This is a genomic window from Bacillus sp. AM1(2019) (genome assembly GCF_009906915.1).
In the GTDB taxonomy this organism is placed as follows: Bacteria; Bacillota; Bacilli; order Bacillales; family Bacillaceae; genus Bacillus; species Bacillus velezensis.
Genome location: NZ_CP047644.1, coordinates 743,273 through 858,615, shown reverse-complemented (window position 1 = coordinate 858,615; position 115,343 = coordinate 743,273). Strand labels below are relative to the sequence as shown.

105 protein-coding genes and 2 pseudogenes (2 of these 107 running past the window's edge) are annotated in these 115,343 nt (G+C 47.9%); 42 read left to right on the top strand and 65 right to left on the bottom strand.

Features of this window, described 5'->3' with window-relative positions; genetic code table 11:
• Window positions 1-428, top strand: partial view of an NAD(P)-dependent oxidoreductase gene (locus GNE05_RS04400; protein ID WP_160182488.1) — the 3' end only. Its footprint begins 433 nt before the window's first position; only the last 428 of its 861 coding nucleotides appear in the window; the start codon falls outside the window, past its left edge; its stop codon occupies window positions 426-428.
• A gap of 37 nt (window positions 429-465) precedes the next feature.
• On the opposite strand, the gene pdaA is transcribed toward GNE05_RS04400, so the two are convergent.
• Together pdaA and GNE05_RS04390 are read right to left on the bottom strand one after the other, a co-directional pair.
• Complete coding sequence (gene pdaA / locus GNE05_RS04395) at window positions 466-1,257, bottom strand: delta-lactam-biosynthetic de-N-acetylase (protein WP_003155556.1); 792 nt, start codon at window positions 1,255-1,257, stop codon at window positions 466-468.
• Between the two features lie 100 nt (window positions 1,258-1,357).
• Window positions 1,358-1,543 (bottom strand): SE1561 family protein, encoded by a 186-nt coding sequence (locus GNE05_RS04390; protein WP_003155558.1) that lies wholly within the window; start codon window positions 1,541-1,543, stop codon window positions 1,358-1,360.
• A gap of 146 nt (window positions 1,544-1,689) precedes the next feature.
• On the opposite strand from GNE05_RS04390, the gene yfkAB reads away from it, so the two are divergent.
• On the top strand, window positions 1,690-2,811 hold the full coding sequence (gene yfkAB, locus GNE05_RS04385) for a radical SAM/CxCxxxxC motif protein YfkAB (protein ID WP_012117082.1): 1,122 nt from the start codon (window positions 1,690-1,692) through the stop codon (window positions 2,809-2,811).
• A 6-nt stretch (window positions 2,812-2,817) separates the two neighbouring features.
• Window positions 2,818-3,651, top strand: a complete 834-nt coding sequence (locus GNE05_RS04380) for a mechanosensitive ion channel family protein (RefSeq protein WP_160182487.1) — start codon at window positions 2,818-2,820, stop codon at window positions 3,649-3,651.
• Window positions 3,652-3,679: 28 nt separating this feature from the next.
• Here the strand turns inward: GNE05_RS04380 and GNE05_RS04375 are convergent, their stop codons facing one another.
• On the bottom strand, window positions 3,680-4,474 hold the full coding sequence (locus GNE05_RS04375; protein WP_094031586.1) for a YfkD famly protein: 795 nt from the start codon (window positions 4,472-4,474) through the stop codon (window positions 3,680-3,682).
• A 70-nt stretch (window positions 4,475-4,544) separates the two neighbouring features.
• Window positions 4,545-5,600, bottom strand: coding sequence for a calcium/proton exchanger (gene cax, locus GNE05_RS04370; protein WP_007408511.1), 1,056 nt, complete (start codon window positions 5,598-5,600; stop codon window positions 4,545-4,547).
• 158 nt (window positions 5,601-5,758) lie between these two features.
• Here cax and GNE05_RS04365 point away from each other — a divergent pair, with 158 nt between their 5' ends.
• A complete protein-coding gene (locus GNE05_RS04365; RefSeq protein WP_025284425.1) occupies window positions 5,759-6,937 on the top strand; it encodes an MFS transporter in 1,179 nt (392 codons plus the stop codon).
• A gap of 186 nt (window positions 6,938-7,123) precedes the next feature.
• Here GNE05_RS04365 and GNE05_RS04360 read toward each other — a convergent pair whose 3' ends face one another.
• Genes GNE05_RS04360 through GNE05_RS04350 form a run of 3 tightly spaced genes read right to left on the bottom strand, consistent with a single transcriptional unit; the run spans window position 7,124 to window position 8,788 of the window.
• Complete coding sequence (locus GNE05_RS04360) at window positions 7,124-7,963, bottom strand: YihY family inner membrane protein (protein WP_007408509.1); 840 nt, start codon at window positions 7,961-7,963, stop codon at window positions 7,124-7,126.
• An 11-nt stretch (window positions 7,964-7,974) separates the two neighbouring features.
• A complete protein-coding gene (locus tag GNE05_RS04355; RefSeq protein ID WP_160182486.1) occupies window positions 7,975-8,301 on the bottom strand; it encodes a hypothetical protein in 327 nt (108 codons plus the stop codon).
• A 13-nt stretch (window positions 8,302-8,314) separates the two neighbouring features.
• Window positions 8,315-8,788 carry a low molecular weight protein-tyrosine-phosphatase gene (locus GNE05_RS04350; protein WP_160182485.1) on the bottom strand — a complete coding sequence of 158 codons (474 nt, stop codon included), beginning with the start codon at window positions 8,786-8,788 and terminating at the stop codon, window positions 8,315-8,317.
• Between the two features lie 155 nt (window positions 8,789-8,943).
• Between GNE05_RS04350 and GNE05_RS04345 the strand changes: the two genes are divergently transcribed.
• The 5 genes from GNE05_RS04345 to GNE05_RS04325 all read left to right on the top strand — a co-directional run bounded on the left by GNE05_RS04345 (window position 8,944) and on the right by GNE05_RS04325 (window position 13,593).
• Complete coding sequence (locus GNE05_RS04345; RefSeq protein ID WP_003155571.1) at window positions 8,944-9,159, top strand: DUF1128 domain-containing protein; 216 nt, start codon at window positions 8,944-8,946, stop codon at window positions 9,157-9,159.
• A gap of 336 nt (window positions 9,160-9,495) precedes the next feature.
• Window positions 9,496-10,689: an MFS transporter gene (locus GNE05_RS04340; protein WP_060562236.1), complete on the top strand. Its 1,194-nt coding sequence runs from the start codon at window positions 9,496-9,498 to the stop codon at window positions 10,687-10,689.
• A gap of 26 nt (window positions 10,690-10,715) precedes the next feature.
• On the top strand, window positions 10,716-11,477 hold the full coding sequence (aroD, locus tag GNE05_RS04335; RefSeq protein WP_080130738.1) for a type I 3-dehydroquinate dehydratase: 762 nt from the start codon (window positions 10,716-10,718) through the stop codon (window positions 11,475-11,477).
• 64 nt (window positions 11,478-11,541) lie between these two features.
• Window positions 11,542-12,426, top strand: a complete 885-nt coding sequence (locus GNE05_RS04330) for a shikimate dehydrogenase (protein ID WP_014720860.1) — start codon at window positions 11,542-11,544, stop codon at window positions 12,424-12,426.
• Between the two features lie 135 nt (window positions 12,427-12,561).
• The gene (locus GNE05_RS04325; RefSeq protein WP_045206977.1) at window positions 12,562-13,593 is read left to right on the top strand and encodes a LacI family DNA-binding transcriptional regulator; all 1,032 of its coding nucleotides are present in this window, start codon (window positions 12,562-12,564) and stop codon (window positions 13,591-13,593) included.
• Between the two features lie 20 nt (window positions 13,594-13,613).
• On the opposite strand, the gene GNE05_RS04320 is transcribed toward GNE05_RS04325, so the two are convergent.
• Window positions 13,614-14,129, bottom strand: a complete 516-nt coding sequence (locus GNE05_RS04320; protein ID WP_039252337.1) for a type 1 glutamine amidotransferase domain-containing protein — start codon at window positions 14,127-14,129, stop codon at window positions 13,614-13,616.
• Between the two features lie 220 nt (window positions 14,130-14,349).
• On the opposite strand from GNE05_RS04320, the gene GNE05_RS04315 reads away from it, so the two are divergent.
• The 3 genes from GNE05_RS04315 (at window position 14,350) to GNE05_RS04305 (ending at window position 20,749) form a co-directional block, all read left to right on the top strand.
• Window positions 14,350-18,642 (top strand): multifunctional 2',3'-cyclic-nucleotide 2'-phosphodiesterase/3'-nucleotidase/5'-nucleotidase, encoded by a 4,293-nt coding sequence (locus tag GNE05_RS04315; protein ID WP_160182484.1) that lies wholly within the window; start codon window positions 14,350-14,352, stop codon window positions 18,640-18,642.
• A gap of 209 nt (window positions 18,643-18,851) precedes the next feature.
• Window positions 18,852-19,991 (top strand): YibE/F family protein, encoded by a 1,140-nt coding sequence (locus GNE05_RS04310; RefSeq protein ID WP_014417191.1) that lies wholly within the window; start codon window positions 18,852-18,854, stop codon window positions 19,989-19,991.
• Entirely contained in the window at window positions 19,988-20,749 is a 762-nt protein-coding gene (locus tag GNE05_RS04305) for a YibE/F family protein (protein ID WP_160182483.1), read from the top strand. Before GNE05_RS04310 ends, GNE05_RS04305 begins: the two co-directional genes overlap by 4 nt.
• A 35-nt stretch (window positions 20,750-20,784) precedes the next feature.
• Here the strand turns inward: GNE05_RS04305 and GNE05_RS04300 are convergent, their stop codons facing one another.
• The 4 genes from GNE05_RS04300 to treP all read right to left on the bottom strand — a co-directional run bounded on the left by GNE05_RS04300 (window position 20,785) and on the right by treP (window position 25,497).
• Window positions 20,785-21,450 (bottom strand): NAD(P)H-dependent oxidoreductase, encoded by a 666-nt coding sequence (locus GNE05_RS04300; RefSeq protein WP_003155588.1) that lies wholly within the window; start codon window positions 21,448-21,450, stop codon window positions 20,785-20,787.
• Between the two features lie 132 nt (window positions 21,451-21,582).
• On the bottom strand, window positions 21,583-22,299 hold the full coding sequence (treR, locus tag GNE05_RS04295; RefSeq protein WP_160182482.1) for a trehalose operon repressor: 717 nt from the start codon (window positions 22,297-22,299) through the stop codon (window positions 21,583-21,585).
• Between the two features lie 21 nt (window positions 22,300-22,320).
• A complete protein-coding gene (gene treC / locus GNE05_RS04290) occupies window positions 22,321-24,006 on the bottom strand; it encodes an alpha,alpha-phosphotrehalase (protein WP_160182481.1) in 1,686 nt (561 codons plus the stop codon).
• 75 nt (window positions 24,007-24,081) lie between these two features.
• The gene (gene treP / locus GNE05_RS04285; protein ID WP_160182480.1) at window positions 24,082-25,497 is read right to left on the bottom strand and encodes a PTS system trehalose-specific EIIBC component; all 1,416 of its coding nucleotides are present in this window, start codon (window positions 25,495-25,497) and stop codon (window positions 24,082-24,084) included.
• Window positions 25,498-25,767: 270 nt separating this feature from the next.
• Here treP and GNE05_RS04280 point away from each other — a divergent pair, with 270 nt between their 5' ends.
• The 3 genes from GNE05_RS04280 to GNE05_RS04270 are packed head-to-tail and all read left to right on the top strand — an operon-like array spanning window position 25,768 to window position 26,732.
• Entirely contained in the window at window positions 25,768-26,028 is a 261-nt protein-coding gene (locus tag GNE05_RS04280; RefSeq protein ID WP_014417185.1) for a spore germination protein, read from the top strand.
• A 14-nt stretch (window positions 26,029-26,042) separates the two neighbouring features.
• On the top strand, window positions 26,043-26,285 hold the full coding sequence (locus GNE05_RS04275; RefSeq protein WP_003155595.1) for a spore germination protein: 243 nt from the start codon (window positions 26,043-26,045) through the stop codon (window positions 26,283-26,285).
• A 15-nt stretch (window positions 26,286-26,300) separates the two neighbouring features.
• Window positions 26,301-26,732, top strand: a complete 432-nt coding sequence (locus GNE05_RS04270; protein ID WP_003155596.1) for an Hsp20/alpha crystallin family protein — start codon at window positions 26,301-26,303, stop codon at window positions 26,730-26,732.
• 9 nt (window positions 26,733-26,741) lie between these two features.
• On the opposite strand, the gene GNE05_RS04265 is transcribed toward GNE05_RS04270, so the two are convergent.
• Window positions 26,742-27,119: a DnaJ family domain-containing protein gene (locus GNE05_RS04265; RefSeq protein WP_007610033.1), complete on the bottom strand. Its 378-nt coding sequence runs from the start codon at window positions 27,117-27,119 to the stop codon at window positions 26,742-26,744.
• Between the two features lie 245 nt (window positions 27,120-27,364).
• On the opposite strand from GNE05_RS04265, the gene GNE05_RS04260 reads away from it, so the two are divergent.
• Window positions 27,365-29,302 carry a lipoteichoic acid synthase gene (locus GNE05_RS04260; RefSeq protein WP_020955498.1) on the top strand — a complete coding sequence of 646 codons (1,938 nt, stop codon included), beginning with the start codon at window positions 27,365-27,367 and terminating at the stop codon, window positions 29,300-29,302.
• A 40-nt stretch (window positions 29,303-29,342) separates the two neighbouring features.
• On the opposite strand, the gene GNE05_RS04255 is transcribed toward GNE05_RS04260, so the two are convergent.
• Together GNE05_RS04255 and nagE are read right to left on the bottom strand one after the other, a co-directional pair.
• Window positions 29,343-29,786, bottom strand: coding sequence for a YfmQ family protein (locus GNE05_RS04255; RefSeq protein WP_007408492.1), 444 nt, complete (start codon window positions 29,784-29,786; stop codon window positions 29,343-29,345).
• Between the two features lie 126 nt (window positions 29,787-29,912).
• Window positions 29,913-31,295, bottom strand: a complete 1,383-nt coding sequence (gene nagE / locus GNE05_RS04250) for an N-acetylglucosamine-specific PTS transporter subunit IIBC (protein ID WP_015239387.1) — start codon at window positions 31,293-31,295, stop codon at window positions 29,913-29,915.
• 164 nt (window positions 31,296-31,459) lie between these two features.
• Here nagE and map point away from each other — a divergent pair, with 164 nt between their 5' ends.
• The 4 genes from map to GNE05_RS04230 all read left to right on the top strand — a co-directional run bounded on the left by map (window position 31,460) and on the right by GNE05_RS04230 (window position 33,128).
• Window positions 31,460-32,209, top strand: a complete 750-nt coding sequence (gene map, locus GNE05_RS04245; protein WP_007408490.1) for a type I methionyl aminopeptidase — start codon at window positions 31,460-31,462, stop codon at window positions 32,207-32,209.
• A 56-nt stretch (window positions 32,210-32,265) separates the two neighbouring features.
• A complete protein-coding gene (locus GNE05_RS04240) occupies window positions 32,266-32,577 on the top strand; it encodes a DUF3243 domain-containing protein (RefSeq protein ID WP_160182479.1) in 312 nt (103 codons plus the stop codon).
• Between the two features lie 82 nt (window positions 32,578-32,659).
• On the top strand, window positions 32,660-32,815 hold the full coding sequence (locus tag GNE05_RS04235; RefSeq protein ID WP_003155608.1) for a hypothetical protein: 156 nt from the start codon (window positions 32,660-32,662) through the stop codon (window positions 32,813-32,815).
• Window positions 32,816-32,993: 178 nt separating this feature from the next.
• The gene (locus GNE05_RS04230; protein ID WP_003155609.1) at window positions 32,994-33,128 is read left to right on the top strand and encodes a YflJ family protein; all 135 of its coding nucleotides are present in this window, start codon (window positions 32,994-32,996) and stop codon (window positions 33,126-33,128) included.
• 39 nt (window positions 33,129-33,167) lie between these two features.
• On the opposite strand, the gene GNE05_RS04225 is transcribed toward GNE05_RS04230, so the two are convergent.
• Window positions 33,168-33,827: an MOSC domain-containing protein gene (locus tag GNE05_RS04225; RefSeq protein ID WP_015239385.1), complete on the bottom strand. Its 660-nt coding sequence runs from the start codon at window positions 33,825-33,827 to the stop codon at window positions 33,168-33,170.
• Between the two features lie 67 nt (window positions 33,828-33,894).
• Between GNE05_RS04225 and GNE05_RS04220 the strand changes: the two genes are divergently transcribed.
• Window positions 33,895-34,167 (top strand): acylphosphatase, encoded by a 273-nt coding sequence (locus tag GNE05_RS04220; RefSeq protein WP_012117064.1) that lies wholly within the window; start codon window positions 33,895-33,897, stop codon window positions 34,165-34,167.
• Here GNE05_RS04220 and nosA read toward each other — a convergent pair.
• The 12 genes from nosA to GNE05_RS04160 all read right to left on the bottom strand — a co-directional run bounded on the left by nosA (window position 34,161) and on the right by GNE05_RS04160 (window position 55,308).
• Entirely contained in the window at window positions 34,161-35,252 is a 1,092-nt protein-coding gene (gene nosA, locus GNE05_RS04215; protein ID WP_012117063.1) for a nitric oxide synthase, read from the bottom strand. The two genes, GNE05_RS04220 and nosA, sit on opposite strands and share 7 nt — an antisense overlap.
• A 123-nt stretch (window positions 35,253-35,375) precedes the next feature.
• The gene (locus GNE05_RS04210) at window positions 35,376-36,170 is read right to left on the bottom strand and encodes an MBL fold metallo-hydrolase (protein ID WP_039062768.1); all 795 of its coding nucleotides are present in this window, start codon (window positions 36,168-36,170) and stop codon (window positions 35,376-35,378) included.
• A 51-nt stretch (window positions 36,171-36,221) separates the two neighbouring features.
• Complete coding sequence (locus tag GNE05_RS04205; RefSeq protein ID WP_115941319.1) at window positions 36,222-37,520, bottom strand: Mg(2+)/citrate complex secondary transporter CitM; 1,299 nt, start codon at window positions 37,518-37,520, stop codon at window positions 36,222-36,224.
• A gap of 192 nt (window positions 37,521-37,712) precedes the next feature.
• Complete coding sequence (locus GNE05_RS04200) at window positions 37,713-38,678, bottom strand: tripartite tricarboxylate transporter substrate binding protein (RefSeq protein WP_160182478.1); 966 nt, start codon at window positions 38,676-38,678, stop codon at window positions 37,713-37,715.
• A 12-nt stretch (window positions 38,679-38,690) separates the two neighbouring features.
• Window positions 38,691-39,371, bottom strand: coding sequence for a response regulator (locus tag GNE05_RS04195; RefSeq protein ID WP_159353890.1), 681 nt, complete (start codon window positions 39,369-39,371; stop codon window positions 38,691-38,693).
• Entirely contained in the window at window positions 39,368-40,972 is a 1,605-nt protein-coding gene (locus GNE05_RS04190) for a sensor histidine kinase (RefSeq protein WP_160182477.1), read from the bottom strand. Before GNE05_RS04190 ends, GNE05_RS04195 begins: the two co-directional genes overlap by 4 nt.
• Window positions 40,973-41,154: 182 nt before the next feature.
• The gene (locus GNE05_RS21390; RefSeq protein ID WP_160182476.1) at window positions 41,155-43,677 is read right to left on the bottom strand and encodes an exosporium glycoprotein BclB-related protein; all 2,523 of its coding nucleotides are present in this window, start codon (window positions 43,675-43,677) and stop codon (window positions 41,155-41,157) included.
• A 180-nt stretch (window positions 43,678-43,857) separates the two neighbouring features.
• Entirely contained in the window at window positions 43,858-51,051 is a 7,194-nt protein-coding gene (locus tag GNE05_RS21505; RefSeq protein WP_442858622.1) for an NTTRR-F1 domain, read from the bottom strand.
• A gap of 114 nt (window positions 51,052-51,165) precedes the next feature.
• Window positions 51,166-51,864 (bottom strand): hypothetical protein, encoded by a 699-nt coding sequence (locus GNE05_RS04175; protein WP_061861951.1) that lies wholly within the window; start codon window positions 51,862-51,864, stop codon window positions 51,166-51,168.
• 106 nt (window positions 51,865-51,970) lie between these two features.
• The gene (locus tag GNE05_RS04170; protein WP_007408966.1) at window positions 51,971-53,407 is read right to left on the bottom strand and encodes an anion permease; all 1,437 of its coding nucleotides are present in this window, start codon (window positions 53,405-53,407) and stop codon (window positions 51,971-51,973) included.
• A 124-nt stretch (window positions 53,408-53,531) separates the two neighbouring features.
• Window positions 53,532-54,797 carry a pectate lyase gene (locus GNE05_RS04165; protein ID WP_160182475.1) on the bottom strand — a complete coding sequence of 422 codons (1,266 nt, stop codon included), beginning with the start codon at window positions 54,795-54,797 and terminating at the stop codon, window positions 53,532-53,534.
• Between the two features lie 163 nt (window positions 54,798-54,960).
• Complete coding sequence (locus GNE05_RS04160) at window positions 54,961-55,308, bottom strand: YflT domain-containing protein (RefSeq protein WP_003155650.1); 348 nt, start codon at window positions 55,306-55,308, stop codon at window positions 54,961-54,963.
• 191 nt (window positions 55,309-55,499) lie between these two features.
• Between GNE05_RS04160 and GNE05_RS04155 the strand changes: the two genes are divergently transcribed.
• Together GNE05_RS04155 and GNE05_RS04150 are read left to right on the top strand one after the other, a co-directional pair.
• Window positions 55,500-55,850 (top strand): DUF3212 family protein, encoded by a 351-nt coding sequence (locus GNE05_RS04155; RefSeq protein WP_007610002.1) that lies wholly within the window; start codon window positions 55,500-55,502, stop codon window positions 55,848-55,850.
• 127 nt (window positions 55,851-55,977) lie between these two features.
• A complete protein-coding gene (locus GNE05_RS04150; RefSeq protein ID WP_061861949.1) occupies window positions 55,978-56,997 on the top strand; it encodes an NADP-dependent oxidoreductase in 1,020 nt (339 codons plus the stop codon).
• A gap of 54 nt (window positions 56,998-57,051) precedes the next feature.
• Here GNE05_RS04150 and GNE05_RS04145 read toward each other — a convergent pair.
• Together GNE05_RS04145 and GNE05_RS04140 are read right to left on the bottom strand one after the other, a co-directional pair.
• A pseudogene (locus tag GNE05_RS04145) lies at window positions 57,052-57,495 on the bottom strand (GNAT family N-acetyltransferase).
• A gap of 71 nt (window positions 57,496-57,566) precedes the next feature.
• A complete protein-coding gene (locus tag GNE05_RS04140; RefSeq protein WP_021495144.1) occupies window positions 57,567-58,697 on the bottom strand; it encodes a DEAD/DEAH box helicase in 1,131 nt (376 codons plus the stop codon).
• A 171-nt stretch (window positions 58,698-58,868) separates the two neighbouring features.
• Between GNE05_RS04140 and GNE05_RS04135 the strand changes: the two genes are divergently transcribed.
• Entirely contained in the window at window positions 58,869-60,425 is a 1,557-nt protein-coding gene (locus GNE05_RS04135) for an ABC-F family ATP-binding cassette domain-containing protein (RefSeq protein ID WP_012117051.1), read from the top strand.
• 42 nt (window positions 60,426-60,467) lie between these two features.
• Here the strand turns inward: GNE05_RS04135 and GNE05_RS04130 are convergent, their stop codons facing one another.
• The 3 genes from GNE05_RS04130 to GNE05_RS04120 all read right to left on the bottom strand — a co-directional run bounded on the left by GNE05_RS04130 (window position 60,468) and on the right by GNE05_RS04120 (window position 64,220).
• Complete coding sequence (locus GNE05_RS04130) at window positions 60,468-61,652, bottom strand: MFS transporter (protein ID WP_007408959.1); 1,185 nt, start codon at window positions 61,650-61,652, stop codon at window positions 60,468-60,470.
• A 63-nt stretch (window positions 61,653-61,715) separates the two neighbouring features.
• Entirely contained in the window at window positions 61,716-62,138 is a 423-nt protein-coding gene (locus GNE05_RS04125; RefSeq protein ID WP_003155658.1) for a MerR family transcriptional regulator, read from the bottom strand.
• 192 nt (window positions 62,139-62,330) lie between these two features.
• Window positions 62,331-64,220 (bottom strand): ABC-F family ATP-binding cassette domain-containing protein, encoded by a 1,890-nt coding sequence (locus GNE05_RS04120; protein ID WP_062623266.1) that lies wholly within the window; start codon window positions 64,218-64,220, stop codon window positions 62,331-62,333.
• Between the two features lie 158 nt (window positions 64,221-64,378).
• Here GNE05_RS04120 and GNE05_RS04115 point away from each other — a divergent pair, with 158 nt between their 5' ends.
• Window positions 64,379-65,446 (top strand): glycosyltransferase, encoded by a 1,068-nt coding sequence (locus GNE05_RS04115; RefSeq protein WP_160182474.1) that lies wholly within the window; start codon window positions 64,379-64,381, stop codon window positions 65,444-65,446.
• A 46-nt stretch (window positions 65,447-65,492) separates the two neighbouring features.
• Here the strand turns inward: GNE05_RS04115 and GNE05_RS04110 are convergent, their stop codons facing one another.
• The 3 genes from GNE05_RS04110 to GNE05_RS04100 form a co-directional block, all read right to left on the bottom strand.
• A complete protein-coding gene (locus tag GNE05_RS04110; RefSeq protein ID WP_160182473.1) occupies window positions 65,493-66,392 on the bottom strand; it encodes an SDR family oxidoreductase in 900 nt (299 codons plus the stop codon).
• 128 nt (window positions 66,393-66,520) lie between these two features.
• Window positions 66,521-66,925, bottom strand: coding sequence for a methyl-accepting chemotaxis protein (locus GNE05_RS21500; protein ID WP_369719111.1), 405 nt, complete (start codon window positions 66,923-66,925; stop codon window positions 66,521-66,523).
• Between the two features lie 465 nt (window positions 66,926-67,390).
• Window positions 67,391-68,848 carry a benzaldehyde dehydrogenase gene (locus GNE05_RS04100; protein ID WP_033574964.1) on the bottom strand — a complete coding sequence of 486 codons (1,458 nt, stop codon included), beginning with the start codon at window positions 68,846-68,848 and terminating at the stop codon, window positions 67,391-67,393.
• A gap of 244 nt (window positions 68,849-69,092) precedes the next feature.
• On the opposite strand from GNE05_RS04100, the gene GNE05_RS04095 reads away from it, so the two are divergent.
• Both GNE05_RS04095 and GNE05_RS04090 read left to right on the top strand, forming a co-directional pair.
• Window positions 69,093-70,478, top strand: coding sequence for a branched-chain amino acid transporter BcaP (locus GNE05_RS04095; RefSeq protein ID WP_160182472.1), 1,386 nt, complete (start codon window positions 69,093-69,095; stop codon window positions 70,476-70,478).
• A 117-nt stretch (window positions 70,479-70,595) separates the two neighbouring features.
• Window positions 70,596-71,825, top strand: coding sequence for an MFS transporter (locus GNE05_RS04090; RefSeq protein WP_160182471.1), 1,230 nt, complete (start codon window positions 70,596-70,598; stop codon window positions 71,823-71,825).
• Between the two features lie 29 nt (window positions 71,826-71,854).
• Here the strand turns inward: GNE05_RS04090 and GNE05_RS04085 are convergent, their stop codons facing one another.
• From GNE05_RS04085 to GNE05_RS04055, 7 genes are all read right to left on the bottom strand, one after another.
• Window positions 71,855-72,793 (bottom strand): putative nucleotide-diphospho-sugar transferase, encoded by a 939-nt coding sequence (locus GNE05_RS04085; protein ID WP_007408951.1) that lies wholly within the window; start codon window positions 72,791-72,793, stop codon window positions 71,855-71,857.
• A 15-nt stretch (window positions 72,794-72,808) separates the two neighbouring features.
• On the bottom strand, window positions 72,809-73,969 hold the full coding sequence (locus GNE05_RS04080) for a glycosyltransferase family 2 protein (RefSeq protein ID WP_014417152.1): 1,161 nt from the start codon (window positions 73,967-73,969) through the stop codon (window positions 72,809-72,811).
• Window positions 73,970-73,997: 28 nt separating this feature from the next.
• On the bottom strand, window positions 73,998-74,909 hold the full coding sequence (locus GNE05_RS04075) for a putative nucleotide-diphospho-sugar transferase (RefSeq protein ID WP_014417151.1): 912 nt from the start codon (window positions 74,907-74,909) through the stop codon (window positions 73,998-74,000).
• A gap of 24 nt (window positions 74,910-74,933) precedes the next feature.
• Entirely contained in the window at window positions 74,934-75,902 is a 969-nt protein-coding gene (locus GNE05_RS04070; protein WP_012117042.1) for a GDP-mannose 4,6-dehydratase, read from the bottom strand.
• A gap of 6 nt (window positions 75,903-75,908) precedes the next feature.
• The gene (locus tag GNE05_RS04065) at window positions 75,909-76,673 is read right to left on the bottom strand and encodes a glucose-1-phosphate cytidylyltransferase (RefSeq protein ID WP_015239357.1); all 765 of its coding nucleotides are present in this window, start codon (window positions 76,671-76,673) and stop codon (window positions 75,909-75,911) included.
• 215 nt (window positions 76,674-76,888) lie between these two features.
• Window positions 76,889-78,817 (bottom strand): lipoteichoic acid synthase, encoded by a 1,929-nt coding sequence (locus GNE05_RS04060; RefSeq protein WP_003155677.1) that lies wholly within the window; start codon window positions 78,815-78,817, stop codon window positions 76,889-76,891.
• A gap of 426 nt (window positions 78,818-79,243) precedes the next feature.
• Complete coding sequence (locus GNE05_RS04055) at window positions 79,244-82,426, bottom strand: bifunctional cytochrome P450/NADPH--P450 reductase (RefSeq protein WP_160182470.1); 3,183 nt, start codon at window positions 82,424-82,426, stop codon at window positions 79,244-79,246.
• A 164-nt stretch (window positions 82,427-82,590) separates the two neighbouring features.
• Between GNE05_RS04055 and GNE05_RS04050 the strand changes: the two genes are divergently transcribed.
• Window positions 82,591-83,661, top strand: a complete 1,071-nt coding sequence (locus GNE05_RS04050; protein ID WP_007609950.1) for a DUF3900 domain-containing protein — start codon at window positions 82,591-82,593, stop codon at window positions 83,659-83,661.
• Window positions 83,662-83,697: 36 nt separating this feature from the next.
• On the opposite strand, the gene GNE05_RS04045 is transcribed toward GNE05_RS04050, so the two are convergent.
• Window positions 83,698-84,819, bottom strand: coding sequence for an FAD-dependent oxidoreductase (locus GNE05_RS04045; RefSeq protein ID WP_160183187.1), 1,122 nt, complete (start codon window positions 84,817-84,819; stop codon window positions 83,698-83,700).
• A 149-nt stretch (window positions 84,820-84,968) separates the two neighbouring features.
• Here GNE05_RS04045 and GNE05_RS04040 point away from each other — a divergent pair, with 149 nt between their 5' ends.
• Window positions 84,969-85,481 carry a MarR family winged helix-turn-helix transcriptional regulator gene (locus GNE05_RS04040; protein ID WP_007408942.1) on the top strand — a complete coding sequence of 171 codons (513 nt, stop codon included), beginning with the start codon at window positions 84,969-84,971 and terminating at the stop codon, window positions 85,479-85,481.
• A 38-nt stretch (window positions 85,482-85,519) separates the two neighbouring features.
• On the opposite strand, the gene GNE05_RS04035 is transcribed toward GNE05_RS04040, so the two are convergent.
• The 4 genes from GNE05_RS04035 to GNE05_RS04020 all read right to left on the bottom strand — a co-directional run bounded on the left by GNE05_RS04035 (window position 85,520) and on the right by GNE05_RS04020 (window position 87,938).
• Complete coding sequence (locus GNE05_RS04035) at window positions 85,520-86,164, bottom strand: Bax inhibitor-1/YccA family protein (protein ID WP_160182469.1); 645 nt, start codon at window positions 86,162-86,164, stop codon at window positions 85,520-85,522.
• Window positions 86,165-86,254: 90 nt separating this feature from the next.
• A complete protein-coding gene (locus tag GNE05_RS04030; RefSeq protein ID WP_007408940.1) occupies window positions 86,255-86,557 on the bottom strand; it encodes an FMN riboswitch-binding regulator RibR in 303 nt (100 codons plus the stop codon).
• Between the two features lie 29 nt (window positions 86,558-86,586).
• Window positions 86,587-86,760 carry a YezD family protein gene (locus GNE05_RS04025; RefSeq protein ID WP_003155693.1) on the bottom strand — a complete coding sequence of 58 codons (174 nt, stop codon included), beginning with the start codon at window positions 86,758-86,760 and terminating at the stop codon, window positions 86,587-86,589.
• A 311-nt stretch (window positions 86,761-87,071) separates the two neighbouring features.
• Entirely contained in the window at window positions 87,072-87,938 is an 867-nt protein-coding gene (locus GNE05_RS04020; RefSeq protein WP_014417142.1) for an STAS domain-containing protein, read from the bottom strand.
• A gap of 160 nt (window positions 87,939-88,098) precedes the next feature.
• Between GNE05_RS04020 and GNE05_RS04015 the strand changes: the two genes are divergently transcribed.
• Entirely contained in the window at window positions 88,099-88,461 is a 363-nt protein-coding gene (locus GNE05_RS04015) for a VOC family protein (RefSeq protein WP_007408938.1), read from the top strand.
• Between the two features lie 84 nt (window positions 88,462-88,545).
• On the top strand, window positions 88,546-88,872 hold the full coding sequence (gene hmoA, locus GNE05_RS04010; protein ID WP_003155696.1) for a heme-degrading oxygenase HmoA: 327 nt from the start codon (window positions 88,546-88,548) through the stop codon (window positions 88,870-88,872).
• A gap of 32 nt (window positions 88,873-88,904) precedes the next feature.
• On the opposite strand, the gene GNE05_RS04005 is transcribed toward hmoA, so the two are convergent.
• The 8 genes from GNE05_RS04005 to GNE05_RS03970 all read right to left on the bottom strand — a co-directional run bounded on the left by GNE05_RS04005 (window position 88,905) and on the right by GNE05_RS03970 (window position 93,058).
• On the bottom strand, window positions 88,905-89,594 hold the full coding sequence (locus GNE05_RS04005) for a YetF domain-containing protein (protein ID WP_014417139.1): 690 nt from the start codon (window positions 89,592-89,594) through the stop codon (window positions 88,905-88,907).
• A 113-nt stretch (window positions 89,595-89,707) separates the two neighbouring features.
• Window positions 89,708-89,986 (bottom strand): YesK-like family protein, encoded by a 279-nt coding sequence (locus tag GNE05_RS04000; protein WP_007408936.1) that lies wholly within the window; start codon window positions 89,984-89,986, stop codon window positions 89,708-89,710.
• A gap of 30 nt (window positions 89,987-90,016) precedes the next feature.
• Window positions 90,017-90,550, bottom strand: a complete 534-nt coding sequence (locus GNE05_RS03995) for a GNAT family N-acetyltransferase (RefSeq protein ID WP_007408935.1) — start codon at window positions 90,548-90,550, stop codon at window positions 90,017-90,019.
• An 88-nt stretch (window positions 90,551-90,638) separates the two neighbouring features.
• Window positions 90,639-91,208, bottom strand: coding sequence for a spore coat protein CotJC (cotJC, locus tag GNE05_RS03990; RefSeq protein WP_003155700.1), 570 nt, complete (start codon window positions 91,206-91,208; stop codon window positions 90,639-90,641).
• 14 nt (window positions 91,209-91,222) lie between these two features.
• Complete coding sequence (gene cotJB, locus GNE05_RS03985) at window positions 91,223-91,486, bottom strand: spore coat protein CotJB (protein ID WP_160182468.1); 264 nt, start codon at window positions 91,484-91,486, stop codon at window positions 91,223-91,225.
• Window positions 91,470-91,718, bottom strand: a complete 249-nt coding sequence (gene cotJA / locus GNE05_RS03980; protein ID WP_160182467.1) for a spore coat-associated protein CotJA — start codon at window positions 91,716-91,718, stop codon at window positions 91,470-91,472. Before cotJA ends, cotJB begins: the two co-directional genes overlap by 17 nt.
• 147 nt (window positions 91,719-91,865) lie before the next feature.
• A complete protein-coding gene (locus GNE05_RS21495; protein ID WP_160182466.1) occupies window positions 91,866-92,159 on the bottom strand; it encodes a spore coat protein in 294 nt (97 codons plus the stop codon).
• A gap of 179 nt (window positions 92,160-92,338) precedes the next feature.
• Complete coding sequence (locus GNE05_RS03970; RefSeq protein WP_003155709.1) at window positions 92,339-93,058, bottom strand: YebC/PmpR family DNA-binding transcriptional regulator; 720 nt, start codon at window positions 93,056-93,058, stop codon at window positions 92,339-92,341.
• 298 nt (window positions 93,059-93,356) lie between these two features.
• Here GNE05_RS03970 and GNE05_RS03965 point away from each other — a divergent pair, with 298 nt between their 5' ends.
• The 8 genes and pseudogenes from GNE05_RS03965 (at window position 93,357) to GNE05_RS03930 (ending at window position 100,222) form a co-directional block, all read left to right on the top strand.
• A complete protein-coding gene (locus GNE05_RS03965) occupies window positions 93,357-95,237 on the top strand; it encodes a ribonuclease YeeF family protein (protein ID WP_160182465.1) in 1,881 nt (626 codons plus the stop codon).
• A gap of 5 nt (window positions 95,238-95,242) precedes the next feature.
• Window positions 95,243-95,542 carry a contact-dependent growth inhibition system immunity protein gene (locus GNE05_RS03960; protein WP_025284386.1) on the top strand — a complete coding sequence of 100 codons (300 nt, stop codon included), beginning with the start codon at window positions 95,243-95,245 and terminating at the stop codon, window positions 95,540-95,542.
• A gap of 109 nt (window positions 95,543-95,651) precedes the next feature.
• Window positions 95,652-97,655: a T7SS effector LXG polymorphic toxin gene (locus tag GNE05_RS03955; RefSeq protein WP_160183186.1), complete on the top strand. Its 2,004-nt coding sequence runs from the start codon at window positions 95,652-95,654 to the stop codon at window positions 97,653-97,655.
• A gap of 4 nt (window positions 97,656-97,659) precedes the next feature.
• Window positions 97,660-98,130, top strand: a complete 471-nt coding sequence (locus tag GNE05_RS03950; protein WP_160182464.1) for an antitoxin YezG family protein — start codon at window positions 97,660-97,662, stop codon at window positions 98,128-98,130.
• A gap of 75 nt (window positions 98,131-98,205) precedes the next feature.
• Complete coding sequence (locus tag GNE05_RS03945; protein ID WP_266024368.1) at window positions 98,206-98,676, top strand: TIGR01741 family protein; 471 nt, start codon at window positions 98,206-98,208, stop codon at window positions 98,674-98,676.
• 19 nt (window positions 98,677-98,695) lie between these two features.
• A complete protein-coding gene (locus tag GNE05_RS03940) occupies window positions 98,696-99,172 on the top strand; it encodes an antitoxin YezG family protein (protein WP_160182463.1) in 477 nt (158 codons plus the stop codon).
• Between the two features lie 84 nt (window positions 99,173-99,256).
• Window positions 99,257-99,745 (top strand): immunity protein YezG family protein, encoded by a 489-nt coding sequence (locus GNE05_RS03935; RefSeq protein ID WP_160182462.1) that lies wholly within the window; start codon window positions 99,257-99,259, stop codon window positions 99,743-99,745.
• A 16-nt stretch (window positions 99,746-99,761) separates the two neighbouring features.
• Window positions 99,762-100,222 (top strand): annotated as a pseudogene (locus GNE05_RS03930) (antitoxin YezG family protein).
• 201 nt (window positions 100,223-100,423) lie between these two features.
• On the opposite strand, the gene GNE05_RS03925 reads toward GNE05_RS03930, so the two are convergent.
• The 5 genes from GNE05_RS03925 to GNE05_RS03905 all read right to left on the bottom strand — a co-directional run bounded on the left by GNE05_RS03925 (window position 100,424) and on the right by GNE05_RS03905 (window position 108,258).
• Entirely contained in the window at window positions 100,424-101,188 is a 765-nt protein-coding gene (locus tag GNE05_RS03925; protein ID WP_160182461.1) for a HEPN domain-containing protein, read from the bottom strand.
• 4 nt (window positions 101,189-101,192) lie between these two features.
• Window positions 101,193-102,371 carry a DUF262 domain-containing protein gene (locus GNE05_RS03920; RefSeq protein ID WP_201741792.1) on the bottom strand — a complete coding sequence of 393 codons (1,179 nt, stop codon included), beginning with the start codon at window positions 102,369-102,371 and terminating at the stop codon, window positions 101,193-101,195.
• Between the two features lie 146 nt (window positions 102,372-102,517).
• Window positions 102,518-103,903 (bottom strand): 23S rRNA (uracil(1939)-C(5))-methyltransferase RlmD, encoded by a 1,386-nt coding sequence (rlmD, locus tag GNE05_RS03915; protein ID WP_160182460.1) that lies wholly within the window; start codon window positions 103,901-103,903, stop codon window positions 102,518-102,520.
• 147 nt (window positions 103,904-104,050) lie between these two features.
• The gene (locus GNE05_RS03910) at window positions 104,051-104,962 is read right to left on the bottom strand and encodes a diacylglycerol kinase (RefSeq protein ID WP_014417122.1); all 912 of its coding nucleotides are present in this window, start codon (window positions 104,960-104,962) and stop codon (window positions 104,051-104,053) included.
• 152 nt (window positions 104,963-105,114) lie between these two features.
• Entirely contained in the window at window positions 105,115-108,258 is a 3,144-nt protein-coding gene (locus tag GNE05_RS03905; protein WP_014417121.1) for an efflux RND transporter permease subunit, read from the bottom strand.
• A gap of 128 nt (window positions 108,259-108,386) precedes the next feature.
• Between GNE05_RS03905 and GNE05_RS03900 the strand changes: the two genes are divergently transcribed.
• Window positions 108,387-109,235 (top strand): TetR/AcrR family transcriptional regulator, encoded by an 849-nt coding sequence (locus GNE05_RS03900; protein ID WP_160182459.1) that lies wholly within the window; start codon window positions 108,387-108,389, stop codon window positions 109,233-109,235.
• A gap of 62 nt (window positions 109,236-109,297) precedes the next feature.
• Here the strand turns inward: GNE05_RS03900 and gatB are convergent, their stop codons facing one another.
• The 3 genes from gatB to gatC are packed head-to-tail and all read right to left on the bottom strand — an operon-like array spanning window position 109,298 to window position 112,504.
• Window positions 109,298-110,728, bottom strand: coding sequence for an Asp-tRNA(Asn)/Glu-tRNA(Gln) amidotransferase subunit GatB (gene gatB / locus GNE05_RS03895; protein ID WP_003155730.1), 1,431 nt, complete (start codon window positions 110,726-110,728; stop codon window positions 109,298-109,300).
• Window positions 110,729-110,741: 13 nt separating this feature from the next.
• The gene (gene gatA / locus GNE05_RS03890; RefSeq protein WP_160182458.1) at window positions 110,742-112,199 is read right to left on the bottom strand and encodes an Asp-tRNA(Asn)/Glu-tRNA(Gln) amidotransferase subunit GatA; all 1,458 of its coding nucleotides are present in this window, start codon (window positions 112,197-112,199) and stop codon (window positions 110,742-110,744) included.
• 14 nt (window positions 112,200-112,213) lie between these two features.
• Window positions 112,214-112,504 carry an Asp-tRNA(Asn)/Glu-tRNA(Gln) amidotransferase subunit GatC gene (gatC, locus tag GNE05_RS03885; protein ID WP_003155732.1) on the bottom strand — a complete coding sequence of 97 codons (291 nt, stop codon included), beginning with the start codon at window positions 112,502-112,504 and terminating at the stop codon, window positions 112,214-112,216.
• Window positions 112,505-112,925: 421 nt separating this feature from the next.
• Here gatC and putP point away from each other — a divergent pair, with 421 nt between their 5' ends.
• Together putP and GNE05_RS03875 are read left to right on the top strand one after the other, a co-directional pair.
• On the top strand, window positions 112,926-114,404 hold the full coding sequence (gene putP, locus GNE05_RS03880; RefSeq protein WP_014417118.1) for a sodium/proline symporter PutP: 1,479 nt from the start codon (window positions 112,926-112,928) through the stop codon (window positions 114,402-114,404).
• 120 nt (window positions 114,405-114,524) lie between these two features.
• Entirely contained in the window at window positions 114,525-115,217 is a 693-nt protein-coding gene (locus tag GNE05_RS03875; RefSeq protein WP_014417117.1) for an MgtC/SapB family protein, read from the top strand.
• A 37-nt stretch (window positions 115,218-115,254) separates the two neighbouring features.
• Here the strand turns inward: GNE05_RS03875 and GNE05_RS03870 are convergent, their stop codons facing one another.
• Window positions 115,255-115,343, bottom strand: the 3' end of a protein-coding gene (locus GNE05_RS03870) for a phosphotransferase enzyme family protein (RefSeq protein WP_160182457.1). Its footprint extends 907 nt past the window's final position; 89 of the gene's 996 nt are visible here — the last part of the coding sequence; its start codon lies off the right edge, out of view — the gene reads right to left on this strand; its stop codon occupies window positions 115,255-115,257.

The following is a 115,343-nucleotide window of genomic DNA, read 5'->3' as shown; positions in this document are numbered from 1 at the left end:
AGGCCGAACCGCTGCTTAACATCCTGAGTCAGCAAGTATTTGACACTGGTGAAGAAACAAAAACGGCCAATGCCGCGAAAATCAGCGTCAATTTCTTGCTCGTTTCTATGCTGGAGGCGTTATCTGAATCATTCTTAATGATGGAGAAGTACGGGCTAGAGCAAAAACAATTTTTAGAAATCGCCGGCGCGCTCTTTGGCTCTCCCGTCTATCAAAATTACGGAACCATGATGGCTGAGCAGAAATTTGAGCCGGCCGGTTTCAAAATGTCTTTAGGGCTGAAGGATACCAATCTGGCGCTCGCCGCCGCAGAACAGGTTTCCGCAAAACTCCCTCTTGCCGAACTGGCCAAGAACCATTTTGAAAGCGGGATCGCACAAGGCTTCGGGGATCTGGATTGGGCTGCACTGATTAAAAGCTTAAAATAACAAAATAACACCTCTCCATTACCAGGAGAGGTGTTTTCTACAGGCGCGGCAGCTTCATTTCTTTCTCAAACATCAGGTCATCAATGCTTTTAAACGTGTAGCCTTCTTTTTTCAAATCGGTAATGGCATCGTCCAGAGCTTCTGAATTGTCCTTTGAAACGGTGTGGAGAAGGTAGATTGCGCCGGGATGAGCCTGCTTTATCATGTGATCATAGGCGTATTGTTTCCCTTTTTGCTCGTTAACCTTCCAGTCGACAAATGCGACGGACCAGAAAACGGTTTGGTAGCCGAGGCGCTTCGTTTCTTTCAGGACATATTCGCTGAATACGCCGCGCGGCGGACGGAGATACAGGTTGTCCCGCTTTCCGGTAATGTTGTACACAGCTTCCGTGACGGAATCGAGTTCGTCTTGAATCTGATCGCCCGTTTTTGTCGTCAGATCAGGATGATGAAAAGAATGATTGCCGATGATATGGCCTTCCTTTGACATCCGTTTAATCAAATCAGGCTGCTCTTTCACAAAATGACCCGTGACAAAAAAAGTGCCCGTGACGTGATGTTTTTTTAACACATCAAGCACTTTCGGGGTGTACCCATTTTCATATCCGTTATCAAACGTTAAATAGATGGTCTTTTCTTTCGTATTGCCTAAATAAAAGGCATCATATTTTTTGACCAGATTGTCCAGCTGTCTGCCGGCATCCGGCGGCTGATGATTGACGCTGCGTTTAAATCCCCAGTTTATCCGTTCATTCGGCACGGCTTCTGCGCTGTTGATGCCTCCCGCAAGTAAAACGGCCATGCAGCAAATTGAACAAAACCATTTCATGACCAGCACTCCTTCTGCATTTTTCCTTATTTTGCAGTAGGCTCTGCCCTTTTATACAGCCGCATTATGGAAAAAGAAAAACCCCGGCATCCGCCGGGGTTTATTCCCAATCCTTTTTAAAGCGTTCGTATTTTGCTTCCAGATCATCAAGCATGCCGATGAGCCGGTCTATATCTTCAACGTCCGTTGATTCAGGGTCTAATGAATCAATGACATTCATAAACATATCGAGTCTGTTCTTCAGGTAATCGAGCTGCTGATCTTTGCTGTTTACTGCATTCCCCATACTTCCACTCCATTCATTTTTTATAATGGTAGCGTATTTTTTGCCGTTTTTCAATGGTTCCGCTACTTGCGATCTTGGCAGATCAGGTCTAAAATTAACAGTTGGCAGACGTTAGTATGCCCCATTTATAAAGGAGTTAGATAGTCATGACACAAAACACAACACTGCGTCCGATCACACCGGAGTACGATCCTTGGGAAGCGTACATGGATGTCGACCAGTATGGAGATATGAAACTGACGAACGTTGAATTCACAACGACGACTTTGTGCAATATGAGATGCGAGCACTGCGCCGTCGGGTACACGCTCCAGCCGAAAGACCCGAATGCGCTGCCGATCGACCTTTTATTAAAGCGGCTTGATGAAATTCCTCTGTTACGCTCTATCAGCATTACGGGCGGCGAACCGATGCTTTCGCTGAAATCGGTAAAGGAATACGTCGTCCCGCTTTTGAAATATGCCCATGAACGCGGCGTGCGCACACAGATCAATTCAAACCTGACGCTTGATATCGGGCGCTACGAACGGATTATTCCTTATTTGGACGTCCTTCACATTTCTCACAACTGGGGAACGGTCGAGGACTTTGCCGACATCGGATTTGCGATGATGGAGAAGAAACCGACATTTGAACAGCGGGCGCGCTATTTTGACAAAATGATTGAAAACAGCCGCACGCTGGTCGAAGCAGGCGTAATGGTTTCAGCGGAAACGATGCTGAACAAACGGACGCTGCCGCATATTGAACATATTCACCGGCAAATTACGGAAGAAATGAAATGCCAGCGGCACGAAGTCCATCCGATGTATCCGAGTGATTTCGCCAGCGCGCTTGAATCACTCAGCCTGACGGACATGAGACAGGCCATTCATCATCTGCTCGACATTCGCGATGAAGAGACATGGATGCTGTTCGGTACGCTCCCGTTTTACGCATGCAGCCCTGATGAAGAAGACCAGAAGCTCCTCCGCCGCCTGCGGGAAGCGAGAAACGTTACGGTGCGAAACGACCCTGACGGCCGCTCCCGCCTGAATGTCAACATTTTTGACGGAAATATCATTGTCACGGATTTCGGCGATACACCGCCGCTCGGCAATATTAAAACAGACAGCCTTCCTGAAGCATATGACAAGTGGAGACAGACGAAGCTGAGCAAAGAGCTGAACTGCCGCTGCACAAACGTCCGGTGCCTCGGCCCGAACGTCCTTGTCAAAAACAGTTATTATCAGGACACAGATTTTTCATTACGAAAAGCCAGAGGTTAACAAAAGATGGAAACGACAATTACGGACATTTTGAAAAGCAAAGTGGTTGAGATCATCATCGTCGCTCTCGTGCTTTACGTCGGTGTTTTTCTGATCAACCGCTTTGTCCAGGTGTTATTTAAACGCACGGATTTCTTGGAGGAACGGAAAGGGAAAACGATTGAAAGCCTCGTCCGATCCATCACCCAGTATACGGCGACGATCGGTTTTATCTTTTACGTCATTTCTTTATTCGTTCATGATTTCGGCCGAATTTTAGCCGGGGCGGGTGTTGCCGGTATCGTCATCGGTTTCGGCGCCCAGTCGTTAATCAAGGACATATTGGCCGGTGTCTTTTTAATATACGAACGCCAGCTTCATAAAGGTGATTATGTGACGATTAACAATCTGTTCAACGGCACAGTCGAAGAAATCGGACTCCGTTCCCTCCAGATCCGTGAGTGGACCGGCAAGCTGCTTACCATATCTAACGGTGAGGTCAGACAGCTTCAAAACTATAACATTGATTTTATGCGGATTACCGAGTCCGTCGTGATCAGTTACAAGGAAGATCCCGAGCGGGTATATACCGTGTTAGAAAAAGCCTGCGATATGCTCAATGATGAGCTTCGCGATTCACTGAAGCGGGATGAATTTCTCAATGCGACGGAGCCGTTTCAAGTGCATGGAATTATGAGTCTGAACAAATTAACCAGAGGCATTGAATTTACAGTAAAAGGCATGGTTCAAGACACAGAATACTTCTCGGCGAGCCTTGCGGTGAGACGCGTTCTTGCCCGGGAGCTGTACAACAACAATGTGCAATTGCTCGAGGAAATGTATCACACACAAAAAAGCTGATTCCCGAACCGGAATCAGCTTTTTTTATTTATCTCGGCTGCGCTGTCATTTGAAAACCGAATGTGACGTGATCCTGCACCGGAATCCAAGCCCCGATTCCTTGCGAAGTCACATTTTTGACGACAAGTTTCCGCTTGCTGCCTTTCAGCACCAAATACACTTCACCGTATGTTACTTTTCCTTTTTCATTAACGGCCGGAGCGTAGGCGTGCAGGTAGCCGAGCCGCTGCGGAGAAATTTTGTAGGTTTGATCGCGTTTTGTGCCTGCGCCGATAACCGTTTCAAACGCGAGCGGCAGTTTTGTTTTCTTCATCGCTTTTTGCATCATCATGCTTTTTACGTCTTCTGCGTTCGGCACCTTCGCTGTGAGCCCGCCTTTGATTTTGTATTGCTGTTCTTGGGCGTATGAGATAACCGCGGTTTGCTGTCCGCCCCGGTTATCCGCTCTGTTTGTGTTGATTTTTTTATATTCCCAGTTGGCGACCGTTTCGTTCGATTGATAGCCGAGCGCCCATTTCCCGAGAAATATTGTCGCCCGGTATCCGATGGCAAGCGGTGAACCGGAAACCGAGGATTCATTCAGCATCTTTATCAGATGCGGATTTTCGATGTTGATCTCTGATGTATCTAACAATTCCTTCGCCAGTTTGCTCGGCTGAAGCATCGGCTGGTCCTGTGAAGCATTCGGATACGTATTTTCCTTTGAAATGCTTACGACAGAGTTGGGAACTTTAAACGGTTTTTTTGCACCGGCAGACGGCGTTGCGAAAAAACTAAAGGATAACAGCAGAATCAGTGTGGCATGAAACAGCTTTCTCATCATATCACTCTTTCTATAGCATTTTCCTTTAGTCTTTTCCTCCGCAATCGTTGTTATCCGCATTTTTTACAGGTTAAAGCAGGAAAAAACCGATCGCCATAATGACATAAGCGGCAAGGAGCGTAGCCCCTTCAAACCAGTTCGAATCACCGTCATTTGAAATCATTGTCATCAAAAGGACGGATGAGATCATCGCGACAAGCTCGGGCAATGTGAATACAAGCGGCATATTGACCGGAAAAAAGATGGAACAGATCACAAGAACCGGAGCCACAAACATGGCGATCTGCAAAGTCGAGCCTACCGCGATTTCAACGGCGACATCCATCTTGTCTTTGTACGCCATAATAATCGCCGACGCATGCTCTGCGGCATTTCCGACGATTGCGACGATAATCACTCCGATAAACAGCTCGCTCCAGCCGAACTGTTCAGCCACCGCATGAAACGTATGGACAAGGTTTTCAGATATGTAGGCGACGATAATGGTTGAAATAAATAAGACGGCTGTCGCTCTTTTCCCCGACCACTCAGGCTGCTCCTCTTCTTCCTTTGCCTCCGGCTGATTCGGCTGATAAACACCGCGGTGGGTGACGAGCTTGAAATAAAGAGCTGCCACGTACAAAAGGATCATGATGATGCTGATGCCGACACTCAAATCAAGCTTGTTTTTTTCCCCCATATCCATGGAAAACACTTCGGGAATGACAAAAGCAACGATAATGGCAAAAATCAGCAGGCCAGAATTATGCCGTGCATCATGTATATTGAATTCCTGCCGCTTGTATTTCAAACCGCCGATAAAAAACGACAATCCCGCGACGAGCAAAAGATTGCCGAGCACCGAACCGGTCAGTGAAGCAAGCACGATGCCCGTCAGCCCTTCTTTTAGGGCGAAAAGCGATATAATCAGCTCTACCGCATTGCCGAACGTGGCATTCAGCAGACCGCCGATCCGCGGTCCCGCGATAATGGCAAGAGATTCAGTCGCTCTCCCCATATAACTTGCAAGCGCAATAATCGTCAAGCAATAAATAATAAACAAAACCGCTGACGGCCAGTGCATCAGGCCGCCGATGACTGAAAGCGGCACTCCCGCCGCAGCCGTAAAGAAAAAAATCCGATTCATATCTGCCTGGCTCCTTTTTTCGAATGAGTCTTCTTATATCCTTCTCAAAAACTCCCTCAATTACACTTCCGCGGCAGCCCGAATTGGCATTTTCAGGTTGCCGGACGCGACAAATCCGTGTACGATCAAGAAAGATATTGAAGAAGGAGAAATACGCGATGTCACGACTGTACTTCTTTATTTTGGTTCTGCTTGTTTCCATCTCCGGATTTTCCCAAGGCATGCTTCTGCCGGTGATCTCCGTCATTTTTGAAACGAACGGGGAATCAGCCGCTATAAACGGACTTCACGCAACCGGCCTTTATATCGGCGTGCTTCTGGCGTCGCCGTTTATGGAGGCCCCGCTGCGCAAGCTCGGATTCAAACCTCTGATGGTCATGGGCGGATTTCTTGTTATCATCAGCTTATTCAGTTTTATTTGGCTTCAATCCATATGGTTATGGTTTTTTCTTCGGCTGCTTATCGGAATCGGGGATCATATGCTGCATTTTTCAACCCAAACGTGGGTGACGTCAAAGTCAACGCCCCGAAACAGAGGAAGAAACATTTCGCTGTACGGACTGTCCTTCGGGCTTGGATTCGCTGTCGGCCCGTTCATGGTCCCTCTTGTGAAAACAAGTCCGTCCCTTCCGTTTATCGTATCCGGCTGTATCAGTCTTGCCGCCTGGCTGTTTGTATTTGTCTTACGTAACGAGTACCCGGCGCAAGGTCCGGATGAAACATCCGGGGACAACAGCGCAAAACGGTTTTACCGCGCCCTTCTTTTCGGCTGGGTCGCTTTTCTCCCGGCTTTCGGGTACGGTTTTTTAGAAACGGCGCTGAACGGAAGCTTTCCCGTGTACGCCCTGCGCTTAGGCATATCCGTCGATGCCGTCGCGCTGATATTGCCCGCTTTTGCCATCGGAAGTATTGTATTCCAGTTCCCTCTCGGTTTATTAAGCGATCGATTCGGGAGAAAACGTGTCCTGCTCGTCATCTTATTAACGGGTGCCCTTTGCTTTTTGACGGCCGGACTGTTTCCGTCGCCTTCTGTCATCGGCTGCTGCTTTTTCACGGCGGGAATGGCGGTCGGCAGTATGTTTTCCCTCGGCATCAGCTATATGAGCGACCTGCTGCCCTCCCATCTGCTGCCGGCGGGCAATCTGCTCTGCGGCATTTCCTTCAGCCTCGGCAGCATGATCGGCCCGGTGGCGGGCGGCTGGTATATGCAGCGGTTTGAAAGCGCCAATTTGTTTTACTTTATTACGGTAATTCTGGTCTGTATTTGGCTTGCGCTCGTCTTCGGGAAAACAAAGCACAGCCCCGCATCCGAATCCCATTCTTTTCCGGCCTCATAAAAAAAGCCGCCTGATCTAAGTCAGGCGGCTTCTTTCTAGTGGTATCCGTTCTGCCCGTTAGCGCTTCCGCTTGTTTTATTCTTCGGGCCGTTTTTTGAGTTTTGTTTATTATGGCTTCCGCCTTTTTTCGTATGCTTGGTCATAATCGATTCCCCTCCGTTTTTCAGCTTGAACGTCTCCGTTCCTCTATAGCTTGCTCCCGCGGTACGGATTTTCATCAGGAAGCTTTTTACGTTTATGTAAAAGCGCGTTGATTTCTCCTCCTAAAATCAGCAGTGTTCCCGTAAGGTAAAACCAGATCATAAGGACGATAATTCCCCCGATGCTCCCGTATGTGGCGCTGTAGTTGGCAAAGGTGCCGACGTAAAATGAGAACAGCATACTGACGATAATCCAGCCGGCTGCCGCAAATACGGCTCCCGGCAGCACAAAACGGAGGGAAAGCCTTTTATTCGGCGCGAAAATGTAAAGCGCGGTAAACACAATTAAAAGGATAAGCGGACTGATACCCCAGCGGACAACCGACCACACCTGCAAAAACAGGCCGGAGGCGCCGATGAAATCTGCGGCCAGCATTCCGATTTCTCTGCCGAACACCGGCAGAAGCAGTGCGATTAAAATCGTAACCACCATCGCGATGGTTAAAAAAATTGAGGTCAGGCGAATGATGATAAATGAGCGGTTTTCCTCGACTTCGTAGGCATGGTTAAATGCTCTGACAATCGCGTTCATACCATTCGAAGCCGACCAGATGACGGCGATAATCCCGAATGACAAAAGCCCGCCGCTGCGCTTGTTCAGCGTTTGCTCCGTTATGGATTTCACCATGGACATGGCGCTGTCAGGCGCGTATTGATCGACCGCCCCGAGCACGTCTTCTGCCGAGATGGGAAGATAGGCGGTGAGCGTCAGCATAAAAATCATCAACGGAAACAATGACAGCAGGAAAAAATACGCCAGCTCCGCCGATTTACTTTGTCCTTCATGGAGAGAAAACCTTGCAAACAGCTCCTTTATAAAACTCATGACATCCCACCTCAATGATCGTTTTTCGAAAAATGCTCCTTCGTTTCTTTTAACAGGTCAATGACCTGCGGCGTCGTCTGCTTCAGCTTGGTGATCTGCCCGTTTAAAAAACTCAGATCATCCGATACGGTATTGGCGATGGTCTTCACTTGATCAAGTTTTGCAGATGCCTGCTGTTTCAGGGCTTCAGGATGTTTTCGGTAAAATGCCGCACGCCGCCTGCACGCGTCCATGTTCCGGAAACATGCCTCTCTCGTCGGCTTATGTAATAAGGACAGTGCTCCGCCGGCGGCAGCGCCGATCAGAATCGCTTTTGCCATGATGCGTGTCTGCTTCATCGGTCAATCCCCCTTATAAGTGATGGTCTTTCTTTATTGTCTCCAGCAAATGACGGCACCCGGCCTCAACCAAAGCGTACACCTCGCTGAAATTTCCCGTATAGTACGGATCGGGCACGTCCGCAAGGTCCGACTCCGGTACATAATCAAGCAGCCTTGCAATACGCGGCGCGGCTTTTTTATAACCGGCCATGCTGCGCAAATGTCCGATATTCTCTGCATCCATCGCAATGACGTAATCAAAATCGGTCAGATCAGACTCACGCATCTGCCTCGCCGTGATGCCGCTTGCGCTGATCCCTTTCTCCTTTAGGATCTCCTTTGTCCCTTCATGCGGCGGATTTCCCGCATGCCAGGCGCCGATTCCCGCTGAATCAATGTTAATCTGCCCGTTCAGCCCGTTTTTCTTCACCATATCAGAAAATACCGCCTCTGCCATAGGCGACCGGCAAATATTTCCGAGACAGACAAACAGCACATGTATCATATCGATAACCTCCCTATTCTTTCCCCGCATTTTGAGGATCAAAAACCTTATCATCATCTTAGCAACTTTTCTGCGGCTGTGGAAATTAGCTTTTATTCTAAATGAATTCTGTTAGAATAAAGGGTACGAAAACGGTCATGAAAGGATGCATGAATTTGCCGAGCCAACAAACAGAAACGTTAAACAAAATGATTGAAGACATTTCGCAAAAGCTCAACATGCTCAATGTCGGCGTCATCAGAGCGGAAGATTTCAGTGATGAAAAAATAGAAGATCTTACATACCTTCATCAAATGGTCATGAAAAAAGCGTCATTCAGCCCGAGTGAAATGCAGGCCATTGCCGAGGAGCTCGCCTCTCTCAGAAAATAAACCCATGTCAGACCTGCCGAAAAACGGCGGGTCTTTTTTTGATTTAAAAAAGTAAAAAATAAAAGTTCATCGGTTTGACACATATAAAAAGAAGGAGTATAGTAACTGTGAACTTGGTAGAACGATATACTAAATGAGCGGGCCGCTTATCTTTTTTTATTTAGTAGAACGATATACTCGTTGTGATATCAGCGTTATTCAAGTTTGTATCTGCAACCGTTTTATCAAACAAGTTTTCAAAGAAAGGCAGTGGTTCAATAAAGGGGAATGGTTCTGCGCTTTTGTTAATTTAAAAATTAATTTAATTCTTTATTAACCGCATTAGGGGATGTCATCATGAAAAACATATACACCAAAATGGCAGCGGGTCTTTATATTAATTATTTCCTGCTGGGCATGATCAATATTATTATCGCATCCAATATGGAGGCATTATCAAAACAGCTTCATACATCCGCAGCCGGGGTCAGCTATTTGGTCTCCGCCATCGGGATCGGGAAGCTGATTTCGCTTCTGTTTGCCGGGAAGCTTTCGGATACATTCGGGAGACGGCCGTTTATCGTGTCGGGCGCCTTTCTGTATCTGATTTTCCTAATCGGAATTCCGCTTTCGACAAACTATACGGCCGCGTTTATCTTCGCCATTTTCGCCGGGATCGCCAATTCCTTTTTGGATTCCGGGACATATCCGGCGCTTATTGAAGGATTTCCGAAAAACGCAAGCTCTGCAACCGTGTTAATCAAAGCGTTTGTATCCATCGGCGCGACGGTGCTTCCGTTTTTCATCGCGTTGATTGCGGACAGGCATTTGTTTTACGGCTGGACGTTTTTCGTACCGGGCATTATTTTCTTCCTGAACGGCTTTTTCCTGTTAAAAGTTCCGTTTCCGAATCATAAGCAAAAAGAAGGCGGCGGCCGGACGGAAGCCTCTCCGTCTGATGACGCGTTCACATCACAGCCGTCGATATGGCGTGAAGGCCTTGCGATCATTCTTTTAGGCTTTTCATCTACGGCGCTGTTTATGCTCGTTCAAGTATGGCTTCCTAAGTTCGGGCAATCCGTTTTGGGCATGCCTGAGGTGCAGGCTGTCAAATTGCTGAGCTATTACAGCATCGGTGCGCTTGTGTCCGTATTATTGCTGGCCGTGCTGTTAAACAGAGTGATTCAGCCGATTACGGTAATGGTGCTGTACCCTGTGATCGCGGCAATCGCGCTGCTTGCTCTGATTTTCATTCATCAGCCGGCCGTATCAGTCATCAGCTCCTTTGTCATCGGACTTTCAACTGCGGGCATTCTGCAATTGGCGATGACGGTTATGGCTGTTTTATTCCCTAAAAATAAAGGTACGATCACATCTTTTGTTAATATAGCATCAAGCTTATCTTTTATTGTCATTCCGCTTGTAACGGGAGCGATATCCAAAGCGGCCGGCCTGACGCCTGTTTTTCTGCTTGATATCGGAATTGCGGCCGTCAGCGCCCTTCTCGCATTGTTTATCGGAATCCGCTTTAAGCAAGTGATGAAAGCCTGACTATTTTTTAAGGGAGAGGATTTATCATGCAATCTATCACGATCAGAAACACGGTCATCGGCGAAGGGCTTCCGAAGATCATTGTGCCGCTGATGGCGGCCGGAGAGAAAGAACTGCTCGAAGAAATTGAAGCCGTCAACAGGCTTCGCCCGGATATCATTGAGTGGCGGGCGGATGTGTACGAGCACGTTGACAGCCTGGACGCCGTAATAGGCATGCTTGAAAAGCTGCGGAAAGCCGCAGGCGCAACACCGCTGCTTTTCACATTCAGAACTCATAAAGAAGGCGGAAATAAAGTTATTGATGATCGCTTTTACATTGAATTGCTTAAAACCGCCATCGAAACAAAACACATTGACCTTGCAGACGTTGAGTTGTTTACGGGAGAAGCGGAAGTCAAATCAATTGTGAAAACCGCTGAAGACAACGGCGTATATGTCGTCATGTCCAATCATGATTTTCATCAGACACCGAAAAAAGAAGAAATCATTTCCCGGCTGCGGAACATGCAGGCGTACGGCGCGCACATTCCGAAAATCGCGGTGATGCCGCAAAGCACTGAAGATGTTTTCGTCTTATTGGATGCCACTCACACGATGAAAACACAATACGCAGACCGGCCGATCATCACGATGTCAATGGCGGGAACAGGTCTGATCAGCCGCCTGGCCGGCGAAGTCTTCGGCTCAGCGTGCACGTTCGGAGCGGGCAAAGAAGCATCAGCGCCCGGACAGATTCCCGTTGAAGAATTGCGCAGCGTACTCAGCATTTTAAATAAACATATGTAATCAGCGTTTTTTGCCCTCAAAGCGGGATGAAAAACAAATGAATGGACTAACGGAGGAATACATCATGAAGAAAGATTTAGGACGGATTAACGGAAAAACTCAGCTTATCGGATTATTCGCGACACCGATCGGACACTCTTTATCTCCGGCGATGCACAACCTGGCGTTTAAAAAATTAGGATTGAACTACGCTTACCTCGCGTTTGAAGTCGGCAATGAACAGCTGGAAGATGTGGTAACGGGAATGCGCGCCTTAAACGTCAGAGGCTTCAATGTCTCGATGCCGAACAAGATGAACATTCTCCCTTACCTCGATGAACTCGCGGATTCAGCGAAATTCACCGGCGCGGTGAATACAGTCGTTAATGAAAACGGCAGACTGATCGGACACTCCACTGACGGTATGGGATACGTCCGCAACTTAAAAGAACACGGCATAGATATCACGGGCAAAAAAATGACGCTGGTCGGTTCCGGCGGGGCCGCCACTCCGATAGCGATTCAATCCGCATTGGAAGGCCTCGGAGAAATCTCTATTTTCGCCCGTAATGACGCGTTTTTCGAAAAAGCGGAAGAAAACGTCCGCATTATCAATGAAGAAATGAAGGGATCTTCTTGCAAAGCGAAAGTCTTCCCGCTCGAAGATCAAGATGCGCTGCGTGCTGAAATCGCTTCAAGCGATATTTTCACAAACGGAACAGGTGTCGGCATGAAACCGCTTGAAGGCTTGAGCGTCATTGAAGATACATCCATGCTCCGTCCTGATTTGATTGTGACAGACGTCGTTTACAACCCCGTTACGTCGAAATTGCTTGAACAAGCTCAAGCGGCCGGCTGCAGCACCATTAACGGCCTCGGCATGATGCTTTGGCAGGGCGCCATGGCGTTTGAATATTGGACAGGCCGTGAAATGCCGGTTCAGTATATTAAAGAGCAAATGTTTGAATAACCTATTGTAATAGAAGCGCCGAAGGACAATCCGTCTTCCGGCGCTTTGTCATTTTCTCCCCTCTCTCTTTCTTCTCATGCGCCAAAACGCTTATAATGGATGTAACGAATAAAAACCAAGTGAGGAATGCGACGTATGAAACAGCAAAAAAAACGCCGGGTGACATTGCAGCAGGTCGCTGAACATGCCGGCGTCTCAACATCCACCGCTTCATTAATCGTCCGCAATAATCCGCGAATTTCCGAAGCGACCCGTGAGAAAGTGCTGCAATCCATGCGGGAGCTGGGGTACGTATATGATCGGGTCGCCGCGAATTTACGATCACAGACGTCCACAACGGTAGGATTGATTATTACTGACATTTCCAATACGTTTTTCTCAGAGTTTCTGATCGGCGTTCAGAATACGCTTGAGGAAGTCGGATTAACGGTCCTGTTAGGCACGACATTTGATTCCGTCGCCAAGCAGGAGCAGCTGATCTCGACCATGCTGGAGCACAGGGTCGGCGGATTGATTTTGTGTCCGGTTTCAGGTACAGCTGAGGAAACCCTTTCCCGCCTCGAGCAGCTTGACATTCCGGTCGTGCTCGCCGTCAGGGAGATTGCCGATGCAGATTGTGATTTTGTCGGAGCAGATTATGAGGAAGGCACCTATAAGGCAGTGCGTCATTTCATTGAGAAAGGCCATCAGGAGATTGCGTTTCTGGGCGGCGTGAAGCACTCATCAACATGGACGAAGCGTATGAAAGGGTTTAAAAAAGCGCTCCGTGAAGCGGATCTGGAAGTGAAAAATGAATATGTCATTGACAGCGCGCCGACCCGCGAAGCAGGCTGTGAAGCCGTGACGGAGCTCCTCCGCCGGTCTGAGCGCCCGACCGCGATTTTCTGCTTCAGTGATTTGGTCGCGTTCGGCGTCATGCAAGGAATCAGAAAAGCCGGGCTCATTCCGGGCGAAGATATTGACATTGTCGGCTTTGATAACGTGCCGGAAGCTGAAATTTCTTATCCCCCGCTTACAACCGTTTCTTCCTTTCCGCGGCAGTCGGGAAAAGAAGCGGCTCAATTGCTGCATCATAAAATCACCAATTCCCAGCACAAAAAACAACGCATTATTCTGGCGCCTGAGCTGGTCATCCGGGAATCTTCACAAAAAAAGCGGAACGCCTGATACGGCGCTCCGCTTTTATATTACGCAAGCAGTTTTAATGATTCGCGGTTGAATGCCGGAATGTCATCCGGTGTGCGGCTTGTGACCAGCTGGTTCTGGCAGACGACGACTTCTTCATCCACCACATTTGCGCCCGCGTTTTCCATGTCGATTCGTATTGATGTAAACCCTGTCGCTTTGCGCCCGTCCAATGCTTTCGCGTTGATGAGAAGCTGAGGTCCGTGGCAGATGGCGAACACCGGTTTTTTATCATCCATAAACGCTTTGGCAAATTGGACGAAACGGTCATCCGCACGAAGCATGTCAGGAGAGAATCCGCCCGGGATCAGCAATGCGTCAAAGTCTTTCGGATTTACATTATCGATGGACGCATCCACTTTCACTTCCGCTTCCCCTTGTTTGCCTTTGACTGTTTTTCCTTTTTCCTGTTCAATTACGGTTAATTCATGACCCGCATCTTTAAAAGCTTTCGCAGGTTCAGTATACTCGACATCCTCAAAATAATCGGTTAATACAACTGCAATTTTTTTACCCATAGTTACTACCTCCTGCTTGATGAAGTCTACATAAATCCATGTACCCCAGCCACACTAACATCAAACATAGGTAACGCGTTTGCCGTCCATCCATTTCACATAGGTCATTATCCTCATTTTTCATCTTTTTACAAGAATCATCATGAAATCTATATGAACTTTCACAAAATATTCTTACAATGGTACTGCATGACAAAATTTGTTGAAAGGTGGAGAACAGGTGAGAATACAGAAAAGACGATGCAGCGTCAATATGACACTCCGTATTCTGCTGCCCCTAGTTATGATACTTAGTCTAATCCTCCCAACATCACCCATTAAAGCAGAAGAAAACAAATCCTCCAGTGTGAATCTCAGCATTTTAGCCACAACTGACGTTCACGCTAACATGATGGACTACGATTACTACAGCGACAAACCGACAACGGAATTCGGGCTGGCACGAACGGCTCAGCTTATTGAGAAGCACAGGCGCGAAAACCCGAATACGCTGCTTGTCGATAACGGAGACCTGATTCAGGGGAATCCCCTCGGAGAATACGCCGTAAAATATGAGAAAAATGATATCATTTCAGGCGCAAAGACCCATCCGATCATTGAAGTGATGAACAGTCTGCATTATGACGCAGGAACACTCGGCAATCATGAATTTAATTATGGGCTTGAATTTCTGGACGGGACAATCAAAGGCGCTGATTATCCGATCGTTAACGCCAATGTGAAAACATTAAGCGGCGAAAACCGTTATACGCCTTATGTCATAAAAGACAAAACCGTCACGGATGAAAACGGCGGCAAGCATCAGATAAAAGTCGGCTACATCGGCTTTGTTCCTCCCCAAATCATGACGTGGGATAAGAAAAATCTTGAAGGCCGCGTTCAGGTCGAAGACATTGTCGAATCCGCAAAGAAAACCGTTCCGAAAATGAAAGCTGAAGGAGCCGATATCGTCATCGCCCTCGCCCACAGCGGCATCGAAAAAAAAGCGCAGTCTTCCGGAGCGGAAAACGCCGTTTTTGACCTGGCAACGAAAGTCGGCGGAATTGATGCGATCGTATCCGGCCATCAGCACGGGCTTTTCCCTGATGCCGAATATAAAGGCGCTGATCAATTTGACGTCGATAAAGGCACGATTAACGGCATCCCCGTTGTCATGTCAAGCAGCTGGGGCAAATATGCGGGCGTCATCGACCTCCGGCTTGAAAAGACAGACAGCGCGTGGCATGTGGAAGATGCAAAAGGCAGCATCGAGCCGATTGCCGGCAATGTGACGTCGGAAAACGAAACCGTCGTCAATACCGTCAAAAAAGCGCACGAAGGCACATTGAAATACATCAGAGAACCCGTCGGCCAGACAAAAGCCGATATCAACAGTTTCTTCGCCCAAGTCAAAGATGATCCGTCCATTCAAATCGTAACGGATGCACAAAAATGGTACGCTGAAAATAAGATGAAGGATACGGAATACAAAGATCTGCCTATCCTCTCGGCGGGCGCCCCGTTTAAAGCCGGCGGGCGGAACGGCTCAAACTACTATACAAACATTTCCGCTGGCGACCTCGCCATCAAAAATATCGGCGATTTGTACCTGTATGACAACACGGTTCAGATCGTCAAGCTGAACGGAAGCGAAGTGAAAGACTGGCTTGAAATGTCCGCAGGGCAATTTAATCAGATCGATCAGGCAAAAGGCGGCAGCCAAGCGCTTTTAAATGACGCCTACCGCTCATACAATTTTGATGTCATTGACGGTGTCACCTATCAGGTCGATGTCACAAAACCGGCGAAATACAACGAAAACGGAACAGTCATTCATCCCGATGCAAGCCGGATCGTCAACCTTTCTTATCAAGGAAAGCCCGTCAGCGCCAAGCAGGAATTTCTGATCGTCACAAATAATTACCGCGCTTCAGGCGGCGGAGGATTCCCTCACTTAAGCAATGATAAAATCGTATATTCATCAGCCGATGAGAACAGGCAGGTCTTAATGGATTACATCATCCAGCAGAAAACGATTAATCCGCAGGCTGATCATAACTGGTCCATCCTTCCGGTCAAAGGGACAAACATGACATTTGAATCTTCCTTGGCCGCAAAGCCGTTTGCCGACCGCGCAGATGACGTCGCCTATATCGGTGAATCACAAAACGCGGGCTACGGACAGTACAAGCTCCAATTCAAAGATGATGAACCGGGCACAGAACCGCCGAAAGATGACGCATGGAAACTCACCGTTATGCATACAAACGACACGCACGCCCACCTTGATAACGCGGCGAGGCGGATGACGAAAATCAAAGAAATCAGAAGCGAAACCGACCGCAGCATTTTGCTGGATGCGGGAGACGTTTTCTCAGGCGATCTCTATTTCACAAAGTGGCAGGGGCTGGCTGATTTAAAATTGATGAACAGCATGGGTTACGACGCAATGACCTTCGGAAACCATGAGTTTGATAAAGGCCCGGGTGCTCTCGCCAGCTTCCTGAGCGGGAACGGAAGCGCGGCTGATCCGTCCGGAAAATACAATTTTCAAGCGCCTGACTTTCCGCTCGTCAGCTCAAATGTCGATGTGTCCAAAGAGTCAAAACTCAGACCATTCATGAAAAAAGCAGACACATTTACGGCAGGGAAAAAGAAAAAAGCAGGCATCTATCCATACATTCTGCTTGATGTAAACGGAGAAAAAGTCGCCGTATTCGGCCTAACGACAGAAGATACGTCCGTCACATCAAGCCCGGGAAAAAGCATTGTCTTTCATGATGCCTTCCAATCCGCACAAGATACGGTAAAAGAAATACAGAACAAGGAACATGTCAATAAAATTATCGCCCTGACCCATATCGGGCATCAGCGTGATCTCGATCTTGCCAAAAAAGTAAAAGGCATCGACTTGATCGTCGGCGGACATACGCATACGCTTGTAGATAAAATGGAAATTGTCAAAAACGAAGAGCCGACCATCGTCGCCCAGGCAAAAGAATACGGCGAATATTTAGGCCGTGTCGATGTCGCATTTGACAAAAACGGCGTCGTTCTGCCGGAACAATCCTCTCTTCAAGCGCTGCCGGTGAACGAGCAGACGAAAGAAGACCCGGATCTGAAAAAAGAGCTTGATCCGTTTAAAAAAGAGCTCGTCTCCGTCAAAAATGAAAAAGTCGGCTCAACAAAGGTCGCACTTGACGGCCAGCGCGAGCATGTCCGCTCCAAAGAAACCAATCTCGGAAACTTCATCGCAGACGGCATGCTGCAAAAAGCGAAGGAAGCGGCCGGCGCCCAAATCGCGATCACAAACGGGGGCGGCATCCGCGCGGGCATTGATAAAGGAGACATCACACTCGGCGATGTGCTGAATGTGATGCCGTTCGGCAACACGCTTTACGTCGCGGATTTAACCGGAAAACAGATCAAACAAGCCTTGGAACAAGGGTTAAGCGGAATTGAGGCTCAAGGCGGCGCCTTCCCTCAAGTTGCCGGTTTAACATACACGTTTACACTGAATAAAAAGCCGGGACACCGCGTTCTTCAAGCTGCGGCCGTACAGGATGACGGCAGCGTAAAGCCGATTTCTGATAAGAAGACATACAGAGTCGCCACCAGTAACTTTGTCGGTGAAGGCGGAGACGGATATTCCGTCTTTAACGAAGCGGCCCATAAAGAAGACCTTGGCTTTGTCGACTATGAGGTCTTCACCGAGCAGCTTGAAAAAGCGGGAAAAGCGGTGGAACCGAAAGTTGACGGCCGCGCGCAGGAAGTGTACCTGCCGACGAAACAAAAAAACGGCTCGTGGACGCTTGAAGATGACAGCGCATTTGCCGTCTATGCCAAAAACGCCAACACGCCGATCGTGTATTACGATAAGAATGACGGCGCCAAAAAGCCGATTGATCTCAGCGTGACAAAAAAACAAATCGGCCTGTTAAAGGACAGAACATCGGATTCTTCCCTTACGATCCTGCATGACAAGTTCAGCATGAAAATGCCGATGGCAAACGCTGCTTCAGCTGATACACGATTCGGCGTGACGCCGAAAGGAAAAGTAAGCGGGGCGCTTTCAAATGTATACGACTTTACAATGAAGCAGAAAAACAAAGACATCAAAACATTCAAAGCGCCGGTAAAGCTCACCCTGCGCATTGAGAATACGAAAAAGGCGAAACAGCCGGGCATTTACCATGTAGACCGGAAAAAGAACGTCTATACAAAAACAGACAACGGTTCGGTTTCACACGATCTCGTCACGGGCTATACAAATCATTTCAGTGAATACACCATATTAAACGCAAACACGAAGAGCGCGCCGCCGACAAGCGGAGATCACGGCTCCGGAAAGCAGCCAAGCGGACAAAAACCGTCATCCGGGCCTGCGCAGGACGGAGTATCGCCGGGCGGCCTGCTTCCTGATACGGCCACGACGATGTATTCCATCCTTCTTGCCGGGTTACTCATCAGCGCGCTCGGAACGGCACTGTATCTGCATCAAAGAAGAAAAGCAAAAAAAGTGAACGAAGCATAAAAAGACCGCTTTTATCGGGCGGTTCATCCCAAGAGCTCTCCTGATCTGATTTCAGGGGAGCTTTTTCTCTCGGTCCCCCTCTGAGTCGACAGCCGTACGGCCGAGTGATAAAATATGAACGTTATTCGCGAAAGACTGCATCCGCATCGTTTAACACTTCACGGCAGGGCCTCTCTTTCACACGGCGCCGCCTGTTTGGAGGACTTTTTTTGAAGATAACAGGAAACAAACAAAACCGCATGTCTTACAAGAAAAAGCTGTTTTACGTGATAACAGCGCTCTGTTTTATCAGCTCGCTCATTTTCGTCACTCACAACGCTTCTTTTTATGAGCGCCCGATTGCCAAAGTGACGAAAACAACATTGGAACACCAGTCTGACGTACAGGACATGCATAAAAACAAAGATAAGATTTTCAGTCAGACGATCACTGCCAGACTTGAAAACGGCAGTCAGAAAGGACAGCTCATTCATTTGTCCAATCAGTATTCATCATCCGGAGCGAACGATCAGAAATATTCGATTGGCGATGAAGTATTCGTTTCTATTGATAAAGGGAAACCATCAAACAAGGATATATCGGGAAGCATTATAGATAAAAAACGGGATAAACAGCTTTTGCTGATCGCTTGGGTTTTCATCTTCACCTTGCTTATCGTCGGCAAAAAACAAGGCTTCTTTTCGATCGTCAGCCTGATGTTCAACGCCGTTTTACTGTCGTTTGCATTAGATTTGTACAGGAAGCATCCTAATATAGGATTAATTTTCATCTGCGGTGTCTGTATTCTCATCTTTACTGTCATCTCATTGCTGCTTGTCAGCGGTTTTCACGCGAAAACATACGCCGCCATTGCCGCGACGCTCGCAGGCACTTTCGTTTCCCTGCTGATTACGTATCTGGTAATGCTGGCAACCGGAGAGAAAGGTCTCAGATATGAGGAAATGCAGTATTTAACCCGCCCTTATCACACGGTGTTCATGGCCGGGGTATTTATCGGATCACTGGGAGCGGTCATGGATGTAGCCATTACCATGACGTCATCTGTCTTCGGATTATATGAAGAAAACAAGGGTATCTCATTACAAGCACTCAGACGTTCCGGGATGGAGATCGGAAAAGACATCATGGGGGCGATGACCAACATTCTGTTTTTTGCTTATATAAGCGGCTCTATTCCGATGATGCTTTTGTATTTGAAAAATGATTCCCCGATAGGATTCACTCTTTCTATGAACATTTCCTTGGAAATAGCCAGAGCATTGGCCGGAGGGATCGGAATCGTATTAGCCATACCCGCCAGTCTGTATGCTTCTATCTTTTTTATTAAACGAAAGAAGGCAAGCTCATGAATGTCATCGTAATTCTCGCGGCGATTTTATTTCTATTAATGGTCATCATCGGCGGAAAAAAAGGAGCGAGGTCTTTTATTGCGTTATTCTTAAATTTCGGTGTTCTCTTTCTCACCATTATTTTCATGACAGACCCGCATATCAATCCGATTATTTTAACATTGCTCTCTTCCGCCGTGATTTGCAGCATTACTCTTTTTTATATTAATGGAGGAAACGTCAAAACCGTAACCGCCTTTATTTCTGCAATGCTGACGATTGTACTGCTGCTGTTTTTTATTATGTCTGTAACAAAACATACTTCGATTCAGGGATTCGGTGAAGAAGAATTGGGTGATATCGGCATATTCACACTGTTTGTCGGGGTGGATTTTGTGAAGGTTACCGCAGCCATGATCATCATGGGCACGATAGGGGCGATTACCGATGTCGCGATTTCCATTACTTCACCCATGCGGGAAATTTACAGTCATAATCCGTCCATGAGAAGAAAAGATCTGTACACATTCGGATTAAGCATCGGGAGAGATATTTTAGGAACGAATACGAATACGTTATTCTTTGCTTTTTTCGGCAGCTATTTGGCTTTAATTATCTGGTTTAAAGACTTATCATACTCAGCTGAAAAAATTGTGAACTCAAAAGTATTCAGTGCGGAAGCCGTTACCATTCTTTGTGCCGGAATCGGGATCGGCATCATCATTCCCGTTACGTCCTGGATCACCGCCTGTTTTTTAGCAAAACCAAATAAACGTTAAAAGCTGCCGGGACACGCCCGGCAGCCTTTTTTATCTTATACCCACTTTACAACGTCTTTTGAGGCAGATCTTGTTTTCGGGCGCGGTTCTCTGACACGGTAGCCGAATGCGGCCATAACAGAGATGTCGAAACTTCCGTTTTCCAGAAGCCCTTCTTCTTCAAGAATCCGGTGAATTTCTTTGTAGTTGAAGCCTTCTACAGGGCATGAGTCGATTCCGATCTGCGCAGCGGCTGTCATCATATTGCCGAGGGCAATGTAAGTCTGTTTGGATGCCCAGTCAAACAGCGCGCGATCTGATTCAAGCAGATTGAAATCATTTTTCTGAAAGTCTTCCGTTTTGCTGATATAGCCTTCATACATATCTTCCGGCATTTTTTTGACTTCCCGCAAGTGGTTTTTGACATAGTCGGCGTCAAAACGGATATCCTTTGCCGTCCGGGCAAGCAGAAGTACGAAATGGCTTGCGGTCGGCAGCTGCTTTTGCGCGCCCCATGTGAACTCGCGGAGTTTTTCACGAAGCTCCGGATTTTGAACGACGACAAATTTCCAAGGCTCCAAACCGAGTGAGCTTGGGGATAATCTTCCCGTTTCTAAAATGAATTCAAAATCGCTTTCTGAAATTTTTTTCTCAGGATCAAATTCCTTTGTGGCGTGTCTGAATTGATACGCTTCGATGATCTGCTGTTTTTTATCTGACATTCATGATCTCTCCTTTTCAATCGTTATGTACTATTGTAGCCATTATTTTTGAAAGTACCAGTACGCACATTTTTGTTGGATAGTATTCATTTTGATACTGACAAAAAAACGGGCTGCCGCGGCAGTCCGTTTTTATTTTTCTCTTCTCGCAAAGTCGACGAAACGGAATTTATCAAGCCTGTGCCGGCTTTCCGTGTACTGAAAGAGGCTGGTATCCTCCAAAAAGACGCGGTTTTTCACGACCGCCATATGACTGAATCCGCCGAGATCCAAATACTTCCGGTCCTCTTCCCCCGCCGGCTCCACGACAATTTCCTTTTGCGCGTAGCTGATGGACAAGCCGAGCTCTCCTTCAAGATACTCATAGATCGAATCTTCACAAATCGCCTTCGTCAATAGAGGCACATGTTTTTTCACAAAGTAATCCTTGTCCAAAATAATATGTTCTCCGTCAATCCGTCTTGATCTGACGACTTCCCACACCTTTTCATCCGCTTCTGTACCAAGCTCTTTTGCGGCTTCTGAGGGAGGCAGGATCAGCCCGAAACGGTGAACCGTCGTTCTCGTCTCTTTTCCGAGCGTTTCCGAAAGCTCTTTGAAGCTGATCAGGCCTGAGACGGGAAAACGCATTTTTTCTCTGTCTAATATGACGGAGCCTTTGCCTTTGATTTTCTGGATGTAGCCGTTTTGCGCCAGCATATTAAGCGCTTTGCGGACGGTTTCTCGTGATGTGCCGTATTGATCGCACAAATCATTTTCAGACGGAAGAACGTCTTCAGCCTTCCGCTGACCGCTTTCGATCTGCCGCACCATATCTTTATAGATTGTGATGTATTTATTCACTTTCATTTGACCACCCAGATTAGTGTATCACGCTTTTGTCAGATGATAAACGATCGATTCATACGGACGGAGCGTCAATCGTTCCGGCCGCCCTTCCCTCGGTTCATCATTCGTCAGCAGCACCGTAAACCTCCAGCCGTCCGTGTCCTCAAGCGGAACCGTAAAGTCCGCTTCTTTCCCGTAGTAGTTGTTGATGCACAGCAGTTTTTCGTCCTTGCCGTGTCTGACGTACGCCAGAACCGCCGGATCGTCTTCAGCAAGCAGCTCAAACGTTCCTTCAGTCACGATGTCATATTCTTTTCTGAGCTTGATGAGCTTCTGATAATGGTAGAAAATTGAATCCGGGTCCCGCAAAGCCGCTTCCGCGTTAACGTCCCGATAATCATCCGCCGCCGGAATCCAAGGCGTGCCCGTCGTGAAACCGCCGTGCGGCCCGCTGTTCCACTGAATGGGGGTTCTTGCATTGTCTCTTGATTTCTCTTTTAAAATGGCGATAATGTCTTTTTCGGGCACGCCTTCTTCCTTCATCTTTTTGTAAATATTCAATGATTCGACATCGCGGTATGAGCCGATGTCATCGAATTTCGGATTGCCCATGCCGATCTCTTCACCTTGATAAATGTAAGGCGTGCCCTGCATCATATGAATGGCCGCCGCCAGCATTTTGGCTGATTTCGTCCGGTATACGCCGTCGTCTCCGTATCTGGATACGGCCCGCGGCTGGTCATGGTTGCACCAGAATAATGCGTTCCAGCCTCCGCCTTTTTGCATCTCCGTCTGCCAAAACGCTAAAATCCGTTTCAGCTTCAGAAAATCAAACGGAGCGAGCGCCCATTTTTCACCATTCGGATAATCCACTTTTAAATGGTGAAAGTTAAAAGTCATATCGAGTTCTTTATTCTCAGGGTTTGTGTACCGGATGCAGTGGTCAGCCGTTGTCGAGGACATTTCACCGACCGTCATACTGTCATATTTCGAAAACACTTCCCGGTTCATCTCATGGAGAAATTCGTGCACGCGCGGCCCGTCCGTATAATAAGGGCGCCCGTCACGCCCATCCTCGGCATCAGGAAACGATTGGTCTTTAGAAATGAGGTTGATCACATCCAGCCGGAAACCGTCGATTCCTTTTCGGAACCAAAAATGCATCATGTCGTAAACCTGTTTTCTCATCTCTTCATTTTCCCAGTTCAAATCGGCCTGCGACACATCAAATAAATGCAGATAGTGCTGGCCTGACGCCGGGTCGAGCTCCCAAGCGGAACCGCCGAATTTTGATTCCCAGTTGTTCGGCGCCCGGCCGTCTTCCTTTCCGTCTTTCCAAATGTAAAAATCCCGATACGGACTGTCGGGTGACGAGACCGCTTCTTTGAACCACCGATGCTCGACTGATGTATGGTTTACGACAAGATCCATGACGACCTTGATTCCTCTTTTGTGCGCTTCATCGAGAAGGCGTTCAAAATCCTCCATCGTTCCGTATGCTTCATAAATGGTGCAGTAATCGCGAATGTCATAACCGTTGTCATTCTGCGGCGAATCGTAAATCGGCGTAAGCCAAATGACATCAATCAAAAGCTTCTGCAAATAATCAAGCTTCTCGATAATACCGTTCAGATCACCGATCCCGTTTCCCGTCGTATCATTAAAGCTCTTCGGATAAATTTGATATACCGCTGCCTTTTTCCACCATGGTGTGCTGTCTGTTTTCATTTTTCTTCACCGCCTGTAATGTTTTGAATTGAAAGGGAAAAGGGACAGCCTGATAGAAGGCGCCCCGCAGGTTTTCTATTTTTGCCGTTTCAGCCGCGCATACCCGTATGTTCCCGCAAACGGGAGAATCAGCACGATCAGCATTCCGATCGCAAACGGACCCCAGTACTGACTCATAATGGAGAAGATCCCCGGCACGCCGCCGACTCCGACCGAGCTTGCGAGAACGCCTTTGACGGAAATGAACATCCCCGCGATTCCCGAGCTGATCATGGCGATCACAAACGGAAATTTGTAACGCAGATTCACTCCGAAAATCGCCGGCTCGGTAATGCCCAAATATGCGGAAATGCCGGCCGTCAGTGAAAGCCCCCGCTGTTTTTTATCTTTTGTAATCAGCATCATGGCCAAAGCCGCCGATCCTTGAGCGATATTTGACAATGCGAGCATCGGCCATAAAAATGTGCCGCCGAGCTTTGATCCGATTAATTGAAGATCGACCGCGAGAAACGTATGATGCATCCCCGTGATCACAAGCGCCGAATACAGCCCTCCGTACAGCAGGCCTCCGATGGCGGAGAATTGGCCGAAAACGGCAATCAATCCCGCCGTCAGCGCGTTACCGATCGCAAAGGTGATCGGACCGATGATGACAAAGGATAGAACACCGATGACCAAAAGCGTCACCGGCGCGACGACCAACAGCTGAATGCCCTCCGGCGTCCGTTTCGTCAAAAAGAGCTCAAGCCTGGCAAGTAAATAAGATGCCAGCAGAATTGGGAGCACCTGACCTTGATACCCGACTTTCTGCACCTCAAGGCCGAACAGGTTCCACACCGGAATATCGCCGCTCTGCTCGGCGGCCCCGTAGCCCCATGCGTTTAACAGATCAGGATGCACCAGCATCAGCCCTAGCACGATACCCAAGAGCGGGCTTCCTCCGAACCGCTTCACTGCCGACCAGCCGATTAAAGCCGGCAGAAAAGCGAAGGCCGTCCCCGCGATCAGATTAATCATATTGGCGAGATCCGCCCATTGCGGATACACTTGGACAATCGATTTGGCGCTGTAGAAAATGCCTTCCGCCGTTAATATATTGTTCAGACCCATTAAAAGCCCGGCCGTGACGATCGCCGGCAAGATCGGAATAAAGATGTCCGCAAGCGTTTTCACAGCACGCTGTAAAGGATTCATTTTTTGCGCCGCCGCCTTCTTCACGTCATCCTTGGACGCTTCGCCCATCCCCGTTTCCTTCACTAATTCCGCATATACTTTGTTGACCGTCCCCTGCCCGATCACGACTTGAAACTGCCCGTTTACCGCAAAAGATCCTTTGACAATGTCTATTGCATCAAGCATTTTTTGGTTTACTTTGGTTTCATCTATTAATGCAAACCGCAAACGCGTCACACAATGAGTCGCCGCCTCAATATTTTCGATTCCGCCGACAGCTTCAGCGATCTGCCGCGCAGCCCGGTTAAACTCACCCATGCCAACCCCTCCGTAACCGTTTTCATTTTGTCTTACAAACTTGTATATACATGTTTATGACTCTATTGTAATGATGTATATACATGTCGTCAATCTATTTTTATAGCGCTTTCATCACAAATATACTGCGAAAGACCCTGAAACAAAAAAAGCCCCGCCGGAACCGGGCCTTGACTTCTTGTTTTATCGGGAACATGTCCGGGCGGAATTCACAACAGGAGCACAAAAAGCATACAGTACTGTACAACTAAGTTAAAGAGGTGTGAAGAGATGCCATCCACTGTTATCAACCTGTACTATTTGAAGATTAACAGTATTTCTGGCAACGGATCTATTACGATTGGGGAAGCGGCATACAACAGTCCCACCACAAATAACAAATCACAAGGACTGAACTCTTCATTCGGCGATACGTCACCTATAGAATCGATGATGGAGAACTTGTTAAATGATCCTGATGTCAACGACCAGACAGAAATCGGAACCGCAGATACCGCAAATGTTATGCCGGTACCGCCGACTATAGATTAAAGGGGTTTTTATGAATGCCTTACCAAATTAACGTCGTCAATATAAAAGTAAACGGAGCAACGCAAAACGGAAACGTCGATATCGGTCAGACCGTACAAAACAGCCACACCGCCAACAGCAAATTTGTCGGCGCGAACTTTTCTTTAGGGGATTTTTCGCCGGCCGCCGGATGTTTGAATTCGGGCCATCTTGACCCTGACGTGAGCGACCAGGATCAGATCGCCAACCCGTCAATGCCGATCGCAAATCAAATATAGGGAGGTTCTGCCGAAGTGGATATCGAAAAAATGAGAAAGTGGCTTGAGATTACGAACGAGCACAAGCCCAGCGACTTTTGGACCAATGTCCTGAAACGGAAATCTCCCGAAGATTTTTTCTCCTTACAAAAAAACACCCTGACTTATGATATTTATCAGGATGAACAGCACACATTCGTCATTGTGGAAATGCCCGGCGTTTACGAAGAAGAATTGACATTGAGGCTGCTGTCAAGAACACGGCTGCATATCAGAGGAAACATCACACCCCTTTTTCCAAAGAACATGGGCGTCTGCCAAAACCGGTATTACGGGGAAATCGATGAGACGATTGAGCTTCCTGAACCGGCTGAGCCCCACCTGTTACAGGCGCAGTGCGTAAACGGCCTGCTCCACATTTCCTACCCGCGCCTTATGGAGCACATTCCTTTTCAGAAAAAAATCTAAAGAGCCGGCTTACGGGCGGCCCAGCCGTCTGTACACTTTCTCCTTATAATGAGAAGATGCGGGTTTTGAGAACATGGCTTTCTCCTCCGTCAGTTTGTCGAGTCTGACTTGTTTTTCCGTCCGTTTGTTCCGCAAGTGATCCCGCTCCTGTTCATTGCGGCACTTGGCGATCAAATAATCGAGCGTCATCAGCTCTTTCTTCAGCGCGCCCTCATCCTCGGCGATCCCGGCGTTTTTTAATATGCGGTAGCCCATTCTGAGCGACTCCGGAAGATGTGCGGCATCGTCTTTCGGCAGGGGCTTTCCCATTCCTTTGATGCCGGCGAACTCTCCATCCTTAATGGCGCGCTTGATTTTATCTTCAGCCACGATATGGGCAATATCCATCACTGTTCACCTCTTTTTTCAATAGAACCGGGTATGATCATACGGAAACACAAATCCCAGTTTGTGCCATTTATATGTATTAAAGCTGTCATTCAACAGATCAACCCCCGTTGCGACAGCGTTTTTCGCCCTTTTTCCGATGAGCCTTTTCCACCTTTTCTATTTGCTGGTTTCATGGTATATTGATTACGTTCGTTTTTTCTATCGTTCCGTGTAAACCGTGATCGGAAAAAAGGAGTGTAACAATGAAAACATTTATAAAAGAAAGAGGACTTGCCTTCTTCTTGATAGCGGTCGTGTTATTGTGGGTGAAAACATATGTCGCTTATATTTTAAACTTTAACCTCGGCATAGACAACACGATCCAGAAAATATTGCTTTTTGTGAATCCGCTGAGCTCCAGCTTGTTCTTTCTTGGATTTGGGCTTCTTTTCAAGAAAAAATTACAGCAGACAGCCATTATTGTGATTCATTTTTTATTGTCTTTTTTGCTTTTTGCAAACATCGTCTATTACAGATTCTTTAATGATTTCATTACCATCCCGGTCATGATGCAGGCAAAGACAAACGGCGGCCAGCTCGGAGACAGCGCGTTCTCGTTAATGAGATGGACAGACGCCTTCTACTTCCTGGATACCGTCATTTTGATTATTTTGGCCCTTAAGATGAAAAAACCGGCTGAAAAACCGGCGAAGAAATCATTCAGAATCGTTTTGGCTTCCGCCGTGCTTATGTTCCTGATCAACCTCGCCGTCGCGGAATCCGACCGTCCTGAGCTTTTGACACGCTCATTTGACCGAAACTATCTGGTGAAATACTTGGGCACGTACAACTTTACGATTTACGATGCCGTGCAGAATGTGAAATCAAACAGCCAGCGCGCGCTTGCCGATTCAAGCGATGTAACGGATGTGGAAAACTATATGAAGGCCAACTATGACGTGCCGAACAACGTCTACTTCGGAAAAGCCGAAGGAAAAAACGTCATCTACGTCTCATTAGAGTCTCTGCAATCCTTTATCATTGACTATAAAATTAACGGCAAGGAAGTGACGCCGTTTTTAAACAAACTGGCGCACGATAATCAAACATTCTACTTTGATAACTTTTTCCACCAAACGGGACAAGGTAAAACATCTGATGCGGAATTTATGATGGAGAACTCTCTGTACCCGCTTTCGCAAGGTTCGGTTTTCGTCAATAAAGCGCAAAACACGCTGCAGTCCGTTCCTGCGATCTTAAAAGGCAAAAAGTACACGTCTGCCGCTTTCCACGGAAATACGCAGACTTTCTGGAACCGTAACGAAATGTACAAAGCGGAAGGCATCGATAAGTTTTTCGATTCCGCTTATTATGACATGAGCGAAGAAAACACGAAAAACTACGGCATGAAAGATAAACCGTATTTCAAAGAATCCATGCCGCTCTTAAAGAGCCTGCCGCAGCCGTTCTATACGAAGTTCATTACGCTGTCCAACCACTTCCCGTTCGGAATGGATAAAGAAGACACGGACTTCCCGGCGGGAGACTTTGGCGATTCAGTCGTCAATAATTACTTCCAGTCCGCGAACTATCTGGATGAATCAATTGAACAGTTCTTTCATGACCTGAAAAAAGACGGCCTGTACGATAAGTCGATTATCGTGATGTACGGAGACCACTACGGCATCTCCGAAAACCATAATAAAGCGATGGCGAAAGTGCTCGGCAAAGATGAGATCACTGAATACGACAATGCCCAGCTTCAGCGGGTGCCGCTCTTTATCCACGCTCCCGGCGTGAAAGGCGGCCGCAATCACAAATTTGCCGGTGAAGTCGATGTCGCGCCGACCGTTCTTCATCTGCTCGGCGTCGATACGAAAGATTATCTCATGTCAGGTTCAGATATCTTATCGAAAGAGCACAGAGAAGTCATTCCGTTCCGTAACGGAGACTTCATCTCGCCGAACTATACGAAAGTGTCCGGCAAGTATTACGATACGAAAACCGGAAGACTTTTAGATGATTCAGAAGTCGACAAAAAAGAAGACTCTCTCGTCAAGACTGAGCTTGAAATGTCTGATAAGATCATCAACGGCGATCTGCTTCGTTTCTATCAGCCGAAAGGCTTTAAGAAAGTGGATCCTTCACAATTCGATTATACGAAGCGTGAAGATTCCTCAGCAGATGATCAAAAAGAATAAACAAAAGCCAGATCATATCAATGATCTGGCTTTTTTATGTTCAGCTCCCGGCGGCGGCCATAGAGCGCTTTTGCAGGCTGTCGGAAAGAACTGAATAAGCGACGACTTTCTTTTTCTGCTGTTTGACGACATCTACATGGTCTTCGTAGCTGTATACAAACACCGTCACATCTTTTTTTCCTTTTCTCGTCTTAATGACAAGCGGATCGGCTCCGTTTTGCGGATGAAGATAACGCTCTTCATCCCCTGGGTATATATAATGCCGTTCGATAAACACGGCTTCGTTAAAATCATCAATCACCCGGCGTTTGTCTTCGCCTTCCAGACGTTTTCCGCCGAGGGAAACGGCAGCGGACGCGTCACTGAGCTTTGAATGGGTTTCAAACTTGCGGAGGATCCATTCCACCGCTCCGGTAGGAAGGCATGTCAGCACAATCTTAATCAGGCTTATGACAACAATTGAAACAACTGCAATCCATGTCACCTTACATCATCTCCATACTTGTTCTACATGAATCTTAACATAGAAGAAAACGTTGTTTTTTGTACATTATGTGAAACTTGATATATGTTCAAAAAAAATCCGGATCACCTAGGTGATCCGGATTTTTCAAGTCTGCTTCTGGTCGTCACGGCGGACGGCTTCTCTCAGCTCTTCCGCGACAAATTCGACGTTCGGCCCGATAATGACCTGTGCCGTTTTATTCCCCGTTTTGATAACCCCTTTTGCTCCCGCTTTTTTAAGCGCCGCCTCATTAATGAGAGACGTATCCTGCACGGTCAGCCTGAGGCGGGTCGCACAGTGATCAATCGTTTCGAGGTTTTGCCTGCCGCCGAGCCCCTTGAGCATGGCATGTTCTTCGACGGAACCGGCCGTATCTTCACTAAGCACTTCTTCCTCTTCCTCATCATCTTCCCGTCCCGGCGTTTTCAAGTTTAACGTTTTGATGAGCATATAGAATACGACAAAATAGATCACTGCATAACAAAGCCCGACAACGAGCAGCAAAAGCGGTTTTTCGGCAATGCCGTAGCTGAGTAGATAATCGATCGCCCCCGCCGAGAATGAAAAACCTGACCTGATTCCGAGAACATTCACGATAAATAAAGAGAACCCGGTTAATATAGCATGAACCCCGTACAAAAGCGGTGATAAAAACATAAATGCAAATTCAATCGGCTCTGTAATTCCGGTAATAAATGCCGTCAGCGCGAGACCGATCATCATTCCGGCCGTCGCTTTGCGCTTACTTGGCTTAGCCGCGGCAATCATTGCCAGACATGCGGCCGGAAGCCCGAACATCATAATCGGGAAGAATCCCGTCATATAAGTTCCCGCCGTCGGATCCTTCGCAAAGAAGCGGGCCAGATCTCCCGTTTTTCCGTGAAAATCGCCAAACTGGAACCAAAAAATATTATTCAGCACATGATGAAGACCGAATGGAATCAAAAGCCGGTTAAAAATCCCGTAAATCCCGGCGCCGATTCCGCCAAGCCCGATCATCCATTCCCCGAAAGACGTAATCACCGACTGAATCGGCGGCCACACAAATCCGAAGATCCCCGCCAAAATAATGGTAATCAGCGCCGTTACAATCGGAACGAGCCTGCGCCCGCTGAAAAACCCGAGATATTCGGGCAGCTTCGTATCCTTAAAGCGATTATACGTGTATCCCGCAATTAACCCCGCGATAATCCCTCCGAAAACGGCCATATTATTTGTCGAATTGATTGATTTTACAGCCGCGTCCAGCATGATATAAGAAATTGCTCCCGACAGAGCGGCGGCCCCGTTGCTGTCTTTCGAAATCCCGATCGCGATTCCGATCGCGAAAATCAGCGGCAGATGATCAAATACCGCGGTCCCCGCCGCGTAAATGAACGGAATATTTAATAAGTCCTCTCTGCCGATGGCCAAAATAATACCAACGGCGGGCAGAACGGCAATCGGAAGCATAAATGATTTTCCGAGTTTTTGCAAAAATTGAAGCATTTTACCCATCCCCCTTCTTTTTTCTTAAATATACCACATAAGTTATCTAGTGATCTATACCAATTTTCCTTCATTTATTCACATAAGGCTTGTTGGTTTTCTATTTATAAACCAGTTGTGGTAAGCTTGAATCAGATGATTAAAAATAGAAAGCGGGAATGACAATGATTGTAACGAACGATCAAGAATTAGAAGGCCTTAAAAAAATCGGCAGAATCGTCGCGCTGGCGCGTGAAGAAATGAAGAAAAAAGCCGAGCCCGGCATGAGCACGAAAGATCTTGACCTGATCGGAAAGGCTGTGCTTGACGAGCACGGAGCCGCTTCCGCTCCGGAGAAGGAATACGATTTCCCGGGCGTGACATGCATCAGCGTAAATGACGAAGTCGCTCACGGCATTCCGAGCGCCTCTAAAATCTTAAAAGCCGGAGATCTTGTAAATATCGATATTTCGGCGGAGTTCGGCGGTTTTTATTCCGATACGGGAATTTCATTTGTACTCGGAGAAGGCGATGAACGTCTGCAAAAGCTTTGTAACTGCGCAGCATCCGCATTTCAGAAAGGATTGGATCAGGCAAAAGCCGGCAAACGCCAAAACCAGATCGGCAGAGCCGTCTATCATGAAGCCCGCTCCAACGGATTTACCGTTATTAAAACGCTGACGGGCCACGGAATCGGCAGAAACCTCCATGAAGCGCCGAACCACATCATGAATTACTATGATCCGTTTGATAACGCGCTGTTTAAAAACGGAACCGTGATCGCGCTTGAGCCGTTTATTTCCACGAAAGCGGAAACGATTGTTGAAGCGGGAGACGGCTGGACGTTTAAAACGCCGGATAAAAGCCTTGTCGCCCAAGTGGAACACACCATCGTGATCACAAAAGATAAACCGATTATTTTAACTGCATTGTAATGTTTCATCTCCCTTCCAAACAGGTATACAACAACTAACCCGAAGGAGGGAGACGCATGAAAAAAGATAAAGAAAAAATCAAAATCGAAAACGAAATACACGCCATGCACGGCGTAACGAAACAGCAGATTTTAGAGGATTTCGAGGAATTTAAGGCGTACCTTCATCAGAAAATTTCCGCCGGAAAAAAACTGGGTCTGGATGACAGCAAAATCATCAAAAGCGCCGCCATCCTCGGGGACTATCTCGCCAAACACGAGGAGCCCTGCAATGCGGAAGAAAAACTCTTACAAGAAATGTGGGACATTGCGGATGACAATGAAAAACAGCATTTGGCCCAGCTTCTCGTCAAACTTGCCGGACACTGATACAGTGCCCGGCTTTTTTATGCTCCGTTATAAGAGTTGTGCTACACTGGACATATGTCTGTGAAAGGAGCCATTTTTCAACATGTGGTTTATTATCTTCGGGTTTATTTTCTTTATTGAAAGCATCATTCTCACCGTTTACGGAGTGAAGAAAAAGAAGGGGATGCTGATTTATTTCGGCGTCGTTTTCGGAATCATGACACTCGGAACGGTGCTGTTAAAATTAACCGGCCATTAAGCATGAAAAGACCGCCCTTTACATATATATGTAAGAAAGCTTTACATCTCTGAATCGAAAGTCTCAGTTTTTGCGTTATCCCTTTTCAGCGTCTTTTTATAGATGTTACAATGCCAAAAGTTTGGCAAAAACTGAAGAAACCTCCCCAGCGGGAGAACGGAGAAAGGAGTTTTCTGACATGCATTATGGCAGTAAAGGCTGGTATGTAGAAGAGTTAAAGAAAAAAGGAATTACCCACTATGAAGGAAGAAAGCTTCAAAGCTTCAAAAAGTACTTCCTTGCCAATCTGCTGGAAACAAAAAAACAAGCATAACGTAAATCAGCCGTGCTGTCAGTGCAGCACGGCTTTTTTCTATACATTAGTGAGCCTGTCTCTTTTTTTAAGGAAGGACTCCCTCCAGCTTTCTGACAGCGCTTCTTCCCGCAGTATTTCTTCAATCGCTGACAGATTGCCGGAATCACGATATTTCACTTCATTCGCATACCAGACGGAAATGCTTTCTTTTCCTCTCGACAGACGCTTGAGGACGGGACGCGGATCGACATATCCTTCTTCAAGCACCCTGAAATAAAAGCCGGTAAATCCCGTCTGCTGTACACGGAGCACCATATCTTTGATGCCATATTTGAGCGCGAGTTTGACGCAGGGCTGGCGCGGCTGGCTTACTTGAACGACGGCTTCCCCCAGCTGAAAGACGTCTCCGATCCACACGTCTTGTTCGGCAAGTCCTTTGACCGTTACATTCTCCCCGAACGCGGCGGCGGGAAGTTTTCTTGCGAGCGTTGTTTCCCAATATGAATAATGCTCGGCGGGATACACGCACACCGCTTTATCGGGGCCTCCGTGATGCTTCAAGTCGGCTTGCCCGTCCCCGTCAAAATGGGTTTTATACAGCATGACGGGAGAATCTGCGGGCCGCTTTATGATGCCGGAATTGATTTGTCTGCCGGCAAATTCATGAATTGCGGGCTTTCCGAGATTGATAGATAAGACAGAATAGTCTTGCGTCACCTCGTTCACATCCTTTGCGAAATCTCATATCTTTCCTTTATCATAGTAAGAAAAAGGTGGTTTTTCCATGCTTCAATATCATATGATTGCAGACGGCCGGGTTCAGGGCGTAGGTTTTCGCTACTTCGTCCAGATGGAAGCCGACAGACATAAGGTAGCCGGCTGGGTAAAAAACCGTGATGACGGCCGGGTGGAAATCCTTGCCGAAGGTCCTGAAGAGTCGTTAAAACAATTTGCCGAAGCAGTCAGAAAAGGCAGCCCCTTCTCAAATGTCACAGGCGTAACCATCGAAGAATCACACCGTCTGAAAGGGTACCGCACTTTTTCCATCAGTTACTGATAAGGCTTGTCCTGATAATAATAATTCGGCTTCACAATCGTATTGTCATATGATTTATGGAAAATGTGGGTGGAAGCCGGCGAGATCGGCGGAATCAGCCAGGTCCAGTCGCCCGTCAGCTTTCTGCCCGCGTCTTGTTCCTGTTCTTCAAAGCGTTTAAATTGATTCGCCGCCGTATGGTGATCGACAATGCTGACACCGTGTTTTTTGTATGAATAGAGCACTGCCTTATTCAGTTCCACCAGCACCTGATCTTTCCACAGGTCGGTATTCAGGCTGGCGGAAATCCCCATGACCGCAGCGGCTTTTTTGAGCATATCATACCGTTTTTCGTCAGCAAGGTTCCTTGCGCCGATTTCGGTTCCCATATACCATCCGTTAAAAGGCGCCGCGTTGTACGACAGCCCGCCGATTTCAAGCCTCATATCGGCGATAATCGGAACCCCGTACCATCTGAGATTTAAATCGGCAAACTCTTCAATATCCGGATGGGTGATCGGCACTTCTTTCACGAGCGTCTGAGGCAGGTCATACCAGACCGGCTGCCCGTCCCCTTTCATCCGGAAAAGCAGCGGCAGAATATCAAAATCGGTCCGCTTCCCGCGCCAGCCGAGTTTTTCGCAGACAGCCGTCAGCTCATATGATGCCGGATCACCGACTCTTCCTTTTTCAGTCTCATATCCCGCATAGCGGATGAGCTGGTGATTCCAGATTTCCACTTGCTTCTCCCCATTCTTCTCAGGGGGGAATATCGTAATCGTCGGTTTAATTTTTCCGCCGTTCGTGGCGATTTCAATATGTTCAAATAATGCGTCGCGCACCTCTTCTTTCGTGTTCACACCGCGCCGGTCAATGACGTTCAGCGATTGCCAGAACAGACGCCCGATACAGCGGTTGCTGTTGCGCCACGCCATTTTCGCCCCGTGTTCAAGCTCTTCCGCCGTATGGACGTAACTTCCCGTCCGATCTATCTCATCTTTTATCGCGTGCAGACGCGCGTTGATTTGCGATTCCATTCCGAGTTCCTGATAGCAGACATCAATAAAATCCTTCGCCTCATCCCAAAGTATTTCCGTATGTTTCAAAAAACTCTCTCCTTCAATTTACATCTGTTTCCCATTGTATCGTTTTTAGGAGTGAACACAATGGTTTTTTTGTATCATACTGGAAACTGCAAAGAAAAAACACCTGTGATGTTCGCAGGTGTTTTACAAAACGGAATGCAGTTTTTCAGCCAGTGTAAGCAAATCCTCACGGTAGTTTTTTCCCGTCATCGGAATTCCGTGACCCGTCAAAAGCGCTTCCGGCTCCAGTTCGGCCAGTTTCTGAACGGATGCAGCCGCCGTCTGCGTATCCGCTGTAAAATAAGCGGGCGGCCCGTGAAGCTCTTGCTTTTGAATGACAACGTCCGCAAGCGATTCCTGTTCAACAGTGATCACGGCATCACCGGCAAGCAGAACGCGGTCTTTATCCCGGAATAATGAAATATGGCCGGGGGTGTGACCGGGCGTATGCACCCATTTCCATTCTTCAAGAAACGGAACGGTACCGTCTGAAGGCAGTGCCTGAACGGACGGAATGCGGATCGAATGGCGCGGAAACAGCGGTGACAGCTTTGCGACAAGCCCTTTTTTCGCATCGGGCCTGGCAGGCGGATAATCCGCTTTCCCCGTGACGTACGGGAGCTCCTTTTCATGAATGTAAACCGGCACATCCCAAAGCTCAAGCAGCTCTTCAATCGCACCGACATGATCAAAATGACCGTGTGTCAAAATGACCGCCTTCAGCTGATACCCCTCTTTGAATCGGCGTTTCATTTCTTCTGTTATCATCTCCGCCGATTGCGGCATTCCCGCGTCAACCAGAATGATTTCCCGCGGAGCTGAGGGATTTTCGATAAAGTAAACATTCGCAATCTGCACGGTCAGTCCGTAAACGCCGTCCGCCGCTTTAAAACCGGCTCCGCTTCTCACTGAAAAAAGCGGCATAAACGGATCACTCATCATGGCACCTCCTCTGATGCCTTTAGTGTGCGACGAACCGGGTGTTTTATGTTAAAAAATCGTGATTGCGCCGATGATGAGCGCAAAGGCCGTCATGACGATAACGGCAAGAACCGCCCATTTCATCGCAAACTTCTGGTGTTCATCAATGGTGACCCCGGCAAGCCCGACTAATAAATGCGTCGACGGCACGAGCGGGCTTAACATATGAATCGGCTGGCCGATGATCGAAGCGCGGGCGATTTCCACCTTATCTACACCGTACGCCACGGCGGTCTCGGATAAAATGGGCAGCACGCCGTAAAAATAGGCGTCATTGGGCATCAGAAACGTAAAGATACCGCTCGTTAAGGCAACAATCGCCGGAATAAATCCCCCCATCTGTTCCGGAATAAGCGATACGAGGGAAATGGCCATCTCATCAACCATCTTCGTTCCCGTTAAAATTCCGGTAAACACGCCTGCGGCAAAAATCATCGAACCGATCGCAAGCACATTGCTCGAATGGGCTGAAATACGCTCCCTTTGATCGTTAAGCTTCGGATAGTTGACAATCAGCGCGATACAAAACGCAATGATGAACAGCACGGTTAAATTCACTTTTCCTGACACTAAAAATCCCACTAAAGAAAGCGTTAACAGTAAATTGAACCACCACAGTTTCGGCCGCTTCCATTCATCTTCCGCAGCCGCAGCTGTTTCATTTGTATGGGACGGCTGCTTTAATTCGATCACCCCGAGCCGTTTCCTTTCCATCCTTCCGAGTACATAAGCGACCACAATCATACACACCATTCCGCTGGCAATGACAGGCAGCATCGGCCCCGTCAGCTCTGCCGGGTCAACGCCGAGCGCACTCGCCGCACGCGGCGTCGCGCCGCCCCATGGTATCGTGTTCATGATACCCATGCCGACACCGGCGATTCCCGCTAAAATAATCGGACGGATTCCGAGCATGATATACAAAGGCAGCATTGCGCTTGTCGTAATCATATACGTCGTCGAGCCGTCTCCGTCCAGTGCGACAAGCATGGTCAAAACGGCTGTTCCGACTACAATTTTGAGCGGGTCGCCTTTAACCAGCTTTAAAATACGCGACACCATCGGATCAAATAAACCGGTATCAATCATAATGCCGAAATAAAGAATCGCAAACATAATCATGACTGCAATCGGCGCCACCTGTTCAATCCCGGAAATCATCATCTCGCCGACCCGGTTAAAAGAAAACCCGGCAAACAGCGCAAACACGATCGGCGTTAATACGAGCGCCGTTAACACTGAAAGCCGTTTTGTCATAATCAGCACCATAAAAACAAGCATCATAAGAAAGCCTAAGATTGCTAACACAGTATGTCCCCCTTATTATGAATACGCTTACATTTTAAAGGCCCGATCCCCTTTATCCGCCTTTTTGCTATCTTATGAGAATTGGATATTGAAGTAAATATTTTGGATTTTAAAGATTTTTAATTTTTTATAACCTTTTCGTTCATTTTGTTCATTTATAAATAAAAAGCCTCCCGCAAATATGCGGAAGGCTTATTTTTCGCTGCTCATCATCTCTTTATAAAACTCGGTCTGCTCTTCTAAAAAGCGTTTTGCGCCGCTGCTGTTTTTATAAAAGCTCTCCCAATCCCGTTTTTTCAACATTTGCTTCCACTCCGCGGATGAGGTAATCTGTTTCAAAGCCTGATCCCAATAGGCGATCTCGCCTTCGGTCATGTCTTTCGGCCCCATGATGCCTCTCCAGTGCGCAAAGACAAACGGCACCCCCTGCTCTTTCCATGTCGGCACATCGCTGAAGCCGGAGAGCCTTTTGTCCGACGTAACGGCCGCCAATGTGATTTTCCCTTTCCGATAGGCGTCTCTCGCTTCTGAAATGGTCATTGAGGCGGCGTCTATCTCGTGGCTGATAAGAGCTTCAATGACTTCATTGCTGCTCCCGTATTGAAAAAAGCGGATATCAAACGGAGAAATTTCGGCCATTTCTGCCGCTCTCGCAAAGGAGAGCTGGTCATCATTTCCGAGGCCGGGCGCAAATCCGATTTTTATGCCGCCCGGATGTGCTTTAATATCGCCGAGCAGCCGCTTTCCGCTTTTTATCTTTGAATCCTTCGGAAGAGCGACGGTCTGCCACTCTTTTGCGATAATGGCCAAAGGCGTAAAATCAGCTGCCTTCAGCCGGCTTTGTCCCAAAATTTCATTGCTTAACAGCAGGCTTGAATTCATACTGATGACATCCGTTTTTCGTTCGTTTACATATTTCCAGCCGCTGTCTCCGCCTCCGCCGGGTTTATAGACGATCTTTACGGGCCGGCCTAATATTCGCTTCCGCTCTATTACCGATTGCAAAGCTTTTGCCGTTACGTCCCAGCCCCCTTGAGGCGCCGCCGGGACGACAATTTCAACCGGCCCTTCGGCTGAACGGATGCCCGCCATCATCTGCCGTCCGTCAAAAGAAACCAGCGCCGCCAGCATGACAAGAAGCACTCCCAACCGCTTCATTTCTCCCATCCCTTATTCATGTGCTAAATAATATTTCCGTTCCGGCCTGCCGATAATGCCGTACTCTAATTCAGCGAGCGCTTCTTCCCGAGAAACGAGAAACTCGGCGTAGCGCCGCGCCGTTGTTCTGGAGGCGCCCATTTTTTCGCCCAGTTCTTCAGCCGTCATCCCTTTTTGGGCTGCCCTGAGCGCGTTTTTGATTTTTTGAAGTGTAATCGAATTAATCCCGGTCGGCAGATCATTGAGCTGTTTTTGTTCTTTCTGACCGCTTCCGAAAAACATGTCGATAACGGACTGGCTCAGCTCCGGCTGTGAGTGCAGCCATTCTCTTTTTTCACGGTACTGCAAAAGCACTTCTGTAAATTTATGTGCCGACACCGGCTTTATGACATAGTGGGAAACGCCTGATTTGAGCGCTTCCTGCAGCAGTCTTGTTTCGGCAGAAGCCGTAATAATGATGATATCAACGGAAGGAAAACGGCCGCGGATAAGGGGAAGCAGATCTGTTCCCAGCTCATCCGGCATATAAATATCCAAAAGCAGCAGATCAGGCTGCCGTTTCTCAAGCAGCGATATGGTGTCTTTGGCATTGATTGCTTTGCCGATGACATTGAATCCATCAAGATGTTCGATAAATTTTTCGTGAATTTGCGCTATTCGAAAGTCGTCCTCTGCAATCGCGATGTTAATCACACCGATTCCCCCTTTGGCGTTTCTTTCGGTATAAACACCGTAAATACGGCACCGCCGCTCTTTTGCTGCGAAATCTCTATCGATCCCTGCAATTCACTGACAGCTTCTTTCAGATTGGCTAAGCCGTATCCTCTCCTCGTCCCCTTTGAAGAGTAGCCCTTTTCAAATATGGTTTCTGTTTTTTCCTGAGGCACGCCGTCTCCTGAATCCGCCACTTCGATGACGATATCCCTGCCGATATCGGTCATAAAAAAGGCGACCTCTTTTTTCTCTTTTTCGGCGACGGCTTCGAAAGCGTTATCAATAAGATTTCCGATGATCGTAATGAGCTGGGATGAACCCACATGCTCCGGCAGCGATTCTAAAAAGCTGTTTTCATCTATTGAAAGCTTCACTTTCTTCTCAGACGCCTTTCCCATTTTTCCTAATAGTATGGCCTGAACCCGCTGTGAATGAATGTTTTGAAAGAGGATTTCGTGCTGTTCATTCTGGATGGCGTACTCTTCTTTTATCAGTTCAATGGCTTCATTATATTCTCCCAGCTCTAACAGACCGAGGATCGCGTAAAGCTTATTCGAGAATTCATGCGTTTGCGCCCGAAGATCCTCCGAGTATTTTTTCATTTCAGTCAGCTTGTTAATCAGTTTCTTGAGCTCTGTTTTCTCCCGGAAGCTGATCACCGCTCCGTATACTTGTCCGGTCTGCTTCATTTCTTTCACGTTTAAGATAAATACTTTATCTCCGGCACGCACCTCCACGTTCGGCGGTAATTCTCCCCCTGCCAAAACCGGCATGAGATTTGCGCCCGGCATGATTTCTTTTATATGCCTTCCGATCATCGGTTCCGGAAGATTCAGCATACCAGCCGCAGATAAATTCATCATGGTTACCACGCCTTCTTTGTTTACGGCGATAATCCCTTCTTTAATCGCAAGGAGCATCGCATTGCGCTCCCTGTACAGCGCTGCAATTTCATGCGGTTCAAGGCCGAGTGTATCTTTACGGATGCTTTTTGCGAGTGCCGCCGCTCCCCCGATGCCGATAAGAAACACCAAACATGCAAAATAGCCTAAATGCCGCAGATGCGCTTTCATATCTTTTTCTATCTCATCTTGTAAAAACTCGACTGTCACCGTTCCGACGACTTCGTTATGATTTTTTTCCTCCAAAATAACCGGGGCGCTCCCCCGGACAGCCTTCATTCCGTCGGAAACCGGTGACCCGCCGAACATGACGGTTTTATTTTGCAGATTTTGATTTTCTTTCGGAATACTGCTTCGGGCCGAATGAAATGCAACATGCCCTTTTTGATCAGTGATGTAGACGGCGTGCGCGCCTGCCTGTTCTTTCATTTGTTCAATGACATCTAACTTTGTAAAAGCCTCTTGATCCGCAAGCCGGAACGCCTCTTTTACAGGAGGCATGTATGAAATGGTTTTTGCCGTTTGCACCGCCAGCTGTTCAGCCTGCTTCTGGCCTTCCTTTAATTGCTGAAAGGCAAATATAACTGTGAGCGTTCCGATGACAAGTATTAATAAAGCCGCAATTAATCCGGCGATTTTCATTTGCAGAGAGACATAAAACCGCTTCGCTTCCAACACAGCACCAGCCGTCCTTTCCTCCTAAAATCATACCACTTTTTAAATCTTTGTTTCTCATTTTTGAGAATTTTCGTGATCTTGTTCTCTTGCGGCTTACCAAAAAGGTATGATAGGTATATATTTACTTTTACATAGTTTATATAACACACAAAAAAGACCGACCGAAGTCAGTCTGCAATCTATCAGGAAATCGTAACTCCCGCGCTTGCATATCCCGCCACTGTATTAATAAGCGAAAGGCCTGTCGCAGTGGCGGAGAATACCATTAACAGCCGGGTTTGAGGAGTTACCGCAATGTTCAGCCCTGTCGTGATTCCGTTGCTGATGCTGCCGATTGACAATATGCCGGTGAGGGGAGGAGCTAAAGTGACGGATGCTCCGGGGATCGGCGTGAACGTATTGTTCGGCACTGTGGAACTGTATAATTGTGCGGTTATCGTAACAGTCGAGCCGACAAGCGACAATGCTGCGGTTGTACTGAAATAGGCGGCAATTGATGTAATGGTTCCGCTTCTCGGAGCAGAAAAAGCAAAGTTCAGCAGAGTTCCTCCAGCCCCGGTAAGATCAATTGCACCTCCCCCTCCGACATTGACGCCCGTTACAGAATTGCCGAAGCCGACAAGGCTCACCGTTCCGATTAATCCGCCGGCAATGGTCGTCACGGCAGTGGGAAGACCTGAAGCATAGGGAATGATCGCGCCTGCTCCGGTGAGCCCGGTTGCTCCTGTTATTCCTGTCGCTCCGGTATCCCCGGTTACTCCCGTTACTCCGGTCGATCCGGTTACTCCAGTGGCGCCGGTGAGCCCGGTTGCTCCTGTTGCGCCGGTGAGCCCGGTGGCTCCTGTTACTCCAGTATCCCCGGTTACACCGGTAGCACCTGTTACTCCGGTCGCTCCGGTTGCTCCGGTTGCGCCGGTTACTCCCGTTACTCCCGTTACCCCGGTTACTCCGGTTACTCCTGTTACCCCGGTGGCGCCGGTGATCCCGGTTGCTCCCGTTACTCCTGTTGCTCCCGTTATCCCAGTTGATCCGGTTACTCCGGTGGCTCCCGTTATCCCAGTTGATCCCGTGGCTCCCGTTATCCCAGTTGATCCCGTGGCTCCCGTTATCCCAGTTGCGCCGGTTACTCCCGTTACCCCGGTGAGCCCGGTTGATCCGGTTACTCCTGTTGCGCCAGTATCTCCGGTTACTCCCGTTACCCCGGTGGCTCCCGTTATCCCAGTTGCGCCGGTTACTCCGGTCGAGCCGGTGAGCCCGGTTGCTCCCGTTACTCCTGTTGCTCCCGTTATCCCAGTTGCGCCGGTTTCTCCGGTCGCTCCGGTTACTCCGGTTACTCCTGTTACCCCGGTTGCTCCGGTGGCGCCGGTTACTCCCGTTGCTCCCGTTATTCCGGTCGATCCAGTAGCTCCGGTTACTCCCGTTACCCCGGTGGCTCCGGTTACCCCGGTTACTCCTGTTGCTCCGGTTACCCCAGTTGCTCCGGTTACTCCTGTTGCCCCGGTCGCTCCGGTTACTCCTGTTGCGCCAGTATCTCCGGTTACTCCTGTTGCCCCGGTCGCTCCAGTTGCGCCGGTTACTCCCGTTACTCCCGTTACCCCGGTGGCTCCTGTTGCCCCGGTTGCTCCGGTTACTCCGGTTGTTCCCGTTACTCCGATGGCTCCCGTTATTCCAGTTGCGCCGGTTACTCCGGTTACTCCTGTTACCCCGGTTGCTCCTGTTGCCCCGGTGGCGCCGGTGAGCCCGGTTGCTCCCGTTACTCCTGTTGCTCCCGTTATCCCAGTTGATCCGGTTACTCCGGTGGCTCCCGTTATCCCAGTTGATCCCGTTACTCCCGTGGCTCCCGTTATCCCAGTTGCGCCGGTTACTCCGGTCGAGCCGGTGAGCCCGGTTGCTCCTGTTGCCCCGGTTGCTCCAGTATCTCCGGTCGCTCCGGTTACTCCGGTGGTTCCCGTTATCCCAGTTGCGCCGGTTACTCCGGTTGCGCCGGTGAGCCCGGTTGCTCCTGTTACTCCAGTATCCCCGGTTACACCGGTAGCACCGGTGAGCCCGGTTGCTCCTGTTACTCCAGTATCCCCGGTTACACCGGTAGCACCTGTTACTCCGGTCGAGCCTGTTACTCCAGCGGCTCCCGTTATTCCTGTCGCTCCAGTATCTCCGGTTATCCCGGTTGCTCCGGTTACTCCGGTGGCGCCGGTTATTCCATTCGAGCCTGTTACTCCCGTTGCTCCGGTTAATCCCGTTGCTCCCGTTACCCCGGTGGCTCCAGTCGCGCCGGGATCTCCAGTGACGCCGGTTACCCCAGTCGCTCCGGTATTCCCAGTCGAGCCCGTTGCTCCAGTAACCCCCGTTACTCCAGTGAATCCCGTTGCTCCAGTGAATCCCGTTGCTCCAGTCAGCCCTGTTGCGCCCGTCAGCCCTGTTGCTCCAGTCAGCCCTGTTGCGCCGGTCAGCCCCGTTGCTCCGGTGCACCCCGTTGCTCCGGTGAATCCTCTTACATGAAAATGATTTGGATGACAGCATGGACACCATCTTTCATGACAGCAAGAGTTTTCGCAACAGAATCCTTCACAGCAATGTGCCCGATTTTGATAACTGCGCCTTTGATTTCTTCTTTTATGTTGAAAATGACAGCAACAATCATTGCAATTCCGGCAGTCGCAATCCCAAGAGTCGTATCTGTTATACCAAGTATCTCCTTTTCTCATTACACCACCTCTATTCGCATAATATTTCCACAAGAAAAAAAGGTGTGGCAAAATCCCACTTCTATTGGGCAAATTTTCGAATGGTCTTTAAGGCTACATCATGCACAGCTTTTACAGAAAAAAGACCTAACTGTGCATAAGTCAGGTCTTTCATCTTTAAAATATCAGTCTGCTGTTGTATTAGGTTGTCGGGAAACGAATGCTGTTAAAATCGATATTGAGAGCTGTCGCCGTTGTTATATTATTCGCAGTTGTAAAAATAACTCTCAGCTGGTACGTATTTGTGCCTGCGGTCGGCGCTGTATCCACTGTTGTATCAGCAATCGAGAAATTATCCGTAGCTGCGGTAGTATTAGTTCGCGACAGAGTTCTTGTATGAATTTGTACTGTTCCCCTATATAATCTCACCTCAAAAACAAAGTTTGAATTGGCTGCAGATGTTAACGCGACACTGAGGGCATAATCAAGCTTTACATTCTGCAAAGCATTAACTGGGATTGCCAGCGTAGCAACGGGAACTTCTGTATTTAACGGCGGATAAACAGTGAGCGGCCCGTTGGTTCTTGTGAAAAGCAAGGCCGGTGTACTGCCTGTGGCGCCGGTTACTCCTGTTGGACCGGTTATGCCGGTTACTCCTGTTGGGCCAGTCACTCCTGTTGCACCAGTTAACCCGGTTCCTCCCGTTGGGCCGGTTGAGCCGGTTGGCCCTGTTGCACCGGTTAGTCCGGTCGCTCCAGTTGAACCGGTCGCTCCGGTGGCTCCTGTTACTCCAGTTGCACCCGTTGCTCCAGTTACTCCCGTTGCTCCAGTCAAGCCGGTTGGGCCCGTTATTCCGGTTACTCCGGTCGATCCGGTTGAGCCTGTTGGCCCTGTTGCACCGGTTGGTCCGGTCGCTCCAGTTGAACCGGTCGCTCCGGTGGCTCCTGTTACTCCAGTTGCACCCGTTGCTCCAGTTACTCCCGTGGCTCCAGTCAAGCCGGTTGGGCCCGTTATTCCGGTTACTCCGGTCGATCCGATTGAGCCTGTTGGCCCTGTTGCACCGGTTGGTCCGGTCGCTCCAGTTGAACCGGTCGCTCCGGTGGCTCCGGTGAGCCCGGTTGCTCCCGTTACTCCGGTGGCTCCAGTTAGTCCTGTTACACCAGTTATTCCCGTTACTCCAGTTGGACCAGTTGCTCCGGTTGAACCTGTTACCCCTGTTGCCCCAGTCACTCCAGTTGCACCGGTTGATCCCGTTACTCCGGTGGCTCCAGTCACACCCGTTGAACCGGTTGGGCCTGTCGATCCCGTTGGGCCTGTTATTCCGGTTGTACCGGTTATCCCAGTTGATCCTGTTACACCTGTTGGCCCTGTTGAGCCGGTTTCTCCTGTTGACCCTGTTACACCGGTTGAGCCAGTCGCTCCGGTTATCCCCGTTGGGCCTGTTGCGCCGGTCGCTCCTGTTGATCCCGTGGTTCCGGTTACTCCTGTTGGCCCTGTTGCGCCCGTTTCTCCTGTGGCTCCTGGTTCTCCCGTTGCTCCAGTTGGTCCTGTTACACCAGTTATTCCCGTTACACCAGTTGGACCAGTTGCTCCGGTTGAACCTGTTACCCCTGTTGCCCCAGTCACTCCAGTTGCACCGGTTGATCCCGGCACTCCTGTGGCTCCGGTTAGTCCTGTTACACCAGTTATTCCCGTTACACCAGTTGGACCAGTTGCTCCGGTTGAACCTGTTACCCCTGTTGCCCCAGTCACTCCAGTTGCTCCTGTTGATCCCGTTACTCCGGTGGCTCCAGTCACACCCGATGAACCGGTTGGGCCTGTCGATCCCGTTGAACCGGTTTCTCCTGTTAAGCCGGTTGGGCCTGTCGCGCCTGTTATTCCAGTTAGCCCGGTTACACCAGTTGCGCCTGTTGCTCCGGTTGAGCCTGTTGCTCCGGTTGCGCCCGTTATTCCGATCGCTCCTGTTGCACCTGTTATACCCGTTGCTCCAGTTGCTCCGGTTTCTCCTGTTACACCTGTTGGGCCGGTTGACCCAGTAACTCCATTTGCACCAGTAACTCCATTTGCACCGGTTTCTCCAGTCGGTCCTGTTGATCCCGTTACTCCCGTTACTCCCGTTGCACCGGTTGAACCTGTTGCTCCCGTTGCCCCAGTTACTCCGGTTGAGCCCGTGGTTCCGGTTTCTCCTGTTGATCCTGTTGCGCCGGTTGCGCCGGTTGAACCTGTTGCTCCCGTTACACCGGTTGGGCCGGTTGAGCCTGTCGATCCCGTTGCTCCTGTTACACCAGTTGATCCCGTGACCCCAGTTGGGCCGGTTTCTCCGGTCGAACCTGTTACACCTGTTGGGCCGGTTGGACCGGTCTCTCCCGTTGGGCCGATTTCTCCAGTTACCCCCGACGCCCCTGTTGCGCCGGTTGATCCCGTTGCTCCTGTTGGGCCGGTCGAGCCAGTTTCTCCGGTTGAACCAGTCACTCCAGTGACTCCGGTTGCTCCTGTCGGTCCTGTTGCTCCAGTCGAGCCAGTTTCTCCAGTTGCCCCAGTCACTCCAGTTGGACCGGTTTCTCCAGTCGCTCCGGTTATCCCCGTTGACCCAGTCACTCCCGTTACACCGGTTGGGCCGGTTGAGCCTGTCGATCCCGTTGCTCCTGTTACACCAGTTGATCCCGTGACCCCAGTTGGACCGGTTTCTCCTGTTGCTCCTGTTACTCCAGTTGATCCCGTTGAGCCAGTCGCGCCGGTTTCTCCAGTTGGGCCAGTTTCTCCCATTGCACCGGTTACTCCTGTTGCTCCAGTTACACCGGTTATTCCTGTTGACCCTGTTACACCAGTCGCTCCGGTTACTCCTGTTGACCCTGTTACACCGGTTGAACCAATTGCTCCTGTCACTCCAGTTGCACCTGTTATCCCGGTTGAGCCAGTTGGTCCTGTTACACCAGTTATTCCCGTTACACCAGTTGGACCAGTTGCTCCGGTTGGGCCGGTCTCTCCCGTTGGACCGATTTCTCCAGTTACACCCGTTGCCCCTGTTGGGCCAGTTGATCCCGTTACTCCGGTTGCGCCGGTTTCTCCAGTAGCTCCGGTATCCCCGGTCGAGCCAGTTGCTCCGGTTGAACCTATTATCCCCGTTGCCCCAGTCACTCCAGTTGCACCTGTTGATCCGGTTGCTCCCGTTACACCGGTTGGGCCTGTTGCGCCAGTTACTCCAGTCACTCCGGTTGAGCCAGTAGCTCCGGTATCCCCGGTCGAGCCAGTTACTCCGGTTGCCCCAGTCACTCCAGTTGCACCTGTTGATCCCGTTACTCCGGTTTCTCCTGTCGATCCAGTTGCTCCAGTCACTCCAGTTGGACCAGTCGATCCGGTTACTCCCGTTACCCCAGTCGCTCCTGTTGTTCCCGTTGCCCCTGTCGCTCCTGTTGAACCGGTTGAACCTGTTACTCCTGTTGAGCCTGTTGCTCCTGTTGCTCCTGCTGAACCAGTTGGGCCTGTTGAGCCAGGTGATCCCGTTGCACCTGTTACTCCAGTCGCCCCTGTTACTCCAGTTGAGCCCGTTGAGCCAATCGTGCCAGTTGCTCCGGTTGGGCCGGTCGCTCCAGTTGGACCGATTTCTCCAGTTACACCCGTTGCCCCTGTTGGGCCAGTTGATCCCGTTACTCCGGTTGCGCCGGTTTCTCCAGTAGCTCCGGTATCCCCGGTCGAGCCAGTTGCTCCGGTTGAACCTGTTATCCCCGTTGCCCCAGTCACTCCAGTTGCACCTGTTGATCCGGTTGCTCCCGTTGAGCCGGTTGGGCCTGTCGATCCCGTTACACCAGTTGGGCCGGTTACTCCGGTTGAACCTGTTACTCCAGTTGATCCCGTTACACCAGTTATCCCCGTTACACCAGTTGGACCCGTTGCTCCGGTTTCTCCTGTCGCCCCGGTTACTCCGGTTGTACCCGTGATTCCGGTTGGGCCTGTTATTCCTGTTGCTCCGGTTTCTCCTGTCGCCCCAGTCACACCCGTTGCTCCAGCCACACCCGTTGGACCGGTTGGCCCTGTTACTCCTGTTGGGCCGGTTGAACCGGTTGTGCCTGTCGATCCCGTTGGGCCTGTTATTCCGGTTGTACCGGTTGCACCAGTCGCTCCTGTTGCACCGGTTGAGCCTGTTGCCCCGGTTGATCCCGTTATTCCGGTCGCTCCTGTTGCACCGGTTGAGCCTGTTGCTCCGGTTATCCCCGTTTCTCCAGTCACTCCAGTTGCTCCGGTTTCTCCTGTTACACCGGTTGGGCCGGTTGATCCTGTTGGACCCGTGATTCCGGTTGGGCCTGTTATTCCTGTTGCTCCGGTTTCTCCTGTTGAGCCAGTTTCTCCAGTTGCACCGGTTGAGCCAGTTGGGCCTGTTGCACCTGTTGCTCCGGTTACTCCAGTTACACCAGTTGGGCCGGTTTCTCCCGTTGCCCCAGTTACTCCTGTTGGGCCAGTTACTCCCGTTGCTCCGGTTACTCCAGTTTCTCCAGTTACTCCAGTTTCTCCGGTTGAGCCAGTTGCTCCCGTTGCTCCGGTCGCTCCGGTTGAGCCTGTTGATCCTGTTACTCCAGTCAAACCGGTTGAACCCGTGGTCCCGGTTGCTCCTGTTGCTCCTGTTGATCCTGTTAAACCTGTTGGCCCTGTTGCGCCGGTTGGACCCGTTAGGCCTGTTGTACCTGTTGACCCGGTTGCTCCTGTTACTCCTGTTGGGCCGGTTTCTCCCGTTGAGCCAGTCGGTCCGGTTGAACCAATTGCTCCGGTCGCTCCAGTTGCACCTGTTATCCCGGTTGAGCCCGTGACCCCAGTTGCACCGGTTGAGCCAGTTGGTCCTGTTACACCAGTCGAACCGGTTGTTCCTGTTACTCCTGTTGGACCGGTTTCTCCCGTTGCCCCAGTTACTCCGGTCGCTCCGGTTACTCCGGTTGAACCTGTTACTCCAGTTGATCCCGTTGCGCCTGTTGGGCCAGTTTCTCCTGTTGGGCCAGTTTCTCCCATTCCCCCGGTTACTCCTGTTGCTCCAGTTACACCGGTTATTCCTGTTGACCCTGTTACACCGGTTGCGCCAGTCGCTCCTGTTATCCCCGTTGCACCAGTCGCTCCAGTTGCACCTGTTTCACCTGTTGAGCCAGTAATCCCTGTTGCACCGGTTTCTCCGGTTGATCCTGTTGATCCGGTTGGACCGGTCTCTCCCGTTGAGCCGATTTCTCCAGTTACCCCCGTTGCCCCGGTTGGGCCGGTTGATCCTGTTACACCTGTTGCTCCAGTCACTCCGGTTGAGCCAGTCACTCCGGTTGAGCCAGTCACTCCGGTTGAGCCAGTCACTCCGGTTGAGCCAGTCACTCCGGTTGAGCCAGTCACTCCGGTTGAGCCAGTCACTCCGGTTGAGCCAGTCGCTCCTGTTATCCCCGTCGCACCGGTTTCTCCTGTCGCTCCCGTGACCCCAGTCGGGCCAGTCACACCAGTTGCTCCGGTTGGGCCGGTTGATCCTGTTACACCTGTTGCTCCAGTCACTCCGGTTGAGCCGGTTATCCCAGTTGATCCTGTTACACCAGTTACCCCAGTCGATCCTGTTGCTCCAGTTACTCCTGTTGGGCCAGTTTCTCCTGTTGATCCTGTTGCGCCGGTTGGGCCTGTTGCGCCGGTCGCCCCGGATGCACCCGTCGCTCCAGTTTCTCCTGTTGAACCAGTTACACCAGTTGGACCGGTTGAGCCAGTTACACCGGTCGCTCCGGTTTCTCCTGTTGCACCAGTCGAGCCGGTTTCTCCTGTTGCACCAGTCGAGCCGGTTGTTCCCGCTCCCCCGGTTACACCAGTTACCCCAGTCGATCCTGTTGCGCCGGTTGGGCCTGTTGAACCAGTTACACCAGTCACTCCTGTTGAACCGGTTGAACCAGTTGGTCCTGTCGATCCGGTTGGGCCTGTTGCACCAGTTGAGCCGGTCGTTCCTGTTGAGCCTGTTATTCCGGTTCGGCCGGTTACACCAGTTGAGCCAGTCACTCCAGTTGCACCAGTCACTCCAGTTGCACCAGTTTCTCCTGTTACACCCGTTGAACCTGTTCCCCCGGTTGCGCCTGTTTCTCCAGTTAATCCCGTCGCACCAGTTGAGCCGGTTGCGCCTGTCGGTCCGGTTGTTCCCGTTCCCCCGGTTACACCCGTTACCCCAGTCGCTCCTGTCGATCCAGTTGGACCCGTTACTCCGGTGGGGCCTGTTGATCCCGTTGCGCCTGTTATTCCTGTTGACCCGCTTACTCCGGTTGGACCAGTTACACCAGTCGCTCCTGTTGATCCTGTCAACCCGATTGAGCCGGTTACTCCAGTTGGTCCTGCTGATCCTGTTACTCCAGTTGATCCCGTTACACCAGTCGGGCCGGTAACTCCTGTTATTCCGGTTGAACCGGTTACACCAGTTGGACCCGTTTCTCCGGTTAAACCGATTGTGCCTGTCGATCCCGTTGCACCCGTTGAGCCGGTTTCTCCTGTTGCACCAGTCACTCCCGTTGAACCAGTTGGACCCGTTACTCCAGTCGGGCCGGTTGGGCCGGTTGCTCCGGTTGCTCCTGTCGCTCCTGTTATCCCCGTCGCCCCGGTTTCTCCTGTCGATCCCGTGATCCCAGTCGGGCCAGTCACACCAGTTGCTCCGGTTGGACCAGTTACACCAGTTGGGCCGGTTGGACCTGTCACTCCGATTGATCCTGTTACTCCCGTTGCCCCTGTTACACCAGTTGGTCCTGTGGCGCCAGTTACTCCGGTCGCTCCTCTTGCTCCGGTCACTCCAGTTGAACCGATTGCTCCTGTCGACCCCGTCGCTCCTGTTGGCCCTGTTGCCCCGGTTGAACCTGTTGCTCCCGTTACACCAGTTACTCCGGTCGCTCCTCTTGCTCCGGTCACTCCTGTGGGGCCCGTCACTCCTGTGGGACCTGTAATTCCTGTAACGCCAGGTTCACCCCCGGTTTGCGCCAATGAAACGTCGTCTATTAAAACCGTGCCGGAAGAAACTTTACTTAATACAATGACGGCAGAGGCCGCGCCAGAAGGCACACTGCTTGTTTTATAGATTTCAGACCATGTGTGAAAGAGCACGTTCGGCAAATTTCCGGGTGTAATATTTTCTTGAATGGAACTGATTTGTTCACCTGCTGCGCTGACATAGATGATCTGGAGAGTTACTTGGGGACTTGGCTCATTTCCGAGCGTTGCGAGTGATACGAATAGAGTCAGTGACTTGGCTGAAATGGGAACGATTTGACTGAGGTAAGCATATGGCTGAGCTCCAATAAATTGCGCGGAATATCTCCCTGAATGTGCAAACAAACTGTTAATCTGGGTATTGGCCGAACTCCACCCCGCTAATGTGCTGGTTTCAAAGCTCCCGTTTATAATCGGATTATTCATTCAATCTTTTTCCCTCTCCTTCCCGTTGTTGACCGTCTTACCTATTAAGACAGCATATTAATACGGGCTGTGTTTTGACAACCTAAATAAAAAAGGTGATTTCTATTCATCACCTTAGTCCGATCCTTGAATGGGGAATCCCGTCGCAATGAGGGAGCGGTTTGCCGCTGCGACTTGTGTTACGTAGTTCGAAGAAAGGACGGATAAATAGAGCTGGTACGCGGCTGTTTCATCCGCCTTCATTTCGTCGATGTACGTAAAAGGAATTCCTATGATTTGTCCGCCTGAAGAAAAGAGGTTCCGCTCTTGTCTCTGTGTTTGTATCGATACGCCATTTCTTTGCAGATCGACAGCTAAGACCAATGAGAAATGAGACGCGAGCGGGTCTAATTCCACATTTACTTGTATGACGGCATCCGTTTTCACCAATTGATCTGTCGGCGCGGCTATCACTGTGCTTAACACGTTTATCGGTGTTCCTTCTAACGGAATCATCATCTGGTCTGCTGTATTGTGAAAAGCTACCGCAGGAACCGCTCCCGGCGGACCCTCAGGCCCCGGGGGACCGGGCGGACCCGCCTCCCCTTGCGGACCGCGGGAGCCGGCGGGTCCTCTTTTGCCTTCGGGACCTCGCAGCCCGGGTACGCACAAGGCAGATCGATTTTCATCTGAAGATGGAAACCGTTTTTCCGTCCCTGTTTCCGGTCTTTCAAGTTCACATGGTAATTGTTCATACCGGCCTTTCATATGTCTGCTCATATATTTGTAAGGTTTCTGTTTCAATATCATGTATTGATCACGGCCGCTGCTCATATTATCACCCCGGCCATATTCTATTCGCACTGAAGTCATCATGTGCAGGCCCTTCCCATTCCCTACAGAAATAAAAAAAGGCAGACCTGAGTCTGCCTTTTTTCTTCTACCATAACCCTAATACTTTCCACCATAATCCGCCGATCACAAGCCATGTCACAATATGGACGATTGACAGGATAAAGCCGATGGACCACCATTTGCTTTGCGATATATAACCCGCTCCGAAAAAGACCGGAGCCGCTCCTGAGCCGTAATGCGTCGTAGAACCGAAAAGGTTGCTGAAAAACGCCAGGCTGAGCGCCGCCAACAGCGGCGGAGCGCCTGCCGCCACGATGACGGCGAGAAATGCCGCATACATGGCGCTGATATGCGCGGTTGCGCTCGCAAAGAAGTAATGCGTGTAATAATACACGACAATCAGAATCATAAATGCCACAATCCATGAAAAACCGGAAACAGAAGATTTCATCATATTGCTGAACCAAGACACCATACCGAGCTCATTCAGGAAATTCGCCAGCATCACAAGCGCCGCGAACCAAGTCAGCGTATCCCATGCACCTTGTTCTTTTTTGATGTCCTCCCATGTTAATACCTGTGACAAAAGCAAAACGGATAATCCGATCAGGGCCGTCGTCGTTGCGTCAATATTTAAGCTTCCTCCGAAAATCCACAGCGCAAGCACCAATAAAAAGACGATGACCATGGAGAGTTCGGATTTTTTAAACGGACCCATTTCTTTCAATTTTTCCGTTGCGATTTTAGCCGCATCCGGTGTTTCTTTAATTTCCGGCGGATACAGCTTATAAATGACGAGCGGCGTAATGATTAAGCTCGCCAATCCCGGTACAATGGCCGCGATTGCCCAGCTTGTCCATGTGATGTCCACCCCTGCGACATCGTGGGCCAGCTTGGCGATCAGCGGGTTCGCCGCCATTGCCGTCAAAAACATCGCAGACGTAATCAAGTTTCCTTGAAAACCGGTTTTTAATAAGAAAGCGCCGATTTTCCGCTCTGTTCCGTCTGCCGGCGTTGATCCGAAAGTTTCGGATAATGATCTGATAATAGGAAAAATAATGCCGCCCGCCCGTGCCGTGTTGCTCGGAATGGCAGGTGATAAAATTAAATCACTGAAAAGCAGTGAATAAGAAAGGCCGAGTGTTTTCTTCCCGAACCGTTGTACGAATACGTAAGAAATCCTGGCGCCGAGCCCGGTTTTGATGAACCCCCGGGAAATAAAAAAGGCGATGACAATCAGCCAGATTGTCTTGTTTCCAAATCCGCTTAACGTATTTTCAATAGATAGCGTTCCCGTTAACGCGGTGACTGCCAATGCAAAAATTGCAATTGCGCCCATTGGCAAGGGCTTGGAGATAAAGCCGATAATTGTTGCGACAAAAATAGCGAACAAATGCCATGCTTTAGGTTCAAGTCCGGACGGCGCGGGAATAAACCAAATGATTAATCCCACAGCAACAGTAATAAGCAAAGGAATGATTTTTACTGCCTGCTGTTTTTTTGCGTCTTTTTCTGAAGCCATTACAGGTCTCCTCCTATTTTGTTGTCTTCCATCCCCTATCCCATTTTACTACTTAACTAAGTTAATAAACGTTTTTGTTAATTAAAAAACACAAAGGAATATTTTCCTTTGTGTTTCTTGTTTCTTATTTTAATATGCCCGACCCGGCTTTAGATATAACATCTGATTTTACATTTGATGATGAGCCGATGGAACCGTGCAATGACGGTGTCCAGCCGACGGACTGACTTAATCCGTTGGCGGCTGACGCGTTAATTGAGGCGCCGTTTAAAAGAGTGCCGTCTTCATGAAGCGCTTTTCCGCCGCTGAAGACGCTGATGACTTTATCAGCAGCCAGTCCCGGCACTTCAAAGACATTATTCTGGGCATATATTTTTGACGCATGTCCTGCGCCCCACGCATAGCTGAACGGGTATGCGGCGCTTTTAGAGCCTGCGTAAAAATTATTATAAATATGAACCTGCCCGTACCGGACCCGCGGTGCGCGCTGGACGATGTTCTGGTAATAGTTATGGTGAATGGTCACCTTCAGTTTTCCTTCATCCGACGTCTTGCTGTCGCTGTTTCCGATGACGGAGCCTTTGTCGTGGTCATGATATTTATTATAGGACAATGTAATATAATTCGCTCCGTTGGCTATATCCGTCTGGCCGTCATGGTGCTGATATTTTCTCCCGTAATAGTAGGGAAAACCGCTGTCGGGATTCGATCCGTCATTAAAGGTGCAATGATCGATCCAGATGTGCGTCGCGCCGTTAATGGTGATATTGTCATATTCCGAGTTCCAGTTGCCGCTGCTGCCGTCCGTCGGGTCCCATTGCGGAAAATAGTCGTAAGCGTCTTGAAATTCAATGTTGCGGATGATGACATTGTCGACGCCGTTCTTTATATTAAAACTTCCGCCTGCCACTTTGGCATTTGAACCCGAGCCGATGATCGTCGTATTTGAAGGAATGTCAACCACGACCCGTGCCTTCTGGTTTTTTTGCGAACGCTGTCTGGCGTCTTCCTGGGTGCCTGACGGCGCTTTTTTCCCCCATTTGTCCGGGTCGTACGCCTTCAGATAGGCGTTCGGATCATATGCCGGATCTTTATAATCATCAAAGCCGAGCGTTTTATTGCGGTCGTCCGTATTCATATTGATTGTGCCTTGTATGTAAATAATCTTCGGCGTGCTGTTGGCGCTTCCCCCTAATGCAGAAACGAGCTGCTGTCTGTTTGATACGGTGTATACATTCGATGAAGAGGCTTTCGCGCCGCCGGTTGTCCCGCCGGAAGCGGCTCCCCAGCCGTCATTTGTTCCTAACGTCTGCCGTCCCAGATCAGCGGCATGGACGCCCGCAGGGATCATACATAAACAAACCACCAGCATAAATAACATTTTTTTCATGAATTGTGCTCCTCCTGATTTTTCATTCCAATTTATTACAATCGAATTGTATCAAATCAGTTGAGAAACAGCACCGAAAATGTACAGAATGTGCCTTTCGGTTTTATTGCGGAAACCGCAAAAAAATCCCAAGGGACCGAAAACCCCTTGGGATCTGTTCAGCTTACGCCCATGATTTTACTTTTTCGTTATCCGTGACAAACAGAAGAACTTTTCCTTCATCTAAGCGCTTTTCAAATTGTGATGCTTCCTCTTCCGAAAAGCCGATTTCGTGAATTTTGTTGCGGAGCTCGTCGCCTTTTTTATTAAACATATTGCCGACCGCGTGTTTAATGCCCGTTTCTTTCGCTCCGATGGTATTGACATCAGTATTATCGGCCAGGCGGTCCGTTCTGTCGTCATCATGAGAAAGCACATATACGTCTTCTTTTGCGACACCCAATTGCTGAAGCTCTTTTACGTCCTGCATCAGTTTTTGATCATTTGTATATTCTCTTACTACCGGTTTCATTGATAAGTCCTCCCTTTTGTTTTTGTATATTGGATGTTTACCCGCTCAACCAAAGGTCAAACAAAAGAAAGAGAGTTCCGGGAAGAAACGGGCAGATTGTCGGTGGATATTTTCTGGCGGGACATGTTACAGTAGGGAAAGCTACTTTTATCAGAAAAATAAAAATCTTCATGAGCCGATTAAGCAGGGAGGTGGTTCCTATTCATTACTTTTCACCGGAACAGCGATTTAACGCTTGGGTTGTCAGTGATTTAGTGAAGCAGGTATTCCGCCGGCATACCCGCTGCCCGGATGGAATAAAAGAGCTTACGGCCTTTGCTGAAGATACTTTTCATATTAATATCGATTTCGTTTTCTCTATCATTATCAATATCGGTGATATCGAATCCGTTCTGCCGAAAGAAATTGAAAATAGGCTGGGTTCTTATCTGACCGCGCTTCAGCCCGTCGTTACCGCTGACATGCTTCATTCTTCAAAAACGAATGCCTATGAATATTTGGAACATGAGAAAAACACCGATGTGTACCGGTTATTCTATTAAATATGCATATAAGGAAAGAAGGGCCCTGGCCCTTCTTTTTTTATGACCGCTGACGGTTTGATTTTGTAATCGGGAAATGGTTCGTGTTACATTTGGAACAACCACTTATCTTGAAGGAGGATTCAGTATGCCGAATAATCAGCAGCAAATTCAATTGGCAAGACGCCCCAAAGGCGTTCCCGCCCATGACGATTTCCGCTTTGAAACGATTGCCGTACCCGAACCGAAAGACGGCGAAGTGCTTGTGAAAACGAGTTATGTGTCCGTTGATCCGTACATGCGCGGACGGATGCAGGATACAAAATCATATGTAGAGCCGTTCGCTTTAGATGAAGCCATAACAGGCGGAGTGATTGCCGAGGTTCTGACAGATGGCGATCAGCTGAAAAAAGGAGATGTTGTGATCGGAAATCTCGCGTGGCAGGAATATTCAGCCGTCAATGAGTCCGCCCTCCGCAAGTTGGATACGGATATCGCACCCGCCCAGGCGTATCTCGGCATTTTAGGGATGACCGGACTGACCGCTTACTTCGGGCTGCTCGACATCGGCCGTCCGAAAAAAGGTGAAACCGTCGTCGTTTCAGGCGCGGCAGGCGCCGTCGGCTCAACAGTCGGACAGATTGCCAAAATCAAAGGCGCGCGGGTTGTCGGCATCGCCGGATCTGATGAAAAAATCGCGTATTTGAAAGAGGAGCTTCAATTTGATGAAGCCATTAATTACAAAACGGCGGATGATATTCAAAAAGCGCTGGAACAGGCATGTCCTGACGGCGTCGATGTCTATTTTGACAATGTCGGCGGACCGATTTCAGATGCGGTGATAAACCTGCTGAATGAATTCGCCCGCATTCCGGTATGCGGAGCGATCTCATCGTACAATACCGAAAGTGAAGAAGAAGACATGGGCCCCCGCGTCCAGCCGAAGCTGATCAAAACAAAAGCGCTGATGCAGGGATTCATCGTCAGTGATTATGCTGACCGCTTTTCTGAAGGCGCGAAACAATTGGCCGAATGGCTTAAGGACGGAAAGCTTCATTATGAAGAAACGATTACGGAAGGATTCAGCAATATTCCTGACGCGTTCCTCGGCCTGTTTAAAGGAGAAAATAAAGGCAAACAGATCATCAAAGTCAGTGATCTATGTTAACATGATGATGAAAAAAAGGAGGGCTTTGTCCCCTCCTTTTCTGTTTATTTGGGATCAGCCGCGAAGAATCAAAGTAAGAAAGCCGTCTTCATCCGGCTCCGTATCTTCCAAAGTGAATCCCGCTGCTTGAGCAGGCTAAACTGATTTGATTGTCTTTTTCGATGCTTGCCGCCTATTCCCCACGCTGGTAAACCCAGGATCAGTCAGCAGTTTTTGCAAGATCTGTTTTCCGTACCCTTGAAGCTGGTATAAAGGATTGACGATCAACCCGATATACGCCCGCTCATCCACAAACTCTATAGAGACCATGCCTGCCGGACACTCCCCGTCATATGCCATAATGACAGTATCGTCTTCATCTTTATTCAATCGTGCATACCACGCGTCTAATGGCAGTATCGCATCCATTCTCCGTTTGATATTATCGTTCTTAAACCAGTGTTCAAGTATTTTCAGCTCGGGTTCCTTCAATATTTGACATCTGTCTATTGAAACCATCTTCCCGCCCCCGCCTGAACCTTTTCTATTATTTTACAACAAAAAAAGAAGGGCTTCCCGCCCTCCGTTTCTTATTTCTCAGATAGTTTTCCGCCTGAATAAACGGCCTCTTTCAGCTCAATTCCGAGTGATTTGGCCATTTTTTTCAGTTTGGATTCTTCCATCGGCGTGACAAGGCTGAGTACGGTTCCTTCTTTACCGGCCCGCCCCGTCCGGCCGGATCTGTGGATATATCCGTCTTCATTCGGTATGTCCGCGTGAATGACGTACGGAAGATCATCGATATCAAGTCCGCGCGCCGCAATGTCAGTCGCCAGAAGCAGCGGAAATTCTCCCCGTTCAAACGCTGATAATATCTTTGCCCGCTCCATTTTTTTCGCTTCTCCATGCAGGATGCCGAGATCCACGTGATGATAGGCGAGTTTTTCCGCATAGACGCTTAAATTTCCGATATCTCTGACGAACACGAGCGCCTGCATGCCGTTCAGCCGTGACAGCTTTTGCAATAGCTTTACTTTATCCCGCTGATCGCAGACGAGATATTGATGCGTGACCCGTGCTTTTTCCGCCGTATTCCGCTCCACTTTCAAAACGGCCGGTTCGTGTGCGATGGTATTCAGCACCTGTTCTGTTTCCGGCTGCAGCGTAGCGGAAAAGCTTAAAAGCTGTCGGTCTTTCAGCGTCGTTTTAATAATTTTTTTCATCGTTTCGCGGTGTTCCTGTGTCACGAGCTGATCCGCTTCATCAAGAACGATCGTCTTGACTTCATGCATTTTCAGCTTTTTCGCCTGAATCAATTCGAGCACCCTGCCCGGTGTGCCCGCAATGATATGCGGTTTATTTTTGAGCTTTTCCACCTGCTTTTTCACGTTTGCTCCGCCGATCAAAGACAAAGCGCGAAGATCAGAGCCTTTTTTCCACTCCTGAATCACTTGGAAAATCTGCATCACCAGCTCGCGGGACGGCGCTAAAATGATCACTTGCGGATGTTTCTGTTCCGGGTTGATCCGCTCCAGAACCGGAAGCGTGTACGCCAATGTTTTTCCCGTTCCCGTCGGGGATTCGGCGATGACGTCTTTCCCTTCCATGATCACCTGAGCGGCTTTTTCCTGAATGACGGTCGGCTCCTGAAAACCTGAGGCCTCCCAGTTTTCGGCGATAAATGGTTGTGTATGCTGTAAAAATGGCCATGTTTGGGTCATGTCGTTCTCCTCAATTCTTAAAATCTACTCCATAGTATCTCAAATGCACGCGCCAAACGCAATTTTCTTTTTCCTTCCAAGCCTTTTAACAAACGGTCTCCTCCTTTATAATCATAAATGAGAAAGACACATGATAAAAAAAGCGTGTCTGATAACGATAGAGGTGTAATGATGAGTATTTTATCCGTAAAAGATTTAAGCCACGGCTTTGGTGACCGTGCGCTTTTTAACAATGTATCGTTCCGTCTTTTAAAAGGGGAACACGTCGGCTTAATCGGAGCAAACGGCGAAGGTAAATCAACGTTTATGAATATTATTACCGGAAAACTTGAGCCTGATGAGGGTAAGGTTGAATGGGCGAAAAACGTGCGCGTCGGCTACCTCGATCAGCATACCGTGCTTGAAAAAGGAAAAACGATCCGCGACGTGCTGAAAGATGCGTTCCATTACTTATTTGCAATGGAAGAGGAAATGAATGAGATTTACAACAAAATGGGCGAAGCGGACCCTGATGAGCTTGAGCAGCTGCTTGAAGATGTCGGTGTCATTCAGGACGCCCTGACTAATAATGATTTCTATGTGATTGACAGCAAAGTTGAAGAAATCGCCCGCGGCCTCGGCCTGCAGGATGTCGGACTTGACCGCGACGTTACTGATTTAAGCGGCGGACAGCGGACGAAAGTGCTGCTCGCCAAACTGCTTTTGGAAAAACCGGAAATCCTTCTGTTGGACGAACCGACCAACTACCTTGATGAGCAGCATATTGAATGGCTGAAACGCTATTTGCAGGAATATGAAAATGCGTTCATCTTAATTTCTCACGACATTCCGTTTTTAAACAGCGTGATCAATTTGATTTATCATGTGGAAAACCAGGAGCTGACGCGTTATGTCGGTGACTACCATCAGTTTATGGAAGTATACGAAGTGAAAAAACAGCAGCTCGAAGCCGCCTATAAAAAACAGCAGCAGGAAGTGGCTGAGCTGAAAGATTTCGTCGCCCGCAACAAAGCGCGGGTCAGCACGAGAAATATGGCGATGTCCCGCCAGAAAAAGCTTGATAAGATGGATATGATCGAACTGGCGGCCGAAAAACCGAAACCGGAATTCCATTTCAAGCCTGCGAGAACGTCAGGCAAGCTCATTTTTGAAACGAAGGACTTAGTCATCGGCTACGATACTCCGCTGTCACGCCCGCTCAATCTCAGAATGGAGCGCGGACAGAAAGTCGCCCTGTACGGCGCAAACGGCATCGGGAAGACGACGCTGTTAAAGAGCCTGCTCGGTGAAATCCAGCCGCTGGAAGGCACGGTGGAACGGGGCGAGCATCAATACACGGGCTATTTCGAGCAGGAAGTGAAAGAAACCAATAACAATACGTGCATCGAAGAAGTGTGGAGCGAATTTCCTTCCTTTACCCAGTATGAAATCCGCGCCGCCCTCGCCAAATGCGGCCTGACGACCAAACACATTGAAAGCCGCGTCTCCGTTCTCAGCGGAGGAGAAAAAGCGAAGGTCAGACTGTGCAAGCTGATCAATTCAGAAACAAACCTGCTCGTGCTTGACGAACCGACAAACCACCTGGATGTCGATGCGAAAGAAGAGCTGAAACGCGCGCTGAAAGAATACAAAGGCTCCATTCTGCTGATTTCCCACGAACCCGAATTCTACATGGATATTGCGACGGAAACATGGAATTGTGAATCTTGGACGACGAAAGTGCTGTAAACACAAAAAGGAACTCCCGCCTGTGCGGAAGTTCCTTTTTTTCTAATGTCCGGCTTTTATTCCGGCGAGATGTTTGCGTCCCATGAGAAGGACAAGCATGCCGACAAAAACGACGATCCCGCCTACTGTATATGGAGTGCTTGCGGTGAAGTGTTCTGACAGCATTCCCGCAATCCACGGAGCGAGCGCACCGCCGATAAAACGGACTGAGCTGTAGGCTGAAGACGCGATTGAACGTTCAACCGGCGCAGAACCCATCACAGCGGTTGTCATGATCGTATTCACCATACCGAGAACAGCACCGGCGACAACGATACACGTAATGATCAACGTCTGATGGTCAGTCCAGATCCCCATGACGATGAGAATGACCGCAAAGGCGATAAAGAGAACGACGAGCGAACCCACTGTTCCCAGCGCTTTGTGCACGAGCGGCGCCGTAAAGACTGACGTAATTGCAAGCAATAAACCCCATCCGAAGAAGACATATCCAAGGCCGTGTTCATCTAAATCCAGCACGAACGGAGAATAAGCAAGCAAAATAAAAAATCCAAAGTTGTATAAGAATGCAGATACTGCCATTGTCAAAAGGCCTTTATATTTGAGCGCCTTCATCGCATCAAACACACCGACGCGTTTCGCCGGTTTCGGCAGCTTCGGCAGCATGAGTGAAATCGCGCAAAGCGCTATGAACATGAGGACAGACACTCCGAAGAACGGAGCGCGCCATGAGATGCTGCCAAGCTCTCCGCCGGCAAGCGGCCCGACGGAAATCCCCAAGCCGAGTGCAGCCTCATACAGAATAATGGCTTTGGCGCTGCCGCCGACTGATACCCCGACAATGACGGCAAGCGCGGTTGAAATAAAGAGAGCATTCCCAAGCCCCCAGCCGCCGCGGTAGCCGACAAGCTGAGCGATTGAACTTGAGCTTCCGCCGAGGGCGGCAAACACGATGATGAAAATAAGTCCGAGAAGCAGCGTCCATTTCGCGCCGATCCGGCTGGAAATCGCGCCGGAGAAAAACATCATAAAACCGGTAACGAGTAAATAACTTGTAAATAACAGAGATACTTCACTAGGTGAAGCATGTAATTGTGCGGCAATCGCCGGAAGAATCGGATCGACAAGACCGATTCCCATAAAGGAAATAACACAGGCAAACGCAACCGCCCAAACGGCTTTCGGCTGGCTGAATAAGCCTGTTTTCTGTTGTGATGATGTATCCATTTGACCAGACCTCCTGTTTCATCCATTAAAAGAAACGCTATATCCATAGCGTTTACAGCAAAATCATTCGATTGATTGAATGGCGCGGTCAGCTTTTTCTTTCATTCCGTTAAGGCGCGTTTTAAAATGCTGAAATGTGCTGATCTTCTCATCAATCATCTCAAGCTGGTGGTTCAAAGCGTGCTGAATCTCTTCCAGCTTTTCTTTCCGTTCCTTCGGATCCAGTGACAACAAGTACCCCTCTTTGTTTAATTCCAGCTGACGGCTCATCTCCATAAACTGCTGAAGCTCCTGAAGGGAAAAACCGAGCACTTCTTTTGTGCTGGTGACTTTTTCGAGCTCCTCCATATCATCTTCAGAGTAAAGCCGGACGCCGCCTTCTGTCCGTTTAGGAGCAGGAATCAAACCAATCTCCTCGTAAAAACGAATGGTTCGTTTTGTCAATCCGCTTCGCTTGGCAACTTGATCAATCTTCATCCATTCCAAGGTGAATCCCCCTCTTGTCGTATCTGTTTCTATTATACACCATTTGAACCTTAACGTAAACGTTAACTTTTTATGCCTGATAAAACTTTGCTTGGACAAAACGTTTGTCTTTAAAGCGCCGGGAGACATCTGTGTAAGATAAAAAAAGCCGGTATGACCCGCCATCTTTCTCGGGGGCCGTACCGGCTTTTCTTAATTCTCAAGTTCTTCAATCATCAGTGACAATTCGGTCCAGCGCTCCATCGCCGCTTCAAGCTCTTCAGCCGTTTTTGCCTGTTCGGCCATCAGTTCTTGAATCTTTCCGAAATCACTTCCCGCTTCAGCGATTTCCGCTTCCAGACGCTGATGCTTTTCTTCAAGGCCGGCGATTTTGTCTTCGATGCCGTCCCATTCGATCTGATCCTTATATGAAAGCTTTTTGCGCTTTTTCTTCGGCTCTTCCTCCGCCTTTTTCTCTTCGGCCGGCTGTTTTACCGCCGTCTTCTTCGCTTTTGCGTATTCCATGTATTCACTGTACGAACCTTGGAAACGGGAAATGACGCCTTGTCCTTCAAATACGATCAGGCGGTCAATGACGCGGTCAAGGAAATAGCGGTCATGGGATACGGTGATGACGACGCCCGGGAACTGTTCGATATAATCTTCGAGCACGCTTAATGTTTCCGTGTCCAGATCATTGGTCGGCTCATCTAAAAACAGCACATTCGGTTCCTGCATCAGTACATTCAGCAAGTACAGACGGCGCTTTTCCCCGCCCGACAGCTTTCTGATATACGTCTGCTGCATCGGACGCGGGAACAGAAAACGCTCAAGCATTTGTTCCGCGGTGATGACATCGCCTTCCGCCGTTTTGACGATTTCAGCCGTCTCTTTTATATATTCAATGACTTTCATATCACCGTTCATTTCGCTGTGGTCCTGGGTGTAGTAGCCGATCCGGACCGTCTGCCCGATGGTGATATTGCCGCTGTCAGGCTGAATTCTGCCGGCGAGGCTGTTTAAAAGTGTCGTTTTCCCGATTCCGTTCGGCCCGATGATGCCGATTCGTTCCCCCGGGATGACAAGCTCATTAAACCGGCTGATCAGCGCTTGGCCGTTATAGGTAATGGTGACGTTATCGGCTTCGATCACCTGTTTTCCGAGACGGTGGGAGCCGATCGCGAAATCGAGTGATCCGGAGACTGCCGGCCCTTTTTGCTCTTTGAGCGCCTCCGCTCTGTCCACTCTCGCTTTTTGTTTCGTCGAGCGTGCTTTCGCCCCTCTTCTGAGCCACGCCAATTCGCGGCGCAGGAGGTTTTGACGTTTTGTTTCTTTCTGCTCCGCCAGCGCTTCCCGTTCGGCCCGTTTTTCCAGGAATACTTCATAGTTTCCTTTATACGTATAAAGGCTGCCTCTCTCAAGCTCGTAAATTCTGTTCGTCACCCTGTTCAGAAAATATCTGTCGTGCGTGACAAGCATAACGGCGCCCGGATATTGCGATAAGTAGCCTTCCAGCCATTCAATCGTTTCATTGTCCAAGTGGTTTGTCGGTTCATCCAAAATGAGCAGGTCAGCCGGCTGGATGACGTTTTTCGCAATCGCGACGCGCTTTCTCTGGCCGCCGGACAGCTCACTGACATCCTTCATCAGATCGGTGACGCCAAGTTTGGTTAAAACCGTTTTGGCTAACGTATTCGCCTCCCACGCATCATTCGCGTCCATTCGGGCCTGCGCATCAAGCAGCTGTTTCTGGCGCTGGTCATTTTCCGGTTCTTCATTCAGCGCCTGAAGCGCTTTTTCGTATTCTCTCATCGTTCTCATGACGGCTGATCCGCCGGAATAAATATGCTCAAGTACGGTTTGTCCGGCCGGAAGATCAGGGTCCTGATGCAAAAACTCAATATGCACGTTTCCTGAAGCCGTAATCTCGCCTTCCTCCGTTGATTCAAGGCCGGCAATGGTTTTCAGAAGCGTAGACTTCCCCGTTCCGTTCGGGCCGATTAAACCGATTCTTTCATTCTCTTCAATATGAAAGGAGATATGGTCGAATAATGTCTTATCTCCGTATGTTTTATAAAGGTTTTCCGCTTTTATGATGCTCATGGTTCCTATCAATCCTCACGTAAGTTCATGTGTTCATTTTAAATCAGGCGCTGGAATAAAACTAGTAAAAGGACAGACAAATTTCTTGGAAGAGATCATTTTGTCCGAAGAATGTTTCCGCCTCTCCTTTTATACACTGGAGGGGAAGAGGTGATGACATGATCAGCGTCAGTTTGTGCGTTATCGTGAAAAATGAAGAGGAAGTGCTTGCGGGCTGTCTTGATTCCGTCAAAGACATTGCGGATGAAATTGTGATTGCTGATACGGGCTCGACCGACCGGACGAAAGAAATCGCGGCCCGTTATACGGATAAGATTTATGATTTTGAATGGATCGATCACTTTGCGGCCGCCCGTAACTTTGTGTTTTCGAAAGCGGAAATGGATTATATTCTGTGGCTGGACGCCGACGATATATTGACGGAAAAGGACCGTGAAAAGCTGATTGAACTGAAGGCGTCGCTTTCAAAAGAGGTGGACGCGGTATCCATGTATTATCACGTCGGCTTTGATGCTCGGGGAGAGGTCAGCTTCAGATACCGCCGCAACCGTCTCGTCAAGCGTGAAAAAGGATTCCGCTGGATCGGAGCCGTGCATGAGTATCTTGAAGTCTACGGAAACATCATAGAAACCGATATTGCCGTCACACACCGGAAATCCGAGAAAAAGCAATCGCCTCCCTCAGACCGCAACTTGAAGATTTATGAGAAAATGGCGGAAAACAGTGAAACGATGACACCGCGCGATTTGTTTTACTTCGCGAATGAATTAAAGGATCACGGCCAGTATCAGCGCGCTATCACGTATTATCACCATTTTCTTTCCACAAAACAGTGCTGGATCGAAGACGAGATCAGAACGTGCCAATATCTATCCGATTGCTACAGGGCGGTCGGCCATGAAGAGGCCGCCATGACGTCTCTCTTAAAATCATTTCTGATCGATTGTCCGCGGCCGGAGTTCTGCTGCAGGCTCGGCGACTATTTTGCGGAGAAACGGCAATACCGGCAGGGCGTGTTTTGGTATGAGCTCGCCCTATCCGCCAAAAGCAGTGATGCAGGCTTTACCCAGCTCGAATATTCCACCTGGTACCCCCATCTGCAGCTCTGCGTCTGCCACTGGCAGCTCGGCGACAGAGAAAAAGCGAAGATTCATAACGACAAAGCCGCCTCCTATCATCCGTCACATCCAAGTGTCCTGTATAATCAAAACGTGCTCGGCACATAACATCGAAAAAAGAGCTGCCCCCGTATGCAGGGCAGCTCCTTTTTGATTACGCTGTCGGAATTCCTCCGCTGACACTGTAAATTTGGGATGTCACATAGCTCGATTCTTCTGAGGCCAAAAAGACATAAATCCCTGCCAGCTCCGCCGGCTGTCCGGCACGCTTTAATGGAACGGCCGGTGTTTCCTTGCCGAATTTCGGAATGTTTTCACCGGGCTGTCCTCCTGAAATCTGCAGCGGTGTCCAGATCGGCCCCGGCGCTACCGAGTTGACTCTGATTCCTTTATTCGCCAGCTGCTTTCCTAGGCCGACGGTAAAACCGATAATGGCATGTTTCGTCGCGGCATAATCCAACAGCATCGGGCTTGGATTATACCCTTCTACGGACGTTGTCGTGATAATAGACGCGCCTTCCGGCAGATACGGAAGCGCGGCTTTGACGAGCCAATACAGTGAGAATACGTTGACTTCAAATGTTTGATAGATTTGTTCTGTAGTAAGATCGCTGATATCATCCACTGCCTGCTGTTTGCCGGCAACAAGAGCGAGCGTGTCAAGACCGCCAAGCTCTTGATACGCTTTTTCCGCCAATTCTCCGCAAAACGCTTCATCGCTTAAATCTCCCGGCAGCAGAACGGCTTTTCTTCCCTCTTTTTCAATTAACGCTTTCACTTCTTCTGCATCCGGCTGTTCCTCAGGCAGATAGTTAATGGCCACATCCGCCCCTTCCCGGGCATAAGCAATTGCGGCGGCCCGGCCGATACCTGAATCGCCGCCGGTGACGAGGGCTTTTCTTCCCTTCAGCTTGCCGGCTCCTTTATAGCTTGTTTCACCGCAATCCGGCACAGGCTTCATCTCTTTCTGCAAACCGGGCGGTTCTTGATATTGTTTTGGAAATTCATCATGATCATATTTCGTCAGCGGGTTGTGCAGATTTACATCAGACATACAAGACTCTCCTTTATCATTGGTGATGTATTCGTATGTGTACCCCTGAGCATGACGGATCAAACGTGTAAGTGCAGTTTCCGCTTGATAAAGGGAAAACAAAAAAGGAGCCCGTAAGCTCCCCTTTTTTATGATTCTCCGAGAACGTTTTCAGCCATTTTCGCTAAATGCTGGGCGCTTCCTGAAATCTCCTGCATCGTGGCAGAAATTTGTTCAACCGCCGCCGCTTGGCCGTCCGTGTTCTGGTTGATGGATTCAATTGAGTCCTCCAGCCCTTTCAGCAGGCTGTGGATTTTTTTCGTAATCTGGTCAATTTGGCCGACATTGTCTTTTGAATGAGTGGCAAGCTTGCGGATCTCATCCGCCACCACGGAAAAGCCCTTGCCGGATTCTCCTGCTCTCGCGGCTTCAATGGCCGCATTCAAACCGAGCAGATTGCTTTGATCCGAGATGCCCTTGACAGTAACGGAAATGTCGGCGATTTCTCCCGCGCTTTCACTGACTTGTTTCGCCTGAGCGGAAATTCCGGTCATCTGTGCTGAGAAACCGCTGATAGATTCTGAGATATCCGCGATCGCCGAAGCGGTCTGTTCCACGACGGCGGACAGGCTTTCAGCGACATCATGAAGCTTGGCTGATTTTTCAAGGCTCGTACCGAGACCGACGCCGCCGATGACTTTTCCGTTTTCATCATGAAGCGGAATCGCTCTGGCGATCAGCGGAAATCCGAACAGCTCTTTCGGCACCATGCTTGTCTTCTTCTGATTCATGCGGATCGCGTCTGTAATGATGTCCCCTTTTTGCAGCGGATCTCCCGGCTTTACATTAAGAGAAAACGTTTTAGCCGGAATATTCACGATTAATTTTTCTGTATCATAAATTCCGATGGTGATGTCATCTTGGATCAGGCTGTTTAAAAAAGGCGCAACTTTGACAAAAGCGTCAAGCAGGCTGTGCGTTTGCTGCTCCGTCTGTATACTCATTTCTTTCACTCCTTCTTAATATGGGAATTGACGTTTTTCATGCTGAACCGAAATCCATTTCAGCGTGGTGAATTCTTCAAGGCTCCATTCGCCGTTCAGCCTGCCGAGACCTGATTGTTTCTCGCCGCCGAACGCGACATTCGGTTCATCATTAATGGTCGTATCGTTGACGTGAATCATGCCGGTTTCGATCCGCTTAGCAAACTCAACGCCCCGCTCCACGTTTGCCGTATGCACGGCTCCGCTTAAACCGAACGGTGTCGCGTTTGCGATGCTTACCGCTTCATCCTCCGTTTCAAACGGCATGATGCAGACGGCCGGTCCGAACAGCTCCTCCTTCGCGATGCTCATCTCAGGTTTCACATCTTTTAAAATGACGGGCTCAGCGACCGTTCCGCTGAATCGGCCGGACAGCACCGGAACCGCTCCCTCTTCTATCGCTTTTTCGACAGACCGTCTCAGACCTTCCGCCTGTCTCTCATTGATTAAAGGACCGATAACCGTATCAGGATCCATCGGATCGCCGACTTTCAGCGATGACACTTTCGCTTCGTAAAGCTCTGTAAATTTGTCATATACAGATGTGTGAACGAGCACGCGGTTCGCCGACATACAGATCTGGCCTTGATGCGTAAACCGGCTGAATACGGCCGCATTGACGGCGTATTCAAGATCAGCATCCTCAAGCACGATCAGCGCGCTGTTTCCGCCAAGCTCCAACAGCGGTTTTTTAAAGTGTTTGACCGCAAGCTGTCCGATATAGCTGCCCACTCCGGTTGAACCTGTAAATGAGATTATCCGCGGCACGGGATGCTCAACAAAGCTGTCGCCGATCTCCCCGATATCCGTCACGATGACATTCAGCAGCCCGTCCGGTACGCCGGCCGCTTCAAAAATTTTCGCGATAAGCGTTCCGCCGCAGATCGGCGTTTCTTCATGAGGCTTCAGCACGACGCCGTTCCCCGCGCCGAGTGCCGGCGCAACAGATTTCATCGAAAGGAAAAACGGGAAATTAAACGGGCTGATCACCCCCACGACTCCGGCGGGTATTCTGTACAGCCTGTTTTCTTTTCCGTCAATCGTGGACGGGAGAATTTTCCCTTCCATCCGCACCGGAAATGTTGCGGCTTCTTTTATCATATTTTTGACAAGTCCGATTTCAAACTCAGCCTTCAGCCGTGTTCCGCCAAGCTCCTCCATGATTAAGTAAATAATCGCTTCTTCGTGCTCTTCAATGAAAGAAACGGCTTTTTCCAAAATGGCCCGCTTTTTAAAAGGGTTTACTTTGTCCCATTCTTGTTTCGCAAGAGCCGCGGCGCGATATGCCGCATCCACGTCATCAGGCGTCGCTTTTCGGAATGAGGTGATGACTTTTTGAGTATAAGGATTTCTGTTTTCCAATACGTTCCGGCTGCTCCCATCCCTCCATCGGCCGCCGATAAACTGCTTATTTAGTTCTTCATATTGAAACATGTAAACATCTCCCTTTCACCGAAACTTGAAATTAGTTGATGAGTCATCTTTTGTATCGGTCTTAAGGTGAGAAAATTGAACTATTTCACAATAAAATTCCCTTTCCTTCCGTGCATCGACGCTTTTTAGCTTTGTCCTTTTAAAGTGGAAAATTCTTTAATTGACTGCGGGAAATTTCGACAATATAATACAAACGTCAGTGTATATAATGATAAGAATATTATGAATTTTCAGGAGGACCCATATGTCTTTACTATTTCGGAAAAAGCCGCTGGCCGACTTAAAGGCCCAGAGCAAACAGACCAGCCTGTCCCGCTCGTTAAGCGCTTTTGACTTGGTTTTGCTCGGAATCGGCTGTGTTGTCGGCACGGGGATTTTTGTGATTACCGGGACTGTGGCCGCGACAGGTGCAGGACCGGCTTTGATTCTGTCGTTTGTGCTCGCGGGCCTTGCCTGCGCGCTCGCCGCGTTTTGTTATGCGGAATTTTCTTCATCCATTCCGATTTCAGGCAGCGTATATACGTATTCATATGTCACTCTCGGGGAGTGTCTCGCGTTTTTAATCGGATGGGACTTAATGCTTGAATATGTTATCGCGCTCGCCGCCGTCGCAACCGGCTGGTCATCCTATTTCCAGTCGCTTCTTGCAGGCTTCGGGCTGCATCTTCCGGAGGCGCTGACCGCCGCACCCGGCAGCAAAACGGGTGCCGTGTTCAACCTGCCGGCCGTTATCATTATTTTGGTCATTACCGCGATTGTTTCCAGGGGCGTGAAAGAAAGCACCCGCTTTAACAATGTCATTGTATTGATGAAAATTGCGATCATTCTGCTGTTTATCGTCGTCGGTTTCGGCTACGTGAAACCGGAAAACTGGTCGCCGTTTATGCCGTTCGGAATGAAAGGCGTCATCACGAGCGCCGCGACCGTTTTCTTCGCGTATCTCGGATTTGATGCCGTGTCAAACGCGTCGGAAGAAGTGAAAAACCCGCAGAAATCAATGCCGGTCGGAATCATCGGCGCGCTTGCCATCTGCACCGTCCTTTACATTACGGTATCGCTTGTCCTGACGGGAATGCTTTCGTACACCAAGCTGAATGTCGGAGACCCTGTATCTTTCGCGCTCCAATTTGTCGGCCAGAACAAAATAGCAGGCATTATTTCCGTCGGCGCGATTATCGGGATTACAACGGTCATGCTCGCTCTGCTTTACGCTCAGGTGCGCCTTACATTTGCGATGAGCAGAGACGGCCTTTTGCCCCGCATGTTTTCCAAGGTTCACCCGCGTTTTAAAACACCGTTTCAAAACACATGGGTGACGGGGATCGCTGCCGCCGGGATCGCGGGTTTTATTGATTTGGGAACCTTGGCGCATCTCGTCAACATGGGAACCTTGGCGGCCTTTACGGTCATTGCGATCGCCGTCATCGTTTTAAGAAAGAAACATCCGGAGATCAAATCTTCCTTCCGTGTTCCTTTCGTGCCTTTTGTGCCGATCATCAGCGCATGCTTATGCCTGTATCTCGCAAGCAGCCTGCCGGGCGTGACATGGCTCGCCTTTGTCATCTGGATCACCGCCGGGATCGTCGTTTATATGATGTATTCGAGAAAACACAGTTTGTTAAATAAATAAAAAGGGAGGCTCTTTTTTCTGTTTGAGAAAGAAGAGCCTTTTTTGCACTTGATAATTCATTCACCTTATGAATAATATGGTGTATGCTTCGTTTACATAAAAAGGAGGAGAATCACTTTGGCAATTGCCGCCCCGCTTAAAGAAAAACCTGTCCATCGTCCCGAGACAACCATGTATTCTATTTTGTTCATTATCGGGATCTGTCATCTGCTGAACGATTCACTGCAAGCGGTGATTCCGGCGATGTTTCCGATATTGGAACGTTCCATGAATCTTACATTTACGCAGCTCGGAATTATCGCCTTTACGCTGAATATGGTGTCTTCCGTGATGCAGCCCGTCATCGGCTGGTATACGGATAAACGCCCGATGCCGTATGCCTTGCCGCTCGGACTCACCGCAAGCATGCTCGGCATTTTAGGTCTCGCGTTCGCCCCGTCTTTTCTGACGATTTTATGCTGTGTCTTTTTTATCGGCCTTGGCTCCGCCGTCTTTCATCCTGAAGGATCGCGTGTCGCCTACATGGCCGCCGGCGAAAAGCGCGGCTTGGCGCAATCGATTTACCAAGTCGGAGGGAATACCGGCCAGGCGATGGCGCCCTTGATTACCGCGCTCATTCTCGTTCCGCTCGGTCAATTCGGCTCTGTCTGGTTTACGCTTGTCGCCGCAATCGCTGTTCTGTTTCTCATTTATATCGCCAAATGGTATAAAGGCCGCCTTATTCATTTGCGCGCCGCAAGTAAAAAATCACCGGCCTCCGCTGTGCAGACCATGATTACAAAACCGATTATTCTCGCCCTTATCATGATTATCTTCTTAATTTTCGCGCGCTCCTGGTATGTGAGCGCGATCGGCAACTTTTATACGTTCTATGCGATGAATGCCTATCATGTCAGCATTCAGCAGGCACAGAGCTACATCTTCGTCTTTTTATTTTTCGGAGCTGTCGGAACGTTTCTCGGCGGGCCGCTTGCAGACCGTTTCGGAAAGCGGAACGTCATCATCGTTTCGATGATAGCATCGGCTCCCTTGACGATTTTCCTTCCGTTTGCGGGACCTGTCATCGCCTATGGCGTACTGGCGCTGATCGGTGTTGTTCTGATGTCCAGCTTCTCCGTGACTGTTGTCTACGCGCAGGAGCTTGTTCCAGGCAAAATCGGAACGATGTCAGGGCTTACGGTCGGGCTCGCCTTCGGAATGGGCGCGATCGGAGCCGTTGCGCTCGGAGCTCTTATTGATTCAGCGGGATTGACGCCGACCATGACTGCCGTCGCCTTTCTGCCCGTTTTAGGTCTGCTCGCCTTTGTCCTGCCGAGCGACAAAACATTAAAAGAATGGCATTCATAAAAATAATCCCTGCCGAAAAGGCAGGGATTTTATGTTTCAACCGTATAAAAATGAGTGTCAGGAACCGCATATTTCGGAATAAACCCGTCTCTGAAATCAGGAAACGCTTTTTGAATTTCATCAATCCATTTTTTTACGTTTTTGATGTACGGCACGTAAATCATATTGACTGTCGCCTCGTCATCAATGTGATAGTACCAGCACAGATTGAATTCGTTCTCCGTGACGAGCGTAAAGCCTGAAAAATGATAAAAAATCAGCGGGGTGTCATTGACATATACAGCCCCGCCGCGCAGGCTGACGTCATATTGCTCAATATTCCACAGCGCCGCATTCGCGCCGATCGACTCCGTGACATGAACGTCTTCAAACTGCGCGGGCCACTTTTCAACATACCTTTGATCACCGTATGTCTTTTTTTCTTCATTCATCTCCACCGTACAATAGGAGATGCAATCCTGCCTCCACTGCCAGACCGCCCGATACGCTTCCCCGGTATTCCGCGCGCCGACAAACCCGGTGTTGTACTGCCCCGTCAGCTTGTAATAAGACGCAAACCGTTCTGAATTGCGGTGATCCGTCAGAAAAAGGGAAGCATCCGGCTTTTCCGCAAACAGCTCGCCCGCATCTGAGAAGAAAAAGAGATCGGTGTCCAAGTGGGCAAAATATTCGGCTTCATCATACTCCGTCATCACATGGAACAGAAATGCCGGCTTCAGCGTCCAGCAATATTCATGAAACGTCCGGCCGCCCTTTGCTTCAAGCAGCTCCGGGTCCTCCATTTCATGGAGCTGAACCGCCGTGATATGTTCCCACGGCACCTGCTGAAGCAGTTCGTACGCTTTCTGATCGACACACAGCACATACAGATGAAAATCCCGGCAATGCTCATGGAGAGAATGAATCATCGGCATCAGTTTAAAGATATGCGTTCTGGAAACAATGGTTGAAAAATGATATTTACTCACCATATCACATCCAATTTATTTAAGATCCACATGCAGTAAATCAGCAGCCAGCGCTTTGAACGCCCTTGCAAAGTGCGTGACGCCCAGCTTTTTTTCCGCTTTTGCCAAAAGCTTTCCGACCTCCGGCAGATTGAAGCTGTTCGCCGTGATCCGCGGGCTTTTCGTCTTCCAGTCCGGGTCGAGGTTGCGGTCTTTAACCGCGTGCAGCAGCTCGAGAAAAATGTGCAGCAGGCTTTCATATTTCTCATAATCAAGCAGCACTTCGATGTCTGCCATCATGCTGTTGGTTAACTCCGCGTCAAACGGGCCGTTAAACGCGAGGTGCACGTCAAGCGAATGAATGTCATTGTACTTGTCGCACATGTACGCGATATTCGCCCTGATATCATCAACGGAAGCGCAGTTGCTCGGATGCTCCTGATGGACGCTCATGATATCGCGCCGCAGCTGAAATCTCATTCCCGACTGATGAAGCCTGATGCCGAGATCATAATCTTCAAAGCCGTATCTGACAATGCCTTCATCAAACAGGCCGAGATCTGCCACGTGCTGTCTCTTGACTGACGAATTGTTCGTAATGAAAAAACGCCACGGCAGACGGTAGCCGTTCAAATCATCTCCGTATTTTTCCAAAATGCTTTTCAGCACACGGATAAAGTCGGTATCTAAATCAAAGCATTGGTCAAGAAAACTTCCGTCTCTGATGTCACCTTCTTCAAGGAGCGGCTCTTTATCGCCCGGCAGCTCTTCATACAGTTCGGCGAGTTTTTCCTTATGCTCTTTTTCAAAACGGTCATAATAAAAGCTGTAAATCCGCTTCCAGAACATACCGCATACGACAAGATCGTCCCGGTTCTCATGAGCCTTGATATGCTTCGCCACCAAATCCTTTTCGGCAAGCATGTCGCTGTCATGGAAGATCAAAATATCGCCTCTGGCATTGCGGACCGCCTGATTCCGGCCGTAAGCGATCCCTCTGTTTTCTTTAATTCTCACAAAAATCAGCGGGAAATTCGCGCTGAATGATTCAAGCATGGATAAGGTTCCGTCTTCCGAACCGTTGTCAGCCACAATCACTTCGAACGGCTCTGTGCATTCCTGTTCATTCAGGGACAGCAGGCTGTTATAAAGCCTCTCCTTGGAATTATATGCGGGAACAATGACGCTTGCCTTCACTTTTCGTTCACTTCCTGTATATGATCATTTATTTGTTATCATCCTCAGATGCAAAGCCGCTGAACTCCGGGCAGACGGCGCTGACCGTCCCGATCACCCGCTTCAGAATGTCCTGGTAAAGCTGATGGACAAACGGCAGGTCGGTCCGGTCCGTCTCATGAATCTGCCGAATGTCGCCGGCTGTAACGATCCGGTATCCGCTGAAATGATAGAAAATCAGCGGACTTCCGTCTTCGAGCACAAGACGCCCGTCCTTCCATGAAAACGTGTGGCGGCCGTAATTCCAATGGCCGATATTCACGCCGGGCGTGGTGATGTCACACACGTTCGGGAACAGGCCGGACATGTAATCCAAGTAGCCTTGATCTCCGAATTTTCCTTCGCCCGGCGCATTTTTGCATTCCTCCAGGCAGCGTTCTTTCCACCATCTGAGACAATCTGTGCCGGCACTGTCGGTTTTGAAGCTGAGAAAACCGGAATTATACCGGCCTAAAAGACGCTGCAGCATGTCGATTTCCTGTTTTTCAAATGAGGGAATGACGATATCGCCCCGTGACAGAAGCACCGAACAATCCGGCTGATTGTCAAAAATCGCGCGCGGATCAGCGAAGAAAAACAAATCGGCATCAATGTACGTGACACGTTCTAATTCCGGATGTCCGTCCAGCACGAATTCGAGAAATACCGGCTTCACCGTCCAGCAGTATTCGCTCTGATCCCTCGTCCGCTTCAGTTCAAGGAGCTCCTCATTTTCCAGTGCGGACACCTGAATCAAGGTGACATTATCCGGCCGCATTGCCTGAAGCACGTCATAGGTGTCTTGATCCATACACAAAGTAAAAATGGGGGCGTCCGCCTGAACCGCTTTCAATGAGCCGAACAAAGCGATGGCCTGATACAGCCTTCCTTTTGATAAAACTGTGCAATATGCGCTTGTCACGTCTTTCTCTCACCTCTGTTTCTGTTACTTTTGAAAAAAGGCTTTATACCATTCGATCGTTTTTTCCAATCCTTCATCAATGGTATGCGCGGGCGTCCAATTCAGAAGCTTCCTCGCCTTTTCCGCCGATAAATATTGGTGCTTGATTTCATGGCTTCCCTGGTTGAGCACTTTCGGCTTGAGGTCACTGTCCATGGCCTTAAGAATTTTTTCTACAAGCTCCAGCACCGTCAGCTGAATCTCATTGCTGAAGTTGAACGCTTCTCCCGCAAGATTGAGCTCCTCCATCTTTTCCGCCAGCAAAAGGTATGCCTCGACCGCATCCTCGATGTAAAAATAATCACGGATAAATGTGCCGTCGCTGCGGATTTCCGGCGCTTCACCGTTCAGCACGAGCTGAATCGTCTGCGGAATAATCCGGTTGAAGTTCAAATCTCCGCCGCCGTACAAGTTGCCGCAGCGCGTAATACAGACCGGAAGTCCGTACGTATTAAAATATGTGTGGCTTAACAAATCGGCACAGCTTTTTGATACGTCATACGGATGTTTGCCCTGAAGAGGCATGTTTTCATCGTACGGCAGTGTCGGCTGGTCGCCGTACGCTTTATCACTGGACGCGACGATCACCCGCTTGATGAGCGGATGCCTGCGGCACGCTTCAAGGATGTTCCATGTGCCGAGAATATTGGCTTCAAATGTGGAAATCGGATTGCGGTTTGCGACGCCGACGATCGCCTGAGCGGCTAAATGAAAGACCGTGTCAATTTCATATTCGCCCAGCGCCCGCTCAATCACATCCAGATCTTCAAGCGCGCCCTGCACGATATTCATTTGCTTCACTTGTTCTCCCTGATACAGGTTCGACTTGGGCACAGTGTCACGGACAAGTCCCGTCACATTTGCCCCCTGATCGATCAGTTCCTTCACCAAGCAGCTTCCTAAAAGACCTGTACATCCCGTCACAAACACATTTTTATTTTTCCAGAAACTCAAACTTGATCACCATACCTTCCATACATGTTGTCCCCGGTCCCACATCTTGTTGATTTCCAGCAGGTTTTTATACGTATCGATCGCCGTCCAGAAACCGTAATGCCGGTATACCGCCAATTCGCCGTCTTTCGCCAGCTCCTTCAGCGGTTCTTCTTCAAACATGACATCCCTGTCTTTCGGCAGATAATCAAATACCTTCGGGCTGAGCACGAAAAATCCGCCGTTGATGATGCCGTCACTTGAGGTTTTTTCAGAAAAGCTTTTCGCCATACCGTCTTCAACCGTCAGCGTTCCGAATTGCGAGGTCTTTTCTATACCGGTGACGGTCACCGCAGCCCCTTTTGATTGATGATAGCTGATCAGATGAAACAGGTTGATGTTGGCCAGTCCGTCCCCGTACGTCATAAGAAAGGTTTCATCACCGATGATGTCCTTCGCCTGTAAAAGCCGCCCCGCTGTCTGCGTGTGTTCCCCCGTGTCTAAAAAAGTGATTTTCCACGGCTCGGATTTTCCCAATATCCGCACTTCTCCGGTAGAGCTGTCCAGCGTCATGCTGTGATTCTTCCAGTCATAATCTAAGAAATATTCCTTAATCATCTCTCCTTTGAAACCAAGAAGCAGGATAAATTCGTTCACGCCATAGTATTGATAGAGTTTCATAATATGCCATAGAATCGGTTTGCCGCCTATCATGGCGAGCGGTTTGGGACGTTCATTGGTGATTTCGCTCATTCTCGTTCCTTTTCCGCCGCAGAGAATGACTGCTTTCATCTCTACCCCTCTTCTCTGTGAATATTGGATTCGAAACCGCCCGTATAAGAGAAACCAACCCGATAATTTGTCCGATTCTCTATCACCGGTTTCAAAATCTACTGTAAGATATGAGAGATTGGCGCCCTTTGTGACCAAAAGCTCTCTCTTTTTTCAGATTGGTGAAGATACACACAAAAAAAGAGCCTTACGGAAATTCCGTAAGGCTCTTTCTATTATTTATTATCCTGATTCAGCTTTTCTTTGCCGTAATGATATTTAGACGGATCAACCGGCGTAAAGTCGCTCAATTTGTGGAATCTGAGCAAGTCTTTGTACATCACGCTGTCAGACAGCTTCAGCTGCTCTGTGACTCTGGCTTTCAGGTTTTTCGTTTCCTGATTGCCTTTCAGTTCTTTTCCTGTCTTCGTATCGTATACGACATTGGAAATGGAAGTATATTTCGGCGTGACGTAATCTCCGTTACGGAACGTCACCGTATCATCATGGTCTTTCGAGAAGAGATCGGTGCCGAAATTAATATATTTCTTAGAATCGATGCCTTCCAAGTGAAGGATCGTCGGCACAACGTCCATTTCACCGCCGTACGTATGGTTCACCCCGCCTTTTTTGCCGGGGATGCGAAGCATAAGCGGCACACGCTGATTCTGCGCGTTTTGATAAGGCGTAATTTCTTTGCCGAGAATTTCTTTCATCGCGCGGTTATGGTTTTCAGAGATTCCGTAGTGGTCTCCGTAAAGCATAATCACCGAGTTGTCATATAAACCGGATGACTTCAGGTCTTTAAAGAACTGTTCAAGCGCCTCGTCGAGATAACGCGCCGTCTGGAAATAGTCATCCACAGTCGCGTCGCCCGTTTTCGCTTTTTCGATCGTTGCGTCTTTTTCATCAAGCGTAAACGGATAATGGTTCGTCAGCGTGAGCAAATGCGCGTAGAACGGCTGTTTCAGCGATTGAAGCTTCGGAATGGATTCTTTGAAGAATGGTTTATCCTTCAGTCCCATATTGACAAGGTTGTCATCAGACATATCGTATGTGCTGGCGTCAAAGAATTTATCGTAGCCGATATGTTTGTAAATCTGGTCACGGTTCCAGAATGATTTGTAGTCACCGTGTAAAACGGCGCTTGTATAGCCCTCACTTTGGTCAAGGATGGCAGGAAGCGATTGATACGTGTTTTCCCCTTTTGTCACGAAGGCTGACCCTTCAGGCAGTCCGAACAGGCTGTTATCCATCATCAGCTCGGCGTCAGATGTTTTACCTTGGCCCGTTTGGTGGAAAAAGTTATCAAAGTACGTCATGTCCTCTCCGCCGCGGGCGAGTTTATTCAGGAACGGCGTGACTTCTTTTCCGTCAAGTTTGTAGTTGATCAAAAACGATTGGAAGCTCTCCAAGTGAATCTTAATGATGTTTTTGCCTTTGGCCTTGCCGAAATACTCGGCGTTCGGCTTCGCATAATGCGACGATGTGTAGTTTTCAACGCTCGTCAGGTCATCGCTGCTGGCATATGCCCGCTGGGATTCCGTCTGCGCCGTCTGTACGCCGTCATAAATCGTGTAATTATAAAGGCCTAAGTATTTTACAATGTAATTGCGGTCAAACGTTCTTGTCAGCAGCTCCGGGCGGTCCTCTTCGGCAATCGCCAGGTTCACGAAGAACAAAACAATACCCGTCACGATAATTAATGACGTATACCGTTTTTTCAGCTTGAATTCCTTCAGCTCACGTCTCCACACCAGAAGCGCGATTAAAATAATAATATCAACAAAGTATAAAATATCATGGCCGGACATAATGCTGAAGATGCCGTCTCCCATATTTCCCACATTACCGGATTGCTTTAAGTTCGGGAATGTCAAGAAATCATCGAAGAATCGATAGAATAGGATATTTGCATACAAAATAAACGTCATGATGAAATCAATAATCACCATGATAATCGCTGATTTGCGGCCTTTCGCAAACAATGCCAGTCCTAAAAAGAAAATGGCGCTTGAGAACGGATTGATCACAAGCAGAAACTGCTGCGTCGGACCCTTCACCCCAAGGTTGAATTCAGCATGATAGGCTAAATACGTTTTGGCCCAAAACAAAATAATAGCCAGTACAAAAAAACTAAGTCTGTAAGAAAATAATTTCTTCATGGCAACCTCTACTTTCCTAAACACTTTAAATCTGTATTCTTACTTTTTGCTTCAATTCCTGCTTTCCGAGCAAAACGAAAGCATCACACAGCCCCATAAACACACCATTTAAAAAAACGATATATTTATCATTCGTGTCATGCCCATTGAACATCTTATCCCGCCAGCCATTAGACGCAGGATATCCGTTCTTCGTTTCACATTTTTTTCTGGCATTAAAAGGTACCGTATCAGACCCGGTCTGAAAATAGGAGATACCAAATATAAGAATAACACAAACTTCTAAAAACGAAAAATGAATATCAAAGACAGCCGCCCAACAGGCGGGCTGAAGTTATTGTATGCAAAGGGGTTAAAAAACTTGAAGGTTTTTTTGGCTGATGTAAAAAAAGGACTGGAGTCATCCAGTCCTTTACATCAAATCGGTCAAATCCCCGCCCAAACATCTTTTGCGTAAATGCCTTTTGTCTGGAGGTCCAAAAGCCATTCTTGCGCTTGCCGTTCGTCTGTTTCGTGGACCGACTGATACGCTTTTTGCAGCGTTGCCTCTACATCGGGCGCCATTTTGCTGCCGTCGCCGCATACGTAGAGGTGCCCTCCCCGGCCGAGGATGGAAATTAAAGCGCCGGCGTCTTTCGCCATTAAGTGCTGCACATACGTTTTCGGTACGCCTTCTTTGCGGGAGAAAGCCGTATGAAGCGTCACGATTCCGTCTTTTTCATAAGCTTCAAGCTCGTCACGGTAAATAAAATCATGATCGTTTCTGCATCCGAAATACAGATGAGCCTCCCCCAGCTCTTTTCCTTCTTTTTTTAACGCCGCCCGGGCCTGCAGAAATCCGCGGAACGGGGCGACTCCTGTGCCGGGACCGACCATAATAATCGGTTTTTCCGGATCTTCCGGCAGCCGGAATCGTGTTTCCGGAGTGCGGACAAACATCACGATACCATCCTCAGGGCCGCGGTCCGCTAAATAATTCGAAGCGACTCCGCGATACTCACCCAAACCGCTCCGGGCGGGGCCGCGAACGACGCCGACGGTAATTGAAGCCTGCCCGGGATGTTTCCGGGGCGAACTTGAAATCGAATAATACCGCGGCTTCAACGGGCGCAAAAGCTCCAGAAATCGCTCAAACGGAAGTTCACACGCTTCATATTTTTCAAGGAGATCGAGCATCGAGACGCGCGATGTTAAGATTTGCTCCTGATAGACGCCCTCCTCAAGAAAATCTTCCAATTCCCGTTTGTGCGGCGGGCAGACCGTATAAGCGGCCATTTCCCGGATTTGAGCCCTTGATGCCGCTTCCTGCAATTCGACACAGCTGCTCAGAAGATCATGCAGTCTGACCGGCCGATCGAGCGGGAGATGAGCCGCGCTCTGTCCGCTGGCCGTCAGCAGCACTTGATCATTCCCGTTCAGATTGAACCGGCGGAGAACACGGCTGACCTGCTCTTTGCTGTTTACCGGCAGCACGCCGAGATGATCCCCTTCATGATAGGCAGCCTCTTTCGGCAGAGTGATTTCGATATGCCTTGTGCTCCGACCGCTTTCCGGCGCCTGAAGTTCCCTGTTTTCCGCAACGGATGCGTAAACCGCTTCATACGTCTGTGCCAAAGGAGACCCGCCAAGCCCGCTGACAAATTGAAGGCCCAGCGCACTTCGCTCTTTTTCGGCATTTTCATTCAGCTTGAGACCGAATGCCTTCATGGCGTCCGTCCACATGCTTTTTTTCCATTCATCAAGCTTTCCTTCAAAATCGCCGCTGACGTCCCCCTCGCCCCGGGAGGAAAAGCGTTCCGCCCCTTTTTCGGCAAGCTTCTCATCAATAAGCCTCGGTACAGCCTGATATGTCGCCGCCCAGTTATGATCACCGCAGCCGAAGACGGCATATCGGACGCCTTCCAGTTCCCCGGGTTTGACTTCTTCAAGCCATTGAACGAATTGTCCCGCGTTGCTCGGAGGCTTTCCGTTATAAGAGGACGTAATGATCAAGAGAGCTCCTTCTTTCGGCAGTTTTCCGATCCGGTCATTTAAAGGCGCCGTTTCAGTCCGGACGCCGTGCATCCCGGCAGTATCGGCAAGCTCCCGCGCCACGCCTTCTGCGGTTCCCGTATCTGAGCCGTACAGAATCAGAAGCGGTCGGTTATCAAGCCCGATAATGGATGCGCCTTTTGTTTCCCGTTTTTCTTTTCCGACGTCTTCCGCCGCTTTTTCAGCCGCCGGGAGAGCAGCCGCAACGTCTCCTTTGTTTCGCGGCCGCACCCGGATATGAAAATCGTTGGGCTTGATCGTTAGTGTCTGTTTAATATCGAGCTCATAATCGGTGTGATCGATAAAAGTAAAATGCTGCAGAATCATCCCCAGAACAAGAGTTGCTTCATGCAGGGCGAACTGCATACCGATACACGCCCTCTGACCGTTTCCGAACGGCTTATACGCATGGTGAGGCACTTGATCAGGATGTTCAAACCGCTCCGGATAAAATTCCTCCGCATTGTCTCCCCACGCGTCTTTATCACGGTGAAGCTGGGGAATTAAGACGGAAATTCTGTCTTTCGGCGTGATCGGATATTTCCCGCCGATCACCGTATCCTCTTTCGCATAAAGGCTGAACGCAGGCGCGGTCGGCCATAAGCGCAATGACTCCTGCAAAATCATTCGGATATAACTAAGCTCCAGTACTTGTTTATAAGAAGGAACGGGATCGGTCAAAACCCGATCGGCTTCTTCATAGGCTTTTTCCAAAACACGGGGATGTTTCAGCAGAAAATAGATGGCAAAAGAAAGCAGGCCGCTGGTCGTTTCGTGGCCGGCAATTAAAAACGTGATGATTTGGTACCGGATATTTTCATCATCAAGTTTTTCGCCCGTTTCCGGGTCTTCCACATTCAGCATTCTGGCCAGCAGATCCTTTTCATCCCGGCCGCCTGACCGGCGCTCTGCGATAATACTGTCTACTAACGAAAACATCGCCTGAATGTCATGATGAAATTGGCGCTTCGTCCTGATCATAAGCTTATCCTGAACATCAAGGCGCTGCATTTGGTGCATCGCTTCATCAAGGGCGCGCACCATGCTGTTGATAAACGGATGGGGCGTTTCCCTGTAATAGCTGTTAAACCGATAGTTAAAGCCGCAAAGCCCGATCGTATCGAGCGTCAGGCGGGTCATATCAGCAGGCACATCAACGGCCTCATCCGGGTTCAGCCTAGCCCATTTTTGAATCAGCTGCACCGCGATATCAGTCATCATCGAATGATAATCTTTCATCGCGCGCTGGCTGAAGGTCGGCATCAGAATATGATGCGCCTTTCGCCAGTTAGGCTCATGCGTCCAGCTTGTAAACAGCCCGTCACCGGAAAACGCCCGGACTTTCTCCAAAGCCCCTTCAATGCTTTTATCGAACCGCTCTTCATCACAAACCTCTTTCACCAGTTCATGGCCGGACACGACGATAATGGCGCCCGCCGGGGTATGCAGCTGAAAAATAGGCCCCTGCTCGTTTGCCAGTTTGATCAGCGACATTGTAGGCTTGTCTTTATCAAGCAAAGGAAGATTGCCGAGCGGGCCGAATGTCTTCGGCTGCGGAATCGGACCTGTTTCCTTCATGAATAACACCCTTTCTAACACGTTGATGCGTTCCTTCCAACTACATTGCCCTTTTCACCGGCCGATTATCCGCCGTCACGGATCAATCATCGGATTGACGATCGATAACGGTTTTTTCTATACTGGAGAGGCTTGTTAAATACAGAAATAAGGTGAGTTCACATATGGATTTTGAAATCAAGTTTTTATCGTTTTATGTCATTCAAGTGGAAGGAAAAGACGAACAGGCAAACAAACAGTTCAAACATTTCCAGACCCTTGACACGGAAGAATTTGAAGAAAGCGAGCTGAAGGATTTTCTTGACGGGGAATTGAAGAAAATCGTCAAACGGAAAGCCGAACGGCATCCGCAATCCGAGCAGGTCCCCACAAAAATCGGCCATTTTATCACGGAGCCGGGCCATGAGCTTGATTCAAATCCGAATTACAACCTTTTCAACCGCGCCAGACTTGCGGATACGAAGGAAGCATTTATCGAAGCAAGCGAGCAGTTCGTCCGCACTTACCTTGACACGAGCGCCGTGCGCGGCGGTGTTTTTATCGTGGCATCGGCCGTTCCGCGCAAGTATTTTGAAGACAAATTCGTCTTTATGATGAAATGCGATTTCGAGCCGAAGGTGGCCCGCATCTCAGACGCCTCGTCTCTCATTAAAAAGGTCGAAATGGCCATCACGACAAAAAACATGAAAAGCATTCAATATCCGTATATGCCGGAAGAAGGCATGACGGAAGAGCATGAGCTGAAAATCCATCAGGCCTCGCACGCCCGTTATTTCGAAGATTTTCTCAAATTTGTCGAATACGGCGAATCGATGCCGGAAATCATGAAAAGCCAAGTCATGAACATGGTGCAGGAACACGTGTATGAAACGTTTGAAGAAAACAGCGAAGAGCTTCAGCAGTTTGAGCACGACATTGAAATTTGGGAAGCGAGTGAAAAGCGGGAAATTCAGGAGCGCCTCGACACCCATCAAGTCATCGAGGCATCCGCGCAGATCATTGAACACACGCCGGAAGCCGAGCTGAAAATGAAAGTCGGAGAAACAGAGATTAAAGGATTACTGGCTGATTTCGGCGAATCCATCCATCTCGCAAAAGTGAACGGGCGCTATGTCGCGCTCATTGAGGCGGAGACGATCTCGTTTGAAAAAGGCAGTTCGCCGGTGGAGTTTCACAAGCCTGAGGGGCTGCATGAGGTGATTGAACGGATACGGAATAAATCTGAACAAGACTGACAAAAGTCCAGACGCCATGTTCTGGACTTTCTTGATTTAATAGGGCTCTTTGAGCAATCGATAGCATTCCCTCATGATGTCCTGGACGCCGGGCGTTCCCTTTATCTCGCGGCGGACGATTTCAGATGAGAGATTCTGCACCTGTAAAGCCCGCTCCGCCCGTCTTTCGAAGTATGCTTGACATGCAGTTTCATGGTTTTTGTGCTTTTGCAGTTCCTCACTAAGCACGATCGCGTCTTCAATCGCCATCGCCGCTCCCTGCGCCAATGTCGGCGCTCCTGCATGGACGGCATCCCCGCCCAGAACGACGCGGCCTCTGTGCCACGGTTCTTTAACCGCCATCTGCTCAATCTTATGAAACAAAACGGGATATTCCTTTGACATATTCTCTGTCACAAACTTTACTCCCGGAATTCCGCGCAGCAAGTCTTTCACCCGTTCAAAACGCGTGTCCTCGTCATCCCTGAAGTCAGCGTCATACGGCCGGATGATAAATACGTATCCTGTTTTTTCAGAGAGCGGCACGACTCCGACCTGCGTCTGCCCTTTTTTATACATCAGTGTCGAATCATGAAATATCGGCTCGGGAAAAGAAATGTAAAATCTGTGCGCTCCCATGCCGAGATACTCTGTTTTCACTTCTCTTTGCAGCATTTGATCGCGGACAGCGGAGCGGATGCCGTCAAAGCCGGCGAGGATGTCAGCCGTCATCGCGGTTCCGTCTGCACAATGCACCGTTATTTCATCTGCCGTTTCTTCGTAAGACACGACTTTTTTACCGGGCAGAATCGTGACCCCCGCCGCTTCAGCATGCTTTTTGAGGATATCGTTTAACGTTTGCCGCAATATATTATTCCGCCCCGGCAATGAATCATCTAAAAACGCCTCACTCACTTTAAACTGCAGCGTTCCGTTTTCATCATACTGCTTCAGCCATTCCGTTTGAAAGCCGTGTTGACAGCATTCATCATACACACCGATTTCCTGCAGCACCCGCAGCGCATTTTGAGGCTGGAGAATGCCCGCTCCGCTTTTTCGCATGCCGGACGCCGCCTCGCAAAGGGTCACTTCAAAACCGGCTCTGCCGAGAGAAATCGCTGCGGACAGGCCGCCGATCCCTCCGCCCGCTATGATGATCTTTTTCACTTCATGGTTCATCACGATACCGCCTTCTCTATTTATTTATTATTCATTAACTATTAGCCACCTTACTATATAGGCTGAAAAACTGTCAATCTTTATAGGTTGCCTTTTGAATCCGGCAAGCTTATACTTTGAATCACTAAAATGGTACGGAGGCTTACAAAATGGAGTTGAGACATTTGCCGGATTACTCGCAGATTGCCGGACGCGCTGAGATTTACGCCGATATGGATGCTGAATCATTGAAAACATTTTTGACGTTATTTGATATGTCTAAAAAAATGAACCAGGTCATGGAGCATTATTTCTCAAGTCACGGATTGTCCGAAGGGAAATTCAAAATTTTAATGTTTCTGTTTGACGCACCCGGACACAGCCTGAGTCCGACGGAGCTGGCGAAAAAATCCAATGTCACCAAAGCGACCATCACCGGATTGATCGACGGACTCGCACGGGACGGCTTTGTAAACCGCAGCCGGCATACCGGCGACAGACGAAAAATCAGCATCGAACTCACAAAAGAAGGAAAAGAAAAGCTGATGCTGTTTCTTCCCGGCCACTTCTCCAATATTTCAGGAGTCATGGAAAGCTTCACCGCTGAACAAAAAGCGGAATTGACAAAAATGCTTGAAGTATTATTTGATAAGCTTCTGCTGTTTTCCGGCGGCAGAACATAAAAAGGCGCCCCTCTCAGCAGGGCGCCTTTTTCGCGCGGTTAATCATCACTGTTTAAAATCCCGAAAAACCGAAGCAGGTTGATAAACAGGTTAATAAAGTCGATATAAAGCGTCAATGCCATCAAAGGAATCAGGTCAGCCGTGATGTCCCGGTGCTTGATCTGGTTCAGATCGTATAAGATGTACATTGAAAACACAATCGTTCCGATGATGGAATACGCCATCATGGCGGCGGAATTCAGCGGGCTGAAAATATTAAAGATCCCCACTGCGAGAAGCGCGATAACAGCGACAAGCAAGAAGGACCATAAAAACGACAAGTCCTTTTTCGTCTTAGCGCCGATCGTACCGAGCACCGCAAAAATCACAAACGAAGAACCGAATGCCTCCAATACGACATAGGCCCCCGCTGCGGACGCATAATGGCTGATAATCGGAAACAGCGTCATTCCGGAAATGAAAGCGAATGAAAAGACAAACACATATCCGACGGCTTTTTTTCGGCGCAGCCAAAACGCGGCGATGATCATGACGACCTCTAAGATCGACAGCGGCAGCATCAATGCCGGCGGAATGAACTGGCCCGTATACAGGCCGATTGTCGCAACTAACAGTGTAAACACAAATACCGTTATAATGCGCTGCATAATAGATTGTTTGCTCTCATAAGCAGCAGTTTGCATGTCAAAAGTCCTCCCAAAAAATGATCGTGATAGGTCTATTATAAATAAAATGGGAGAAATTTGCATGATTTTAAGAAGATTTTAAGGATATCAGGCCTGACGTTTTGCTGCGCATTCCTGCATATCCATGAAATCATGCAGTTTTTTCGTCAATCCGCCGTGCCCGAATCGGATATTCCCCTTCTGCCCCGGCGTTTTCGCGAAATCGAGAAATGCCAGCACATAAAGACGCCTGACGGGAATCGGAATGACGCCCGCATCATAAAACCAGCCGTCAATTGTATTGAGCACGCCTTTGTTAATGCCGTATTGCTTCGTGCACCAATGCAGAAAGCGCACTTCGGGCAGGTGCAGATACCGGCTCTCACGGAAAGGAACAGTTGAATGCTTCATATGTACCGCCTCCTGTCATTGGGTGTTTTTTAAGATTGTTTTACTTCTTTGCTCTTCAGGGAAAATCGATATTTCTCCACCTTATCAATTTGTGTCACTTGGGAATTATGAACCGTAATCTGAACTGTCCCGAAATCGAGCGTTTCCAGCGCGCTGATAATCTTTTCGATCACATGCGGATCTACGTTTCCTTTGGACGTCATCATGCTCCCCCTTTATGTCTGGCCGTTCGTCTTTTGACAATGAGCGTTTTAATTCATACTATTCTGATAAGAAATATATAATTATACTATTATGTTTTCATTCAGAAATCAATAACATTTACACAATTTTTGGATATGTTTTCTTTGCGAAAACTTTCACTTCCTTCGCTTTGATATAAACCGTGTCGCCGACGCCCGCCCCCAAGGCGTCATATTGCTCTTTTTAAGAACGCAATCTTCCGTTCCGACATATTTACATTGTTTTCCGCTGACAAAAAAAGCGCTCCGCCTCTGGCCGGAGCACCTTTTTTCTATGCTTTTGCTTCCTCGATCACACATGTGACACCCATGCTGGCGAGCGCCTGCTCCAGGGAGCCGTAAGTTTGATACTCTGAAAAATCAAGCCCTAATTGGATAGAAGTCTGTGCCACATCAGGCCGAATGCCGGAAAACACGGTTCTGATGCCGAGGAGAAATAACGTTTTCGACAGCATATACAATTGCTGCGCCACCATCGTATCGACAATGGGCACACCGGACAGATCGATCACAAGGTTTGTGATCCGTTTGGCGACACAGTTTTCCGGCACCGTCTCCAAAATCACGCGCGCCCGTCTCGTATCAATCGATCCGATGAGCGGCAGAGTGCCGATCGTATCCGCGATCAAAATAACCGGACAGCTCAATTCGGAAATAAGCTCCTGCTGAGATGACAGCCTTGCGATCATTAATGTCTGAAACTGTTCAGTAAAATCCGTCATCAGCTGATCAAACGAGCTGTTGACAAGGTGATTCCAGCGGCGGGCATCCTCGTTTGTTACGATGTCCTGATGCTCATCCATAAAACGGGTGACCGCCTCCCAAAAGACGGTTCTTGAATTGCCGATCGCCTCAACGACCTCATGAACCTCCGCGTCCTGCTCCACTCTGCTTTTCGCTACCTGTGCGGCCCATTTTTCTTTGTTATGCTGAAAAACGGCCGGATCTTCCAAAAAAGCGCTTGCGATGACCGTGTTTGTAAAGGTATGCTGCTCGATCAGCAGCCGTTTCATTTCCTCACTTAATTGATCCGCAGAATAAAAACGCCCTCTCAGCTTCCGTCTCAGCTTGAGCCATTTTTCCGTCAGCTCTGCCGAATGTGTAATAATATAATCATGAAGTAACTGGTCTTTGTTCACTGCCGTCTCCTCTTTCAAGAATATGTACTTTTGTCTAAATTATAAATCGGAATCGCCGATCGCACTAGAGAAATTAAAAAAACCTGCACATTAAAGCTTTTGATTGCTTTTTTCGGCAGGAGGATACACTATAAAAGAAATGAAACAGGAGGTCAGTATGATGATCAAAAAAATCGCGACAGTCGCCGTATACACTGATGATCAGCAAAAAGCGAAAACATTCTGGACGGAAAAAGCGGGGTTTGAAACCGTCGCCGAGCATCCGATGGGCCCGGGCGCCTTCTGGCTTGAGGTAGCGCCCAAAGGAGCCGCCACTCATTTGGTTATTTATCCGAAATCGATGATGAAAGGCGCCGAGCATATGAAGGCTTCTATCGTATTTGAGTGTGAAGATGTCTTTGCCGCATACGAACAGATGAAAAAGAACGGCATCACCTTTTTAGATGAACCGAAACAAATGGAATGGGGCAGCTTCGTGCAATTTAAAGATGAGGATGGTCATGTCTTTCTCCTGAAATCGTAATCCGTCAGGCATCTTAATTGACTTTGAGAATCATTTTCATTTAAAATGTTGGATAAAGCGTGAAAATGATTGGAGAGATGCCAGATGTTCGTGCAAATCAGAAAAATGACCGTAAAAGAAGGACATGCCGACAAAGTAATCGAACGCTTCAGTTCAGAAGGCGTGATTGAAAAGCAGGAAGGTTTGATAGACGTAACGGTCTTGGAAAAAAAAGTCCGCCGCGGTGATGAAGAAGTCGTCGTATTAATCCGCTGGGAGTCAGAAGATCATTGGAAACAATGGGAAAAAAGCGAAGACCACATCGCGGCCCATAAAGCAAACCAAGGCAAGCCGAAACCTGATTATATGCTTGGGACGGATGTCGGTATGTATCATGTCAGAGCCGTTAAAACAGGCGTACACGAAAAATAATAAAGAGCATTTGCCCCAGGGCAATGCTCTTTTTATTTTTTCTCCTCATACGGCAGGACAAACAGCGGTTTATCGGGCTTCCATTCCGCATACAGCACGTCCTCCGTTTTTTTGATGTTCAGCTTTTTCAGCTCCTGATTCAGCTGCTTTTCTTCCAGCCCGGCTTCTTTCAGATTTTCATACAGCAATTCGCCGTCAATAATCAGCGTGACCGGCAAAGAGACCTGCTTCGGCTTTATTTGCATGTCGCCGTTTTTCGTCGTATCATATTGAAATTTCGGCAGGACGCTGACCATCCCGTTTGTTTCTAAAATCGCGTACTCCGCTTCCTGTATGGAAAAGCAATTCGCCTGTCTGAGAAGGCTTTGCAATTGATTAATGTCCAGCTTATTCTTTTTCAGCACATCATATTTCAGTTTTCCTTTATGTATGATAATACTCGGCTCGCCTTCCAACAGCTTTCTGGTGCTTTTTACTTTCTGCGTAATCAGTTCGATGAGATAAATTAAAACCCCCCATAACAGGGAAGCAAAAATGATTTCAATAATCCTGACGTTTTTATCATACACCGCATTTCCGACCAGTTCGCCGAGGATGAGCGCAGAAATAAAATCAAACGGCGTAATTTGCGAGAATTGAGTTTTTCCAAGCAATTTTAAAATCACAAATAAAATACCCAAACCGCATACTAACTCCCAAGCCACTGTAAGTAAATGTCCCATATTCGCACCTTCTTCTTAAAAGTCATTACCATTATGGACATTCGCCTGTTTTCTATACAGCGGCCGGCAACACACAAAAAAACGCAGCCGAGGCCGCGTTTTTTCACTTCTGCTTACTGTTTTTGATTCGATCTGACGACCCGTAAGCACACCTCAGCGGCATAACCGGCAGCCGCTCCGGAACCCGCAAACATCGCGGCAAGCCCCAAGCCCATTCCTTCCCAGCCGCCGACACCGAAAATGCTGTAAACAACCGTACCGAAAGCAGTCAGGCCCAGCACCGCCAAAAGGCACTCAGGCCACATCTTTTTCGGCCATTTCTTGCGGAGCACAGCCGATACGGCAAAGTTAAGACAAAATGCGGCCAGACAGATCAGAAAAAAAAACCCCATGTCTTTTGCACCTCCGTCATGAGTAGCTTTTTATTTGCTCACCTTTTTTTCAAACAAATGATAACCCGGCGCAGGTCCTTTTGATTCGTACCCCATTCCGCTGTAAAACGACTGAAGCGCCTTGTTTTCGGACACGCAATCGAGCCGGATTTTCGTTTTTCCCGGACAAGACACACCCGTCTCCGCCCAAGTCATGATTGTCCGGCCGAGCCCCGCCCCTGCAAACCGCCTGTTAATCGCCAGCCGGTGGAGATATACGGACTCCTCATGTCCTTCATCGCCCCAAAGACGTCTGTCCCACCCGCTTGCTTCGGGAAGCAGCATGACGACGCCGGCCAGCTCTTCATTCTGCCTGAATAAAAAAACATACCCTTGGGCGATCGCCTCCCGCATATTGTGGGTATCTTCCCCTTGCAGAAGGCCGCTCCACTGGTTCGACCCTTTATCGCGAAGCCATTCTGCCGCTTGCACGAGCAGATCCATGACCTCTTTTGCATCATCTTTCCGGGCGGAGGTGACCCGGAATGCCCCCGCCTTCTCCTCCGTAATCGTAAAAGGTGTCATAAAATCCTCCTGTAATCAGAATATTCGACACCTTTATTATAGACCAAACGCAGAAAGGAAAAAAACAGCCGTCGTGTTTGAGGGCCGTTTAAAAAATTTTCTTCTTATCACGTTCTTCTTTTAAAATCTCAACCGCTTCCCTGAAACGCATAGAGTGGACGATTTCACGCTCACGCAGAAAACGGAGTGAATCATTCAGGTCAGGATCATCGGAAATATCAATAATCCATTGATACGTCGCTCTCGCCTTTTCTTCAGCCGCAATATCCTCATATAAATCAGCGATCGGATCTCCCTTCGCCTGTATGTAAGACGCTGTGAACGGAACTCCGGCCGCATTGTGATAAAACAGCGCGCTGTCATGGTTGACGTAATGATCACTGAGCCCTGCATCACGCAGCTGCTCCGGGGTCGCATCTTTTGTCAGCTTATAAATCATCGTCGCAATCATTTCTAAATGCGCAAACTCCTCCGTGCCGATATCCGTCAGCAGGCCGATCACCTTGTCAGGAATCGTGTAGCGCTGGTTTAAGTACCGGAGCGCTGCGGCCAATTCGCCGTCCGCCCCGCCGTATTGTTCAATGAGAAACTTAGCCAGCATCGGGTTGCATGTACTGACTTTAACCGGATACTGCAGCTTTTTTTCATATACCCACATTTACAGATCCCTCCTTATACTTGCCATGGCCAAGGACCGCGGCCCCAGTCCCATTGAGCGCCGACCTGACTCACGCCGAATTGCAGAAGCGGTCCGTACTCAGGCTCAAACCGCTTTCTCAGCTGTCTTGAGTACCGGGTATATTCATGAAACTGCTGAAGCGCGAGACGGTCATGGGGATGCGTATCCAGATAAAGCGTCAGCTCCACCAAGACAAAGTCCGCCGCCTGAATTTGCTCCAGCAGCCGATAATATTCATCATCAATCTTTTTCGCCATATTCGGTTCCCCCCCGATAAGGATTATCATAGAAATCGTAAAGATCCTTCCAAAGGGTCCCTTTTCTCAATGCCTCCATCGGAGAAAACTGCTCCAAGTGATACGGCTGAAACCGCATATAAAGATGCGGCGGCGTTCTGTAGTATTTTCTCCCGATCGGCGGGCAGGGATCAAACCGGCTGTGGAAGGGTTTATAGGATTTGACCGGTGTAAACGGCTGATTTTCTTTCATTACGATCCTCCTTTCCTAAACACATGACCTTAATAGGTATGAATCCGTATCGGCATTTATGCCCTGTAAGAAATGAAAAAAGCCAGCGCTTAGAAACGGTCACAAAAAAACACTCTTGCTGTTCCAAGAGTGCTTTTTCCCGAATGGTCAGATATATTGGCTTTCCCGATGATGATGATGGAACGGGTAGCCGCCGTAGCCTCCGCCATAGCCGCCAAAACCGTACCCCGGATATCCCCCGAAGCCTCCGTAGCCGCCGTAGCCGCCAAAACCGCCGTAACCGCCAAAACCGTATCCCGGGTATCCGTAGCCTCCGCCGAAACCGTATCCCGGATATCCTCCGAAGCCTCCGTAGCCGCCAAAACCGTACCCCGGGTAGCCTCCGAAGCCTCCATAGCCGCCGCCAAAGCCTCCGCCGTAAATCGGTCTTCTTTCATTCATGATTTATCGCTCCTTCACATAGGTTACAGTCCAGTTTATGACATCCGGAAGGAAACGTATGGGCATCCGCCCAGTTTTGGCGAAATAATCAATAATTACTTACGGAGATATACGATACAGGCCGACCGTATAAGCAAAATAAAAAGGCCGGAACTTATGCCGCCCCGGCCTTTTTGTCTTTATTCGCCTAAATCTACATTGTGATAAACCTGCTGTACGTCTTCCAGATCTTCCAGCACATCGATCAGCTTTTCAAATTGAGCTTTCGCATCTTCCGGAAGCTCGACTTCATTTTGCGCAAGCATCGTCAGCTCCGCAACCGTGAACTCTTCAACGCCGGCATTTTTGAATGCCTCCTGTACCGCATGGAATTGATCAGGCTCGGCATATACGATCACACTGTCATCCTCTTCTAAAATATCGCGCACGTCCACATCAGCTTCCATCAGCAATTCCAACGCTTCATCCGCCGTCTTGCCTTCAACGCCGATAACGGCAGTCGCATCGAACATGTAAGCGACAGACCCGCTCACCCCCATATTTCCGCCGTTTTTCCCGAATGCGGCGCGCACTTCAGGCGCCGTGCGGTTTACATTATTCGTTAACGCATCAACGATGATCATTGAACCGTTCGGCCCGAAACCTTCGTAACGCAGCTCGTCAAAGTTCTCCTCCGCGCCGCCTTTCGCCTTTTCAATCGCACGCTCAATAATATTTTTCGGCACGCTGTACGTCTTCGCGCGCTCAAGCACCACTTTTAGCGCCTGGTTCGATTCCGGATCTGGCTCGCCTTGTTTTGCCGCCACATAAATCTCACGGCCGAACTTCGCGTAAATCCGGCTCGTATTTGCGTCCTTTGATGCTTTCTTTTCTTTAATATTGTTCCACTTACGGCCCATTTTGTTCCACTCTCTTTCACGAATTGAATCTGTATGATAAATACTCTGCTTCTATTATACCTCAGCGGTTGGGTTGTTTCGAGTGTAAGACATTAGAAAAAACAGGCACGCTTAAAATCACCGGAGCGCAATAAGCCGAATTTGAGGGTTATTGTACAAAACATAAAAAGCCTCCCTTCATACAGGAAGGAAGTCCCAAGCCAAAAGATTCATTTTATTCTCATTACCTATTTCCTACACTGTATATCCTGACTCACGTGGTAAAATTTTGATATCGAACAAATGAAAGGATATGGTCATGAAAGTTTTCGAAGCAACCACCCTGCTGGCCGCTGCCAAACAGCGCGCGGGTGAATACAAAAAACTGCGCGGCCAGATGGTCAATCTGAAAAAAGCGTTTCAAGGCATGGCTGACCTCGGTGACAGCGACTTCTCAGGCCGGGGCGCAAATAACATTAAAGCTTTTTTCAAGGACCACGCCGGCGTCACAGACAGCTGGCTTGATCTGATCGACATGAAAATCGCATTTCTCACAAGCCTTCCCGGCAAGGTCGAAGACGCCGGACTTTCCAATTCGCATGTGGAGGAATCATTTCTGGAGCATGAACTCACCCACGCCCTCAGTAAATCAAAGGCAATTATGGAAGGGCAAAAAAAGGACATGGGGTCCATCCTCAGAGAGATCGAAGACATCATCTCGCTTGATCTGTTTTCAACCGAAAGCACAGATCAGAAGCTTTCTTCAGCTGACAAAAAAAGAAGCGAAACCATACATAAGCTCGGGAAGCTTGATCACGATCTAACGAAGGAATACACAGAAACCGAAGCGAACGAACAGTTCATTCAGGCCGACTTCCAACAGCTCCAAAACGCCACAGGCAAAGGAAAAAGCGCCACGCCGCTTCACTACAACGCCAAAGCGTACCGAGAAAGCGACATCCATAAGAAAAAAGGCGAGATTGCAAGACATTCGGATGCTTATTTGACGATTAAAAAGGAAGAAGCGAAAGAGCGGGAAATCAAGGACCTAAAGAAAAAGCTGGCCGATGGTGTCACCGATCCGGATGAATACTTAGAAATCGCGAAGAAAATCGGCTATGAAAACCTTGAACCCGCTCAGGTGCAATATGTGATGCAGCTTGAACAAGCAAAACAGCTCGAAGAAGTCGGAGAAACGGCTTGGGATATCGTTAAAGGAATAGGCGTCGGCCTTTATGATGTCGGGAAAGACACAATAACAGGCATCAAAGATCTGGCTGTCGGCGCATGGGATTTTTACCATCTCTCTGATGAACAAAAAGTCGCTAAAACCATATCGGCTGTATTTAACACGCCCTCCTACGCAAAAATCATATGGACAAACCTGGCGGATTCATGGAATGATAAAATGGTTAACGGGGATGCGTATTCAAGATCACATTACATCACCTACGCCATCGGGAGCATCGTCGGGCTCAAAGGTTCCGGCTCAGCCGTAAAAGTATCAAGCAAGCTCGCGAAAACAGGTGCCGCCAAAGTGGATAACGTCTTGGAAGCTGGAGAAAAAGCGGCTGCAAAACATGTAAAAACCGGGATCAAAAAAGGGAAAGACTATATCAATTCCTTTTCGAGAAATAAGTACGAACCCGCGCTTGCCGGAATAGCACAGGATATTGAAAATACTCACAATGTGAAGAATACGCCTTTGTTGAAAAGTATTATTGAAGATCAGAAAGAGAGTGTTCTCAGTAAATCTGTGACTTCTGACAATAACGGCATACATAGTGTTAAACAAGGAGACAGCAGTCCTCTCGCACCAGGCGGTGGCTTAGCTGCTCATGAAGCAAAAGGCGGACATCTTATAGAAAGACATGTTGGTAAGAGCGACCAAGAACTCATGGAAAGGCTTGAAAAAAGCAAAATGAGTAACAAGAAAATATCCGGATCATCCTCTTTTAAGGATAGAGCAACTGCAGAAAAGATTGCTAATATTACCTTATCAGATAATAAAGATAAAATAGAAAAATGGTTAAATAATGATGTAAAAAAACCTTTGGTACTCTCCTATAAAGGATCAGAAGTGTTAGGCAGAGGAATTACCAAAGGCACAACTGAAATTTCTGACTTAACTAACGCTAAAATTATATTGAAAAAGAATAATGATGGTAGCTTTATATTAACAGGCTATCCCACGAGGTGAGATCAATGATTGAAACAAATATTTCTGAACCTGTATTTCAATTTTTAGGAGGTATTTTCCATCAAGATATAGACACTCCTGAGTCAGCTCTTGAAGAATACTTAGCAGAGATACCTAAAAAAGAACAAGAAAACGATGTAGAAGCACTCAAAGCGTTTATAAATAGCGATTACTCAGAAGAACAAAAAAACGTTTTTATAGAAGAATCTGCTGATGGTGTAGATATCAATAGTTACGAACTATCCCCAATACTATGGCTCAGACAAGTCATTCAAAAAATCGAAAAAAATATTGAGTCTTTATAGATTCAGGGAAACCCTATTCCTATGTTTACACAGTCCCTGATAAGTTTCTTAATCTTTCCCTCTATAAACTGAAAAAATAACCCCGAATGAAAGGGGAAAGGATATGGTCATGAAAGTTTTCGAAGCAACCACCCTGCTGGCCGCCGCCAAACAGCGCGCGGGTGAATACAAAGAACTGCGCGGCCAGATGGTCAACTTGAAAAAAGCGTTTCAAGGTATGGCTGATCTCGGTGACAGCGACTTTTCAGGCCGGGGCGCAAATAACATCAAAGCCTTTTTCCAAGACCATGCCGGCGTCACAGACAGCTGGCTTGATCTGATCGACATGAAAATCGCATTTCTCACAAGCCTTCCCGGCAAAGTCGAAGACGCAGGTCTTTCCGGATCTCATGTAGAAGAATCTTTTCTGGAGCATGAGCTCACCCACGCCCTCAGTAAATCAAAGGCAATTATGGAAGGGCAAAAAAAGGACATGGGGTCCATCCTCAGAGAGATCGAAGACATCATCTCGCTTGATCTGTTTTCAACCGAAAGCACAGATCAGAAGCTTTCTTCAGCTGACAAAAAAAGAAGCGAAACGATACATAAGCTCGGCAAGCTTGATCACGATCTAACGAAAGAATACGCAGAAACCGAAGCAAATGAACATTTTATCCAAGCAGATTTCCAGCAGCTCCAAAACGCCACAGGCAAAGGAAAAAGCGCCACGCCGCTTCACTACAATGCCAAAGCGTACCGAGAAAGCGATATACATAAGAAGAAAGGCGAGATTGCAAGACATTCGGATGCTTATTTGACGATTAAAAAGGAAGAAGCGAAAGAGCGGGAGATTGAAAAACTGAAAGAAAGACTGAAAAACTACGATTATGCGAATGCTGATGAATTTTACTCCATGGCCAAAACAATCGGCTATAAAAACCTGACAAAAGAACAGCAGCGCTACTTCACTCAAATTGAAAACACGCGTGAACTTACAGACGGCTTCAAAGGCGTTGCCGTCGGCCTTTATGATTCCGGAAAAGACGCGGTCACAGGCCTGTGGGATATGGTCACAGATCCGGGCGGAACGGTTGAAGCCATTACAGGAGCGGTGACTCACCCGATCAAAACGTATGAAGCCATTTCAGCGGCAATTGAAGAATCGTACCAAAAAGACATGGTGAATGGCGACACCTACTCCAGAGCAAGATGGGTGTCATATGCAGTGGGCACCGTTGTGACATCAGTCGTCGGCACAAAAGGCGTCGGCGCCGTCTCAAAAACAGGCACAGCCGCCAAAGTGACGACCAAAGTCAAAACAGCAGCAAGCAAATCCGCAACAGCACAAAAAGCGGTAACGGTCTCAAAACAAACCGTTGATCACATCAAACAAAAAGTAAACACAGGCATGGAAGTATCAAAAAAACGTGTCAAAACCAAGTTAAATCAAATCGGAGATCTCACCCTGGCTGATATTCTCCCGTATCATCCGCGTCACGACTTAGTGCCGGCAGGCGTTCCTTACAACGCAGTCAACGGGGTCACACTTAAAGAGGGACTTCAGAAATTCGCCAAGGTCATCCTGCCGAAACCGTACGGAACCTCCGCAAGCGGCAGGCGGACACCGGCACCGCATGTACCGCCGGTAACAGTCAAATATGGCGAGCATTTTGCGAAATGGACCAGAAAGAAAGTATTGAAGCCGAATGTCATCTATAAAACAAAAGAAGGCTACACATACACCACTGACAACTATGGTAGAATTACAAGTGTCAAAGCAGACTTGCAGCTGGGAGAAGCAAAACGCAACCAATATGCGCAGTCAAAAGCAGGTAAACCAGACCGTCTGACAGATGACGACGGAGGCCACCTAATCGCTACTCAATTCAAGGGCTCAGGCCAGTTCGACAACATCGTGCCGATGAATTCTCAGATTAATAGGAGCGGCGGCAGATGGTATGAAATGGAGCAAGAATGGGCAAAGGCTCTTAAAGAAGAACCTCCTAAAAGAGTTAATGTTAACATAGAATCTCTATATAAAGGTGACTCTTTAAGACCTACAAAATTCATAATCGAATTTACGATTGGCAATAAAACAAAATTCGTGACAATAAAAAACCAAGCTGGAGGTTAAACCTATGGAAACTGAGAAAATGGGACAGTTATATCAACAAATAGCAGAACAGCTTAATGAAATGATTCCATCTGAATGGACAAAAATCATTCTTTATGCGGAAATATTAGATGATTCATCAGAAGTTTTCTTTTTCTTCAATACACCACAAAGTGAAGAGAATATCTATTCTCATGATATACCGAAACAATTCGATGTTAGTAAAAAAATATACGTGAGTTTATTAATTGAACTTCAAGAGTTATTCGAGGAGTTAAGAGAAGAATTTAAAGCAAACAACCAAGATATTTGGACCAATTTAACGCTCAAACTAGAGAATACTGGAAAATTCTCAATAGACTACGATTATACTGATGTCATCGCCTCAAACTTAAACGGTACTCAACGGCAAGTAGTATGGGAATATAAAAATTTAGGGATTTTGCCTGAAGATGAGGATGATAAACAGTTCGTAACAAACTACTTTGGTCTATAAATCAATAATGGCTCAGCACTTCTTTGCTGGGCTATTTTTTATACTGGGATTTCTCGACGATTGAAGGTGAAAAGGTTGAAAACTAAAAAAATGCAAGATCTGTACCAGATTATTTGTGATAAATTAAATGACATCATACCTTGTGAATGGGCAAAAATATATCTTTATGCAGAAATATTAGCTGACTCTACCATGGTTCTCTTTCACTTCAAGACACCAGAAAAATGTCAACTGATTTATTCGCAAGATATACCAGTCCGATACAGTGTAAGTAAAGATATCTTCAAAACTTTATTAAGAGAAATCCGTGAACTTTTTGAGGAATTACGAGCTGAGCACAAAAATAATAATGATCAGGTTTGGACGAACCTTACATTGACATTGGAGAGCAACGGTCCATTCCAACTTGATTATAATGATGACGATATTTTGGCATCTGAGCTTGATGGGTATCAAAGAATTGCATTATGGGAGTACAAAACTCTTGGAATTTTGCCTGAAGACGAGGAAGATCAAGAATTTTTAATTAGCTACCTAAACCTATAAATTTGAACTGGAGGTTAGCATGGAAATAGAAAAAATGGGGCAATTATATCAAAAGATAGCAGAAAGCATTAATGAAATCATTCCATCTGAATGGGAAAGAGTTATTATTTATGCGGAAATACTTGACGATTCATCTGAAGTTTTCTTTTATTTCAATACTCCACATAGTGAAGATTTTATATATTCTCATAATATCCCTGAACACTATCATGTCAGTGAGGAGATTTATGAGGAGCTGTTATTTGACTTGCATGACTTATTCGAGGAATTACGAGATGAATTTAAAGAAAACAATCAAGATATATGGACTAATCTAACACTTAATCTGGGGATAAGCGGAGAATTTTCGATAGACTATAATTATGAAGACGTTATTCAATCTCCATATACCATCTCTCAAAGACAAACAACCTGGACTTATAAAAATGCAGGAATTTATCCTAAGAGTAAACCTTTAAAATCCTTTTTAGAACAGTATTTAAATTCTCAAAATTAAAATTCCCCCTCCTTTATTGGGGGGTTTTTTTGATACAAATGATCCTTACAAATTACCAATTATAATGCTGGAGGCTGATCCTTGTTGGAAAATGAATTAAATGCATTATATAGAAGCATAGCTGAAACCGTTAACAAAATGATACCAGAACCATGGGAGAAATTTTTGTTCTATGCTCAGATTTCAGAGACAGGCGGAGGCACTTACTTTTTTTACAATTCTCAAAATGAACCTAATCATTTTAAGTACAGTCTTGAAATTCCGTTTGAATTTGATATTGACGAAAATGAATTCGATCAGTATGAGATGGAATTATTTAAACTAAGCGGAAAAATGAGAGATGTTTTCAAAGATCATGATCAAGAATTATTTTATTCTTTCACTCTTAGCCTAGAAAGATCAGGAAAATCAACTGTCAACTTTGATTATACAGATTGGTTTAAGACAGATTATAGTTTCAGTGATCAGCTTATCATCTGGAAATTTAAATATTTAGGAGAAGAACCTATGGATTCATCATTACAAAAATTAATAAAAAAATATTCAGAAGAATATCCTGAAAATCCAATTTAATAAAGTTGGGATAATGATGTTAGAAAAAGCTTATCTAAAAATAACTGATGCCATAGGAAAAATAATTCCTTCTGAATGGAGCAAAGTTGTTCTTTATGCAGAAATACTAGACGGCTCACGAGAAGTTTATTTTTTCTTTCAAACACCCGAAAACGATGAATATATATACTCTCATGACATTCCAGAACAATTTCAGGTCAGTAAAAAAATTTATACCGAACTATTAATAGATCTTCAAGAGTTATTTAAACAGTTACACAATGAGTTTAAAGAAAATAATCCTGAAGTATGGACAAATTTGACACTGAATCTTGAAAACGATGGAACGTTCTCAATTGATTATGATTATGAAGATGTTATTGAATCTACTCTGGACGAATATGAAAGACAAATGATTGGGAGTTCAATAACTTGGGTATTTTCCCCGAAGATGAAGAGGACAAAGAATTTGTTAAGGATTATCTAAATATTAAATAATGCCATCAACAATTCAAAGGTAGAGGATCATCAATGGAAACTGAAAAAATGGAACAACTCTATCAAAAGATTGCTGAATTGAGGGTTACTCTATGAGCGAACTATATCAAAAAAATCGTTGGGGTATTTCCACATTTTATAATTTTCAAAATACAATCCCCTTGGTTATGCAGCCAAAGGGATTATTTTTCAATAAATCATCTATATCTTTGATAATTTTAGACAAGAGGGTCCTAGCTTTTTAGATCGATTAACTTCTTGAATATTTTTTTTCATAATAAGTGATGTAAGTGAAATGCTTAGTTTATTTATTGCCAGTTTCTTTTTTATACATGTATAATTTTCTTCAGTATCAAATATAATAAAAGCTTTTCTTTCTATATCTTGACTTAATTCAAGACAATCCTCCACACACTTTTTAGCATCTTCAGGAGATAAAGTTTTTTTTGCATTTTTATGGGCATAAGAGCCTCGAGCCTTAGCTAACTTTGAAAGAGAATCCATTAGCTTAGGTTCTTGAGAAATATCAATAGAAACGGGTCCTAATAACTTTCTTAGATAAGGCTCGGAAGCACCGTGATTATTGTAAATCTCAGTAGAAAGTTGTGCTTTTGCACTTTCTAAAGCTGTTTTTAATCTAGTGAACACACTTTGATAGGGGGTTTTTTCCTTTTCAGTTAGTAAATCCAGTCTTTGGTTCGAATAACTCAATAAAGTTAATAATGGTCTAGTTATTTTTTGCTCTTTACTAAACCATAATTCAATACTTTTATCTCTAACTTGTGCAGTTATTTCCTCAACATATTCTTCCAAATAGGCATGAGCTAAAATACAATACGCCTTTACATCCTCACTATATTCCTCTGGAGTAGAAAGTGGATTAGAGTTGTGTTTTTTTAAAAATTTATTATAAATACTCTCCATATGCCCTCTTAACTCTTCGTATAGCTCTAAAAATTCACTCATCTTTTTACTCCTGTGGAACCGGAATATCAGTTATATTTTTATCTAGCGTTTTATTTATATAATCTCGAAACATTTTATAGCGCTTAAAATAATGAGTAATGTTTTTTGTAGAAGCTTCAATTGTATTTCTAAATTCAGAATTGCTACATAGTTCCTCAAAGTTTTTCTTTAGCAATTCAGCTTTACTACCTATCACATCTTCTTTAGTTAATTTTGAAAAGTAATATGCTTGCACTTCAAAAATTGCTCTATTGAATCGACTCTCATATTTATCTTCGGTAAACTTTTTTCCAACACATTTAACGTCAAATACTTCAATTAAGCGGTCAATTGAAGTATTAAACTCTTGATAAATTGTCTCAACTTCAGGTTCCATTTCATCCCAAGATATTGTAATTAGACCCATGGAGTTATCCAAGAAATCTTTTAGATTACCTCGATAATCTTTTCCAAAAGTCTTAAACGAAATAAATCTCAGTATAATTTCAATATCCCTTAATCTAGAGTCAGGACCTTTTATGCCCAAAACATCATGGATAGGTTGCTTTTTATCAGTTTTCTGAATTAGGTACTCAGCAAAAGGTCCTTTATTTAAAACTTGCCTTAGTTCTTGCGTAGATAAAGGAACAGAGCCTGTGTTTAATCTGTAAAAAATATCATAAAGCACATCTGTATTTTTAAAGTTTGATATTACAGTGCATCTGATATCTGCATTTTCAAATTCTCGTTGTATATCACGCAAGGCAGGATCTTCTTTTATATCTGCAAATGACTTCCCATTCAATCCCGAAACTTGCTCTAGTTTTTTTAACTTACCACTTTTCCAATATGGTATTTTATCAGGATCCATAAAACCAGCAATTGTTAACAGTCGTTGCTTTCCGTCAATAACAATAAAAGATTTTCTTTTCTCTGGATGTTCTGCTAAAACAATTTCTGGTACTGGCAAACCAAGTACCAATGATTCTATAAGTAGGCTTCGTCGTTCGTCATTCCATGCATTTCTTCGTTGAAAGCTTGGATCAACATCGATATTACCCTGCTTGATTTGATTAAATATTGTTTCAATCGTCCAGTCACGTGAATAAACAACTATGGATTTGTAATTTAATTTCTCAATATCACTTATTATTTCGTCATTCCAGTTATCATTTTCAAAACCAGTATCAACCTCGTTATTCAATTTTATCATCTCCGTTAACAAATATTTTATTCTATATAATTATAGCGCTTAAATAAACCGTTACCAATAATTGCACTATACTTTCTAAAATAAAGTTAAAATTAAATAACAAGAGGGGCCTCTATCTAGATAGACCCCTATCACTGTTACTTATTTAACTTTCTAACAAGTAGTGAACAACACTCCACATGATTCGTATGCGGGAACATATCCACAGGCTGCACTTCGAGCGTCTGATACCCGCCATCCTCAAGCACCCGCAAATCTCTTGCAAGCGTTCCTGGATTGCAGGATACGTACACCACTCGCTTCGGTTTCATGTCGATGATTGTGCGCAGTAGCGCTTCGTCACAGCCTTTTCTTGGCGGGTCGACGACGAGGGTGTCGGCTGTGATACCTTCTTTATACCATTTCGGAATGACGGTTTCCGCTTCTCCGACTGCGAATTCTGCGTTTGTGATGCCGTTCAGCTCAGCGTTGCGTTTTGCATCCTCGATGGCTTCCGGCACGATTTCGACGCCGTACACTTTTTTCGCCTGCTTCGCCAGAAATAGAGAAATCGTTCCGATGCCGCAGTAGGCGTCGATGACGGTTTCTTCCCCTTGCAGCTCCGCGTACTCAAGCGCTTTGTCGTAGAGCACTTTTGTCTGTTCCGGGTTGACCTGATAGAACGATCTGGCGGAGATGGCGAATTTGACGTCTCCGATGAGGTCGTAGATGTATTCTTCGCCCCAGATGACGTTTGTTTCGTTCCCAAAGATGACGTTTGTTTTGTTTGGATTGATGTTTTGCACGATGGATTTGACGTGCGGGAATTGCGCCGTAATGTCTTCGATGATTTTCGCTTTGTGCGGAAAATCGCTTGTTCTTGTGATGAAAACGATCATCATTTCGCCTGTGACGACGCCGTATCTGACCATGATGTGGCGGAGCCAGCCTTTGTGGCGTTCTTCGTTGTAGGCTTTGACGCCGTAATTTGCACAGATGTCTTTGACGGCTTGGACGGCTTCGTCGTTTTTGGATTGCTGTATCAGGCAGGCGCTCATGTCGATGATGTCATGGCTTCTTTGCTGATAAAATCCGGCGACGAGTCCGCCTTCTCTTTCTCCTACCGGCACCTGTGCTTTGTTTCTGTAGTTCCACGGGTCTTCCATGCCGAGCGTCGGGTGCACGGTGACTTTTGAGAGGTCCAGCTTGCCGATCCGTTCTAAGACGTCTTTGACTTGTTTCTGTTTAAACAAAAGCTGGCCTTCATAGGTCATGTGCTGAAGCTGGCAGCCGCCGCATTGCTTGTAGATTGGGCACGGGGCATCCGTTCTGTGCGGGCTTTCTTCCTTCAGCTCGATCAAGCGGCCGAAAGCGAAGCCTTTTTTGACGCGTGTCACTTTGATTTGCGCTTTTTCCTCAGGCAGGGCGTTCGGCACGAAGATCGGAAAGCCCTGAACCTTTGCAACGCCCGCTCCTTCGTGCGTCAAATCCTCAAATGTCACATCATAGTATTCATTTTTTTCTATCGGGGGTTTCATTTTCATCTATAATCACCTCTAGTTTTACCAATAACCTTGTTTCAGCGTGCTGGCAAACCTTCAAATTCAATGTCAGCCTTCAAAGGTTTCCGATCACGCTGAAAAGATGACAAAATCCTAAAACGAATACTGTTTTAGGATTTTGTCCGCGTATTAATCATCCAGCTGTTCCGCTTTCTCCTTCGGCATGATGACGTGAATATGCCGGTACAGGTTCACGAATTCGCCCGGGAGCATGCCGCCGTATTCGCCGTCCAGGTTCAGCTGCATCTTTTCTGATACGTTGACTTTCACGCGGTTCGCTTTTGTGTAAATAATGTGCTGATCGTTAATATGATCGCCTCTGAGCGCCATGCTCGCGACTCTGATAAACTCCGCGAGATTGGCTTTTTTCAAAATAATCAAATCAAACATGCCGTCATTCAGGCTGGAATCAGGGGCCAGTTTCTCGAATCCGCCGACCGAGTTGGTCAGCGTCACTAAAAACAGCATAATTTCGCCTTGAAACAGCTTGCCGTCATATTCAATCTCGACTTCTGTCGGTCGAAGTGAAGGCAGCATTTCCATTCCCTTTAAATAATAAGCAAGCTGGCCGAGCATCGTTTTCAGTTTGCTTGGCACATCATACGTCAGCTCCGTCAGACGGCCTCCGCCGGCGATGTTGATAAAATACTGACCGTTCACCTGTCCGATGTCGATCGGGCGGGCCACGCCGTTAATGACGGTATCAGCGGCATTCAGTATATTCTCTCTCGGAATGCCCAGCGCTCTGGCGAAGTCATTTGTCGTGCCGACCGGAATGATGCCGAGTGTCGGGCGTGTGTCTAACGGCGCGAGGCCGTTGACGACTTCATTAATCGTTCCGTCTCCGCCGGCAGCGATAATCAGGTCAAACTCCCGCAAAGCGGCTTCTTTTGCGGCGTGGGTGGCATCCCCCGCGCATGTGGTGGCATGGGTGGAGGTTTCATAACCGGCTTGTTCAAATTTTTGCAGGACCTGGGCAAGATTTTTCTTAAAAAGCTCCCGTCCTGAAGTCGGATTGTATATTATGCGTGCACGTTTCATTATCTCATCATCCTACTTAAGAGTATCCGATCCATTATTAACACTAACAACCTTTAATTATACTATGACTTGAGAAAATCGCAACAATATGTACAGGAATTGCCAGAAGAAAAAAGGCCCCGGCTCCGTTTAAGGAGCCAAGGCCCGCTGTCTTACTCTTCTTCCGTTCCAGGTTTTTTCTTACGGAATTTCGCCAATACTTCATATACGATCGGCACAATCAGAAGGGTAAGCAGAGTTGAACTGATTAAACCGCCGATAACGGTGACACCGAGTCCTTTAGAAATGACCTGGCTTCCGCCTTCGAAGCCCAATGCCAATGGAAGCAGGGCGCCGATTGTCGCGATCGCCGTCATCAGAATCGGACGTAATCTCGTAGAGCCGGCTTCCAGGAGCGCTTCTCTCGTCGATAAGCCTTCCGCTTCTTTATGGATGACGCGGTCAATTAAGACAATCGCGTTTGTGACGACGATTCCGATCAGCATCAGCATACCGATCATGGCATTCAGACTGATCGTCTCTCCGGATACATACAGGCCGGCTAATGCGCCGATGACTGTAAACGGAAGCGAGAACAGAATCGCAAACGGTGCTAATGCTCCGCCGAACGTGATCACAAGAACGAGGTATACGATGGCGATTGCGGCAAGCATCGCTAAACCGAGTTTCGTAAAGGAATCAGCAATATCCGCTGATACACCGCCGGTATCAATCGATACATTGTCCGGCTTATCCAGTTTGTCAACTTTCTTTTGAACGGCTGATGACACCTTCGTGACGTTGTCAGAAGTGACGGTTGCCGTTACATCAGCGTACACTTTGCCGTCGCGTTTGGAAATGGTATCGGATGTCGTGCCGTTTTTCACTTTCGCCACATCGCCGATTTTTACTTCTTGGCCTGCAGGCGATGTGATGGTTTTATCCTCTAATTCTTTTACACTCTTATACTGGTCTTTTTCTGTTTTGATGTTGACGTCAAGCTCTTTGCCGTCCTTTTTCACCGTTGTCAAAGGAGACTGTGACGTTTGGGACATCAGGGCTTGGGAGATTTGCGAAGCCGTCAGGCCCTGCTTGCTGAGTTTCTCCTGGTCAGCGGTGAACGTGTACTCATCATATGTGCTGGAAAGGCCTGAGTTGATGTCTTTCAGATCTTTCTGCTTTTTCATGATGCCTTCGATGTCTTTGACCGTGCCTTTAATATCAGACTCTGAATCTCCGTACACATAGTACGTTAATTCGTTGTTGTTGCCTGACGAACTGAAATTTTGTGATTTCCATTCGCCGCGGCTGGATGTTTTTTTGATTTCTTTTAAGACATTGTCTTTTTCTTTGTCAAAATCAGGCGTGTCATCCTCGTATTTCACGTAGAACAATGCGCCGTTTGAGCTTCCGCCGAGCGGACTTTGTGAGCCTAATGAATACTGAACGGTATCGACATGTTTGCGTTTAAGCAGCATGTCTTCCGCTTTTTGCGCAGCTTTTTCAGCTTCGCTTTTCGTTTCGCCCGGTTCAGGCGTGTATGTGAGCTGCATCGTTTTGTCCGCTTGCGCAGGCAGGTAGCTCGCGCCGATCAGAGGTACGAGGAACAAACTGCCGACAAGCATCAGAACCGCGATGATAGATGTAATCCATTTATGTCTTAATGACCAATTCAGCACTTTTTTATAGAAATTGGCCAATCTGCCCGGCTTATGCTCTTTCGCTTTAACAGGCGCGCCTGTGAGCGATTTTTTGAATAAGCTGTGCGCAAGCATCGGCACCAGTGTGATCGAAATCAACAGCGATGCGGCAAGCGCGAAGACGATTGTTAATGCAAACGGCATAAACAGTTCGCCGATCTGTCCGCCGACCATGGCAAGCGGCAGGAATACGGCAATGGTTACGATCGTTGATGACATGATCGGTTTAAACATTTCTTTCGTCGCTTCACGCACCAATTGCTTCCCGCGTAAAGGTTCATCTTTCAGCCTCATGCGGCGGTAAATGTTTTCGATCACGACAATCGAGTCGTCGACTACCCGTCCGATGGCGACCGTCATTGCACCGAGCGTCATTATGTTCAATGTAACATCAAGCTGATTCAGCACGAGAAGCGCAATCAGCAGTGACAGCGGGATGGAAATGATAGAAATCATCGTTGATTTAATATCTCTTAAGAATAAGAGAATGATCACGACCGCAAAAATCGCGCCGAAAATCGCTTTGCTTAACATCGTATCCACCGACTCTGTAATCGGCTCTGCCATATCAAGAGTCGAGCTGTACTTGAACCCTTTGTGGTCTTTTTTGTATTGATTCAGTTCATCTTTAATCGCATCGGCCACTTCTACCGTGTTGGCGTCATTGGCTTTTACGATATTAATTCCGATGCTGTCCTTTCCGTTCGTGCGGGAAATGGATTCAGCTTTTTTCACATCTTTAATGTCGGCAATGTCAGAAAGCTTGACTGTCGGCACCCCTGCTGCCGCGCTTTGCTGTGCCTGCTGCATAGCCTGAGCGTCCGCCGCAGATGCCGCACCGGCTCCGCCCGCTTGACCTTGAGCGGCAGAAGAAGATGTGACCGGAATTCTCATATCTTTCAGATCTTTAATTGACGTAATATTTCCGTTAACGACAACTGATTTTTCTTTGTTGCCGAATGTGTACAATCCAAGCGGCGTATTGACGTCAGAGCCTTGGATCACTTTCTTGACGGTATCTTCATCAAGTCCGTACTCTTTCATTTTTTTGTCTTTGAAAGAGAATTCCACCTGCTCTTCCTGCTGTCCGGAAACTTGCACGGACGCAACGCCCTGAATGCCTTCAAGCTTAGGAACGAGAGTGTTTTCCACATTTTTGGTCAGGTCTTCAAGCGAACTTTTGCCGCTTGTCACACTGAGCGTCAAAATCGGGAAAGAGTTGAGGCTGTAACGGGAAATGTCAGGTTTTTTCGCGTCGTCAGGAAGGCTGACACTGTCCAGCGCTTCAGCGACTTCGGTTTTCGCCTTGTCCATATCCTTGCTGTAATCATATTCAATCATAACCGATGAGACGTTTTCAGAGGATGTGGACGTTACGACGCTCACTCCTTCTAAATTCTGGACCGCCTGCTCGATCGGTTTTGTCACGTCATCCGCAACTTGACTCGGAGCAGCTCCGGGATAAGTCGTATTTACTGAAAGGTAAGGCATGTTGACGTCCGGTATGGATTCCTGCTTCATATTCATACCGGCATACAGCCCTGCTACAGTAACGATAATCGTCATCAGCCAAACTGCGAATTTGTTCTTCAGTACAAAGTTAATAATGTGGTTCATCATGTCCTCCGTTAATTTTTATTGACTGACTGGTCATTCTATATAATACTAAACGGTATAACTCAACATCGTCAACTAATAAGGCAGTAAATTTTTCTAAATTTTTCAGGATTAAGGGGAAGCACGTCATGAACGAAAAAAAAGAGAAAATCATAAAAACAGGCATCCATTTATTTGCCAAAAAAGGGTTTTCTTCAACAACCATTCAGGAAATCGCCGGTGAATGCGGAATTTCAAAAGGAGCCTTCTATCTCCATTTCAAATCAAAAGAAGACCTTTTGCTGTCAGCATGTGAGTATTACATCGGCATGTCTATGGAAGAAATAAAGAAAATCAAAACAGAACATCAGCATAAACCGCCTAAGGACGTATTCCGAAAACAAATCGCTTATCAATTCCAGGAATTTATGGAGCACAAGGACTTTATCATTCTCTTGCTGAGCGAAAAGGTCATTCCTGAAAATCAAAAGGTCAAGCAGTATTTTCATGAGGCCAATATTCAATTTAACATGCTGTATCGGGATGCGTTGCTCTCCGTTTACGGAGATGCCGTCACACCGTTTTTAGCGGACGCGTCCGTTATGGCGCAAGGAATTGTGAGCTCCTATATTCATTTCTTGATTTTTAATGAACATACGGCATTCCGGACGGAAAACGTGGCGGCCTTTCTGATTGCCAGAATCGATGATCTGATTACGGGGCTGATAAGAGACAATCCCGATCCGCTGCTGCCTGAGGATATCTTCACTCAGCCCGCGGCGGACAGAGAAAGACTGCTTGCGGATATTCAAAAGATTAAAACACAGCAGGAGCTGCCTGAGGACGTCCTCGTATCGCTTGAAGTCATTGAAGAGGAATGTGCAAAGGAAGAGCCGCGAAAACCGATTATTAAAGGAATGCTGTCCAACTTGGCAGGCAGCGGAAATGAGCAGATTGAAACGCTGCAGGCTTCCATTGAAACCTATTTCATCTTATAAAAAAAGAGACCGGCGCTTACCGGTCTCCGTGTCAGCAGCGCCCTTAGAGGCGGCTGCTTTTTTTATCGTTTTTTGATTTCTTCAAGTAAGATCTTGTTGACCATCGGCGGGTTGGCCTGTCCTTTTGAGGCTTTCATAATCTGCCCGACAAGGAAGCCGATCGCGCGGTCTTTTCCGTTTTTGAAGTCTTCAATTGACTGCGGGTTGCTGTCAAGCGCATCTGTTACCAGCTTCAGAAGCACGCTTTCGTCAGAAATCTGCACGAGGCCTTTTTCTTTGACGATTTTTTCTGCGTCGCCGCCTTTTTCAATTAATTCTTTAAAGACTTTCTTCGCGATTTTAGACGAGATGGTTCCTTTTTCAATCAGCTTAATCATGCCGGCAAGGCCTTCAGGAGTCAGTGCGACATCCTCAAGCTCTTTTTGTTCGGCGTTCAGGTAAGCTGAGACTTCACCCATCAGCCAGTTTGATGCCTGCTTGGCTTCTGCGCCTTTATTGACCGTTTCTTCGAAGAAATCAGCCATTTCTTTCGTCAGCGTCAGAACCATTGCGTCATAAGCCGGCAGGCCGAGCTCTTCGATATAACGCTTGCGGCGCTCATCCGGAAGCTCAGGAATGGTTGCTCTTACGCGTTCTTTCCATTCGTCATCGATGTAGAGCTCGACAAGGTCAGGCTCAGGGAAATAGCGATAGTCGTCCGAACCTTCTTTGACACGCATCAAAATGGTTTTTTTCGTCGCTTCATCGTAGCGGCGCGTCTCCTGCTGAATGACTCCGCCTGACAGAAGCACCTGCTCTTGGCGTTTTTCTTCATGCTCAAGGCCTTTTTGCACGAATGCGAAAGAGTTGAGGTTTTTCAGCTCCGTTTTTGTGCCGAATTTCTCCTGGCCGATCGGACGGAGGGAAATGTTGGCGTCACAGCGCAGTGAACCTTCTTCCATTTTACAGTCGGAAACACCTGTGTATTGGATAATTGATTTCAGCTTTTCGAGATATGCGTAAGCTTCCTCCGGTGTGCGGATATCCGGCTCAGATACAATCTCGACAAGCGGCGTGCCCTGGCGGTTGAAGTCAACGAGGGAATAGCCGTCGCCCGTATGCGTCAGTTTTCCCGCATCTTCTTCAAGGTGAAGACGGGTGATGCCGATTTTTTTCGTTTTTCCGCCGACTTCGATTTCGATCCAGCCGTTTTCGCCGATTGGCTTGTCAAATTGAGAAATTTGATATGCCTTCGGGTTGTCCGGATAGAAATAGTTTTTCCGGTCAAACTTCGTATCCGTTGCGATTTCGCAGTTCAAAGCCATTGCGGCTTTCATCGCGAATTCGACCGCTTCTTTGTTCAAAACGGGCAGCACGCCGGGATAGCCGAGGTCGATGACGCTCGTTTGGGTATTCGCTTCCGCGCCGAATGGCGTCGGTGAGCTTGAGAAAATTTTAGATTTTGTTTTTAATTCCACATGGACTTCAAGTCCGATTACCGTTTCAAAGTTCACTTCATTTCACCCCTTACAGTTCAGGTTTCGCTTTATGATGATCTGTTGCCTGCTCAAAAGCATGAGCGACGCGGTATACAGTGCCTTCATCGAAGTGTTTTCCGATGATTTGCAGTCCGAGCGGCAGTCCGTCCGCAAATCCGCACGGCACGCTGATTCCCGGCACACCCGCGAGGTTGACAGGGATCGTTAAAATATCGTTGGCGTACATTGTGAGCGGATCGCTGGTTTTTTCGCCGATTTTGAATGCCGGTGTCGGCGTTGTCGGTCCGACGATGACATCGTATTTCTCAAATACGTCTTCAAAATCTTTTTTAATAAGCGTGCGCACTTTTTGCGCTTTTTTGTAATACGCGTCATAGTAGCCGGAGCTGAGCGCGAAGGTGCCGAGCATGATGCGGCGCTTCACTTCGTTGCCGAAGCCTTCAGAGCGTGTCTGTTTATAAAGGTCGATCAGGTTGTCCGCATTGTCTGAGCGGTAGCCGTAGCGGATGCCGTCAAAGCGCGCAAGGTTTGCAGACGCTTCGGAAGAAGACAGCAGATAATACGTCGCAAGCGCGTATTTGCTGTGCGGCAGAGATACTTCTTCCCATGTCGCTCCGAGGTCTTCAAGCACTTTTAAAGCGGCTAAAACCGATTCTTTCGCTTCTTTGCCGACGCCTTCTCCGAGATATTCTTGCGGTACGGCGATTTTTAAGCCTTTAATATCGCCAGTTAATGAAGAAAGAAAGTCCGGCACTTCGACATTGGCGCTCGTAGAGTCCATTTTGTCCGGGCCTGAAATCGCCTGAAGCAGGAATGCGTTATCTTCTACGTTTCTTGTGATCGGTCCGATCTGGTCTAATGAAGACGCAAAAGCGACCAAACCGTAACGTGACACGCGTCCGTATGTAGGCTTTAATCCGACGACGCCGCAGAAAGAAGCCGGCTGGCGGATGGAGCCGCCCGTATCAGATCCGAGTGAAAACGGCACTTCGCCCGCGGCAACCGCAGCTGCGGAACCGCCGCTTGATCCGCCAGGAACCGTATCGAGATTCCATGGGTTTTTCGTCGCTTTGTACGCGGAGTTTTCAGTAGAAGAACCCATCGCGAACTCGTCCATATTCAGCTTTCCGATCGTGACGGCTTCAGCGGCTTGAAGGCGCTCCACGACCGTCGCATCGTAAATCGGATCGAAGTTTTCGAGGATTTTGCTTGAGCATGTTGTGCGAAGCCCTTTGGTCACGATGTTGTCTTTGACGCCGATCGGCATTCCGAAGAGAAGACCGTGTTCAGACCGTCCGTCAACCGCTTCGTCAAGTTCTTTCGCGTAAGCGCGGGCTCTTTCTTCATCAAGCTGTAAAAACGCCTGTACCTTATCATCCACGGATGCGATCCGTTTGTAAGATTCATCGACAAGATCGGAAATCTTGATTTCTTTTTTATGTATCATTTGTTTCAGTTCTGTGATTTTGTGATCAAATAATGACATACTGTCTCCCTCCTTTAATCCAGAATAGATGGCACACGGACATAGCCGTCTTTATGATCGGGAGCATTTTTCATGACATCCTCGACCGGAAGGCCTTTACCCGCTTCATCTTCTCTCATTACGTTTTTCATTTTCAGCACGTGTGTTGTCGGTTCCACGTTATCCGTGTCCACTTCATTAAGCTCCTCGGCAAACGAGATGATGCTGTCAAGCTGTTCTGTAAACATTTCAGCTTCTTCATCCGTAATGGCGAGTCTCGCCAAATGAGCGACATGCTTTACTTCTTCTATAGAAATTCGTGACATAAGATCCACCTCCGCATAATTCTCCGTTTCGTCATATAATACTGATCATATCAAAAACGAGCCCTCTAAAGCAACAAAACGCCGCCTTCTGAGGCATGATGAAACCCTCTCTATTTTATCCTAAATCGGGGAGAAAGAGAAACGAATTATATGTCAGAAAATTTTTACTTTTATAATTTATTGGTAGCGTTTTCATCTCTAAGCTGTTCTATGTTGGCGGGGATTTTTTCCTTGAGCGGGCCAGGTTTCGAGAGTTGATTGATCGGGGATACTTTGTTAGGTTTAGTAACCATAGCCAGCACTAAATCATGCGATCCGCATGGAATGATGACTAAAGGCTGGATCGCCGGCGCATATTCCGGCACTACTAATCTGCAGAGGTGATGCAACATTTACATGAAAGAAGAGAGGGTCCAAAAACGTGAGTATTGAATTAATTATATCTCTTGGCATTTACTTTGCTGCCATGCTGTTAATCGGCTGGTACGCATTCAGGAAGACAACGAATATTAATGATTACATGCTGGGCGGAAGAGGACTAGGCCCGTTCGTAACGGCGCTGTCCGCAGGTGCGGCCGATATGAGCGCATGGATGCTGATGGGAGTTCCCGGCGCAATGTTCGCAACGGGGTTATCGACCTTATGGCTGGCGCTCGGTTTGACGATCGGCGCGTATTCAAATTATCTGCTGCTTGCTCCGAGGCTGCGCGCTTACACGGAAGTTGCGGATGATGCGATTACGATTCCCGATTTTTTCGATAAACGGTTCCGCCACTCGTCATCATTGCTGAAAATTGTTTCCGCCGTGATTATTATGATCTTTTTCACGCTGTACACATCGTCCGGGATGGTATCCGGAGGCAGGTTATTTGAATCGGCATTCGGCGCCGACTACAAATTCGGTTTGTTTTTAACGGCCGGTGTTGTTGTGCTTTACACGCTGTTTGGCGGTTTCCTCGCTGTCAGTCTGACTGACTTTGTACAGGGAGCGATCATGTTTGCGGCATTAGTGCTTGTGCCGATCGTTGCTTTTACCCAGCTCGGGAGCGTTTCAACGACGATTGATTCGATCAACGCCGTTAACCCGAAACTATTGGATATCTTTAAAGGCGCGAGCGTCATTAGCATTATTTCTTATTTGGCATGGGGACTCGGCTATTACGGCCAGCCTCATATCATCGTACGATTTATGGCGATTAAAGAAGTGAAAGATTTAAAACCCGCCCGCAGAATCGGGATGAGCTGGATGGTTATTTCAGTTGTCGGTTCATTGCTGACCGGGATTATCGGGGTTGCGTATTCTCATCACTTCGGGGTCTCCGTAAAAGATCCGGAAACGATTTTCATTATTTTTTCTAAAATCTTGTTCCATCCGCTGATTACGGGCTTCTTGCTGTCCGCAATTTTAGCGGCGATCATGAGTTCCATTTCCTCACAGCTTCTCGTAACGGCAAGCGCCATTACGGAAGATTTATACCGCGCCTTTTTCAGACGGGAAGCGAGCGATAAAGAATTGGTCATGACCGGACGCCTGTCGGTATTGATCGTGGCCGTTATCGCCATTTTGCTTTCCTTGAATCCGAACAGCACCATTCTTGATCTGGTCGGATATGCGTGGGCAGGCTTCGGTTCGGCTATCGGCCCGGCGCTCTTGCTCAGTCTGTACTGGAAACGGATGAATGAATGGGGAGCGCTTGCGGCGATGATTACAGGGGCCGCGGCCGTTTTAATCTGGATCACGACAGGGCTTGCCGCTTCAACCGGCGTATACGAAATCATTCCGGGGTTCTTCCTCAGTCTGATTGCCGGTATTGCCGTCAGCCTGCTGACCAAAAAACCGGCCGATGCTTCTTATCAGCTGTTCAGCCGGATGGAAGCTCTTTTGAAAAACAAGAAATAGACAAAAAGCCGTCAGATTTTATCCCTGACGGCTTTTTTCTTCCGCACTTGTCCTGCTATAAATACTGTGAGAAAATCATATCAATTTATTATAAGAAAAATTGCGGAGGTGCTGTGCAAATTGAGCTGGCCTATCGAACCAGACATTTTATTAAAGCTGGGCATTGCCACGCTGATCGGCATGATCATCGGTCTTGAACGCGAGCTGAAAAACAAACCGCTCGGCCTGAAAACCTGTATCGTCATCGCCGTCAGCTCCTGTATGCTGACGATCGTCAGCATTAATGCGGCATATCATTTCCCAAAATATTACCGTATCATGATGGATCCGCTCCGCCTTCCCGCCCAAATCATTTCCGGCGTCGGTTTTATCGGTGCGGGCGTGATCCTGCGCAAAAGCAATGACGTCATTTCCGGCCTGACGACATCGGCTATCATCTGGGGCGCAGCCGGGCTCGGTCTGGCTACAGGCGCCGGCTTTTATAAAGAGGCGTTCGCAAGCCTCTTGTTTATCCTGATCAGTGTCGAATTTCTTCCGTGGCTGATCAGAAAAATCGGTCCCAACCGCTTGAAGGAAAAGGATATCCGCGTGAGAATGTCTCTTTCCGATAAAGACAAAATGACCGAGATTTTAAAGGAAATGAAAAGCAAACAGCTCCGCATTCACTCCGTCCGGATTGATGATCTGCACGAAAAAGAATTTCCGATTATGGAAGTGAAAGTCAGTGTTCACAAAAACCGCTATACCACTGACGTCTATTATGATATTAAAGAAATTCAGGGTGTCGTCGGAGTGAAGTGTGATACGCTATAAAAAAACGCCGGGCTGGATTCAGCCGGCGTTTTTCTATTTATACGAATGCAGAAAAGTGATACTCCGTAATCGGGGTTTCGTTTTCGATATCGCGCCTGAAGACTTTCAGCATCTCACGTTCCTCGT

Bases quoted from the DNA above. Each gene is read 5' to 3' on its own strand.
- GNE05_RS04375 (WP_094031586.1), bottom strand. From the start codon at position 4,474: ATGATGAGAAAGCTGTTTCATGCCACACTGATTCTGCTGTTATCCTTT.
- GNE05_RS04060 (WP_003155677.1), bottom strand. From the start codon at position 78,817: ATGAAGAAATTATTTTCTTACAGACTTAGTTTTTTTGTACTGGCTATT.
- GNE05_RS04140 (WP_021495144.1), bottom strand. From the start codon at position 58,697: ATGACCCAAACATGGCCATTTTTACAGCATACACAACCATTTATCGCC.
- GNE05_RS04100 (WP_033574964.1), bottom strand. From the start codon at position 68,848: ATGTTTCAATATGAAGAACTAAATAAGCAGTTTATCGGCGGCCGATGG.
- GNE05_RS04360 (WP_007408509.1), bottom strand. From the start codon at position 7,963: ATGAGTTTTATAAAGGAGCTGTTTGCAAGGTTTTCTCTCCATGAAGGA.
- GNE05_RS04300 (WP_003155588.1), bottom strand. From the start codon at position 21,450: ATGTCAGATAAAAAACAGCAGATCATCGAAGCGTATCAATTCAGACAC.
- GNE05_RS03900 (WP_160182459.1), top strand. From the start codon at position 108,387: ATGAACGAAAAAAAAGAGAAAATCATAAAAACAGGCATCCATTTATTT.
- yfkAB (WP_012117082.1), top strand. From the start codon at position 1,690: ATGACACAAAACACAACACTGCGTCCGATCACACCGGAGTACGATCCT.
- GNE05_RS04240 (WP_160182479.1), top strand. From the start codon at position 32,266: ATGAAAAAAGATAAAGAAAAAATCAAAATCGAAAACGAAATACACGCC.
- treR (WP_160182482.1), bottom strand. From the start codon at position 22,299: ATGAAAGTGAATAAATACATCACAATCTATAAAGATATGGTGCGGCAG.
- GNE05_RS04265 (WP_007610033.1), bottom strand. From the start codon at position 27,119: ATGGATATTGCCCATATCGTGGCTGAAGATAAAATCAAGCGCGCCATT.
- GNE05_RS04115 (WP_160182474.1), top strand. From the start codon at position 64,379: ATGATCAGCGTCAGTTTGTGCGTTATCGTGAAAAATGAAGAGGAAGTG.
- GNE05_RS04110 (WP_160182473.1), bottom strand. From the start codon at position 66,392: ATGTCTGATGTAAATCTGCACAACCCGCTGACGAAATATGATCATGAT.
- GNE05_RS21390 (WP_160182476.1), bottom strand. From the start codon at position 43,677: ATGAGAAAAGGAGATACTTGGTATAACAGATACGACTCTTGGGATTGC.
- GNE05_RS04175 (WP_061861951.1), bottom strand. From the start codon at position 51,864: ATGAGCAGCGGCCGTGATCAATACATGATATTGAAACAGAAACCTTAC.
- cotJB (WP_160182468.1), bottom strand. From the start codon at position 91,486: ATGGCGAAAAAGATTGATGATGAATATTATCGGCTGCTGGAGCAAATT.
- gatC (WP_003155732.1), bottom strand. From the start codon at position 112,504: ATGTCACGAATTTCTATAGAAGAAGTAAAGCATGTCGCTCATTTGGCG.
- GNE05_RS04030 (WP_007408940.1), bottom strand. From the start codon at position 86,557: ATGAAGCATTCAACTGTTCCTTTCCGTGAGAGCCGGTATCTGCACCTG.
- GNE05_RS04355 (WP_160182486.1), bottom strand. From the start codon at position 8,301: ATGAAGCAGACACGCATCATGGCAAAAGCGATTCTGATCGGCGCTGCC.
- GNE05_RS04230 (WP_003155609.1), top strand. From the start codon at position 32,994: ATGCATTATGGCAGTAAAGGCTGGTATGTAGAAGAGTTAAAGAAAAAA.
- GNE05_RS03910 (WP_014417122.1), bottom strand. From the start codon at position 104,962: ATGAAACGTGCACGCATAATATACAATCCGACTTCAGGACGGGAGCTT.
- GNE05_RS03960 (WP_025284386.1), top strand. From the start codon at position 95,243: ATGATTGAAACAAATATTTCTGAACCTGTATTTCAATTTTTAGGAGGT.
- aroD (WP_080130738.1), top strand. From the start codon at position 10,716: ATGCAATCTATCACGATCAGAAACACGGTCATCGGCGAAGGGCTTCCG.
- GNE05_RS04045 (WP_160183187.1), bottom strand. From the start codon at position 84,819: ATGAACCATGAAGTGAAAAAGATCATCATAGCGGGCGGAGGGATCGGC.
- GNE05_RS04005 (WP_014417139.1), bottom strand. From the start codon at position 89,594: ATGGGACATTTACTTACAGTGGCTTGGGAGTTAGTATGCGGTTTGGGT.
- GNE05_RS03965 (WP_160182465.1), top strand. From the start codon at position 93,357: ATGAAAGTTTTCGAAGCAACCACCCTGCTGGCCGCTGCCAAACAGCGC.
- GNE05_RS04150 (WP_061861949.1), top strand. From the start codon at position 55,978: ATGCCGAATAATCAGCAGCAAATTCAATTGGCAAGACGCCCCAAAGGC.
- GNE05_RS04065 (WP_015239357.1), bottom strand. From the start codon at position 76,673: ATGAAAGCAGTCATTCTCTGCGGCGGAAAAGGAACGAGAATGAGCGAA.
- GNE05_RS04325 (WP_045206977.1), top strand. From the start codon at position 12,562: ATGAAACAGCAAAAAAAACGCCGGGTGACATTGCAGCAGGTCGCTGAA.
- GNE05_RS04220 (WP_012117064.1), top strand. From the start codon at position 33,895: ATGCTTCAATATCATATGATTGCAGACGGCCGGGTTCAGGGCGTAGGT.
- GNE05_RS03950 (WP_160182464.1), top strand. From the start codon at position 97,660: ATGGAAACTGAGAAAATGGGACAGTTATATCAACAAATAGCAGAACAG.
- pdaA (WP_003155556.1), bottom strand. From the start codon at position 1,257: ATGAAATGGTTTTGTTCAATTTGCTGCATGGCCGTTTTACTTGCGGGA.
- cotJC (WP_003155700.1), bottom strand. From the start codon at position 91,208: ATGTGGGTATATGAAAAAAAGCTGCAGTATCCGGTTAAAGTCAGTACA.
- GNE05_RS04165 (WP_160182475.1), bottom strand. From the start codon at position 54,797: ATGAAAAAAATGTTATTTATGCTGGTGGTTTGTTTATGTATGATCCCT.
- gatA (WP_160182458.1), bottom strand. From the start codon at position 112,199: ATGTCATTATTTGATCACAAAATCACAGAACTGAAACAAATGATACAT.
- GNE05_RS04135 (WP_012117051.1), top strand. From the start codon at position 58,869: ATGAGTATTTTATCCGTAAAAGATTTAAGCCACGGCTTTGGTGACCGT.
- GNE05_RS04305 (WP_160182483.1), top strand. From the start codon at position 19,988: ATGAATGTCATCGTAATTCTCGCGGCGATTTTATTTCTATTAATGGTC.
- GNE05_RS21495 (WP_160182466.1), bottom strand. From the start codon at position 92,159: ATGAATGAAAGAAGACCGATTTACGGCGGAGGCTTTGGCGGCGGCTAT.
- GNE05_RS04120 (WP_062623266.1), bottom strand. From the start codon at position 64,220: ATGAGCATCATAAAAGCGGAAAACCTTTATAAAACATACGGAGATAAG.
- GNE05_RS03905 (WP_014417121.1), bottom strand. From the start codon at position 108,258: ATGAACCACATTATTAACTTTGTACTGAAGAACAAATTCGCAGTTTGG.
- GNE05_RS04130 (WP_007408959.1), bottom strand. From the start codon at position 61,652: ATGGATACATCATCACAACAGAAAACAGGCTTATTCAGCCAGCCGAAA.
- rlmD (WP_160182460.1), bottom strand. From the start codon at position 103,903: ATGAAAATGAAACCCCCGATAGAAAAAAATGAATACTATGATGTGACA.
- cax (WP_007408511.1), bottom strand. From the start codon at position 5,600: ATGAATCGGATTTTTTTCTTTACGGCTGCGGCGGGAGTGCCGCTTTCA.
- GNE05_RS03925 (WP_160182461.1), bottom strand. From the start codon at position 101,188: ATGAGTGAATTTTTAGAGCTATACGAAGAGTTAAGAGGGCATATGGAG.
- GNE05_RS04280 (WP_014417185.1), top strand. From the start codon at position 25,768: ATGCCATCCACTGTTATCAACCTGTACTATTTGAAGATTAACAGTATT.
- GNE05_RS04040 (WP_007408942.1), top strand. From the start codon at position 84,969: ATGGAGTTGAGACATTTGCCGGATTACTCGCAGATTGCCGGACGCGCT.
- treC (WP_160182481.1), bottom strand. From the start codon at position 24,006: ATGAAAACAGACAGCACACCATGGTGGAAAAAGGCAGCGGTATATCAA.
- GNE05_RS04160 (WP_003155650.1), bottom strand. From the start codon at position 55,308: ATGAAACCGGTAGTAAGAGAATATACAAATGATCAAAAACTGATGCAG.
- GNE05_RS04200 (WP_160182478.1), bottom strand. From the start codon at position 38,678: ATGAAGCGGTTGGGAGTGCTTCTTGTCATGCTGGCGGCGCTGGTTTCT.
- cotJA (WP_160182467.1), bottom strand. From the start codon at position 91,718: ATGAAAGAAAATCAGCCGTTTACACCGGTCAAATCCTATAAACCCTTC.
- GNE05_RS04095 (WP_160182472.1), top strand. From the start codon at position 69,093: ATGTCTTTACTATTTCGGAAAAAGCCGCTGGCCGACTTAAAGGCCCAG.
- GNE05_RS04320 (WP_039252337.1), bottom strand. From the start codon at position 14,129: ATGGGTAAAAAAATTGCAGTTGTATTAACCGATTATTTTGAGGATGTC.
- GNE05_RS21500 (WP_369719111.1), bottom strand. From the start codon at position 66,925: ATGACCGGAATTTCCGCTCAGGCGAAACAAGTCAGTGAAAGCGCGGGA.
- GNE05_RS04260 (WP_020955498.1), top strand. From the start codon at position 27,365: ATGAAAACATTTATAAAAGAAAGAGGACTTGCCTTCTTCTTGATAGCG.
- GNE05_RS04210 (WP_039062768.1), bottom strand. From the start codon at position 36,170: ATGAGTGATCCGTTTATGCCGCTTTTTTCAGTGAGAAGCGGAGCCGGT.
- GNE05_RS04000 (WP_007408936.1), bottom strand. From the start codon at position 89,986: ATGGGGTTTTTTTTTCTGATCTGTCTGGCCGCATTTTGTCTTAACTTT.
- GNE05_RS21505 (WP_442858622.1), bottom strand. From the start codon at position 51,051: ATGAATAATCCGATTATAAACGGGAGCTTTGAAACCAGCACATTAGCG.
- map (WP_007408490.1), top strand. From the start codon at position 31,460: ATGATTGTAACGAACGATCAAGAATTAGAAGGCCTTAAAAAAATCGGC.
- GNE05_RS03940 (WP_160182463.1), top strand. From the start codon at position 98,696: ATGGAAATAGAAAAAATGGGGCAATTATATCAAAAGATAGCAGAAAGC.
- GNE05_RS03955 (WP_160183186.1), top strand. From the start codon at position 95,652: ATGAAAGTTTTCGAAGCAACCACCCTGCTGGCCGCCGCCAAACAGCGC.
- GNE05_RS04025 (WP_003155693.1), bottom strand. From the start codon at position 86,760: ATGACGTCCAAAGGAAACGTAGATCCGCATGTGATCGAAAAGATTATC.
- GNE05_RS04235 (WP_003155608.1), top strand. From the start codon at position 32,660: ATGTGGTTTATTATCTTCGGGTTTATTTTCTTTATTGAAAGCATCATT.
- GNE05_RS04330 (WP_014720860.1), top strand. From the start codon at position 11,542: ATGAAGAAAGATTTAGGACGGATTAACGGAAAAACTCAGCTTATCGGA.
- GNE05_RS04170 (WP_007408966.1), bottom strand. From the start codon at position 53,407: ATGGCTTCAGAAAAAGACGCAAAAAAACAGCAGGCAGTAAAAATCATT.
- GNE05_RS04015 (WP_007408938.1), top strand. From the start codon at position 88,099: ATGATCAAAAAAATCGCGACAGTCGCCGTATACACTGATGATCAGCAA.
- GNE05_RS04365 (WP_025284425.1), top strand. From the start codon at position 5,759: ATGTCACGACTGTACTTCTTTATTTTGGTTCTGCTTGTTTCCATCTCC.
- GNE05_RS04350 (WP_160182485.1), bottom strand. From the start codon at position 8,788: ATGATACATGTGCTGTTTGTCTGTCTCGGAAATATTTGCCGGTCGCCT.
- GNE05_RS04050 (WP_007609950.1), top strand. From the start codon at position 82,591: ATGGATTTTGAAATCAAGTTTTTATCGTTTTATGTCATTCAAGTGGAA.
- GNE05_RS04390 (WP_003155558.1), bottom strand. From the start codon at position 1,543: ATGGGGAATGCAGTAAACAGCAAAGATCAGCAGCTCGATTACCTGAAG.
- treP (WP_160182480.1), bottom strand. From the start codon at position 25,497: ATGGGTGAGTTTAACCGGGCTGCGCGGCAGATCGCTGAAGCTGTCGGC.
- hmoA (WP_003155696.1), top strand. From the start codon at position 88,546: ATGTTCGTGCAAATCAGAAAAATGACCGTAAAAGAAGGACATGCCGAC.
- GNE05_RS04055 (WP_160182470.1), bottom strand. From the start codon at position 82,426: ATGAAGGAAACAGGTCCGATTCCGCAGCCGAAGACATTCGGCCCGCTC.
- GNE05_RS03970 (WP_003155709.1), bottom strand. From the start codon at position 93,058: ATGGGCCGTAAGTGGAACAATATTAAAGAAAAGAAAGCATCAAAGGAC.
- GNE05_RS03995 (WP_007408935.1), bottom strand. From the start codon at position 90,550: ATGACACCTTTTACGATTACGGAGGAGAAGGCGGGGGCATTCCGGGTC.
- GNE05_RS04380 (WP_160182487.1), top strand. From the start codon at position 2,818: ATGGAAACGACAATTACGGACATTTTGAAAAGCAAAGTGGTTGAGATC.
- GNE05_RS04275 (WP_003155595.1), top strand. From the start codon at position 26,043: ATGCCTTACCAAATTAACGTCGTCAATATAAAAGTAAACGGAGCAACG.
- GNE05_RS04340 (WP_060562236.1), top strand. From the start codon at position 9,496: ATGAAAAACATATACACCAAAATGGCAGCGGGTCTTTATATTAATTAT.
- nagE (WP_015239387.1), bottom strand. From the start codon at position 31,295: ATGCTTCAATTTTTGCAAAAACTCGGAAAATCATTTATGCTTCCGATT.
- GNE05_RS04035 (WP_160182469.1), bottom strand. From the start codon at position 86,164: ATGCAAACTGCTGCTTATGAGAGCAAACAATCTATTATGCAGCGCATT.